Consider the following 115,343-nt stretch of genomic DNA (forward strand, 5'->3'; position numbering starts at 1 on the left):
TCTGACAAATTCACAAACGGAAAAGAGGTAATAAGAATTTTTATAGTAAAGATTTTTATTAAGTGTATGCATTGCACAAATCTAAAAGTCTCTACACCGCTGATAAAAATGGTTATCAAATTGAACAAAAATTCCATAGTCGTAGCCCAACCTAAATTTAAAATTTATCGTACATTATTATGTACATTTTGTTTGTTAACGTCTCAATGTGAAATCATGTTGATTGAAAATTCTAAATCGGACAGATTTAACCATTATCGCATTTCGACGCCACGATTAATTGGATGGAACTACGCAAATGCATCTCCCTATTTTATTACTATCTGTACAAAAGATAGAGTAAATTATTTCGGCAAGATTGTTAGTGACAGATTGATCCCAACTACAATGGGTAAGATAGTGGAATCTGAATGGAGGCGAACATTTGACATGCGTACAGATATGAACCTGGAAATGGACAAGTATGTAATAATGCCCAATCATTTTCATGCCATTGTTATCATAGGCATTAACAAACACAATCAGGAAACGCATTCTTCCACCGGCAATAAAATTGGTCCTCAATCCAATAACCTGCCGGCTATAGTGCGAGGTTTCAAAGGCTCGGTAACTTCATACGCCAGGCTCCACCACCTTCCATTCGCCTGGCAGCCCCGCTATCACGAGCATATCATCAAAGATGACGCGTCCTATCGAAATATTGCTGAATACATTGAAAACAACCCTGTGACCTGGTCTTTGGATAAATTTTTTTCCCCTTAACCGCCGTATCTTTGTCCATTCAAAATGGACACCACTCAACCCACACGCCGCAAAATCATCCACATTGATATGGATGCGTTTTATGCCTCTGTAGAGCAGCGCGATAACCCGCTGTACAGGGGGAAGGCTATTGCAGTGGGGGGGAGTCCGGAAGGCCGCGGCGGCGTGATTGCCACTGCCAGCTATGAAGCGAGGAAGTTCGGTGTAAGGTCGGCCATGCCAAGCAAGCGTGCCCAACAACTTTGCCCGCATTTAATTTTTGTGCGGCCCCGCTTTGATGTGTACAAGGAGGTGAGCAGGAAAATACGCGAGATTTTCAGCAGGTATACCGATCTGATTGAACCGTTATCACTCGATGAGGCCTATCTGGATGTTACGGTTGACAAACTGGGAATAGGATCGGCAATTGAAATTGCGACACAGATCAAGCAGGCTATTAAAGAAGAGCTGCAGCTGACGGCTTCCGCGGGGGTATCGATTAATAAGTTCGTGGCCAAGGTGGCATCGGATCTGCAAAAGCCGGATGGACTCACATTCATTGGGCCCTCGGCGATTGAAACGTTTATGGAACAGCTGCCGGTGGAAAAATTTCATGGTGTGGGAAAAGTAACGGCGGATAAAATGAAGCGCATGGGGCTTTTTACAGGTGCCGACCTGAAGAAGCTGACGGAGCAGCAGCTGTTGCAGCATTTCGGTAAGGTGGGTGCTTTTTATTACCGTATTGTGCGGGGGATCGATAACCGGGAGGTGCAGCCACACCGGGAAACTAAATCGGCCGGTGCGGAGGATACCTTTCCGCATGACCTTACCAATGTGGAGGACATGCATGCCGAGCTGGAAAAAATTGCAGAAACGGTTACCAAAAGGCTGGAAAGACACCAGTTGAAAGGCCGCACGGTGACGCTGAAGGTGAAATATAATGATTTCAGGCAAATCACCCGCAACCAATCGTTCCCTTATCCGATAAACGATTATGAAACCATCCTGGAAACGGCAAAGCAGTTACTGGCCGGCACCCTGGACCAGGGGCAGCCAATCCGGCTACTGGGCATCACCTTGTCCAATTTCGGAGAAGTGAATCAGGGAACGGGCAAGGAGGGGCCCTCGCCGCAATTGTCCCTCTTTAATTTCGATGAAGAATAGGAGGAGGTTATATCTCCCGATATAACCTCCCGAAAAAATTATTTGGCATACTTTGGCAGCACCACTTTGCGGACAATGGTATGCGCAATAAGTGACAGTACAAACGCCAGTACAATCAGCAGTGCCGACTTCACAGGCGTATCGAATACATCCACAACAGCAGCAACGTTTTTACCCGCATACAGCAGGGTGATCAGGCAAGCCAGGCCGCCGGCGATCCATAAAGTAATATGGGACCACAGGTATTTGGGCTTGTTCATGCCACCTTTGCCGAAGGAGGTAAACAGCAGGAATACGTGCGCAAGAAAGGATAACAGGCACAGTGTAGTAAGGGTACTTAACATCTCGTGGTTCTTTTAAGGTTAGGATATTGGTTGCTTATAAGTACAAATTACAGTAAAATTCCAAATTGCAAAGGATTTTAAGGTGTTTTTTGTGAGGGCTTCGCTCTCACAAAACCCCCCCCCCGTTTCAGTCACCGCCGAAGGCGGTGACTGAAACGGGGAAAATTAACGGGCAGTACTCGCCTTTTCCCACATCAGCGCAATATGTTCCGCAATCATATGCAGGCGATAGTAATACTTTTCAAAAATCTGCTCAAACATCCGGTGCCGGTTATGCAGAAATGCATTGAGCGCAAGGTAGATGAACTCCTCGAAAGTAGTATCTGCTTCTACCTTAATAATACAATTGGCTACCGGTTCCATATAGGTGGCGTACTGGGTGGTAATCAGCACGTCGTCAATAGAGGTAATTATATTTTTATAGAGATACGGGGACTTGGCGAACGGCGCATAGTGAATGGCGGTAAAGCCATCTTCGTCATATGCGTACTTATTGACCCCCTCCGAAAGGAGAAACTGGACCACCTCCGGGTTAGAATTATGCTTCATCGCCAACAATAACGGTGTTTCTTTGTCTTCTAAGGTAAAGTTGAAATGAATATTATGCTGAATAAGGATCAATAACATGTCCGCGATGGTGTTGAGCCGGTGCTGGCGGAAAATGTAAGCGATCGCAAAGAGGTAATCGGGATTATCCACCAGCAGACTGGCGCCTTTGGTAAGTGCATACTCCACCGCCATGGGCTTGTTGGCTCCTACGGCGCAGAAAATAATGGGAATCATCCCTTCTTTTTTATAGTGGATGTCGGCACCGCCGGTTTTGATCAGTAATTCTGCCGCTTCAAAAAATATCTCCTGGTATTCGAGCAGCTCACAGAGCAAGGCTGAATTTTCGTCTTTCGTGTAGTGGGCAAGGTTATAGCTGATATAGGTGATGATCTCGTCCGGATCCTGGCTGTTTCTTATTTTGCGTTTTAACTCCTGGAGAGATATTTTCTGCATAAACCGTTTTAACGTGTTACTTGACGGGATCGCGGATGAAATACATGTGCAATTTAGTTAATTTGTTTATAGACTGTTAGTATTTATCTCACATTTCAGTTTTTAGGTGATTTTTTACGAAATTTATCAGAGGCATCACAACGATGTTCCCCAATTAAAAAGCAGCATTATGAAACGTATGATTATCCATGTAATGTTGTTTACCGGCCTGATTACCATGGGCCTTACAACAACCATATCCGCCCAGCAAAAGGAAACCAGGGCAGAAAGAGAAGCTGCGAAGGCAGCACAGGTTAAAGGATGGGTAGATGCAAAACAGTATGTGTTTGTACCCCAGTCGGCCATACCGATGGGAGGCCGTGTGGTACAGCTGACAGGTGAGTTTTTCCTGTCCGTTACCAAAGATTCTCTGGTGAGCTATCTGCCTTACTACGGTCGCGCCTATACGGCGCCGATGGATCCTTCAAAAAATTCAATGGATTTTAAGAGTAAGTCATTCGACTACAGCACCGCCGACCGTAAAAAAGGAGGCTGGGACATCACCATTCGTCCGAAAGACAACCGGGATGTAGCCACTATTAATCTTTCCGTCAGCGAAAGTGGTTACGGCACTCTGCAGGTAACCAGCAACAGCAAGCAGCCTATCAGTTACAATGGTTACCTGAGGGAGAAGAAAGACAAGAAAGCAAAGAACAAATAAAAATCAATCGGCGCTATCGCTTGATGGTTCAGCATCCTGCGATAGTGGCCTTTAAAAACGGAACATGTCATCTGCAAAAAATATCACTACACTCTTCCTGGATATAGGTGGGGTGTTATTAAGTAATGGGTGGGACCGAAAAGCGCGCCGGCTGGCGATGGAAAAATTTGGACTGGACCCTGTGGAAACAGAGGAGCGGCATCACCTGACCTTTGATACTTATGAAGAAGGTAAGCTTACGCTGGAGGAGTACCTTCACCGGGTAGTGTTCTATACCAAACGGGATTTTACTCCGGCAGATTTCAGGGCATTTATGTTTGCACAAACGGAACCTTATCCGGAAATGCTGGAGCTGATACGTGCGGTGAAAGCTACACATGGCGTAAAGATCGCGATTGTAAACAACGAAGGCCGTGAGCTCAACGAGCATCGGATTCATCACTTCGGCATTGGGAGTATCGCTGATTTCTATATCTCTTCCTGCTTTGTTCATTTCAGAAAACCGGATGCAGATATTTACAGGATAGCATTGGATATTGCGCAGGTGAAGCCGGAGGAGGTAGTATATATAGAAGACAGAAGTATGTTTGTGGACGTGGCACGGGGGCTCGGTATCAATAGTATCTGCCATACCGGTTACGAACCTACGAAAGCAGCATTGGCCACATTTGGGCTGGCTGTATAATAAAAAAATAATATTGAACATTTTTGAGCCATGCCTGTTAGTATAATCAACGGGGTGGCTCTTTTTGTAAGATGTACGCAAAGTGCCTCCCTGCAATTAACCTGTTTTACAGCGGTGCAGAGGCGCCACTGTAAAACAGGAACACGTCCGCCGAAGGCGGACGTGTTCCGTAAAATGCGTTAACCAGATGAAATTTTGTAAAGACACGAGTTACACAATGGTAGATGTCTTTTAAAACTACAATTCAAAGTTCTAAATACGGTTGATAAAAAACAGGTACAACATCTTGACGTAATGCGAGATGTGCAGGGGCGGGCTTTCCAAATGTAGCGCCCGCCCTTATTTATTTTTTCTCAGGCTCACTCACTCTCTCAGCCACGATTGCCAGCGGTAATCCTATCATTATAATTAACACTAACGCACCTACGCTAACACCAAAGGTGGTAAAAGGTATTTGTTTTACATGTGTGAATGGCAAAACAATTACGTTCATCACTACCCATACGAACAGGCCATAGATAATGGCTATCAGGAAGGTATTGCGGATGCCTTTGCGAATGAAGGGATATACCAGGAAGAAAAAGGTGGTGAATACGAAAGCGATGGCGTAGTGGAATAAAACGCCCAGCCATGGAATAGCGGGATTACCACTATAGGCGGCAGGGCCCAGCAGGGCGCTGGCGATGAATTTGAGTACTTCTACAAACGATTTTCCGGAACGGACGGTAAACAGGATGCAGGAGGTGGCAAGATCCAGCGTTCCCGCCAGGAGGGCGGTGAGCGCAATGGTGCCCGTAGTGAATTTGTTGTACTGGCGGGTAGCTTCCATAAATAGTAATATTAAATATCTATTAAGATAAAATATTTCCCTGGCAATATCGCCTACTGTTAAGGAATAGTGAAGTCAAAATTTATATTTTATCTAAAACTCATCTTAATCAATTATTTATGAGTTAGTATAAAAAATATTTAAACAAACGATTAATTAAGTTCTTGTTTAAATCAAACGTTTGTTTAACTTTGTGTCGTCGAAACATTAATCAAGAAACATGGAAGGATACAGTGAAAAACAACTCGGTATATTATTAGTCGCCGAGCGTCTGTTTGCCGACAAGGGCTTTCATGGCACTTCGGTCAGGGATATAGCGCAGGAAGCGGATGTAAACATTGCCATGATTTCCTATTATTTCGGCTCAAAGGATAAATTACTCGAAGCGGTATTCCGGTATCGTATGACTGCCACCAAAGCATTTATACAGGACCTGGTGGATAATGATACCATGGGGCCGCTGGAGAAAATATACTCGCTGATTGATCGGTATGTAAATAAGATGCTGAACGAACAGAATTTCCAGTGCATCATGAACAGAGAGCAGATGAACCGGGAACAAAGTCCGGTGAAAGACCTCATCTGGGAACTGAAAAGGGAAATGATGGGATTGATGGAGCCTATTGTTACCCGGGCACAGGAAGAAGGAACGTTTTATAAAGATGTAGACGTCGTGCTGTTAATGTCCAGCCTCTTCGGTACCATCCACCAGGTAGTACCCGCCAAATCTTATATCAGATCAAGTCCTGAGTTTGCAGATATGCCCGACGATGAATTCGTTGAATATCTTAAAGTCAGGGTGAGCGCCCATCTTAAAAAAATGTTTAAAGCAATCCTTACACATGAATTCTAAAAGCATATACGCACGATTATATGCGCTTACAACGGGAATCTTGCTGACGCTGGTTTTTCAGGCCGCATCGGCACAGCAACAGTCGGCCACAAAGCAACTGTCGTTAAGTGAAGCCATATCGCTGAGTATTCAAAACAGTAAACAGTTAAAAGTAAGCCAGGCGAAAATTGAAGAATCCAACGCTAAACTGAAAGAGGCTAACGAACGTCAACTGCCCGATTTCAGTGTTACCGGTGCTTACATGCGCGTTACCGAACCTAACATCGACCTGAAGATCGCTAAGGATAACTCTGGTGGTACTGGTGGAGGTGGCACCGAAATGCCTAAAGTAAACAGCGCCGCATATGGTATGGCAAACCTCAGCATCCCTGTATTCGCAGGTATGATGATCCAGAACGGAAAGAAAGCTGCCAGTTACCTGGCCACTGCTTCCCGCCTTGATGCCGAAAAAGATAAAGAAGACGTGATGCAGAACACCATCGCTGCTTACGCTAATCTTTACAAAGCACAGCAGAGTGTAAACCTCATGAAACAGAATGTAAAGCAATCCTCCGAACGGGTGAAAGACTTTACCAACCTGGAGAAAAATGGTTTACTCGCCCGCAACGACCTCTTAAAAGCTGAACTCAACCAGTCCAACTACGAGCTCCTGCTCATGGACGCTGAGAACAGCCTGAAAGTGGCTAACCTGAACATGAACATCATGCTCGGTCTGCCTGATAACACCGTGCTGGCACTGGATACCACCATCTTCAACAGCAGCAGTCAGGTAGATGCAAGAGGAATAGGAGAGTTTGAACAGCTGGCTTACCAGAACCGTAAAGATGCACAGTCCCTGCAGGCACACGAAGGTGCTGCTTCCGCAAACGTGAAATCTATCAAAGGTGAAATGTATCCTCAGCTGGCAGTAACAGGTGGTTATGTAGCGGCTTACATTCCAAATTTCCTGACCATCACCAATGCGGTCACCGCAGGTGTGGGACTGAAATACAACATCCACTCCATCTGGAAAAACAAATCCAAAGTAGCAGCTGCCAATGCCCAACTGGCTCAGATCCGCGCCAATGAAGCACAGGTAACAGATGCTATCCACATGGATGTATATCAGTCATACGAAAATTATCTCCTGAGCCACAAGAAAATGGATACTTATATCAAAGCCATTGAGCAATCAGAAGAAAACTACCGTATCACTAAAAATAAACACGACAACGCCCTGGCCACTACAACCGACCTGCTGGACGCTGACGTGGCCAATCTCCAGGCTCACCTGAACTACGCCTTCGCCAAAGCAGAAGCCATCGTAGCCTACAACAAACTGCTGCAGGCAGCCGGTATCCTGGACCAATCAATCAATAAACAATAATCACACAAATTTATAAGCTGTGGAAACGCAAACTAAAGCTTCTAATAATACTAATAATACAACCATGCAGGAAACATCCGCGCCTAAAAAACGCAGCAAAGGGTTCGTCATCGTACTGGCAGCGCTGGTAATTGGTGGTGGCGCCTTCGGTATCACCAAATATATTCACGGTCAGCACCACGAAGAAACAGATAACGCGCAGATCGATGCTAACGTGAGCCCGGTAATCCCAAGAGTTTCCGGTTACGTGAAAGAAGTACGTGTGAAAGATAACCAGTTCGTGAAAAAAGGTGATACACTGGTCATCCTCGACGACCGCGACCTAGCCATCAAAGTGCAGTCTGCCGAAGCAGCCCTGCTCGCCGCTGAAGCCAACAAAACCGCTGCAGCTGCCGCTACACAGGCCGCTGAAACCGGTATCGGACAAGCACAGGCACAGATCGGTACCATCGAAGCTCAGATCGAAGCCGCTAAGGTAAACGTTTGGAGAGCCAACCAGGACTACGAACGTTATGCTAACCTGATCAAAGATCACTCTATCACCCAACAGCAATATGAGCAGGCACTGGCTGCAAAACAGTCCGCCGAACGCCAGCTGGATGTACTGCAGCGTCAGAAAACTGCCGCTACACGTCAAACAACTGTAGTGTCTTCTCAAAGCACCGCTACTTCCAAACAAATCAGCCTCGCTGATGCAGCAATCAAACAACGCCAGACAGACGTGGCAGATGCTGAACTGGTAAGAAGCTACGCTGTTATCCTTGCTCCGGAAGATGGTTACCTGACTAAAATCTATGTGCAGCCAGGTCAGTACATCAATGCTGGTCAGTCCCTGTTCAGCGTGGTACTCAATAACACACCATGGGTAGTGGCTAACTTCAAGGAAACACAGCTGACTAAAATGAAACTCGGTCAGAAAGTTACCATCAAAATCGACGCTTATCCTGGCAAGGAACTGGAAGCTAAAATCACTTCCTTCGCGCCAACAACAGGTGCTAAAATGGCCCTGCTGCCTCCGGATAATGCCTCCGGTAACTTCGTGAAAGTGGTACAACGGCTGCCGGTGAAAATCGAGTTCGTAAACCCTTCCGATGAAATGGTGAAAAACCTCCGTCCTGGTATGAACGTAGAGGTGGATGTTCATCTCGACTAATCTGCTTTAGCAGGAAGCGTAATGACCCGGAATTAATAATTAATGGGAACCATGATCACACAATCGGCGGAAACCATTAGCATAAATAAAGAATCATCAAACGGCCATGCTCCGGTATTAATTATTAGTTCCTGGTCATACTGCTTTCTTCTATATATAATTTAGAATTTTCATGCTGCAACAAGAATCATTGATAGAATACGGCTCGCGCAGGGTGATCATCACGATCACGGCTATATTTTGCGCGCTGCTGGAAATCGTGGATACCACGATCGTGAATGTGGCACTGAATGATATGCGGGGAAACATGGGAGCTACCATGTCGGAAATTGGTTGGGTAATTACGGCCTATGCAATCGGTAACGTAATTGTCGTTCCAATGACCAGCTGGCTCTCCCAGCAATTTGGCCGCCGTAACTATTTTGCGGCTTCCATTATCATATTCACGGTGTCGTCGTTCCTTTGCGGTAACGCAACCGCTATGTGGGAACTGGTACTCTTCCGTTTTATACAGGGTATTGGTGGTGGTGCACTGCTGGTAACTTCACAAACCATTATCACCGAAAGCTATCCTCCTGAAAAACGTGGTACCGCTCAGGCGATTTATGGTCTTGGTGTAATCATCGGTCCTACGCTCGGCCCGCCATTAGGTGGTTTTATCACAGATAACTACTCATGGCCTTACATATTTTACATTAACATTCCGATCGGTGTAATTGCCACACTGCTCACCCTGCAGTTTGTGCGCAGTCCTAAATACGCTGAGAAAAGATCCGCCAGCGACGTGGATTTCCTCGGTATCGGCTTGCTCGCATTATGCGTAGGTTCCCTGCAGTACGTGCTGGAACGTGGTCAGGAAGACGACTGGTTCAATGATCCGTATATCACGATCCTTGCAGCCACCAGTGCGCTGGCATTGTTCTTCTTCATATGGCGGGAACTCACCTATAAATACCCGATCGTGGAACTGCGCGTACTCAAAAACGGAAACCTCCGCGTGGGTACGATCCTTTCCTTCATCCTCGGGTTCGGTTTGTACGGCTCCACCTTCATCATACCACTGTATACACAGGGTATCCTGGGATGGACGGCCACACAATCCGGTATGCTCATGGTGCCTGCTGCACTGACTACGGCATTCATGATGCCGATCATCGGTAAGATGCTGGAAAGAGGAATACCGCAACAATACCTGGTTGCCGCCGGTATGTTCCTGTTCTTCCTCTACAGCTTCTGGGGATATAAAATCCTCACACCGGCAGATACGGGTTCAGACGCCTTCTTCTGGATGCTCATCGTTCGTGGTGTGGGTATGGGCCTGTTGTTCATCCCGATCACCACACTGGCACTCTCCAGCCTGAAAGGGCAGCAGATCGGCCAGGGTGCGGCCTTCACCGGTATGATGCGCCAGCTCGGCGGTTCCTTCGGTGTGGCACTGATCACCACCTTTATGACCCGTCGTACACAAATGCACCGCAGCGACATGGTAGCCTACATTGATACCAACGACCCTACAGTGGTTAACCGGATCAACGGACTTACCGCCAACTTCATGTCTAAAGGATATGACCTGGCCACTGCCAAGCATAAAGCGTACATGGTACTGGACTACAGTGTTACCAAACAGGCTTCTGTACTGTCGTACATGGATTCATTCCTCTACCTCGGTATCCTGTTCCTCATCTGTATTCCGTTCGTACTGATGGTACGCGCCAAAAAACAACAAGGTAAGCTCGACCCAAGTGCCATGCACTAAGGAAAGAGTGACACATAAAAATAATTGTTGCAATAACAGTGTAACAGTTGTAGGTTTAGGTAAATAAGCCCCGATATTCATCGGGGCTTTATTTTTTTTGGTATATTCAGGATAAGAATATGCGCCTATGGAAACGTTTAGTCATGTACGTACCGTCATCGGCATCATCCTTAGTCTCAGTATCGCACAGCTCCTTAAGGGTACTGCCAAGTTCATTCAGCACCCGGGCCGGCAAAAAATCTACTGGGTACACCTGGGATGGGTACTCTATATCTTCCTGATCCTGTTACATTTCTGGTGGTGGGAAATCAGCCTCAGCAATATTGCCCGCTGGACCTTCCTGGAGTACTTCTTTGTAACCCTCTATATCATTATGTTCTATGTGCTTTGCGCCCTTCTGTATCCGGACGATATCAAGGAGTATACGGGTTATGAAGATTATTTCTACTCCCGGCGAAAGTGGTTTTTCGGCCTGCTGGCACTTACTTTTGTAGCAGACGTGGTAGATACCCTCATGAAAGGCGAAGCCTACTTTCATATGCACTATAACGCGGAATATCCCATCAGGGGCATCACCCATGTGCTGCTATGCCTGATGGCGATAAAATTCTCCAACAAAACCTTTCACAGTTTTCTCGTTATCCTCTTTATCCTGTACGAATCCTCGTACATCCTGCGTTTATTCCTCACCGTTAAAGGTTAAAAAGGAATACCCGCCTTGCGGTAAATAAAGCTCAGCAGCCAGGCCGGCCCTATCAGCAGGAACTGTAAGTCCTTAAAGAAGGAAGGCTTGGCCCCCTCAATTTTATGCCCGATGAACTGGCCTATCCAGGCTACTACAAAAATAATGAGGGATAATATCCAGGGAGTGGCACCCAGACTGTCGAGCACCCGCCAGGCCCACAGGCAAAGCAGTACAAATACCAGCATGCCCATACTCAGACTCGGACTCAGGCGGAAATAATAAAGTAATACCAGCACCAGCGCTATATGCGCCACCGTTACCTGCAGGCCGCCCAGGTGAAAGGGCAGGGGAATGCTGTATAACAAACCTACGATACTAAAGAATATGGCAGGCACGCAAATCCAGTGTATGGACTTGTTGGTGGCGTTGCGGTGGCTGGTGCCGTACTCGTCCAGCCAGGACTGTATGGATCTCATATGGTGGAGGATTAGGTATTACTAAATATAACCATTTTTTTCCTTATTTGATTGGTATCCTTTTCATGCCTTCGCGACCATAAAACACCGGGAAATACATCATTTCCGCTTTGGCAGGATTCAGCTGGAAGCTGCCGGTATAGCGTGGCATCAGCGGAATGCTGAAGATGTAGCTGCCTTTATGCAGGTACTGGCAAAAGATGCTGACTTTCTCATAATAATATTCCCGGTGTACCTCACTGTTACTGTATGGCTGTGGCTTGCCATTATAGGAGCAGCCGGCCGGTATCGGTACTTCGATCATAATAAAGCCTGCGTCTTCCTTTACTTCCACCACCGCTTCCAGCGTTACTTTTTTACCGGCAGTGAGGGAAGTCACCTCTTTGTCCTCCGCTTTGAAATGGGTACGTACTTTAAAGGCGCTGTCCACCCGCTCAGGGTTGGCATTAAAGCGGCGTTGCCAGGTGTTCAGATACAGCATGCGGTTACCCGTTTTTGAAATTTGAAGCGCCTGCCCGGCAGGCAGTTGCGCCTCATATGGGAATTTGGTGATGTTGGTATTGTTCACCTGTAATGCCGGCGCTTTCTGCTCCTGCTCCCGCAAAATATCATCGCCGATGGTGCCCATGATGGTGGCCGATTCATAGGTGTTGCGCCAGCAGTAAGGCCCCCGCTGATCCAGCAGCCAGGCCCGGGTGGAGTGCAGCAGGGCATCATGGCCACCTTCATTGCGAAGAATACGATAGGCCAGCAGGGTGTACTGAATGCGGCTGTTGTAAATGTCCAGGCTGTCAGGCCCCCACCAGGCGTTGCCAAATAATGTTTTTTTGACGGTACGAAGCAGGTTTGCCGTACTAACGGTGATGCCTGCACGCTGTTTTATTTCAAGTAGTCGTAGTTGTTGTATAGGGGTGAGATAGTTAGTGTTAATGGTATCCACATATGCCCGCAGGTTAAAGGTGCTGTCGGTATCCCGGAGGTATCCCAGGAAGTCCAGCCGGGTATCAATGGCATAGTCGTAGATATGCGGCATCAGCAACCTGGTCAGGTCCTTATTGGCTGATCTGGTTCTGAAGCCCGCCTCCGCAGCCATGTTGAGCGCTTTCAGTACATGTGCACTGATCCACCCGGAGGTTACGCCATCTGCCCACCAGCCCCACAAGCCATCCATATTACGGGCTTTCTCGAGCTTGCTGATCATATTGCTGATATGTTCGTTGATATGGATATTGGTATCCAGTGCGGCAGCCCAGCGTTTTTGCAGCAGGGCCGCTATCAGTTTGGAAGCCAGTTGTTCGTTACAATCGTAGCGGTAGGAGTAGAGGTAGCTGGCTTCCTGTAGTAATACTGGCATGGCAGAGGTGGCGGCATACAGATGCACTGTTCCGGTATCTTTGGTGGCAGGCAAAATGAAGCTGGTATCTCCCGGTAATTGTAAAAACTTACCGAATGCCTCCATGGTACCAGGTTGATATATCGGCACCGCACGATACTCCCCATCACTTACATTATTGTTACTGATGGTAAAAGTATTGCGTAAGCTGTCGCCTGCAGGAACAGCCACCGTACTGGTTTCGATAAGACTATGCCGAAGTGGCGCCGGTCCGTTTTTGAGTACCGTTCCAGCTACGTTGAGCATACGATTCAATTGTATACTATCTCCATTGTAATTCATGATTTTGGTCAGCACATCCAGTGTATCGCCGGCCAGTGTAAACTGCGGCAAGGCCAGGTTAGCGCTTACCTGGTTATAGGCGCGGGTAACGGCGGTGGCAAATCCGGATTGTTTTTTATCGCCTGCTATCAGCGCGTATGACTTCCAGCTGGTGATATCATCAGGGAAGGTAACTTCAAAGGCGGCTTCCCCGTGTTCGTTTGTACGTAACCGTGGTTGCCAGTAGGCTTCATCCCGGAAATGATGACGGAGAGAAATTTTAGGGGTTTCGGCTTCCGGCGGGGCAGGACTCTTTAAACCTCCTTTCACAGTGGTATTGATGATCACGACCCCATCAGCTGCACGGGAACCATAAAGCGCTACCGCGCCCTCCCCGGCTAGTACCTCCATGTTCTTCACCAGCTCTTCATTGATATCACTCAGGCTTCCGTTAAATGGAACACCATCCACCACCAGCATGGGTGCTTTCTCACTATCCATGCTGCCGATCCCGCGGACTCTCAGCTGCTGCCCTAAACCGGAAAAGAATTTCCTTTTAGCCGCGCCTACGGTTACGCCGGCCACCTGTCCTTGTAGCAGTCTACTGACAGACCCCGTGAGGGCTTTTCTGTGTGTTGTGCCATAACCTACTACCACCACTTCAGAAAGATCATCTCCCTGCGGGAAAAGTATAACGTCATAGATATCATCTGTCTGAATGGTGCGCACTGCCATTCTGTAACCAACGGAGCGAAACGCCAGTGTGCCCGAATCCGATACATATAGTGCATATGCACCACGCTCATTGGTATAGGTACCCATTCCGGTTCCGTGGATTATTACAGTCGCATTTGGAATAGGTGTGCCGTGATTATCACGCACGGTACCCTTCACCAGCCTGTTTAAATTAGCGCCTTTGCTGGTAACAGGTTTTGGATCAGGATAAGAAGGTGATAACTTTTCTGGTTTATGTTCGAACTCAGCAGTGTAGTTGCCGGTGATGAAGGCCAGGTTGAGGCGCTGCCGCAAACTGTGAATGGTATCGTTATCAGGTTGTATGTTTACCTGGCCCCATTTGTAAATGGTTTCGTGGTCTGCCTTGCTGAGCACACTATCGAGGGTAATAAAGCCATTGTTTTTCATCATTACCAGGAGCTTATAGTAGCCGGCTGGCTGAATGATGGTACCGCCTGCATCTCCTTCCACCATCTCCAGCCAGTTTGGAGCATCGTAATTGTATACAAAGATCTGGCGAATGTTTGTGCGGATACTATCCGGAAACAATAGCCGGATCGTATTTTTATTACTGGCATAAGTGCGCAGGTTCAGGGACATGTTTTCCAGGTTGCTGTTGTACAGGCTGTCCATATCAGTGGCCGTGAGTACATAATCATGCAGTCTAAAGCTGTAGTTACTATAAGCAGGCAGCCTGCGGCTGAAATAGCTTTGTGCAATGTCGAGCTTTTCCTGTTTTACCAGCCCTTTACTGATGGTGTAACGGTAGCCGGGCTCAGGATCGAACTGCTGGGTCATCAGCGGGCTGGCGAAGTAGTAGGCTGATCCCTTTGAAACCGGACCTACTATAACATCCTGGTAATAGCTTTTGGTGATGGGAAATATCAGGTTATCGTTATTGATGTATTGTTTGGTCCACGTGTCGTGCGCCTTCAACACCAACAACATATTATTGAGGAGCGTTTTTTCAGCATCAGTGAACAGCGGCTTTTTGCGGGGTGTAATGCGTATACCTGCCAGGGATTTGTCCACCGGAATACTAATAAATGTTTTCATCCCTGCGGGAGCATATACGGAATCAAGGACGATTTCATGCTCAGCCGTCACAATCCGTATGGACTGTCTGCCCGGCGTTACCCGGAAACTATAGTTGTACTGGGGCTCAGTACCGTTTACATACACGAGATTATCGTTTATCCATACCAGTTGTGAGATCTGGGGATGGTTATTCTTTATTACAAACGGAGCAACCTGTGTGATACCATGTACCGCAGGCTCGAAATTATATAACAGTCCTTCCGGATGGAAGAAGCGGAAAAAAGGCATCGTATCCAGTCCCAGTATTGTTTTCCAGCGGCTCCAGTTCAAAGGGCCCTTTTCGTTATAATCCTCATTTGCAGCAACACCGTAGCCGGGTAATAGCCTGGGCGACTGCGTACGGATCCGATCCAGGTAGGGAACCTCCGGATCATACGTGTTGAATTTGGAAGTATGCGCGTAGGCAGTTACATCTGCATCTGCCACTGGCTGCTGTTGATTGTTTTTAACGGCAACGGTTATACGTGCCGTTTGCCCAGGCTGAATAGTTTCAGGCGCATGGATTTTTACATCGAGACTGGCCGGCAGGTAACGGACATACTGACCGGAGCCGGAGCTGGCATCTCCATAAATGAAAGAGGTATATAAACTGTAAGTAGCGTTGCCGGTTGACTTGTAGGCCCAGTTTACGTTTGTTCCTTTGCCGGAGGTTATTAATCGCTTATCCGCAAAAATCTGGTACCATACCGGGATTTTATAAGGGTTTTCGAGTGTGGCAAAGATGGAATCATTTTGCCGGTAACCGGTAAATGAAATCTCGGACATGTTTGCGCTAACATTATAATCCTTTCTGTAGTCGCCGGTTACGGCTGTATAACGGGCTATATAGGGAGATGCAGGTATCGTGGCAGGGAAGGTGACCAGTACCTGCCCGATGCTGTCTTTTGCACCGTTGTAAAAAATGATCCTGCCGGTGGCAGGTCCAAGCCGACCACTTTCCGAATAGGTAATCGCAATGGAATCGGCTATCCGTTCGAACCGGACATCTCTCAGGGTTTTAAGGCGGCTAAAAGTGAACGATTCCGTTTGGGTATCATTGCTGCTGCTGTTCAGTTGGCATGTTACGCTGCATTGCAGGTCGGCCTGCGGGAAGATGCTGTCGGGCATTAACACCACTGTTTCGCCTGTCTGCTCCAGCGTTATTTCCTGCTGCCATAGTTTTTTGGGAATGAAGGTGATCCCATTTTGGAAGTTGGAGCTGGCGTTAATGTTAACGGTGACGGTTACACGTCCATCCAGCAGGGGCAGATTATTTTCATCCGTAGCCTTCAGGAAAAATTTCACCGGCATACCGGGAGAATAGCTGTTTTTGTCGCTACGGGCCTTAAAAGTAAGCTGACTTAGTTCGTAGGCTTCATATTCGAATGTTTTATGAATATATTCCTTTTTTCTGGAGGTTTTAAACCTGGTGCCCAGGCTGATTTTATAGGTCTCGTCCAGGTCGAGGTCAAGGTCTTCTGTGAGGACAAACGTATGTTCGTATGCCCCTGGCCGGTAGGGTCGCAGCACCTGCAAAATAGTATCTTCCTCCTCATCATTTCGTTCCTGGCCCAGTTTCAGTTGCAAAGGAATATTTACAGGTATTCCTTTGGCATTTGTAATAAATGCTTTGAGGCGAACGGTATCCCCCGGTTTGTATTTAGGTTTGCTGGTAACAAGATATCCTTTGAATTCCTTGTTGGTGTATGGTTTGCTGAAAATTTTCCTGAGTTGTGACCATTTTTTAGCGATCCATCCGCTAGGTGAACCAAAGTAATTTTGTTCTCCTATATAAAAGAAGTTTGTTACGCCTTCATGTTTGACCCGCACTATGCCATTTCGACTTGCTTTTGGTAACTGGTAGGCCTCGTAGGTGGAGTGGAAGGCAAGCCGTCTGCCACGGAATAATACTTCAGGTGTGTGGAGTGGGAGCCTGTTTTTGTCTGTCAGGGAGATATAACGGCCATCGAGATTTTGAAGTGTATGTAACCTTACATTTTTCACGGGATAATACTGGTATCGCACTGCGTTCTCTTCTCCCTGCACGAGCAGGTATTGCCCGGGCGGGATATCAGCCGGGGTGGGAGCATTGGCTGGCCATGATCTTACGTAGGTATGGAGCAGTGCATCTGTTGGGGCTAATGGACGTGTATCTGTGATCCTGTTGCTCCAGAAGCCGCTGCCTATTTTGGCATCTTCCAGTGAAGCCTTATAGAGTCTGGCTGCTTCGGCATCAGTAATTTTGAACAGCGCGATAGTCTGCCCGGTGGTGTGGGCATTGGACAGTTGCTGCGCATAGGTTACTGTAGCAGTCAACAGGACAAGTACAGTCGTCAGTATTCTTTTCATGGTACAGGAGTTTCACAACATGTGAACAGAAAGTATGAATGTAAGTATTTAAGCAATAATTTGTACGCGGTGGTAGCTGTGTTGGCTGTGTATGCAGTAAAGATTTTTCCACTTATTTCCTTAACTTTCCTTGAGCGTTTATAGCGCATTGATACTTCAACACAAACAAATATTTTATGCAAAAAATCGGATTTATAGGAATAGGTAACCTGGGGTTGCCTATCGCGGAAAATTTACTGAAGGCAGGTCATCAGTTGAAAGTATACAACCGTACCCGTGAGAAGGCGTTGCCGCTGGAAAAGCTGGGTGCGGAGATAGTGGACAGCCCTGTGGCGGCTATTGAAAAAGGAGGGATTGTATTTACCCTTGTGTCGGACGATGCGGCGTTGCGGGATATAGTGACTCCTGCATTCCTGGCTGCGCTGGGTACAGGTGGGGTGCATGCATCCATGAGTACGATTTCACCTGTTACAGCAGGGGAGCTGGCGGCGCTGCACAAAAAAGAAGGGTCCATTTACATTGCCTCGCCGGTATTTGCGCGGCCGGAAGCGGCGGCGGCGAAAATGGGTAACGCAGCCATCAGCGGGGATGCGGCAGGTAAGGAGCGTATCAGGCAATTACTGCTGGATGGCTTTGCGAAAAATATTTTTGACATGGGTACCAAACCGGAAAATGCCAATGTGATGAAGCTGATTGGTAATTTCATGATTGCCGGCGCCATGGAGCTGATGGCGGAGTCTTTTGTTTTGGCAGAGAAAAATGGACTCGATGCGAAAGCAGCTTATGAACTGCTGACCACCACGTTGTTTACAGGGCCTATTTTCCGCAACTACGGTGCGATGATACTCAATAGGGAATTTGAGGGCGAACGGTCTTTTAAAGCATCATTGGGACTCAAAGATATAGACCTGGTGCTGGAAACAGCGCGTAACAGCTATACGCCGATGCCGATTGCCAACCTGGTGCACCAGCGATTGCTCACAGTGCTGAGTAAGGGCAGGAGAGATGCGGACTGGGTGGCACTGGCCACAGGGGCGTTGAATGATGCCGGGTTGAAATAGGTTGGTTGCACGCAAAGGAACATCAGACTGCATAAGTAGCAAAGGGGCCTTCGGCCCTTGCGATCTTCTTTCTCGCAAAGACCTGTGTTTTGTTCCAAAAAGTTATTACGATAGAGGAGGGGCCTTCGGCCCCTCCTCTATCGTAATAAGGTCCGCCACTGGCGGACCTTATTACGTTGTAAACAACAAAACGCAAACCTTTGCTGCTTACCTGCTTGGCTGCTTTGCGAGAAAAAAAGACAAAACACCATCCTTTGCGTGAAGCGTATCCTCCTACGACACCACCGCCGGCGCCATCACCTCCGGCATATGTTCCAGCCCCCAGTCCGACATTACTTCCAATATAGGCGCCATGGATTTTCCCAGGTCCGTCAGTTCATACTCCACCCGCGGCGGCACTTCCGGAAATACAAACCGGTTGATTAGTCCATCCTGCTCCATTTCCCGCAGCTGCAGCACCAGTACCCGCTCGGAGATACCCGGAATGGATTTGCGCAACTCACTATAACGCTGCCTGTCCTGCAATAAACGCCATAGTATCACCGGTTTCCATCGGTTACCGATGAGCGACAACGTATATACCGTGCCGCAGTCGCCCCTGAGCTGCCTGGCATTTTGCGAATTAGTTGAAGCGTCTTTTTTCATTTTGCTAAACATTTACAGGATATAAATGTAAAACATCTGTACAAGTTATGATGCCTGCGGCCGCATAACCGGGTATCTCCCTAATTTAGAAAATCGATTTTGTGTAGTGCCAGTAAGGGTTTTATCATAATATTCAGAAAAACCCTACCTGAATAAAAAAATATATTATATTTGTCCTCATCGCTAAAACGATTTAGCGTAAAACCTGATTTTTTAACATATGAAAAATTCCATGGCTGTAGGAGTGGATATAGGAGGCTCGCACATAACGGCAGCATTAGTAGATCTGGAAAACAGATCCATCATTGAAAACACCTGGCGTCGGGAACGGGTGAACTCCAAAGGCGCAGCGGAAGATATCATCACCGCATGGGCAGCAGTGATCAACGAGGTCACCAAAGAAGCAGCCATTGATAATATGGTGATAGGCATCGGAATGCCAGGGCCGTTTGACTACGAGCTCGGCATCAGCAAAATGCTCAACCAGGACAAATACGACGCACTATTCAACCTGAACGTAAAGGAACTCCTCGCGGCAAAATTGAATATATCACCCAAAAATATCCAGTTTATCAACGATGCAGGATGCTTCCTGCAGGGAGAAGGCTTCAGCGGCGCCGCACGTGAATTTAAACGCGCTATCGGCCTTACGCTCGGTACAGGACTTGGATCAGCCACCTACGACGGGCACCTCGCCAAAGATGCAGACCGATGGTGTGCACCCTTTAAAAACAGTATCGCAGAAGATTATATCTCCACCCGCTGGTTTGTAAAACGCTATGAAGAAATAAGCGGTCAAACCGTGAAAGACGTTAAAGCATTATGCGAACTGGAAGAACAGGACGAACGCGTAAAAGGCATCTTCCAGGAGTTTGCTGCCAACCTCGCCGCATTTCTCGTTCCCTTTGTACAGGAAGAAAATCCTGAAGTAATCGTACTCGGCGGTAATATTGCCAACGCATCCCCGCTATTTTTACCTGCACTGATCCTTCAGCTCGCAGCACATCATATTCATATTCCTGTTCGTATAGCCATGCTGGGCGAATCTGCTGCCATCATCGGCGCAGCCAGCGTATGGTTCGGTGAAACAGTTAATGCATAATTCAGGGCCTTCGGCCCTTGCGATCCTTTTTTCTCGCAAAGCAGCATAAGGGGCATAAGCAGCAAAGGCCTGCATTTTGTTCCAATGATTTTTTATCTCTTTCTGGGTAAAGACCTTCGGTCTTTACCCAGAAAGAGATGTTTTCCGCAGTCGGCGGAAAACATCTCTCTTAAAAAAACAACAAAACACAAGTCTTTGCTGCTTACCTGCTTTGCTGCTCTGCGTGCAAAAAAGTTCGCTCTCCCGGCGCCGAAGGCGCCCTAACCGAAATAAGTCTTTGCCGGAAACCTGCCGCCGTTCATCACATTTCATCAACCCATACTTGCAAATCCCCGCTTTCGCCATTATCTTTCCAAGATAATCATGCGTACCTGTAGATGTACTGATAACTGACGCTATTCCTGAAACCATAGTGAACCTTTTGATCGTTGCGCATGCCAATTGCTAGTGAACAAATAAATCTACTCTATAATCACACCTTATGACTAAACAGACAAGCAATTCCAGGCGCTCCTTTATCAGGAACTCCCTTGGCGCACTGGCAGCTTTCACAATTGTTCCCAGGCACGTACTGGGACGCGGATACCTTGCACCCAGCGATCAACTCACCAAAGCCGTAATCGGTACGGGAAGCATGGGCCGCGGGCATTTCGGATACGCCGGTACACGCGTGGTGGCCGTTTGCGATGTAGACCGTAGTCACCTGAAACTGGCCATGGATCAGCTGAAAGACAAATCAGTAAAAACATTTACCGACTACCGCGAGGTCATCACCCTCCCGGAAGTGGATATCGTTCATATCGCCACACCACCGCACTGGCACGGTATCATCGCCGCCGATGCTGCCCGCGCCGGCAAAGATATCTGGTGCGAAAAACCAATGACCGCCACCATCGGCGAAGGTAAACGCCTCGTGGAAGCGGTACAGCAACATGGCCGCATCTTCCGCCTCAATACCTGGTTCCGCTTCTCCGATAACTTCTACGGAATGGGTACCACCGTAAAACCAATTAAAAAATTGGTGGACAGCGGCCTGCTCGGATGGCCCCTGAAAGTGACCGTGAGCAAACACACCGGGTTCGACTGGAAATTTTACTGGGTAGGAAAAACCAACCTCCCGGAAATGCCGGTACCGGCTGAACTGGACTATGATATGTGGTTAGGACCAGCGCCTTATAAACCATACACGCAACACCGTGTTCACCAAACCTTCCGCGGCTACTGGGATTACGATGGCGGCGGCCTCGGTGATATGGGACAACACTATCTCGATCCTATCCAATACTTCCTTGGCAAGGATAACACCAGCCCGGTAAAAGTGGAAGTAGATGCGCCACAGCAACACCCGGATGCCGTAGGCACCTGGCGCCGCATCATCTACACCTACGACGACGGTTGCCAGATCATCCTCGACGGTGAAGGAAAGGATGAAAAAGCCGCTTACATCGAAGGACCTAACGGTAAACTATACCCCGGTTTCAAATCCACCATTCCGGACCTGGAAAAGAAACTGGCCGCCTTCCCTGATCCGCTGCCGCAGCAAACCGACTTCGTGGAAGCCGTAAAACTGCGCCGCAAATTTGCGCTCAACGAAGAAAATGGCCACCGCTCTGCCACACTGGTAAACATGGGCAAAATAGCGCTGCAACTCAATCGTAACCTGCAGTTCGACCCGGTAAACCAGGTGTTCATCAATGATGAAGGCGCCAATAACCTTATTTTCCAACCCATGCGCGGACCCTGGACCATTTAATTTAAGCTGATCATGAAGAAATTATCATTCACTATACTGCCGCTGCTATTCCTCGGATTGGGTGCTTTTGCCCAGCCGGCCCCGGACCAGCGCGCACTGCATACCAAAGTGGCCGATGTACTGGCCCGCTTCCCGGCCAATAACAGGGCCGACCTGAATAAATACTTTCAGGAAATTTCCTCCTTCGGTGCCAGCGGCATCAGCCAGATGGCCGATCTGCTCTCAGCCCCCGGCAAAGGCGACAATACCAGAATGGAATACGCCCTGGCCGGCTACGCATTTTATGTAACCGCCCCAGGCCAGGAAAACAACCGTGCCACCGCGGTAAAAGCCTACTCACAGGCTGCCGCCAAAGCTACCAATCCGGAAGTAAAAGCCTTCCTGATCCGCCAGGTGCAAACGCTGGCCGGCAACCCTTCGGTAGCCACGCTCACGCCTTTCCTGGCGGATGAGCGCCTCTGCGATCCTGCAGCCCGTGCCCTCGTGAAAATCAATACCGCAGAAAGTAAACAGGCCTTACTCACTGCACTCGGCACCGCCACCGGCAAGCGTCAGATTACCCTGGTGCAGGCTTTGGGAGATGCCAGCGCCGCTGAGGCCAATGCCGCGATTATCAAACTCGCCTCCGGCAGCAACGGTGACTTAGCCAAAGTATCCAACTACGCACTGGCACGCATCGCTGACCCGGCCGCCGCTAATACGCTTAAAGCCAACGCCGCTAAAGCAGGCTACGGGTACGACCGTACGAATGCCACCGCATCCTACCTCACCTACCTCGCCGCACTGAGCGATAAAAAACTCGCCACCAGTCTGGCTACTGCACTGCTGCCTGTTACCAAAGGTGTTCCGCAGGAAAATGCTTATGTAGCAGCCCTGAACATTCTCAGTGCCAACGACGGCGCTAAAGCACTGGCCACCTGGATTACCGCGACGAATGATAGTCGCCCCCGCGTGAAAAACACTGCCTGGAAACTGATTGCTGCCCACACTGCCACACTCATCCCTGCGCAGCAGGCCATGGTGTTGAAGCAGTTCGGTACCGCAGATAATGTAACCAAAGCTGCGGCGATCCGCATCTTCGCAGATAATAAGGCGGAATACGCCCTGCCTGCCATAACCGGGCTGATGTCCAACCAGGACCCGCAGATCCGAACGGCCGCTATTGACGCGACGGGTCGCATTGGCGGCATTAAACATCTCCCTGTATTAATCACCACCTTTAACTCCAGCGATCCGGCTACAGTAGAAGCGGTGGAAAATGCATTGCTGATCATGCCGGGTTCGGAAGTAGTAACAGCAGTGGCTGCCGCATTTCCTAACCTGACCACGGCTGCTAAATCTGCCGCTATAACGGTACTGGCTGCACGAAAAGCGACAGAACAGGGCAAACTGATCACCGACGCTGCTGCCGGCACAGATGCAAACCTGCGCACGGCCGCCTACAAAGCCTTGCCTGCTATTGCCAATCAGCAAAGTGTACCAGTGCTGGTAACGCTGGTCAACGGTGCTACCAACAGCCTGGAAACCACCGCTGCACAGCAGGCGCTCATCAACGCCGCCATCTCCCCGGAGCAGGCCAAACAATTCATGCAGGCAGCGCCGGCAGCCAGCAAATCCCGCTACCTCGGCGTGCTGGCAGGCATTGGCTCTAAAGACGCACTGGGAGCAGTAGTAGACGCGTTTAATAACGGCGACGCCACTACGAAAGATGCCGCCATCCGCGCGCTGGCCGACTGGTCCAACGCCGATGCCGCCCTGCCGCTCTTAAACATTGCCCGCAATAAGGAGTATGTAGTATACCAGGAACAGGCATTACTGGGCTATGTGGGGTTAGCATCTGCCAAAACAATACCCGCGGATCAAAAGGTATTGATGGTACGTAATGCATTGGACATTACCTCCAGCGAAAAAGTACAACTGAAAGCCTTACAGGTACTCAATAAATGTAAATCCTATAACGCCCTCCTGCTGGCTGGCCGCTACCTGGAATCGCCCAACCTGGGCGCCACAGCTGCCGATGCCGTAATGGATATCGCCCTGGCCGATAAATCCTATGCAGGCCCGGTGGTGAAAACACTCCTCGAAAAAGCAAGTGCACAACTGAAAGGTGGTGATGCCGACTACCAGCGACAGTCTATCCGCAAATACCTCAACGAAATGCCCGCCGGCGAAGGCTTCGTATCCATGTTTAATGGCACGGACCTCAGCGGATGGAAAGGCCTCGTTGAAAACCCGGTTGCCCGCGGGAAAATGACCGAAAAAGCACTGAAGTCTGCCCAAACAAAAGCCAATGAGAAAATGAACAAAGGCTGGTCCGTAAAAGATGGCCTCCTCGTATTCAACGGCGAAGGAGATAACCTCTGTACGGAGAAAAAATATGGCGACTTCGAAATGCTGGTAGACTGGAAGATCACCGCTAAAGGTGATGCCGGCATCTACCTTCGCGGTACGCCGCAGGTGCAGATATGGGACACCTCCCGTACCGATGTGGGTGCTGAAGTAGGCTCCGGTGGACTCTACAACAACCAGTCGAACGTAAGCAAACCACTGGTGCTCGCAGATAATGCCATTGGCGAATGGAATCACTTCCACATCATCATGAAGGGCGACCGCGTAACCGTTTACCTCAACGGTCAGCTGGTGACCAACAACACCATTATGGAAAACTACTGGGAAAAAGGATTACCTATTTTCCCTGAGGAGCAGATTGAATTGCAGGCGCACGGTACCTACGTGGCCTACCGCGATCTGTATATCAAAGAGCTGCCGCGTCCTAAGCCTTTCGTGTTAAGCGCGGAGGAAAAGAAAGCCGGATTCAAAGTGCTGTTTGATGGTACCAACATGCAGGCATGGACGGGTAACACCACCAGCTACATCATGGAAGAAGGCAACCTCGTGATCTACCCTAAATTAGGTGGTTCCGGCAACCTGTTTACGAAAGAAGAGTTTAAGGATTTTATTTATCGTTTCGAATTCCAGCTTACACCTGGCGCCAATAACGGCCTGGGTATCCGCGCTCCTTTGGAAGGTAATGCGGCCTATAATGGTATGGAATTACAGATCATCGACAACGAGGCGGATATGTACAAAAACCTGCACGAGTACCAGTATCATGGCTCCGTGTATGGTGTGATTCCTGCGAAGCGTGGCTTCCTCAAACCCGTAGGGGAGTGGAACTACGAAGAAGTGGTAGTGAAAGGTAATAATGTAAAAGTGATCCTCAACGGTGAAACGATCCTGGATGGTGATATCGCTGCGGCCAGTGCCAATGGTACGTTGGATCACAAGGATCATCCCGGTTTGAAAAATGAAAAGGGGCATATCGGTTTCCTCGGACATGGCGATGTGGTGCGCTTCCGCAATATCCGTGTGAAGTCACTCTAAGCATAAACAAGTTCAAAAAAATAAGGGACAGCCAGTCCCTTATTTTTTTGAACTTGTTTAGCCTATTATCCTTTTAATACCACTACAGATGAAGCTTCTCCGGCAGGCAGATTATCCGAAACTTTCCGGGCTTACTCCCGTCCACTTCTTAAAAGCTCTGCTAAAAGCACTCAGTTCATTATACCCCAGCATCCAGGAAATATCTTTCAATGCAAAATTGCCGGAAGCAATATAGTGTTCCGCCAGGGAACGTTTAACGGTATCGGCTATATGTTGATAGGAAGAACCTTCGTTTTTTAACTGCCGCTGCAGCGTTCTGGCGCTCATATTGAAGTTGGAGGCAATGTCGTTGAGTGAAGCCAGTCCCAGGTAGGAGTTTGCCAGCAGGTAGTTATGTATTCTGGCGCCCAATAGCTGTGTTTTGTTATCAGGTTTAGGGAGATGGGAAGTTTGCTGTAGCAGGATTTCCTGTAACTGATAATTGGCGGTGAGGATAGGCTCTTCCCAGTATTGGGCCGACAACGTAATGCTATATTCTCCATTGGATTTAACGGGCGCGCACCTGAACACGCGTGCATATTCCACAGGGTCTGTCACCTTGTAAGGCAGTGCCACTGCTTTGGGCGTGATTTTCGTTAGCAGCAGCCCGTCCAGTTCATGAATTACGATGACCATAAATACTTCCATCAGCGGATTGATTCCTTCCCGCGTTGTTTGGGTTAGTATTACTTTAAACGTGCCTTTTCCCTGCACAATTTCCATCCGGCATTGGCCGGTAATTACGTGTACCAACGCTGCCGCATGTGTGAGAGCCTCACCCACGGTAGCACTGGATTGAATGATACTGCCTACAATACCTAAAGCGGTTGTTCGCAGAGATTCCCCAAAATGTAATCCGAATAGTTTGTCGCGCGTGAGATGTATCGCATTGGCCCACAGGCTGCCGATTTGCGCAGCAGTGGGAGCGGGGCCGTCTTTTTTCGCCAGTGCCTTTTTATCTATATGCGACAGTTTGCATAACTGCGTGGTATCTACGTTCCGCAGTTCCGCATAAGCAACGATATGTTTCACCAGATCTTTCATGTATTAAAGATAAAGAGAGATTTTGGGTAAAAAGTTACGTTGGCGTAAAGTGGTAAATGATTGTCGTTTTATGGTAAGTAGCCGGGATGCCCGGCATACTACTTTTGCTATATCGAATTAATAAAACAACAAAAAATAGCAAATCATGGAAAACAATGCATTAATCATCGTTACCGCGTTCATTGAAGCCGTTAAAGTATTTGATTTCGAAAAAGTTGCCACCTTACTGCATCCTAAAATAAGATGGGAGCAGCCAGGCGATAATAGGTTCTCCGGGGTTAAAAATTCCATCGAAGAAGTATTTGGCATGTGCGGCGGTATGTTTGAGGTATCTGAGAAAACATTGGCACTGGCAGAGGTGAAATCTTATGCTGTAAATGGCAATGAAGTAGCCGTTTGCCTGGTATGGAAAGCAAAAAAGGGCAATGAGCAGCTGGACGTAATTAACGTGGATGTGTATACGGTGGAAGAAGGAAAAATTACCGCTGCAAAGGTATTCACAGCTGACGAGCAACAGGAAAATACTTTCTGGGGTAATTAATAAAAAAAGGTCCGCCGGCGGCGGACCTCCCCCTGTATGGGACCGAAGGTCCCATACCTGATTTAAAAACTTGTTTCCGGATGCTGATGATTCGCCGCAGGGTCCTGCTGGAAAATTTTTGTCAGCATGGTATACAACTCCGGATGCTTTTCTGCCAGCAGGTCCGGCCTTTCAAAGAAGTATTCGGAAATAACGGCGAAAAATTCGCCTTCATTAGTGGCGCCATACGGATTGATATCGGTATGCCCGGCAGCCATTTGCTGAATTGTTTGATGCACCAGCTTCATCCACGGTATACTGTAGCTGTGTTCCAGGAGGTGGCGTGGCATGCCATCCACATAGCCGTCGGATTTATCCAGCAGGTGTACAAATTCATGAATGGCGGTGTTGTTTTTGTCGGTAACGTTGGAGAATCCTTCCCGGAGCGCGCTGCGGGAGAGTACCATCTGTCCGTTCAGGGAGCCGCTGCCTACCATTCCCAGGATATTACGGCGGTTGCCCTCATACTGATAGCTTTCGTTGAAAGTATCCGGGTAAAGGATAACATTAGTGAGATTAAAATACTCCCAGTCTTTAAACCCAAAGATGGGAATAATTGCACTAGCGGCTACCAGCACACGGTCCAGCGGTTCTACCTCCGTACCTACACCTTCTATTGTAGTGCGTTTCAGGAAGCGCGCTACCTTACTGTTGAACCGTTCTTTATCTGCCTCATCCAGCTGCTGATAGTAGCGTACATGCTCCTGCAGCAAAGGCTTGTAGGTATCGGGAACGGAGTTTTTCAGCTTCTTCCTGCGGACGAAAATATTCCTTACATAAAGGAATAAAATCAGTCCCATCATAATTAATCCAAACAGTACCATCTTATATTCGTCTTGTTAAGTTACTTTCTGAATCCCTTAAACTCGGAGCCATCCTTCCATTTCGGAAAGGTGGTTTCGTTGCTGAGGGTGAGTCCCACATCAAATACCAGCTTCAGGTCTTCAATCATTCCATCCAGTTTCCAGGTGTTGGGATCAAATTCATCTTTTGGTGAATGATAACGTTCACGGTTATACGTGGCAATCTGTTCTTTTGCCCATCCCGGATCCTTGCCGATGGCATTGGTGCCGGGGCCGATGTATAAACCCGGTACGCCTTTTTTCGCGAAGTTGAAGTGGTCGGAGCGGAAGAACCAGCCGCCTTCCGGATGATCTTCCGGAACCGTTACCCTGCCTTGTTTGGCGGCGGCGCGCTGTACGTATTCATCCAGTTCGGATTGTCCTTTGCCGATGACCGTTACATCTTTGGTGCGACCAAAATAGTTCATCACGTCGAGGTTGATGTCGGCCACTGTTTTTGCCGGTGCAAATACCGGGTGACTGGCATAATATTCCGAGCCAAGGAGTCCCTGTTCTTCGCCGGTTACAGCGAGGAAGAGGAGTGAGCGTTCAGGGGCAGGCTTTACCTGCGTAAAGGCGGTAGCGAGGGCAATTAAACCTGCGGTGCCGCTGGCATTATCCACCGCGCCGTTGTAGATGGAGTCGCCATTAATATTTTCCCCAATGCCAAAGTGATCCCAGTGGGCGGAGTATACCACGCACTCCTGTGGTCTTTTAGTGCCTGGGAGAATACCGAGTACGTTATGCGACGTGGATTTCTTAACGGTGTTATTGATAACAAGGGATGTTTGCAGGTGAAGGTCCACCGGTTTGAATCCTTTGTTTTTGGCCTGGTTCATGAGGTCGGGGGAGAGGCCGGCCAGTTGGAAGAGTTTGCGGGCGGATTCCTGGCTGATCCAGCCTTCGAGGATGGTGCGCGACATATTATTATCCGCTGTTTGCAGGTGCAGTTTGGAATTGCTCCAGCTGCTGCGCACTACCTTCCAGGGATAGCTGGCGGCGGCAGTTTCGTGGATGATGATACAGCCGGCAGCGCCCTGTCGGGAGGCCTCTTCAAATTTATAGGTCCAGCGGCCGTAGTAGGTCATGGTGCGCCCCTTAAACAGCGTACTGTCGGCAAATCCCGGGTCATTGACCATTACCACCACTGTTTTCCCTTTTACGTTCAGTCCTTTATAGTCGTTCCAGTTGTATTCCGGAGCCACAATTCCGTAGCCGGCAAATACCAGTTCAGAGTTGGAGAGGGTTACCTGGTTCTGAACGCGGCGGGTGGCGGCTACATAATCATCCAGGTATTTAAGGCTGATGCTTCCTTTCAGGCCTTTGATGACGAGGTCGGAGGCTGGCTGGGAAAAGATATTGACCATGGGCACGTCCTGGAAATAGCTGTTGCCGTTTCCGGGTTTTAAGCCCAGGGCTTTAAACTGTGCAGCGATGTAGTTGATGGAGCTGTCTTCCCCGCGGGTAAACGGTTTACGGCCTTCAAATGCGTCAGATGCCAGCACGCTGATATGCCTGCTGAGTACATCGGCATTGATGGCGCCGGCAGCCGGATTTTCCTGAGCAAAGGCAGGAAGTTGGCCGAGGGAGGCTGCCAGTATCAAAATGGAAAATTTTCTCAAAGCAAAAAGATTTATAGCAAAAATTAGTTGAGTTCGGCAATATTTCCAAATTCGACCGATGGCTTATATTTGTTACATGCAGATAAATATCGCTAAAAAAGTGGCCGCGGAGCAGGCGGCAACGTATATTAAATCCGGGATGACGCTTGGTCTGGGAACAGGCAGCACTGCCTATTACGCCATTATGCGTATAGGCGAAATGGTTAGGGAGGGATTGTCCGTTAAGGCAGTGGCTACCTCCGAAGAATCAGAGGAGCTGGCCCGTGCTCAGGGTATACCCATCATTCCTTTCAGCGAGGTGGATCGTATTCATATTGATATTGATGGTGCAGATGAGGCCAATGCTGCATTGCAGTTGATCAAAGGCGGCGGAGGGGCTTTGTTGCGGGAGAAAATTATTGCGGCAGCATCTGATCAGATGATTGTAATTGCGGATGAGAGCAAGGTAGTGGCGCAGTTGGGCAAATTCCCGTTGCCGGTGGAGATTATTCCATTTGCCTATGAGTTAACCCTGCGCCGGCTCCATCAGCTGCATGCGGCGCCAGCGTTGCGTAAAAAGGGAGATCAGTATTTTGTAACAGATAACGGCAATTACATCGCCGATTGCCATTACGAACGTATTGCAGATCCCGAAACATTGCATGCGCAGCTCAATGATATTCCCGGTGTGGTGGAAAATGGCCTGTTTATAGGCATGGCTCACCTGCTCATCATCGGAAAAGAAGACGGTACTACCCGTGAAATCCGCCGCTAGGCTTTCATTTCCTTGTCCAGGTACGAATGCTTTTTACTGTCTTTGGAGGTTATATAAACCAGTAGGGAGATAAAAATGCAGCCGGTTACATACCAGTAGTAACCGGATTCCATTCCCTTTTGCTTAAAAAACAGGGCGAGTGGTTCCGCTGTGCCGCCAAAAACGGCCACGGTTAATGCGTAGGGGAATCCTACGCCCAGTGCCCTTATTTCAGCCGGAAAGAGTTCTGCTTTAACTACTGCGTTAATACTGGTGTAGCCGGTTACAATGATCAGTGCACCGAGGATCAGCCAGAAGGCGCCCCATACCGTATCAGTATGACTCAGTGTGGTGAGCAGTGGTACGGTGCAAAGGGTGCCCAGTATGCCGAATGCCATGAGTAAGGGTTTGCGGCCTATTCTATCCGAAAGCCATCCTGCCAGCGGTTGCAGGCAGGCATAAATCAGCATCAGGAAAAAGGTGATGGTAGTAGCTTTTTCTATGGTCATATGCACGGTGTTCACGAGGAACTTCTGCATATAGGTGGTGTAGGTATAAAAGGCCACGGTGCCGCCAAGGGTAAGGCCTACCACGGTTAACACCGCCCTGGGATGTTTGGTGAACAGTATTTTAACAGAGCCCTGATCCTTCGATTTTTTCTCTTTTTCAAAGGCGGTGGATTCATGCATGTTTTTACGGAGATATAACACATAGAATGCCAGCAAAGCCCCTATCACAAAAGGAATACGCCATCCCCAGGTATGCAGTTGCTCAGGGGTAAGAAACACTTTTTGCAGCAGCATTTGCACCCCAAGTGCCAGGAGTTGCCCTCCGATCAGCGTTACATACTGGAAACTGGAGTAAAACCCCCGGAGGTCAGCAGTGGCTACTTCACTCAGATACGTAGCGCTGGTGCCGTATTCGCCGCCAACACTGAGGCCCTGGAGGAGTCGCGCCAGGCAAAGCAGCACTGGCGCCAGTAGGCCTATGTCGGTATATCCTGGGGTAAAAGCAATGAGCATAGAGCCGAACGACATCATGAGTACTGACAGCGTCATGGCGGCTTTGCGGCCTTTCCGGTCGGCAATGGTACCAAACATCCATCCGCCGATGGGGCGCATCAGAAAGCCCACCGCAAAGATGGCGGCTGTATTCAGCAACTGGGCAGTATAGCTGCCCTTAGGGAAAAATACAGGGGCGAAGTATAACGAAAAGGTGGAATAGATGTACCAATCGTACCATTCTACCATATTCCCGGCGGAACCGGTCAGTATGGCCTTTATACGCCATGAATCAGGATGTTTCATATGCATACAAATGTATATCTAAAACCTTAAAATGTCTATTCCGTGCAAGGTTTCGTTAAAAAAGAAAAAAATTAGGATGGTAAGCAGATTAGACCTATCTTCGTAACGCTTCTTAAGAATATTGAATTGCATTTCTGTTTGTGATCATCACTTCCCGATCAGCTTTCCACTTTTTTCTTTTAGTTGCGCAGTGAGCCTGCTGAGTTATAATAGGCGAGAATACGTTCACTATTAAAAATTAAATAAATGCAAACAGGTGTTGTAAAATTTTTTAATGAAACTAAAGGTTTTGGCTTCATTAAAATCGAAGGTACGAATCAGGAAATCTTTGTTCACGTATCTGGTATTAAAGAAAGCATCGGCGAAAACGACCGCGTTGTATTCGACGTGGAAGAAGGTAGAAAGGGCCCGAATGCTGTTAACGTAAGATTAGCATAATATTATTCCGATAATAGTTTGGTAATTTAAAAGACCCGCCGTCCACGGCGGGTCTTTTTTTATGCCTGCTACGAAATGCCTTGAACGGATGGACTAACATCGTTTATTCGTCCGCCTCCGGCAATCTTTTTTCTCGCAGCAGCCAAGCAGCTAAGGGATTATGTTTTGTTGGCGGCATTCGTTTAATTCGTCCGCCTCCGGCGGACGAATTAAACGAATGAGGAGAGACCTTCGGTCTCTCCTCATTCGTTTAATTTCCTGAAACAAACTGCAGGTCTTAGCTGCTTACCTGCTTTGCTGCTTTGCGAGAAATAAGATCGCTCTCCTGGCGCCGAAGGCGCCATTAATAATAAAAACACTACTCAAATATCCTCGCAAAATGATTCTCCAAATGATTCCGCATCGCATTCCTTAACATCTCCGCCGACCCGTTTTCAATAATCTCCACCAGCCCTTTGTGCGATACAAACTTCTTCGTTTTAGGCATTTTTTTCAATAGCCCGCTCTTATGTACATAGTCAAAAACCGGCAGCAGCATCTGCTGGAACCGTTTCAGTACCTGGTTGCCGCTGATCTCATATAATTTCCCGTGAAAACGGATCTCCTGTTCTATCTGGAACAGGTGCTGATCCGCTACCGTGGGCTCATCTTCCACAATCGCTTTCAGCGCCGCCACATCTTCCGGCGTTACACGCTCCATAATGAAATCCGCCATGCCTATCTCCAGCGCCAGCCGCATTTCAAAAATCTCACGCAGCGTGTTTTTGTCCATTATTTCAGGATACAAACTCTTTTCCAGCAGTCCCGTGAGGTCCGGGTTGGTGAGTACGGCTCCCCGCTTTTTCTTAGTTTCAATCAATCCCAGCGTTTTAAGGCGGGTAAGGGCCTCCCGCACTACGGTGCGACTAACACCCAGCACATCTGCCAGTTCCAGCTCCTTTGGGATCGAATCACCTACTTTAATATCCTTGCTGATCAGTAACTCAATCAGCTTGCGCTCTACTTTATCCACCAGTGAACTGGTATCAATCGATTGAAGGTTTTTAGTTATTTCCAGGGTACTCATTTATGTCGTACTTAATTTTTTTTGAATGGCTCACCGCTTACTATGAGTAATGTACGGGAACGAAACTCGGACAGATATGGCTCTATTGCACCATTGCCCACCAAAAATAATCGGATTTCTCCTAACTAAAAAAGAAAAAAAACTTGGCTATTTAAAATTCTTTCCTACTTTTAGACTGTATTATGTTATACATAATAATTTCATGCAATTCTAAAAGTCCGTTATGAAGCGCTTTTTTATCAACCAGAAAACAGGCCTGTTAGTGCTGATAGGCCTATGCTATGCCGCAACAACCATAGCTCAGTCGCGGAAGATCACCGGCCGCATACAGGCAAAGGAAGATCAGTCGCCCCTCATCGGTGCCACCGTTAGCGTAAAAGGCACCAACAGAGGCACCCAGGTACTACCGGATGGCACCTACTCGCTGCTGGTAAACCCGGGCGAAACACTCCTCATCCGCTACACCGGCTATCTCCCCCAGGAAATCCTGGTAACCGACAAATCAGAGATCAACGCCAAACTTGAAGCGGATGTACAGAAAATGAATGAAGTAGTGGTAGTAGGCTACGGCACACAGTCCCGCCGAAGCGTGACCACCTCCATCGCCAAACTCGACAAAGAAGTACTCGCCAACGCACCCCGCGCCAACGTTGGAAGCGCCCTCCAGGGAACCGTTTCAGGCCTGCAGGTAGTTACCGCCACCGGCCAGCCGGGCGCTACACCGGTGATCATCCTCCGCGGCGGCGCCTCCATCAACAGCCCCGGCGCCCCACTCACCATTGTGGATGGGGTAGTGCGCTCCTTCGCCGACGTCCCCTCTGAAGATATCGCCAGCATCGAACTGCTTAAAGATGCCGCCGCCACCGCCATCTACGGCGCCCGCGCCAACAACGGTGTGATCCTCATCACCACCAAACAAGGAAAAGCCGGCGTAGCACAGGTATCCTACAAATTCACCGGCGGCTATAATAAAGCCCGCGATGGATACCAGTACATGGGCGCTAAAGATTTCATCTACTACACCCGCCTCGGTTATCTCAACGCAGGCCGCACGCTCAGCCAGGCAAATACCGCCCGCGGCATGGGACTCTCCACCAACCCCGCCGACCTGGCCACCTTCGACATCCGACCCTATAACAGCACCACCGCCTCCCTGCTCAGCAAGGGCTGGGATACCGTGGGCGACCCATACGGCGGCACCATCATTTTTAAAGACCATGGGGGAGAAGTGGAAAATATCGTCTTCCGAAATACCTACACACAAGACCACTACGTAAACGTGACTGGTGGAAACGACAAGGGAAAATATTACGCCAGCTTCGACTATTATAAAGAAGATGGGGTAATCGTAGGCTCCGGCTACAAGCGCTTTTCCGGCGATGTAAATGGCTCCTACAAAGTGAAATCAAACCTGGAAGTAGGTACAGGCGTCAGCATGTCCACCGCCGCACAACTAGGTGTGCTCGCAGGAGAAGTAAACTCGCTCTACCGCAGCATGGCCATCTGGCCCACCTTTAATCCGTGGCTGGATTCCGCCAAAACCTTACCCAACCCGGGTAACAGCGCCTCCGACGGTAACCCGCTCTACTGGCTGCAAAAAACAAAACGCAGCGCCGAAACAAACCGCATCTCGGCCAACGCTTTCGTGAAATGGGACATCATCCCCGGCCTCTACTTCAGAGGAACCGCCAATATGTACCTGTTTGAAAGATTGAACCAGTCCTTCCAACAAGCTACACAAACATATGCCAACATCTTCGCCAACCCTCCCTCGTTCAGTAATACGAAACGGGAGTCGGTAACCGGCTTTGCGCGCGACTTTCAAACACAATACAACGGTATCTTAAACTATACCAAATCCTTTGGTAAACACGACCTCTCCGCGATGGCAGGCGCAGAGTACTTCGGTATCAAATCCCTCGGCCTGCAGGTAGATGGACTCAACGCACCAACGGATGATATTCCTACCGCCAACGCCTCTACGACCTTTAATCCAACTACTTCTTCGTCCGACCCGAATAACAACTATTCGATTCAGTCGGAATACCGCATTCTTTCGTCCTTCGGGCGACTCGCCTACAACTATGATGAGCGCTACCTGCTTACACTGGTGTTCCGCCAGGATGCGGTGTCCAGCCTCGCCAAAAGCAACCGCTCGGGATTTTTCCCCGGTATGTCGCTCGGTTGGAATCTTCACAACGAACCTTTCTATAAAAACCTCGGCATCAGCAAGGTGCTGAGCACCATAAAACCACGCGCCAGCTATGGTGTAAACGGTAACGTGGCAGGCCTCGGCCGCTACGATGTGCAGGGTGTTTACAATCTACAAACCAACTACAACGGCAACGCAGGTTTTCTTAACACCGGCATGGCCAACCCCGAACTGCGCTGGGAAAAAAGTAAAACCACAGATCTCGGCATCGACCTCGGCTTCCTCGATAACCGCATCACCCTGTTATTTGATTATTACAACCGTAAAACCTCCGACCTCCTCACCAACCTGGCACTGCCCAGTTATGTGGGTTTCGATTTCGTAAAAACCAATCTGGGTACTTTCCAAAACAAAGGGTATGAGTTCGAAGTGAATGCCACCGTGCTGCAATCCAACAGTGGCGTACGACTTAACGTAGGCGCCAATGCATCTTTCGTAAAAAATAAAATCCTTCAGCTGCCTTATAATGGCAACGAAAACAACCGCCAGGGCGGCCTTCAGGTATATGATGCCGCTTCCGGAAAAGTGATCTGGGTAGGTGGCCTCCAGGAAGGACAGTCGCTCGGCGATATCTACGGCTACCAACAGGTGTCCATTTTTAAAGATGATAAAGATGTAGCCGCCGTGGCAGGCAACCGCTACGATGCCGTGGCCAAAATTACCGGCCCCAATCTCGCCGCAGGCGCCAATGGCCGCATTACTCCCGGTGATGTAAACTGGCTGGATAAAGACAGAAATGATACCATCGATTCCCGCGACCAGGTATACCTGGGCAACATCTTCCCTAAATGGACAGGCGGGTTCAATGCTACGCTGAGTTACAAGGGGCTGTCGCTGTACAGCCGGTTCGACTTCGCCACCGGCCATACCATTTACAACGACCTGGTAGCCAGAACGCTCGGTAACTACCAGGGAACCTTTAACTACATTGACTTACAAAAGCAGGCATGGTCGCCCACTAACACGGAAACGGATATACCAAAAGTCTACTTCGCCGATCAGGTGGCCGGCTCCAAACAAAATTATACCCGCGCCAATAATGCGAACCAGGTGCTGAACGGCAACAACTCCCGCTTTTACGAAAAAGGGAATTACCTCGCCTGCCGCGAGATCACCCTCAGCTACGAGCTGCCAAAATCATTACTGCAACGCACACACGTACTTTCTTCCACAAGGATGTATGTAAGCGCCAACAACCTGTTTTATGTAACCAGCTTTAGCGGCCCTTCGCCGGAAGCGCCGGTGGACGGTAGCGGGAATATCAGCGGCATCTTCGCCGGTACTTATCCTACGCCACGCTCTTTCGTTCTGGGCGTACAGGTGTCATTCTAAACATTGCAAATACTACCACACATGAAAAAACAAATCATCACCATATTAGGAGCGGCCCTGCTGATGCAGGCCTGCTCCAGCAAGCTGGACCTGACCCCCATCAGCTCCCTCAGCAACGAAAGCTACTGGAAAACACCCGACCAATACGATGCCTTTGTAACCGGCGTGCATACAGCGTTTAGAAATAACAATTCGGCGTTTCAGTCGCTCGGCGAAATGCGCTCGGATATCTTTGGTACGGAAACGGCGCTGGGGCCCTCTTTCACAGGGGAAGCCACACAAGGCACCGAGCGTATGTGGCTGCAAACGATGGACCTGGATGCACCCGGCGTCAGCAACTTCGGTGGCTTTTATTTTAACATTAACCAGATCAATCTGCTGATCAGTAAAGCCAGCAGCACCAACCTGCTCACAGCCGCCAATAAAAATTATTACCTGGGGCAGGCCTATGGTATGCGTGCGTTCTATTACTTTCAACTGCTGCGCTCCTGGGGCAATGTGCTCATCAATACCACACCATCTACCAACATCGATATCAGCAACCTGGCGAAAGCTGCCAGTCCGGCGGAAGACGTGATGAAGCTGATCAAAGCTGACCTGGACAGCTCCGCTAATAACTTCGGAACTGATTACACTTTCCGCAACCAGAAAGGCTTTTGGTCAAAGGCAGCTACACAAATGCTGAAGGCTGAAGTCTACCTCTGGACAAGCTACCGTGGCGGAGGTAATGCGGACGCCACTATCGCCAAAAATGCACTCACGGATATACAAACCAATGTGCCTTCGCTGGGACTGATGGATAATTTCACGGATGTTTTCAGCAGCGCAGGCAAAGGCAACAAGGAAATAATATTTGCCATCCGTTATAAGCTGAACGAGGCCACCATTGGCTTTATCCCCAGCCTGTTCGTGCCGCAATCAGGCCTGATCGCGAACTTCTACGACTCCCTCGCCAACCGGCAGTTTGACGTGGCTACTGATAACTGGGGAGGCCTGCTCCGTGCACCGGTGAAGGTGGCTACTTTCCGGCAGTACAGCGATGCCGACAGCCGCAAATACGCCACTATACAGCCTGCCTATACGAAATCAGGCACCACCTACACCATTACCGGCGCCTTCGCTAAAAAGTACCAGGGAGAACAGAACGCCGGCGCAAGGGCTTACACCAACGATTTTCCAATATACCGTTATGCAGATCTGTTGCTGTTACTGGCAGAGTGTAAAGTGCTGCTGGGCGAAGATCCTGCGGCTGAAATCAATAAAGTAAGGGCACGCGCCTATGGCGTTAATTATACTAACGCTTACGCCTATCCGAACCAGAAAGTGGATGCTGATCCGAAAGAAGCATTACTGCGGGAGCGCCTGCTGGAGTTTGTGTTTGAAGGTAAGCGCTGGTACGACCTGCGCCGCATGGGCGACAACTACGTATACGAACATACGACACTCAAACCTGCCGAAGCATATAAGCTGTTATGGCCTGTCGACAGAAATTCCCTCACCAATAACCGCAGTCTGGTGCAAACGCCCGGATATGCGCAGTTTTAGCATTTATTAAATATCAGATATGACGATCGAGCACCTGCGCAAATTGATTGCTGCACCGTTTACACCCATGCATAAAGATGGTTCGCTGAACCTGTCCATCATCCCGGAATATTATGCCATGTTAAAAAAGAATGGCGTTACCGGCGCCTTTATCAACGGCTCTACCGGCGAGGGCGTATCCACTACCTCGCAGGAAAAAATGCAGGTGACCAGTGCCTGGGCGGCCGCCGCAAAAGGGGATCCGGACTTTAAAGTGATGACCCTCGTAGGTGGCACCAGCCTGCAGGACTGCATAGCGCAGGCATTGCATGCCCGTGAAGCCGGACTCTATGCAGTGTCCCTAACCGCTCCTTTTTACTTCAAGCCTGCCCATGTGAACGCGCTGGCAGAATGCTGCGCTATGGTAGCTGCCGCCGTGCCGGATATGCCGTTTTACTACTATCATATACCGGTGCTCACAGGCGTTGGTTATGCAATGATCGACCTGCTGAAAGCAGTGGATGGGCAGGTGAGCAACTTCGCCGGGGTGAAGTATACCCACGAGGACTTCATGGATTACCAGAGCTGTATCAACTTTCAAAACGGTAAATATGATATGCTGTGGGGGCGGGATGAAAACCTGCTGGCATCCCTGGCAGTAGGCGCCAAAGCGGGTGTAGGCAGTACTTTTAACTATGCTGCACCCTTGTATTATCGCCTCATGGATGCTTTTGCAGCGGGCGACCTCACGCAGGCCCAGCAACTCCAGCAGCTGTCGATCGATATGATCCGCCTGCTGGGAAAATATGGCGGCATTGCTACCGGTAAGGCCTATATGAAAATGATGGGCCTCGACTGCGGGGAGTTCCGGCTACCGGTGAAAAACATGAGCCCTGTTCAGTTTGAGGCATTTCAAAAAGAGGTGACGGCACTCGGTTTTAATGAGTTCTGTTCACGTAAATAAATCATTCGTGAGAGTTTTATTGCTATTGATTATGTTTTGGGGAATGAAAGCGCAGGCGCAGCAACAGGATGTAAACCGCATCTCCTGGTCAGAAGCTGCGGTACTTCCTGTTGCCGAAGGCAGGGCCCTGCAACCTGGTGTTGCAGGCGCCTTTGCAGGCATTGCGGGCAATCATTTGCTGGTAGCAGGCGGCGCTAATTTCCCGGAGGCGATGCCCTGGGAAGGTGGTAAAAAAGTATATCACCGCGAAATTTATGTGCTGGCAAGAGAAAACAATCAATTCTCCTGGAATGCGGCTAAAGCGCACTACCTGCCGGAACCTGTGGCCTACGGCGCCAGCGTTACGCTGCCACAGGGCGTGCTGTGCATAGGCGGCGAAACAATTGCCGGACTCACAGCCACCGTATATCTGCTGCAATGGAACAATGATGTACAGCTGCTGCCATATCCCGATTTACCGGTGCCTACCGCCAATGCCGCTGCTGCGGTGTTGGGCACCCAGGTGTATGTAGCCGGCGGTGAAACCGCCGCCGGCCCTACAGCTGCCGTATGGATGATGGACATGGCTGCGGCAAAACCAACATGGATACCCGTGGCCCCATTGCCATCGGTGCGGTCACATCTCCAACTGGTAACACAATCAAACGGTGAATACCCATGCCTATACGCCATTGGCGGTAGAGCCGCCACCGCTACAGGTATCAGCACGCTGAGCGGAGCAGTATACCGTTATACCCCGAAATCCGGCAAATGGACGGATGGCAGCCATATCAGTGACGGAAAAAGTAGGATGAACTGGTCCGCCGGAACGGCCGTGCCTTACGGCAGCACCTATATCCTGCTCACCGGCGGTGACGACGGGGAACTATTCCACCGCATCGAAAGCCTGAATGCCGCTATCAAAGCAGCAGCCAACACGGAAGAAAAAGAAAAGATCACACAGGAAAAGCTGGCGCTGTTACATAGTCACCCCGGCTTTAATAAAAATATACTGCTGTACAACACCGCTACGGATGTATGGACCAAACTCAGTGAGCTCTCCTTTCCGACAGCCGTTACCACCACTGCCGTGAAATGGAACGATGATATCATCATTTCTTCCGGAGAAATAAAGCCCGGCACCCGTACCATAGCGGTTTACAGGGGAGTGGTGAGTAAACCCTCCTTTTTTTCTACGCTGGACTACCTCCTGTTGGCAGCTTATTTTGTACTGATGCTGGGCATTGGCATCTGGACGAGTTTAAAACAAAACAGCACGGCGGATTATTTCAAAGGAGGACAGAAAATCCCAGGATGGGCCACGGGTTTAAGCATATTCGGGGCCAAGCTCAGCGCTATTACTTTTGTCGGCATTCCTGCTAAAACATATGCGACCGACTGGACCTACTTTTTCCTGCTGATGACCATTATCATGATCATGCCGTTGGTGGTGCGTTATTTCATTCCTTTCTATCGCAGGCTGGGTGTGACTTCCAGTTACGAGTTCCTGGAAAACCGCTTTAATTACGGCGTGCGTGGCATCGCTGCCATGATGTATATCCTGCTGCAGCTGGGCCGTATGGGCATCGTCATCTTATTACCCAGTATAGCCCTCAGCGTGGTAACGGGGATAGATGTACGCACCAGTATCGTGGTAATGGGCCTGGTGAGTTTGTTTTATACAGTGCTCGGCGGCATTGAAGCGGTGATATGGACGGAAGTGGTACAGGTGATCATCCTGCTCACGGGCGCTTTGCTGGCGCTGGTGCTGATCCCGATGTACCTGGATCACCCGTGGGCGCAAAGCATGGATACACTGGCATCTTACCAGAAATTAAAAATCCTTGATCTCCGGTTCGACTTTAGCAGTAGCACTTTCTGGGTAGTGGTGATCGGCGGTTTCGCCCTGAACCTGATCCAGTACGGCTGTGACCAAACAGTGGTGCAACGGTACCTGACCACCACCGATGAAAAAACAGCGGTGAAGAGTCTGCAACTCGGCGCCTGGCTTACGTTGCCGTCTACCATCATCTTCTTCGCCATTGGCACACTGCTTTTCCTGTTTTACCGTGATCATCCGGCGGATGTAAATATTGCGCTCAACAACCAGGATACTATTTTCCCCTGGTACATTGTTACACAGCTGCCTAAAGGCATAGCAGGACTGGTGATTACCGCCATTTTTGCTGCCGCCATGGGGAGTTTAAACGGTTCCGTAAATGGTGTGGCAACGGTGGTGGTGAATGATTTTTTCAGACGTCAGTTACCCGGCAAAACGGATAAATATTACCTGAAAACGGCGCGTATAATAACACTCATTGTAGGGCTGTTTGGCACGCTGGTAGCATGGATGATGGCTTCATGGGGTGCCACCTCGCTGTGGGATGAGTTCAACCTCATCATGGGGCTGTTTACCGGCTCTGTAGGTGGACTTTTCCTGCTGGGTATCTTTTTCAAGCGCACTACTGCCAAAGGAGCCATCATTGGTTTTGTGGTAAGTGCATTGGTGCAGGTAGGTTTGTTACAGTTTACCCACATGCACCTGCTGATGTACGCCTTTACAGGCCTGGTTTCCTGCGTGCTGGCAGGATTGCTTTTCAGTTTTCCGGATAAAAAAAATACAAATGGCATATACCAAAGAACAGTTGCAAGGGCTGTATGAGTTTTATAAAAATCAGTTATTGGGAGATACTATCCCATTCTGGTTTCCACGGTCTATCGACCAGGAATATGGAGGCTACCTGCTCATGCGCGATGAACAGGGCGAACTCCTGGATGATGACAAGGCCGTATGGATTCAGGGCCGCGCCGCCTGGCTGCTGGCTACTTTGTACAACACGGTAGCACCAAAGCAGGAGTGGCTGGACGGTGCAAAAGCCGGCATTGATTTTTTACTGCAACACTGCTTTGATACGGACGGGCGTATGTTCTTTCACGTTACCCGTGATGGCAGGCCTATCCGTAAGCGCCGTTACTTTTTCTCCGAAACCTTTGCCGTGATTGCACTGGCAGCCTATGCCAAAGCCAGCGGGGATGCCGCCATGGCCAACAAGGCCCGGGAGCTGTTCGGGAAATGTATCCGGTACGCCACCACATCTGGTTTGCTGGAACCGAAGTTTACTAACGAGCGCCCGGCAAAAGGTATTGGAGTGCCCATGATCCTGATTAATACCGCGCAGCAACTGCGGGACACTATCGGGGACCCGCGCTGTGATGATTATATCAGCCAATGGATCAGTGAAATTGAACGTGATTTTGTGAAAGACGATATCCGTTGCGTAATGGAACAGGTGGCGCCGGATGGCAGTATCATTGATCATTTCGATGGGCGCACCCTCAATCCCGGTCACGCCATTGAAGGTGCCTGGTTTATTTTGCATGAAGCCCGGCATCGCAACAATGATCCGGCGCTGATCAGGCTGGGCTGCCGCATGCTGGACTATATGTGGGAGCGGGGTTGGGATGAGCAATATGGCGGCATCCTCTATTTCAGGGATGTGTATGGCAAGCCGGTACAGGAATACTGGCAGGATATGAAATTTTGGTGGCCGCAAAATGAAGCAATAATTGCTACCTTGCTGGCCTATGTGATCACGGGCAATGAAAAATATGCGGACTGGCACGCAAAGATCCATCATTACGCCTATCAGCATTTTCACGATGCGGAAAACGGCGAATGGTACGGCTATCTGCACCGTGATGGCCGTGTAAGCGTTACCCTGAAAGGGAACTTATTCAAAGGGCCTTTCCACCTGCCACGCCAGGAGTGGTATTGCGCACTGTTGCTGCAAAATATTATTCAGTAAAATGCTTATTTGGAACATGAACAGGAAAAAAATACTCACGACCATATTGTTGTGCTGCTGCCTGGCAGCAGGAGCGCAGTCGCCCGTCACCGTTTTTAAAAGCGGCGCCGAAGGATACAAAAGTTTTCGTATACCCGCTATCGTTAGTTTGCCGGGCGGTCAGCTGCTGGCTTTCGCAGAAGGAAGGGTACATAATGCAGGTGATTTCGGAGATATTAACCTCGTGCTGAAAACGAGTACAGACAATGGAAAGAGCTGGTCGCCGCTACAGGTGGTAGTGGATTACGACCACCTCCAGGCCGGCAACCCGGCCCCGGTAGTGGACCTCACTGATCCCCAGTATCCCAAAGGCAGGATCTTCCTGTTTTACAACACGGGCAACAATCATGAAGGGGAAGTCCGCAAGGGTAATGGACTACGCGAAGTATGGTACATAACCAGTACGGATGCTGGTGCACATTGGTCCGCCCCGGTGAATATTACCACGCAGGTACACCGGCCTATGCAGCCACAAACAAATTCTGCGTACAACTTCCCTGAAGACTGGAGAAGTTACGCCAATACGCCGGGTCACGCATTGCAATTTACGCAGGGCCGCTATCGCGGACGCATATACGTGGCTGCGAATCACTCCGCAGGAGCACCTCAGCCTGACTTTACAGACTATGCCGCCCATGGTTATTATACGGATGATCATGGTAAAACATTTCATTTAGCGGCCACGCTGCCGGTGCCGGGCTCCAACGAGAGTACCGCAGCAGAGCTGGGTAATAACCGGCTAATCCTGAATGCACGTAACCAGAAAGGGGATAAGCGGATGCGCATCGTAGGTATCAGTAACAACGGTGGACACAGCTGGGATAGCACTTATTACGATGCCCGACTGCCCGATCCGGTATGTGAAGGCAGTATCCTGCATATAGGCTGGAAAAAGAAAAAAGCTATACTGGCCTTTGCCAATGCGGCGGACACGCTGCAACGCAATCACCTCACGGTACGGTTGAGTTACGACGAGGGCGCCACCTGGCCTGTAACCATACCGGTAGCAGGTACGGATAACCGCAAAGGCGACTACATCGCCTATTCCGACCTGGTACTGTTCCGTAACAAACGCCTGGGTATTCTTTACGAATTCAAGGGTTACAGTGAAATTGTCTTCCAGCAAATAAATCTGAAACAATGAGATGGATGACGCTGCTCCTGTTACTGTCTTTCAAGCTCCATGCCCAGCAACCGGCGCTCATTCCGCAGCCCCAAACGCTGCAGTGGCAACAGGGAGCATTCCCGCTGACTAAGGCAGTTAATATTTATTTCGATACCACCTTTGCAGGCACAGCGGGGTACCTGCAGCAATGGCTGCAAGGCAAAGGAATTAACGCTGTTTTACTGGCAGGCGTTGCCGATAACGGCACTGGCATCTCCCTAAAGAAAAATAAGAATATTACTAACAGTGAAGGTTACACGTTACGTGTAACGCCGGCTATAATCGTTATTACAGCCGCCACTGATCATGGGATGTTTAATGGCAGCAGCACCTTGCGGCAGCTATTGCTGGGCGATGGGTTTGCTGCCTGTGAAATAACGGACAATCCTGCTTTCCCATGGAGAGGGTACATGGTAGATGTGGGTCGCAACTATCAATCCATGCCATTGCTGAAGCAGCAGATTGATAAAATGGCGGACTACAAACTGAATGTATTTCAGTTTCATTTTACAGAAGATATCGCCTGGCGCTGGCAGGTGCCGGGATTTCCTGCGCTCACAGCAGATAGTAACATCATCCGCAACAAAGGGAAATATTATACCAGTGCGGATATCCATGAACTAATCCGTTATTGTGCGGACAGGCACATCCTGTTTGTGCCGGAAATTGATATGCCTGGCCACAGCGCTGCGTTTAAACGTGCAATGGGGTTTGATATGCAGTCGGACAGTGGTATGCATTACCTGCGGCAAATTGTAACGCTGTTTATCAAAGAATTTAATCTTCCATTTCTGCATATTGGTGGTGATGAAGTGAAGATCACCAACAAAACATTCCTGCCGGAGATGATCCGGATGATCAATGAGCAGGGAGTGCAAACAATTGGCTGGGACCCGGGAGGGAATATTCCCGCCAGTACCATACATCAGCTGTGGATGCGGGATGCACCGGCAACTGCTAACACGCGTTATCTGGATTCGCGTCATCTGTACCTCAATCATATGGACCCGTTGGAAAGTGTAACCACTATTTTTCAACGTCGAATAGGCGACCGGTTGAAGGCGGACCAAAATGTGCTCGGTGGCATTATTTGCCTCTGGCATGATCGTAAGGTGGCTACTGAAAAGGATTTGCTCACGATGAACCCCGTATATCCTGCCATGCTGGCCTTTGCGGAACGGAGCTGGCACGGTGGTGGTACGGACGGCTGGAAAGCCAACCTGGACGTTCATGATCCGGCTATGATGAAGGAATTTAACGACTTTGAAAAAAGACTGCTCACACATCAGCAATTATACTTTAAAGGCCTTCCGTTTGCGTATCAGCCACAACAAACAAAATGGAAACTAACGGGGACGGATAAACGTGGAAAAGTAATCCTGACTTTACCTGCGCAGGGAGGTACGGTAGTGTTACAGCATTTCTGGCATCCACTGGTAAAGGGGCTGTTGCCGGAAGGAGCTGACACGCTGCAATGGACCGCTACTGCCAGCTTTTATGCGGACCAGGATACCCTCCTGCCCGTGTGGATTGGGTTTAATAATTTGTCGCGCTCCTATTTCAGCGACTCCCCGGAGGCAGGCATGTGGGATAATAAAGGCAGTAACGTAACGGTGAATGGCTTGCCAATGGCGCCGCCACAGTGGCAGCATGCGGGGCATAAAGGGAAAGGGGAATTTCCGCTGACGGATGAAGGATATGAATACCGGTCGCCTGCCATGGTACCTTTCCACAAGGGCGCCAACGAAGTGGTGATGTATTTGCCGCGGCCGGTAGCCAAATCAGCAGATTGGCAAAATCCGGTGAAGTGGATGTATACCTTTGTACCCTTGCAGCAGCCTGCGTTTGCGCTATCGGACTACTTCACCGATCATATGGTATTGCAGCGGGATAAACCCATGCAGATTTTTGGCACCGGCTTGCCAGGCACTGCTTTGCGGGTTCGTTTTGGTAACAGGTCAGTGGTTGCAAAAGTACAGGCGGATGGCTCCTGGATGGCTGTGCTGCCTGCATTTGCAGCCGATACGGTTGCAAAAGTATTGTCGGTGACGGACGGAAAACGTGTGATAAGCTGTTACGACGTGCTGGTGGGCGACGTATGGGTATGTGCCGGGCAATCCAATATGGAATTTACACTGGCCGAGGAGGCGCATGTAAAGGAAGCGGCTCCCAACAAACAGCTGCGCCTGATGCAGCGCCAGAAAAATACCAGTACCTACAATGTGCCCTACCAGGTAAGTGATACGATTTTTCTGCATCCTGCAAACTATTACTCGGGTAGCTGGAAAGTAGCGGACATCGCTGCTGCCAGGCCGTTTTCAGCAGTTGGTTTTTATTTCGGGGAGATGTTACAGCATACACTGCACGTGCCTGTGGGGCTGATTAATGTAGCTGTGGGCGGTAGCCCTTGTGAGGCCTGGATACGGGAGGCGGCAGGGAAGGAGAGCAGTGTGAAAGCCGTGTTTAGCGGCAACTGGCTTAGCAATCCGGCATTGGAGCCCTGGTGTATACAGCGGGGGCACGAGAACCTGGATACGCTGCTCGCTATGAAAGTACCTTTGCCCGCCAACGCGACCGGCTACCGGCATCCCTTTCAGCCCGGATTCCTGTATGATGCTGCCATTGCACCACTTACTGCTATGCAGGTAAAAGGAATTATCTGGTATCAGGGAGAGAGTAATGCCCTCAGTGAACCGCGCGTACAACAACATGGACAATTGTTTCCCTTAATGGTGGCGGATTGGCGGGCCCAGTGGCATTCCCCGGAACTGCCGTTTTATTTTTGTCAGCTCTCCGGCATCAGTACTGAAAAAGGGTATAAGTCTGCATACTGGCCGCTTTTTCGTGCGCAACAGCTGCGGCTTTCAGACAGTATTCCCTTTTCCGGCATGGCTGTAACCAGTGATGTAGGCCATCCTACAGACGTACATCCTACGGATAAGCAAACCGTGGGCAGGCGGCTGGCGCGCGTAGCATTGGCGCGAACATATGGCTATGGAATTTTATATAAAGGCCCTGTGCCTGAAAAGGCAATACTGCAGGGAGATACCGCCTATCTCTCCTTTAATAAAGGAGAACAGATTACTACTGCGGACCACCAGCCGCTACGCGGTTTTACCCTTAAAAATGGCAATAAATTAACCGGAATGATTTCCGGCAACGTAATAAAATTGCCCGTGCCTGCTGGTACCAGCGTGATTTATTACGGTTGGTCGCCCTTTACAGATGCGAACCTGGTAAACGAGGATGAGCTGCCGGCCAGTACGATGGAAATAGTGCTACAAAAATGATCCAATAAGTTGTTCGAATCGGGAGAGGCCTTCGGCCTCTCCCGATTCGAATTTCGGTCAGCCGAAGGCTGACCGAAATTCGATCTTAATATAATCTTCGCAAGAAAAAGTCTCCCCCGAAATCCCTATATTCGCAGTTTCAACTTGACGATTAATGGCCCAACCAGACAACACAAATGTCATCTTTCACCTGGCGGCAGATTTTGTTAACCAGACCAACCGCCACATCTTCCTGACAGGAAAGGCAGGTACAGGAAAGACTACATTTCTGAAATATATAAAAGACCACTCCCGCAAAAATACGGTGATCGTTGCACCTACCGGTGTAGCCGCCATCAATGCGGGCGGGGTTACCATGCACTCCTTTTTTCAGCTGCCCTTCGGCCCTTATGTGCCAGGCACTAAAAGAGGATTTTCTGACGATGGTGTAAGCAGTACCGACAGGCATTCCCTGTTCCGGAACATCCGCTTCACCAACGACAAGAAATCGCTGTTGCAGGAGCTGGAACTGCTCATCATCGATGAGGTGAGTATGGTGCGCTGCGATATGCTCGACGCCATTGATCAAATTCTCCGTCACTTCCGGAATAAGCCACTGCAGCCATTTGGCGGCGTGCAGGTGCTCTTCATCGGGGACTTGTATCAGCTTCCGCCAGTGATCCCGGAAGATGAATGGGCGCTGTTATCACAATACTATAACTCTCCTTTTTTCTTCGATGCTAAAGTGCTGGAACATGAAACCCCGCTTTACATTGAGCTGAAGAAAATATACCGGCAAAATGAGCAGGTGTTTATCGATGTACTCAACCGCATTCGCAACAACGAAGTGGAAGGGGAAGACCTGCAACTGCTCAACGAGTACTACCAGCCTGAGTTTACAGGTGAGGATGCCGAATACATCGTGCTCACCACACATAACCGTAAGGCAGATGATATCAACAACTATCGCCTCAACTCTATGGAGGGTAAGCTCTATCGCTTCGAAGGCAAGATAGAAGGGGATTTCAGTGATAAAGCCCTGCCTACGGAAATGGTATTGCAACTGAAAGTGGGCGCGCAGGTGATGTTCCTCAAAAATGATATCGCACAGCCAAGAAGATATTACAACGGTAAAATTGCTACCGTCAAAGAAATCGATGATGATGAGATCACCCTGGTGCTCTCCGGTTCCCATGAGGAAATGAAGCTGGAAAAGGAAACCTGGAGAAATATCCGCTATCACTATAATGCAGATGAAAACAGCATCGAAGAGGAAGAAATAGGCAGCTTTACACAGTTTCCTATTCGCCTCGCCTGGGCTATCACCATCCACAAGAGCCAGGGGCTTACGTTTGAAAGGGCAATTATCGATGCGGGATATGCGTTTGCAGCCGGCCAGGTATACGTGGCGCTGAGTCGCTGTACCTCCCTGGAAGGACTGGTGCTGCACTCCCGCATTGGTTTTGGCAGTATTAAAACCGACTCACGGGTAGTAGAATTCTCCCGTCGCGAAAGTGAGCCGAATGAATTGGTGGTATTGCTGGAAATGGAACGCAAAAAGTTCCAGGCCAATTCCATCATGCAGCTGTTCGACTGGTACAAGATGCAGTCGCTCATTAAATCCCACGCCGTTTGGATCGAGGATAAGAAAATCCCAGATTTCGATGCTGCCTTAAAAATCACCCGGTACCTCTCCAGCATTATCGTGCAGCAGGCGGAAGTAGCGGCTAAGTTTACCAACCAGCTGAAGCAACTGCTGGATGTGGTGGCCCAAACCGGTGAAACCGACCAGATGGCGGAGCGTATCACCAAGGCAGTAGGATATTTTACCAAAAGTATATATGAAGAGATGATTGTGCCCCTGCAGGAGCATATGGAAGAAGTGAAAAAGGCGAAAGCCAAGAAATACCACCTGCAGCTGATGGCGCTGGAATCAGATTTCTGGAACAAGCTGGCGCAGGTATGGGAATGCAGCTACGGTGACCTGCAGTTTAACAAAGGCCTCACCGACTACCTCGCCAAACGCAATAAGGCCGAAGCGGCCGAAGTGCTGGCCAAAACCAAAGGCAAGGTGGAAAAGGGGAGTAGCCGCAAAGGTACCCTGGAGCTGTTCCTGGGTGGCAAAACCGTGGCAGAAATTGCCGCAGTGCGTAACCTGGCCGTGAGTACGATTGAGTCGCACCTGGCCCAATGCGTAGAGGCGGGAGAGTTAGAGCTGGAGAAATTTGTGCCGGAAGGAACGGTGAAGCTCATCATGAACCATATCCGCGACCTGGGCGCCACCGCTGCCGGGCCTATCAAGGAAAGGACGGGAGATGCTGCCAGCTTTGCTGAAATCAGGGCTGTTCAAGCCTATTTACAGCGCAAACAAAGGGAGGAAACCCTGGCCGATTAAAATATTACCACAAAAATGTTAATATAAAATCAGGAACCGGTAAAAATATGCATGGTTTACTATAGTTGCACCCGCTAAATTTGCATACAACTTATAAATCAAGCATTTTGAAAGTCGGACTCTTTATACCCTGCTATATAGACCAGTTCTATCCGCAGGTAGGCATAGCCACGTTACAGCTGCTACAAAAGCTGGGTTGCCAGGTGGTATATCCGCAAGGGCAAACCTGTTGCGGACAGCCGATGGCCAACTCTGGTTTCGAACATCTTACCCATGGCTGCAACAGCCTGTTTGTAGATCATTTCGATGGATTTGATTATGTAGTGGCACCTTCCGGCAGCTGCGTGCTTCATATCAAAGAGCACCTGCACGAGCCGGCACGGGAAGCGGCCGCCACCAACATACGTCAGCGCGTATACGAACTGACGGAATTCCTCACAGACATTCTGAAAGTAGCATCCCTGCCTGCGCGATTCCCGCATAAAGTAGGCCTGCACCAGAGCTGCCACGGGCAGCGTGGCCTGCACCTCGCACAGATGAGCGAACTCGTTGATCAGCCTTATTCCAAACCCGGACATCTGCTCAATATGGTGGATGGACTCGAGCTGGTGGACCTCGATCGTAAAGATGAGTGCTGCGGCTTTGGCGGCACCTTCTGCGTGGCAGAGGAAGCCGTTTCCGTGAAAATGGGCGTTGACCGTGTAGCCGATCACGTGAAGCATGATGCGGAAGTGATCACCGGTACTGACGTCAGCTGCCTCATGCACCTGGAAGGAATTATCAACCGCCGCAAACAACCCTTGCGCGTAATGCATATCGCTGAAATCCTTAACAATACTATCTGATGAACAGTCATACTTCTGATCACGCCACGCTGGCCGGTAAGTTCAATGAAAATGAACCCCGCGTCAACTGGCATGATGAAACTTTGTGGTGGGTAAGAAAAAAACGCGACCGCATGGCCTGGTCTGTAAACGGCTGGGAACAGCTCAGAGAGGCCGCATCTGATATAAAAAGACATGCACTGGGAAACCTGCACGACTACCTCGTACAGTTTGAACAGCAGGCCATCGCTAACGGGGCCATAGTGCACTGGGCCGCTGATGCAGCGGAACATAACCGCATTGTGCTCGGTATCCTGCAAAAGCACCAGGTAAAGCGCATGGTAAAAAGTAAATCCATGCTCACAGAGGAATGCCACCTCAATCCGCACCTGGAAGCTCATGGCATCGATGTAATCGATACCGACTTAGGGGAGCGTATTGTGCAGCTGGCAAAGGAACCACCCAGCCACATCGTACTACCCTGTATTCATAAAAAGAAGGAAGAGATTGGAGATCTGTTTCATGAACACCTGGGCACGCCTGCCGGTAATGCAGATCCGCAGTTTCTGACAGCGGCCGCACGTATGCATTTACGCCAGGAGTTTTTACAGGCGGATGCAGCCATCACCGGGGTCAACTTCGCGGTAGCGGAAACCGGTGAAATGGTAGTATGTACCAACGAAGGTAATGCCGACATGGGCGCACATCTTGCCAAAGTGCACATCGCCTGTATGGGTATTGAAAAGATTATTCCCAAACGCGAACACTTAGGCGTTTTCCTGCGCTTACTCGCACGCAGCGCCACCGGGCAGCCTATCACCACCTACAGCAGCCATTTCCGCCAGCCAAGAGAAGGGCAGGAGCTGCATATTGTATTGGTGGATAATGGTCGCTCCAGACAGCTGGGCCGTGAAGATTTCAGGAACAGCCTGAAATGTATCCGTTGTGGTGCGTGTATGAATACCTGCCCCGTGTATCGCCGTAGTGGCGGGCATAGTTATCACACCGCTGTTGCTGGTCCGATCGGTTCTATTCTTGCACCGAATCTTGATATGAAAGACTTCGCAGATTTACCGTTCGCATCCACACTTTGTGGCTCCTGTAGCAATGTTTGCCCGGTTAAGATCGATATACATACACAGTTGTATAAGTGGCGTCAGGTAATTGTACAGGAAGGATATGCAGCCACCGGAAAAAAAGTAAGCATGAAAGCAATGACGGCTGTGTTGTCTTCCCCTGCTACGTTTAAAGTAGCCGGTAAGATGGGACGCTGGGTGCTCAAGGCTTTGCCGGGAATGGTTAACAATGGTTTCAATCCATGGTATAAACAGAGAGACATGCCGGCTCCTCCGAAAATGTCTTTCTCCGAATGGTACGCTAAAAATAATAAAGATGAGCAGCAGGGATAATATATTAAATGCAGTAAAAAGAAATCAACCGGAGTCATCCATGTTGCCTTCGCTGAAAGGCTTGTCAGATATGCCTGATAGCTTCGATGACTACAAGCGGGTAGTAGAAGGATTGGGTGCTGTGGTAGAAGAAGTAGTCACTGAAGAAGATATTATCTATGCGCTGGATAAACATCTCCCTGAAAGAAAAAGAACGGTGGATACAAGGTCAGCCATACAACAGGAATGGATACACGAAGATGCGCATCTGCTGGAAGATGTAGATGTAGCCTTGATTCCGGGGCAACTCGCCGTGGCCGAAAACGGTGCAGTGTGGTTAACCGAACACCAAATGAAAGTGCGTGCACTGCCGTTTATCACACAGCATCTCGTACTCATCATCTCCCGAAAAACCATTGTTGCTACTATGCATGAGGCCTATGAAAAAATCGGAGGCCCTGAAACCGGCTTCGGAGTTTTCATTGCAGGGCCATCTAAAACAGCAGACATTGAACAGTCACTCGTACTGGGTGCACACGGCGCCAAAAGCTTACTGGTGCTGGTTACGCCTTGATCAATAATATCACTTTTATTTTTGATAATATTAAACGCCACAGTTGTGGCGTTTAATATTATCAAAAATAATTAGCCCCAAACCATTTGTTGGTATAATGTTTGTTTCTACTCTGTGCTTTGAGAAAAAAACCATGTCGAATTAGTGATTCGAATAGTATTACACCATATCATCAGCATTTGCTAACCAGAAAAATTGAAAGACCATGTATCGCTACACAACTTTAGAACAGCTGCCAGAGCGGACTGTGACGAGGAGCAAAAATTATTATTATAAAAGACATATTAATTTTCCGTTTCGTTGATAGAGATTCAAATTTTATTTTCTACTTTGCATTCACTATTGAAAACCGAAAATAAATTCGAGCGTAGGAATGCAATCTTGTTAACTTGTTTAGTCCACTCATACTTCGATGGCATCTATGAAAGCCTTCCACCAGCGACCGTATAAGGACTAGACGGAGAGAGAATATTATATAACCATATCTTATTATTGAAACCTATGGTGCGGAAAACATCATGGATCACCCCGTCATGGCTCATTCTGATCCTGGACTTAGGGTGTTCTATCCTCGCTATCAATCTCGCCTTTTTACTCAGGCTGAATTTTGATATGAATGACATTGCGCCTTATCCGATTGCGCATATTTCCTTGTTGGTGCTGGGGGTGAATCTCCTGTTATCATTGTCCCTGCGGACTTACAGAGGAATTGTACGGCATACCGGTATGGCTGATATCGGTCACATCGCTGGTATGAACATACTGAGCAGTGGTGTACTGTATACTATCGGTGCCGTATACACGCAATATGCTGCATTCAACATTCTTCCACTGTCCATCATTCTGATTTATTTCTTTATCAGCACTTTCGCTTTGCTGTCGTACAGGTTGCTGGTAAAATGGACCTTCAGGTATTACTCCCTGCTGCGTTCGCAGAATAATGTACGCGCTGCTATTTATTATACCGGCCCTACCGGCCTGCTGCTGCGTAAAGCATTGTCGGAAGACCCTGCCTCAGCAATACGTGTGGTGGCGTTTTTGGCGCATAACCCTGCACATGCGGGAAAGTCAATGGAAGGCCTGCATATTTACGGCGCAGAGTCAGGGCAATTACATCGCCTGGTGAAGCAAGCCAATATTGATACGTTGTTAATTCCTGAAGAAGATATCGAACCCTCCCGGCTAAACGAACTCGTGGATGCATGCATGCTGCTGGATATTAAAGTGCAGAAGGTAGTGCCCGTGAGTCAGTGGATCGACGGAGTGGCTAATAATAGTGTACAATTGAAAGACATTCACATTGAAGATCTGCTCGAGCGGGCGGAAATCAAAATAAGAAACCCACGCATCAGCGAAGAGCTGAAAGGAAAAAATGTGCTGGTAACAGGTGCTGCCGGTTCTATTGGTAGTGAGATAGTAAGGCAGCTGGTGAAATATGAACCGGCGCTGATCGTACTCTGCGACAAGGCAGAATCACCTTTGCATGAACTCGAACTGGAACTGGCGGAAAAAAGCGGCAATGTACAGATCATTCCGTTTATTGGTAATGTGTGCGACAGCAACCGTATGCAGCAGCTGTTCGACATTTACCAGCCCGCCATGGTATACCACGCAGCCGCCTACAAACACGTACCCATGATGGAAAAAAATCCTTCCATCGCCGTCATCAACAACGTGCTGGGAACGAAAGTAGTAGCAGAGCTCTCCGTAGAATATAATGTAGAGAAGTTCGTGATGGTTTCTACCGATAAGGCGGTGAACCCTACTAACGTGATGGGTGCTTCCAAACGCATCGCTGAAATCTTCTCACAATCCTTTAATAATTATCTCAACGAACAATATCAGCGGCCGGGGCCAGTGTACGGCACTCCTCCAACCCGCTTCATCACCACCCGTTTTGGCAACGTACTGGGTTCAAACGGGTCTGTAATTCCACGTTTCAAACAGCAGCTGGAAAAAGGCGGCCCGCTTACGGTGACGCATCCTGAAATTACCCGCTATTTCATGACCATTCCTGAAGCTTGCCAGCTCGTACTGGAAGCGGGCTCTATGGGACAGGGCGGAGAAATTTTTGTGTTCGATATGGGCAAGCCAATGAAAATTGCAGAGCTGGCACGTAAAATGATTCGTATGGCCGGCAAAGAACCCGGTAAAGACATACAGATCGTATATACAGGCCTTCGCCCGGGCGAAAAGCTCTACGAAGAGTTGCTGAATAATGCAGAGAACACCATGCACACTTATCACGAAAAAATTATGATCGCCAAAGTGCGTACATATGATTTCCTAGTAGTAAATAAAGAAGTGGAAGACCTCATTGCGGCCGCGCGCAAGCACTACCTGATGCCAACGGTAGCCCGCATGAAAAAACTGGTACCCGAATTCATCAGCAAAAACTCTTCCTACGAAGAGCTGGACAAAGGGACCATTACGATGTAAACTACGGCGTGCACTAACGTAAACGCCTATATAAAAATTGAATAGTGATTATGATTGTAACAAACGAAAAACGGACAGATGCAACGCAGCCCAGGTACAGATCTCTGTACTGGCTGCTGCTACTGGTCTCCTTTGGCATGTTTGCCTGTAGTACACCCAAAAACATTACGTATTTCAAGGATCTGTCGGATACACTACCAAATGCAGCAGTCACACAGGCAATCTATAAAACACCTTCCATCCAGGTGGACGATATTTTACAGGTAACTATTCAAACACTCGATCCAAATGCCACTGCTATGCTCAACCAGCAGGGGCAAACACAGCCAGGTCTTGCACCTGCTGGAACGCCGGTTACCAACATCAACGGATATCTCGTGGATAAGGATGGCAACATCTCTCTCCCTATGATAGGCAAGATGATGGTAAAAGGTAAATCCACCGATGCGGTAAGAGATGAAATCCAGGCTAAAGCCGCCACTTTTTATAAAGATCCGGTGGTAAACGTACGCTTCGCCAACTTCAAAGTAACTGTACTGGGAGAGGTAACCAAACCATCGTCCTACATTATGCCAAACGAAAAAGTAACCTTAATGGATGCTTTGGGTATGGCCGGCGATCTCACCATCTACGGTAAACGCGAGAACGTACTCCTCATCAGGGAAAATGATGGCAGAAAGGAATTCGTTCGCTTTAATCTTAACAACAGCAACCTGTTTACCTCTCCTTACTATTATCTGCGGCAGGGAGATGTGATATATGTGGAACCTAATAAAAATAAAGTGGCCTCCACAGATATGCAGCAGGTAAAACGTATTTCAATTATGGCCTCTGTATTGTCGCTGCTGATTGTAGTGGCATCCAGGATTAACTTTTAATCATTTACCATGCAGGAGAACAAATATCAATCATTCAACGGAAAGTACCAGGTAAATGGCAACAGCCATTCGGCACAGCCGGAAGCTTCATTGGATCTGCGTAAACTGCTGGACCGGCTGGGACGGTCATGGTACTGGTTCCTGCTCAGCGTGATCCTTTGCTGTTCACTGGGATTCATCTATCTGCGGTACGCTTCGCCGGGTTATAAGATCAATGCAAAAATCCTCGTGGAAGATCAGGCCAAAGGCACTAATATTCCAGGCGCTGAAATCCTTCAGCAGATGGAGATGTTCAATAACAAGAGCAGTGTCGACAATGAGCTTGAAATTATTACCTCCCGCTCCCTGATGGAAAAGGTGGTAAGAGATCAGCACCTCAATATCAGGTACCTGATTGAAGGAAGGCTGAAGAAAACAGAACTTTACGGCAACGTGCCTTTCACCATGAACTGGCTTACTTTAAAAGACAGCGTGGCACTGGCCAATTATACCGTTAAACCATTGGGTAAGGACAGCTTTGCGCTGAGCACGCCGCAATGGAACCGCCATGCGGCCTGGGGCGATACCATACAGGTAGCAGCCGGCCTGCTCCGCATGGACCGTAACAGCGACTACGCACTGGACCACAGCGAATACACCGTGGAAGTAGCTGCAGTGGATAAAACCGTGGCCGACTACCAGCGCCAGCTGGAAGCCAGCATTCCGAATAAACAGGTAAGTACTATCGACCTTACACTCTCGTCTGAGATTCCAAAAAAAGGCGAAATGGTGCTTAATAAGCTCATTGATGCGTACAAACGTGCCAGTGTAGATGATAAGAACCGCATCGCCGACAGCACCATCGCTTTCATCGATGTGCGTCTCGGCATCGTTACCGGTGAGCTCTCCGGCGTGGAAAAGAACATCCAGCGCTTTAAGGAAGCCAATCAGCTGGCAGATATCAGCGAACAGGCCAAACAACTGGTGGCCGGTACCGGCGATTCCCGCAAACAGCTGATCGATAACCAGGTGAAGCTGAACGTGGTGCAGTCGCTCGAAAACTATGTAAGAGACGAAAAGAACAATAAAAGAGTAGTACCTGCGGCCATCGTGGTGCAGGATCCTACTTTCATCGGCATCGTTGAAAAGTATAACACCCTGCAGCTGGAGCGTGAACGCCTGCTGCTGGCCAATACGGAAGGTAACCCGATGATCCGTAATATTGATGGTCAGCTGGCCGGCCTGCGTGGCGACTTACTCAGCAACCTGTCCACCTTCCGGAAAGGACTGGAACTGAGCATGGAAGCACTGCAACAGGATGCCGGCCTCCTCAATGCCCAAATTCAAAAGGTACCCAAAACTGAACGTGTATATCTCGATTACTCCCGCCAGCAGGCTATCAAACAGGAACTGTACCTGTACCTGCTTAAAAAGCGCGAAGAATCGGCTATCTCCAAGTCATCCAACCTGGCTATCGCAAAAGTGATAGACGCGGCTAAAAGCGATCCTAAGCCCTTTAAACCGAAAGGTTTGTTTATCTATCTGATCGCCTTTATCTTTGGTATGGGCTTACCGGCAGGACTTTTCTACCTGGGCGACCTCCTCAACAGGCGTATCCGCAGCAGGGAAGAATTGCAGTCACTCACCCCGGTACCTGTACTGGCAGAGATTGGCCATAACACAGAAGGTGAACTGGTAGTGGTAAGAAAGGACGTAAGAACCCCGCTGGTAGAACAATTCAGGGCATTGAGAACAAACCTGCAGTTCATTATGGCAAACCCGCAGGAGAAAGTGATCCTCCTTACCTCCAGTATGAGCGGAGAAGGAAAATCCTTCGTAGCCACCAACCTGGCAGCCGTTATCGCCCTTTCAGGGAAAAGAGTGCTGCTCATGGAAATGGACCTGCGCAAACCGAAAATTTCAGAAAACCTGGGTCTTAGCAACCACACCGGCTTCAGTACCTACGCTATCGGTAAATCAGCGCTCGACTCCGTGCTGAAACCTTCCGGTATCCACGAAAACTGCTGGCTGATGTCGTCAGGACCCATCCCTCCAAATCCGGCAGAACTGCTGCTGATGGAAAATACCGGCCTGCTCTTTGCAGAGCTCCGCAAAATGTTTGACTATATCATTGTTGATACCGCACCGGTAGGACTGGTGACTGATGCCCAGCTGCTCGGACGCCTCGCGGATGCATCGCTTTACCTGATGCGCCAGGGGTACACGTTCAAGGAACAGGTGAAATTAACCAGGGACCTGCAAAATAAAATGCCGCGACTCAACATCATCCTCAATGATGTGAAACAAGGCACCTCCTACGGTTATGGCTACGGCTACGGCTATGGTATAGAAGAGGAAGACAACAAAGGAATGAAAAAACTTAAAAAAGTATTCAGCAAATAATAAATTTTTGAAAACACTATGAATCAGGATATTAAAATCGGAGTAATTGGCCTGGGCTATGTAGGATTACCACTGGCAGTAGAATTTGCAAAAAAATTCAAGGTGATCGGCTTTGACATCAACGCAGCCAGAGTGGCTGAACTCATGGCAGCAAATGATCATACGCTGGAAGTATCTTCTGAACAACTCAAAGAAGTATTGACTGACTGTACCACGCCAACCGGTTTGTATTGTACCAATGAACTGGATCGTATCGCACCCTGCAACTATTACATCATCACGGTGCCTACGCCAGTGGATAAGAATAACCGCCCTGACCTCACCCCGCTGTTCAAAGCGAGTGAAACTGTAGGAAAAGTGCTGAAAAAAGGAGATATCGTGGTGTATGAATCCACCGTATATCCAGGCGTTACGGAAGATGAATGTGTGCCCGTACTGGAAAGAGTATCCGGCCTCACCTTCAATAAAGACTTCTTCGCCGGCTATTCTCCGGAGCGCATCAACCCGGGCGATAAAGAACATACCGTATCTAAAATCCTGAAAGTAACTTCCGGCTCTACGCCTGAAGTAGCTGAAAAGGTAGACCAGTTATATAAATCCGTGATCACTGCCGGCACGCATAAAGCCACCACCATCAAAGTGGCAGAAGCAGCCAAGGTAATTGAAAACGCACAACGCGACATCAATATCGCCTTTGTAAATGAACTGGCGAAAATCTTCAACCGCCTCGGCATCGATACGGACGAAGTATTGCAGGCCGCCGGTACTAAATGGAACTTCCTGAAATTCCGTCCGGGATTAGTAGGTGGTCACTGTATCGGTGTAGACCCTTACTACCTCGCACAAAAAGCACAGGAAGCAGGCTACCATCCTGAAATCATCCTGGCAGGCCGCCGCCTCAACGATGGCATGGGCGCCTACGTAGCACAGGAAGTAATTAAACTGATGGTGAAAAAGGATATTCCGGTAAAAGGTGCTAAAATCCTTGTGCTGGGAATCACCTTCAAGGAGAACTGCCCGGATGTACGCAATACCAAAGTGGTAGACATCCTCAACGAACTGCAGGATTTTGGTACCAACATCACCGTATATGATCCATGGGCAACGCCTGCGGAGGTAGAACATGAATACGGCTGGAAGTCCACACAGGAACTGAACACCGTATGCGACTACGATGCCGTTATACTGGCTGTATCACATAACGAATTTAAAGAGTTAAATATTAATAAGCTCTGTAAGAACCGTGCAGTAGTGTACGACGTGAAGGGAGTATTGCCGAAAGAACTGACAGACGCCCGTCTTTAATTTATTATCTCTTTAAAACAAAAAAATGTACGACAAGCAATATCATAACAATACGATCAGCAACGCTTCCTTCCTCATCACCGGTGGCGCAGGTTTCATTGGGTCTAACCTCGTGGAATACCTGTTGAAATACGGTGCCGGCAAAGTGCGCGTGCTGGATAATTTCTCGACCGGCAGCATGGATAACCTGCGTCCTTTCCTGGACAATCCGGCATTTGAACTGATAGAAGGTGACATTCGTAACCTGGATACCTGCCGCGAAGCAGTAGCCGGTATGGATTATGTATCCCATCAGGCTGCACTGGGCTCTGTACCAAGGTCTATCAATGATCCGGTAACATCCAATGATGTCAATATCACCGGCCACCTCAATATGCTGGTAGCAGCAAGAGATGCAGGGGTGAAAAGAATGGTGTATGCCGCCAGTTCCAGCACCTACGGTGATCATCCGGGGCTGCCTAAAGTGGAAGACCAGATCGGTAAACCGTTATCACCATACGCTATCACGAAGTATGTAAATGAATTATACGGGGATATTTTCTCCCGCACTTATAAATTCCACACGATAGGACTACGGTATTTCAATGTGTTTGGTCCTCGCCAGAATCCGCGCGGACCATACGCTGCCGTTATCCCGTTGTTTATTGAATCGGCACTGAAAAATGAAGCGCCCTTCATCAATGGTGACGGAGAAACCAGTCGTGACTTCACTTTCGTGGAAAATGCAGTACAGGCAAACATCAAAGCGATGTTGTTGCCGGAGCTGGATAAACACGAAGTGATCAATATCGCCTTCGGCGAACGTACCACCCTCAACGAACTGTGGGAAGGTATCACCGCCATGACAGGCGTTACACTCCAGGCGCAGCACCGCGATGAGCGTGCCGGCGATGTACGCCACAGCCTGGCAAATATAGGTAAAGCTAGTAACCTGATAGGATATACACCCGAATTTTCAGTGCAGGATGGCCTCAAACTGGCCGTGAGTTGGTATGCCGCTAACCTGCAGCGCAGCGCAATCTAATTTTTTACCGCAGTAGCGGTTGGAGAACCTTTTTATGAACTTAACCATATCAAAGCTACGACGCAAGTGGTCAGACACTGCCGTGAAATACCGCAGTCATGCCCCTAAGAAGCTGTCCGGAGAGCACAAAACACTCCTGCGCAACTTCGGAGCACTCTCGGTATTGCAAGGGCTGAATATGATCCTGCCCCTCATCACGCTTCCATATGTGCTCCGCATCTTCGGGGCCGAAAAATATGGCGTGATCGTGCTGGCAAACTCCTTGCTGATGTACTTCCAGGGCTTTGCCGATTTCAGCTTTAACATCACTGCCACCAGGGATGTGGCCATACACCGCCACAGCAAACGTACACTCAGCCTGATATATAGCCGCGTATTGTCTACCAAGGCTATCCTGGTCCTGTTTTCATTCCTGCTGTTTTTACCGCTGGTACTACTGGTGCCGCAGTTTGCAGAAAACAAACTGGTGTTTTTGCTGACATTCCCGGCACTGGCCGGATATGCTTTGTTTCCTGACTGGTTTTTCCAGGGCGTGGAAGAGATGAAAGTGATTACCATCCTTTCCGCCTGCATAAAAATTTTCTTTACGATCTGCATATTCGTGTTTATCCGTAAACCGGAGGATTTCTTCTGGTACCCGCTGTTTCAGGCCCTCGGCTACATCGGCGCAGGCCTGTATGCACAATACCTGATGCATACACGCTACCAGCTGAAATTTAATTTTATCGGGTATGCCAGGATAAAGGAAGTGTTGCGCAGCAACTTCAGCATCTTTATCAACCAATTTCTACCTAATCTCTACAACAACTCAACCACCTTCCTGCTGGGCATACTCACGGGTACCTCAGCAGTGGGGGTGTATGGCGCCGCTAAAAGTTTAATTGAAGCGGCCAATGCAGGACTCAATATTCTGTCGAGAGTATTTTTTCCATTCCTCAACCGCAGAAGCGGTGCTTTCGGCAAGTTCCAGAAACTCATACTGGCCGCCGGTATCGCACTCTGCGCAGGGATTTGTGTATTATCCATTCCTATTACTAAAATATTTCACCTGCAGGGCAAAGAGGCCGTTTGGATTTTGTGTATCATGGCGGTGAGTGTGTTTTTCATGGCTATGTATTACTGCTACGGTACCAACTACTTCATTGTAAAACGTGCGGATAAACTGGTGATGAAAAATACCTTATATGCTTCCATAACAGGCTTTGTGATGGCCTTCCCGTTAATCATGCTGTTTTCCGGCGTGGGGGCGGCCATCAACCTGGCCATGGCAAGAGGGATGATGGGCGTCGGCCTGTGGTGGAAATATAAAAATGAAGAAAAATGAAATTAGCCATACATCATACACCGGGATCTTTCAGCGACAGATGGATCGATTACTGTCGCAATAACGCGATACCATATACGCTGGTAGACTGCTACCGCAACGATATCATGGAACAGCTGAAAGATTGTGATGCCCTGATGTGGCATTGGCATCACGGCGACTATAAAGCAGTGCGCTTTGCGCGACAACTTACCTATTCGCTGGAAGCCGCCGGCAAACTGGTGTTTCCGGATAGTAAAACCGTTTGGCACTTCGACGATAAAGTAGGTCAGAAATATTTGGCGGAAGCCTTAAATGCCCCTATGGTTCCTTCTTTTGTTTTTTATGACAAAACACAGGCACTCGATTGGATCAATACCACCACCTTCCCCAAGGTGTTTAAACTCAGGGGCGGCGCAGGTGCTTCAAACGTGCGCCTGGTAAAGGATGCAGCCGCCGCCAGGAAACTGGCAGGTAAGGCTTTTGGCCGGGGATTTGCAGCCCGTGACCGTTTTAACCGCTTCATTGATGCGGTGTGGCGGCTAAAGCGTGATAAAAACGGTGCTGCTTTTCTCGGTCTGTTCCGTGGCATCGGCAGAATCTTTATTCCTACCATGTATGAAAAAATGCATGGCCGCGAAAAAGGATATCTCTACTTCCAGGAATTTATGCCGGAAAATAATTTTGATACCCGCATTATCGCCATCAACGGAAAAGCCTTTGCTATCAGGCGTTACAACCGCGAAGGTGATTTTCGCGCCTCCGGCTCCGGTTTGATCGGTTACGAACGCAAACTCTTTGATGAAAGGTGTGTGCGTATCACCCTCGACCTCGCTGAAAAAATGCAGGCACAAAGCCTGGCACTTGATTTTATTTACGATCCGCAGCAACAGCCGCTGATCGTGGAAATGAGCTATGGCTTTGCCACGCCCGTGTACGATAAATGCACCGGTTACTGGGATATGGACCTGAATTGGCACGAAGGGCCTTTTGTGCCGCAACATTTTATGGTTGATGCTATGCTCGGCCAGATTGCCAAACAAAAACCTGCGTACACATGAAGCCACTGCCGGTAAAAATATTGGTAACCATGTTCATCATGAGCCTGCTGTTCCTCAACAAGGAATGGCTGGTGATCTATGGATGGGGAATTACCATTCTCATGTATTTCGCTTTCTTCCTAGACCTCCATAGTGTGAGGACCTTTAATTTCAGTGCCAATGTGCATGGCTACAGGATATTCCTGCTGGCCATGCTGGCATTGCTTTCTACCATATGGTCCCCCGATCCGGATGCCACGTTGCAGCACTCGCTCGTTATGCTCATCCTGGTCGCTAATAGTTTTGTACTCTATTATTTTATGGTGAGATATAACCTGTATTCCACCATGACTACCCTGGTACTGATTTATTCGTTCGTCAACTACTCCCTTGCGCTGGGTATCCCGGTATTTGCCTTCCTGGAAAATCACGACGAGGAAATGATGCGCTTCATAGGTACGGAGCTTAATCCAAACTACCTGTCCATCATGCTGATGTTTTCTATCTTCCTGAGTCTGCTGGCATTTCATCGCCATGAGCTGAAATCCAATGCAGCCAAGGGAATACATGTTGTCAACATCCTGCTGGCTTTGTATACCATCTTCCTCACCGCCTCCCGTAAAGGTATTGGCTTCAGTCTGCTGCTGATATTTTTCTACCTCATGATCAATATCCGCAGTCTGCTCGGCTCCTTTAAAACCATCGCCTTTGCAGCCATCGCGGTAGTAGTCGCCTCCTTCTTCCTGAAAGGGGATTTTATCAGTGAGAATTTAGCGCCGGCTTTTGATCGTATCGGCCGTTTGTTTTTAACGATTGGCGGTCGAGATAGTGAAGGTAGTACGGAGGACAGGGTGCGTTTCATCCGCGAAGGATGGGAACAGTTCACCGCCAGCCCAATCGTTGGCTACGGTGCGGCCAGCTTCAAATATTACTATCATTTTTACGCACATAACAATTACATAGAACTGCTTTTTGGGGTAGGCTTCCTCGGGCCCGTTATCTATTACAGCATTCACTTCTCCATTTTACACAAGCTCTGGAAACACCGCACCGGACTGTTTCTGGCAGCATTTGTGATGGTATTGATGCTGATGGATGTAGGGCTGGTAGCCTATTATGATAAACGAATTATGCTGATGTTGCTGGTGATCATTATCACCGCTGAGAAGGAAATACAGGAGAAAGATCTCATGGTAAGCCTGCAGCGTTTTCCACTGAGCCTTAACTAAGCGTTAAACCTCTTGTTGATGAAAAAGAAAATAGTATTCATATTACCCAGTTTAAAAGGCGGCGGCGCCGAGAAAGTAGTGATGAACATCATCAACTCTCTCGATGCTACCAAACTGGATATATACCTGGTGGTGATTTGCCCGGCGTATGATTATATAGACCTGATTACACAACAGGTGAAACTGATCAAGCTGGAGAAACCCAATGCCAGCGCGGGAACACGCGACTTATATAAAGTGCTGAAAGAACTGAAGCCGGATGTAGTATTCACCACGCTCAATCATATCAGCATCATTACCATCCTTATGCGGAAGTTGACAGGTGGTAAATATGTAAATGTAGTACGACTCCCCACTTTGCCGAGCAACCGGTTGGGCGCCGGCTTCAAAGGCAAGCTGGAGCGATTCCTCAACAGCCGCGTGCTCCGCCACGCGCACCACGTGATCGCCCAAACGGCGCAGATGAAAGAGGAGGCAGAAACATTTTACCGCATACCGGCGAAAAAAGTAAGGCATATCCCCAACATGGTTAATACCAAACAGGTAGAAACATTGGGGAGAGAGCTGATTAACGTTTTCGACAACACGCGATTCAATATTGTAGCGGCTGGCTCGCTGTACTCCGCCAAAGGATTTGATGTGCTGATTAAAGCCATGCCGGCCGTATTGGAAGCCATTCCAAATGCACGCCTGCATATCTTAGGCAGGGAGAACACAGAACCCGGCTACGGTAACATGCTGCGTAAGCTCGTGGCAGATAACCAGCTGCAGGACCAGGTGTTATTCCATGGCTTCAAATCCAATCCATATCCTTATTTCCGGGAGGCCGACTTATTTGTGCTCTCTTCCCGCAAAGAAGGATTTCCAAATGTAGTGCTGGAAGCACTGCTGCTGGGCACGCCGGTGGTAGCCACCAACTGCGTGGATTTCAAAGGAATTATTGAACCCGGCATCAACGGGTTTACCGTACCGGTAGCGGATGAAAAAGCGCTGGCAACAGCCATCATCAACGCCCGGCATATGGCCGCTCCTAAACTGGCGGTCAATAATTTTGACTATTCATCATTTTTTATGTCCGTTTAAGCAGATGAACAACCGTAAAATTTTATTCGTGATTACAAGCCTTGGATTTGGTGGGGCAGAAAGTCAGCTGCTGGGAATTATTCCTGCACTGGCCGACAGAGGCTATGAAATCTCCCTGCTTACCATCAAAACCGATCTGGGCCTGCTGGGCAGGTTGGATAAACGTGTGCGTCACTACGACCTGGGTCTCAACGGGGCAAAGTCCATCGTGTCCGCCTTCCGTAAACTTTCACAGGTAATCAAAAAAGAGAAACCGGATATTATCCATACGCACCTGTATCACGCAAACCTGATCGGGCGCTTTGTAAAAATGCGTTACCCGGCTATCCGCGTTATCAATACCTCGCACAGCAACTATGATGCGCGTAAACGTGTGATCAGTCCTTACCTGTTTTATAAACTCACTTCCCGCTGGGTGGATTATCATACAGCCGTGTCCGTGCCCGCACTGGAATTGCTGCATGAAAAAGGCAGTATTGATGCGCAGCGCTCGTCGGTGATTTACAACGCCATCGACGTGGACCGCTTTGCCATGCCGGCGGAAAAGCCTGTTCATCCGGTGTTTCGCTGGATTGCAATTGGTCGCTTAATAGAAGTAAAGGATTACCGCAACCTGTTTGATGCCCTTCAGTTGCTCCTGCGCTCAGGCATGCAGTTTACAGTTGATATTGCGGGAGATGGGGATTTGAAGCATGACTTAAAGGCACAGGTAGAACTGGCAGGCCTCAATCGCCACGTGCGCTTTTTAGGGTTGGTAAAGAATATTTCACAGCTGCTGCCCGACTACGACGGCTACGTGATTTCTTCCCGCAGCGAAGGTATGCCGATGGCGCTACTGGAAGCCATGTCCGCCGGCCTGCCGGTAACCGGTACCGATGTTGGTGGTATCCGTAGCATCCTCGAAGGCGCCGGTGGGGGAGTAGTAGTAACGCCGCGCGATCCGGTAGCATTGGGCGCCGGCATGACGCAGCTTATGAAAATGGATCATGCCACCAGAACCGAATGGGGCAGGAAAAATGCCGCATTTGTAAAAAATAATTTCGAAAAGTCTATGATCCTCAATACCTGGGAAGCGATATACGAAAACACTAAAGCTTAGTTTATGCGTAGACGTTGTTTTGCATTTGCCGCCACACTGGCCCTCTGGATGGGCTGTTATGCACAGGACATATTCCAGTACAAGCCTTTACCTGGTACCTACAGCAACCTGTCGGCCGCGGGCCGGTACAGAACGGAAGCGGCATCCCTGACCGGTGGCGCCTACGATCTCACAAAAGCATTGCCTGCCGGCTATGTAAAAGATGGTTCGGTGGATTATACCACGGCCCTGCAAAACGCCCTCAACACCAACAAAGTGGTGAAGATGCCCAACTTCCCGGTACTGATCAATGATAACGGACTGCTGCTGAAAAGCAATTCCACCGTCATCTTTCAGCCCAATTCTTCACTGGTGCTACAATCCAGTAACAAAGGCAAGTACGCCATGCTCAAAATGCTGAATGTACAAAACGTAAAGCTCTACAACCCCGTACTCGTGGGGGATAAGGATCATCACAGCGGCAACGGTGGCGAGTGGGGCATGGGAATTGATGTTCGCTCCAGCGATAATATCAATATCTATCATCCACAGGTGAGTAAATGTTGGGGAGATGGTATTTACATAGGGCAGGCCGATAAGTCCAAACCCAATACCAACGTAAATATATACTACGCTAACGTGGATAATAACCGGAGAAACGGAATCACCATCGGTTCGGTGAAAGGCCTGAAACTGATCAATCCAGTGGTGAGTAATACCTCCGGAACCTTGCCTATGGCTGGCATCGACATAGAGCCTAACAGCAGCGCCGAACAAATCGATGATATCCTCATCGATAATCCCGTTACGTTCAATAATGCGAAGTACGGGCTTGTGGTAGGATTAGGCCGCTTACCAGGGCCTGACCAGAAACAGGTGAACATCACCATCAATAAACACCTGGATGATGGCAGCGGTATCGCTTTCTGGATGGGTGGCATGGATGGTAAATATACGGCAGCTGATAAGCCACTGGCTGGTAATATCCAGGTGATTGATCCGGTATGGAAAAATAACAGCAATGCCTTTAAAAGCTCACGCAATTACGAATTTGCACCGAAGTGTAAGTTTAAAAATATATCAATTCAAAAACCTGGTAGTAACAACGAGGTGGATAAACTGAAAAAAGCACAGGCCAATAAGAAAAACCTGGAGATAGAATAACTGAAAAACCGAAAAAATTAACCATATCACATGAAACTGTTTATCGTTGTAAACGTAGACTGGTTCTTCCTTTCGCATAGACTGCCCGTAGCATTGGCAGCAAAAGCCGCCGGCTACGATGTGACCATCGTAACCGCTGATACCGGCCGTGCCGATGAAATCCGGAGTCATGGCCTCAAGGTCATTCACCTGCCTTTTAAACGCTCCGGTATGAATATGAAAGAAGAGCTGAACTGTATCCGCCTGCTGTACAACCTGTACAGGCAACATAAACCGGATGTGCTCCATCACGTTACTATCAAAGTGGCGCTGTATGGCAGCATTGCAGCACGACTCTCCAAAATGAAAGGCTCCGTAAATGCCATCAGCGGCCTGGGATACAACTTCACCGGCGGTAGAAAAGGCCTGGCTCAACGAGTACTGCTCACCATGATGAAATTTGGTTTCCGCGGCGGTAACCGCCACTTCATATTCCAGAACGAGGATGATGTAAGTGTGTTCAAATCTTTGAAAATAGTGGATGACAGGGATGTCACCCTTATCAAGGGTTCCGGGGTGGACCTCAACGAATTCACTTTCGCCATAAAACCACCCACCGCAGAGCGGGTGAAAGTAGTACTGCCTGCGCGTATGCTGCGTGATAAAGGCGTGATGGAGTTTATTGCCGCGGCAAGGCTGCTGAAAAAAGAACTGGCGCATTCCGCTCAGTTTATTCTCGCCGGAGATGTGGACCATGAGAACCTCGCTGCTATCAGCGCGGAGGAGCTGACCTCACTCACCGACGGAGAATATATTAAATGGATAGGCTACCAGAAAAATGTGCGCCAGCTCCTCCAGGAGTCCGACCTGGTAGTACTGCCCAGCTACAGGGAAGGCCTGCCGAAGTCGCTCATTGAAGCCGCTGCCGTAGGGCGCCCCATCATTACCACCGATGTTCCCGGTTGCCGCGAATGCGTAATACCTGACTACAACGGATTTCTTGTTCCCGCTAAAGATGCGGAAACACTGGCTGCCGCCATGCGACGCCTCATATTATCTGATGAACTGCGTAAAGAAATGGGCGCCAATTCCAGGGAACTGGCAGAAAGAGAGTTTGGAGTGGATAAAGTGATTGAGAAGACCCTTCATATTTACAGATCATTAGCAAAAGTATCGTAATGAATATTTTAATGAGCGGATACCGCGGTTTTGTAGGTACTAACCTGATGGCCTACACGAAAGACAGGTGGACGGTAACCGGACTAACCAGGCATAAATCTGCTAACGATATATGCCCCCAAACCATTACCTGGGATGAGCTGAACCAGTCGCCGCTGCCCGATGTGGCCGCGGTGGTACACCTGGCGGGGAAGGCCCATGATATGAAGAACGTAAGTTCTCCAAAAGATTATTTTGAGGCCAATACCTACCTTACCCAGCAGCTGTTTGATCGCTTCCTGAAAAGTGATGCCCGCTTCTTCATTTATTGCAGCAGCGTAAAAGCCGCGGCAGATAAAGTGAATGGCGTGCTCACCGAAGAAGAGCCGCCCATGCCGCAAACCGCCTACGGTAAATCCAAACAGATGGCAGAGGCCTACCTGCTGCAGCAACTGCTGCCGCCGGATAAGCACCTTTATATTCTGCGCCCCTGCATGATTCATGGTCCGGGCAATAAAGGGAATCTCAATCTGCTGTATGGATTCGTACAAAAAGGTATTCCGTATCCATTAACCGCTTTCGACAATAAACGTTCGTTTCTTTCCGTAGAAAATCTCTGCTACGTTATCGATGCACTGCTGGCCGCCGATGGTCGTATCCCTTCCGGTGTTTATAATCTTGCCGACGATGAATCACTATCTACCAACGACCTGGTGCAGATTATGGAGCAGGTAACGGGAAAGAATATACGAAAGCTGCATATCAATCCGTCGTTTATCAAAAGCATGGCCAGGGTAGGGGACTTTATCCGGTTTCCGCTCAATACCGACCGCCTGCAGAAGCTGACGGATTCATATGAAGTATCCAATGCAAAAATCAAAAAGGTGCTGGGGCTGGACAAACTCCCACTGGATGCAAGGTCCGGCCTGACAGCCACAATCCGAAGTTTTCAATCCTCCTGATATGACCTATCTTATCATTATCGCTATTTTACTGGTGGCCATGCTGGGCTATTTCAAGCTGGCCGACCGGCTCAATATCATTGATAAACCCAATCAGCGCAGCTCGCATACAGAAGTAACGATCCGCGGTGGGGGCGTTGTATTTCCGCTGGCAGCCATCGCTTACGCACTGTTTTTCCACGGCGTATCCTGGTATACCATCGGAGGCCTTGTGCTTATCAGTGCCGTTAGTTTTGCCGATGATGTGAGTAGCCTGAGCAGCAGGGTACGCCTGCTGGTACAGCTGATCTCCGTTGCATTAATCCTTTACGGTATGGGTGCCTTCGGGGCATGGCCTGCCTGGCTGATAGCCGTGAGCGTAGTGCTGATCATCGGGGTGATCAACGCTTATAATTTCATGGACGGCATCAACGGTATTACGGGGTTATACAGCCTGGTGGCTTTTCTTTGCCTCTGGTACATTAACACCTACGTACATACGTTTACGGACAGTGCCTTTATCATCTGCCCGATACTGGCCTGCCTGGTGTTCCTGTATTTTAATTTCCGCACCAAAGCCCGCTGTTTTGCAGGGGATGTGGGCAGTGTATCGCTGGGATGCTGGCTGGCATTGCTGATCATTTCGCTGATCTGGGAAAGCGGAGAAATAAAGTATGTACTGGTGTTGGCTGTGTATGGTTGCGATACCGTGCTCACCATAATCCACCGGCTGCTGCTGAAGCAAAATATTTTCGAAGCACATCGCCTCCATTTTTACCAGATTCTGGCAAACGACCAGCGGGTGCCGCACCTGATTGTGAGCGCCGGTTATGCCATGTTGCAACTGGCCATTGATGTGATGTTACTGAATACCCATTGGGATTTCATCACCACCTTACTCGTTGCCTGCCTGCCGCTGGCAGGAATTTATGTGGCCATGAAAAATAAATTGATGACAAAATCCGTTGCTGTATGAAAAAAGGAGTAGTTATATATGGTGCTGGTGGACATGCACGTGTAGTGTCCGCTTTAGTCAGGGATCATAACCATGAGGTACGTTGTTTTTTTGATGACCAGGAAACCACTGATACAGCTGTGATTCCTTACCGCGAGGATGCGTATCCGGAAGCTGCAATGATCATAGCCATTGGTAACAACACGGTGCGCCAGCGACTGGCGGACACGGTGGCACATCCATTTGGTACCTTTGTCCACGCAGATGCCAGTGTAGACGCAAGCGTTAGTCCGGGTGCCGGCACCGTAGTGCTGGCAAGAGCAGTGGTACAGGCCAATGTACAGCTGGGTGCGCATGTGATCATCAATGCAGGTGCGGTAGTGGATCATGATGCGGTGATAGAAGATTATGCACACATCGCTCCCAATGCCTATATAGGCGGCGGGGCACATATAGAAAAAGGGGTGGTGATTGGCGCCGGTGCGGTGGTAACACGCTTTGCACGCGTGAAAGCTAATACGGTGGTGCCGCCGCTAACGCTGGTGGTATAGCGCCCCTATTGTTAACGTATTAATTAAACATGCAATTATTGAAAACCCTCACGGCAATGGTAGCCGTGGCATTATTGAACAATAACCCGTCCTTAGCACAGGACATCAGCCTGGGTAACCCTTCGATAGAAGGGCCCCCCAAGGCTGGTAACGTACCGGCCCCCTGGTACAGAGCTTTTCAATCGCCCGATACCCAGCCCGGATTCTATGGAATTTCGCTGCCTGCATCTGATGGTAAAACATATGCAGGCTTTATTTTTGGACATCGCTACCAGGAAGGAATTTCCCAGCAGCTGCCCACGCCGCTCAAAGCCGGCAGCACCTATCAGCTATCCTTTGATCTCGCATTCCCTGTACATTATGACACCTTAACTTTATGTACCGGCACCATGGCCATCTATGGCAGTAATAGTCCTGCGGAGCAGGGCGATTTACTGTGGCAGTCCGGTACCTTCACCCACGAGCAATGGCAACGGTATACCGCCAATATGCGGCCGGCAAAGGATTATAACTATATCCTGCTGATGCCTTATCTGCCGCCATCCTGCTCCGGTAATGGTTACACGGGTACGCTGGTGGATCATCTGTCCGCCAGTCTGGCCCAGGCGCCCAATGTTACCTTCGATATCCAGCCTACCTGCAAAGGAAAAAGCACCGGTAAAATCCAGGTGGTTGCCACTGGCGGGAAATCGCCATACACCTATGAATGGCAGCATGGCGGGCATACTTCCACCCTCTCCGGGCTGGCAGAAGGCCAGTACAGCGTTACCGTAAAATCTGCCAATGGCACCAGTGTTACAGCGGTGGCTAACGTTGCCGCCTATACGCTGAATGTAATGGCGGTGCCACAGTTGCCTTTATGTTATGGAGATGCCAATGGCGCCATTACTTTAAGGCCGCAGAATGGTATAGCGCCTTTTGAGTTTGCCTTCGGAAACAGTGGTGCCTATTCACCGGATAGTGTGTATGACGCACTGAAAGCCGGTAATTACCCATACGCTGCCACGGATGCCGTAGGGTGTGCGATGGCTGCCATCGCGGTGTTGCCGCAGCCGGAAGTATTGCAGTTTGGTCGTGTTAAAATTCATCATGTGAGTTGTACCGATGTAACGGATGGGAGGATTGTACTCAGCGGCGCCGGCGGTACCGCACCGTATGCATATAGTCTGCAATATGGCCCCTGGCAGGCGGACAGTGTATGGAACGGTTTGGATGCGGGAAATTATCATCTCCGGTTAAAAGATAAAAACAGCTGTGAAACAGCTGTTGATTCAAACCTGATACGCTATATCAGAGAGTGTGCCGTGTTTATGCCAACTGCTTTTTCTCCCAACCAGGACGGGCAGAATGATGTGTTTCGTGCAAAAGTACACGATGCCGTGACCGATTTCAGATTGGCGGTGTATACCCGTTGGGGTGAGCTGGCATTTGAAACCCGCGATCCTGAAGGCGGCTGGGATGGTATGATTCGTGGTAAGAAGGCGCAGGCCCAGGTATTTGCATGGGTGCTTACTTATACCGACAGCCGCCAGCAGGCGAGGAAGCAAACAGGTACGGTTACACTGGTACGTTAGCCAGCGGGATAGCCCGATTTTTAAACGGGTAACTATCCAGTACTGCCCTGAGTTTTTTATTATTCCCTATGTCCTGAATAGCCTGTAGATGCTTATGATGATGGAGATCCGTACCTATGTAATCTGCCAGTCCTTTCTGCAACAGATATTCAGCAGCCAGTTTAATATGTTTACCATAATATCCGGTGAGAGACAGGAGATTCACCTGTAGTAAACAGCCGCGTTCTTTAAAGCGGGCATACGTTTCCGGGTGCTGGTGGTAGTAGCTGTACCTTTCGGGATGCGCCATCAGTACCTGGTAGCCTGCTGCCTGGATATCGAATATCCACTGAAAGATCTGCGGCGGGGCGGACATAAACGACATTTCTGCCAGCACCACGCTGTCGAATACTTTCATTAAAGGCTGCTGTAACAGCTGTGGTAGTGATTCATCCAGGTAGTACTCACCTGCATGCCTGAACGAAATTTGATTGCCTGCCTGCTGTAGGGCATCGGATACCTGTTGGTAAGGCGCCGCAAGGGTTTGGGCAGAATTTGGAAAGCGATCCATCATCACGTGTGGCGTAGTGATAATCTGGCGGATGCCCATTTCCTGTAAAGCAGTGATAAAATGAATGCTGGTATCCACATCCTGCACACCATCGTCTACTGCGGGCAGCAGGTGCGAGTGCAGGTCTGTACCCATAAATGCCAGTAATGAGCTGACGTTGGCATCAGATGTATTTTTTTTACGGAAAAAAAACATAAGCGGTTTCGAATAAAGATTACAATTAAAATGCTTGTCCTTTACATCGAAATTAATGCCACAATCTGCTCCAGGTACAATTTATCGGTTTCGTCGAATTGAGACAGGTGCTCGCTATCCACGTCCAGTACGCCTTTTACCACGCCATCGCGGATGATGGGTACTACGATTTCCGAGCGGGATAAGCTGCTGCAGGCAATGTGCCCGGGAAAAGCTTCCACATCCGGCACTATCAGCGTTTGGGCCTGTTCCCAGCTTGTGCCGCAAACGCCTTTTCCTTTACGGATGCGTGTGCAGGCTATAGGGCCCTGGAAGGGGCCTAGCACCAGCTGGTCTTCTTTTACCAGATAGAAACCCACCCAAAACCAGTGGAACTGTTCTTTGAGCGCACCTGCAATATTGGCGAGGTTTGCGATCAGATCGGGCTCTCCGTCTATCAATCCTTTGATCTGCGGAATTAATGAAAGGTACTGTTCCGCCTTATTTCCGGTTGCTACTTTTAAATCTTCAGCCATTTGTCAAAGGTAAGGCATTTGTGTTTCACGGCATTGTCATTCCTGGCGCAGCTTTTTCTTGCATAGTGTTTGTTTTGTCTTTTTTGCACGCAGCCAAGCATGTAAGCAGCAAAGGACGGTGTTATGTTGTTTGTCTCGTTATGAGGTCCGCCGTAGGCGGACCTCATAACGAGAGAGTAGAGGCCTGCGGCCTCTCTTCTCTCAAACATTTTATTGGAACAAAATGCAGGCCTTTGCTGCTTATGCCACTTATGCTGCTTTGCGAGCAAAAAAGACAAAACGAAATCCTTTACAAGCTCAAAATCATTCCCTTTTTGCAAGAAACGCCGCTTTGGCCGACTGCGGCCTGTCTGCAGGAAAATCACCCATATAAATATTTGCTTATTTTATGATTAATATCGTATATTTAAAACAGTAACCATTCATGCGATCATTTAAACCAGTCTGATATTCAGCGGCAAAAAAATCTGCTTAACTGCATGCTGAAAGCATAATTAAAATATCTTTGTTGCGCTATGAAACATCCTGAAGTTATACTGGTAAACGAATCCGACGAGCCCATAGGAGCAATGGAAAAAATGGAAGCCCATGAAAAAGGGTTGCTGCATCGTGCCTTCTCCGTATTTATTGTAAATGATGCCGGCGAAATCCTGATCCAGCAACGTGCGTTGGATAAATATCATTCAGGAGGATTATGGACCAACACCTGCTGTAGTCACCCATATCCGGGCGAAACTACCCTGGACGCGGCACACCGCCGCCTGAAGGAGGAAATGGGATTTGACTGTCCGCTACAGGAGATATTTTCTTTCATGTATAAAAATGTTTTCGACAACGGCCTTACGGAACATGAATATGATCATGTGCTGGTAGGCACCTATAATGGTCCCGTTGAAGCAGATACTTCGGAAGTAAATAGCTATAAGTATATGTCTGCACGAGACATTCTCGCATTGATGGCCGCCGAACCAGATAGTTTTACGGTATGGTTTCATCGTGCTTTGCCAATGGTTTTGGAGTATCTCAAAATAACTGTTAATGAGGTAAACGCCTGACCCGTCATCCGGAGCACTACAGCACCGGGAGTGCTTTATTGCTCCGTGTAATTCCATGGCCGTATGTCATGGGATTTCACGATGCCAACAAATCAATTTTAACTATTACACCTTTACTGTTAACCGAATGAGCTCCGCGGCATGCCAGGCCGCGTTAATCACCTGCATACCTGTAATCCCTTACTATGCCACTGAACCACAGCCGTGCTACCACTGCTGTTAACGCCGCATTCTCTAAACCATAATATGTTAACTTTTAAACAATGAGGCACATGAATCTAATCCACCTCCCGCAATTGAAGTATCCGTTCCCATCCCGCGTGAATGCCCGCGCCGAAGATGCTCAGACCCATATACAACAGTGGGTACAAAAATTTGACCTTATCACCGACGAGAAAGCACTGTTCAAATTCAATAAGGCACGCTTTGCATGGCTCGCTGCACGCGCCTTTCCGGACGCTCCCTTCCACGAACTTTGCCTCATTGCCGACTTTAACACCTGGCTGTTTTTACTCGATGATCAATGCGATGAAAACTCCGCCGGTAAAAAATCTGATTACCTCCGTACCATTATGGCCGGCCTGATGGACATCTTTCACACCAATAAAGTGTATAGTCTGGAAGATGCCGGCCCTTTGCCCGCTTCATTATCCGATATCTGGGAACGTATGCGCGCCATCAGCAAGCCCTCCTGGCGCCTGCGCTTTATCCGCAGCATGGAAGATTACTTTAATTCCTGCATCTGGGAAGCAGAAAACCGCGAAGCTGGCAGAGTTCCATCCGTAAAGGATTACGTTCGTATGCGTCCCTTCACCGGTGCCCTCTTCGCGGATGTAGAAGCCATTGACATCATTGAAAAAATTTACCTGCCAGAAGAAGTGCTGCAAAATGCTATTCTCCAACGCATGATCCTGGCCTGTAATAACATCGTTTGCTGGGCAAATGATATCATCTCCTGTACAAAAGAATCCAAAGCCGGCGATGTACACAACCTGGTGCTGGTACTGAAACATGAACTGGGCATACCGCTGCAGGATGCGGTGGCCGAGGCCACCCGTATGCACAATGAAGAGTTGGCAATTTTCCTCGTACTGGAAAAATTACTCCCTTACGAAGAAACACCCTTCAGCTACGAACTGATTCGCTATGTAGCCGTGCTGCGCAGCTGGATGATCGGAAATTACGAATGGAGTGTACTCGATACCGGTAGATATGGTGTGGCCAGCGCATTAACGGTTGCGGATTAGCAAGGTATAGACGCCTCGCAGGCGTCTATTAAACACAATCTTCGCTAAATTCAGTATCTGACTTTAGCGAAGATTGTTAAGGAAAATTACAAGAAGCAACGCCCGGGAAGCGGCTACCCACCTTTGTTTTTACCAAATCGCCGCTCTATAAGTCGCCCCAACCCCCAAAAGCTCAACGCCAGTATAGCGAAAAACAGCCCCTTGTTGGTGCGGTCCCACAGGTATTCAAAATAGCGGGTATATAAATTCAGGAGAAAGAAGATGATGCCCATATCGCGGATCATAGGATCTTTCCGTTGCAGCCCCCAGATAAACGTGAGTACACATTGTGCGGTAAACGCAAACACCCAGAAAAGCAGGTGCACCTGTCGCAATTGCTGCCACTCCGCCCAGGTGGCCGTATTGCCAAAAATGGAAATCAGCCAGCCGGAGAGCAGGAACAGCAGCCAGCCGCCGCTGCGGGTAATATCTTTTATAGGCGCATATACCCTTGTATTCCTTACCAGTGTGCCGGCAAGCAGCAGGAGTGCTCCCAGCACGGCCATGCGGCAGGGGAGGTTCATGCCCAGGAAGTAAGGCGCATCACCGGTGATATAATAAGTCAGCTTTACGTAAGCCGGAATCAGGGACAGCAGCATGGCCACCCATAAAAAGCGCGACTGTAACGCCAACGCCAGTACGCCATATATAATGGTAGCCAGCAACCAGAATGCGCCATAATTGCCGTTGAGGTAGTCCATGGATTTGCCCAGGTATACCACGGTAACGCCTGTACTGAGCACCGGCAGCAGCCAGAATAGTTCCCGGTTAAAGGAAAAGCCAAGCTCATGGCGCTTCTTGCGCCAGCCATGGTAACACAGGGCCACGGTTACGGCCGCAAAGAGAAAAGCAATTACCCCATCGGTGAGACTAAATTTTTTTCGCAGGATCTCTATCCATTTCTCATCCAGCACCAGTGAGCCAAATGCCATCAGCGCACAGGAAATGGCCGCAATAAATATATATAATGCGATGGTTTGCCAGTCGGTGGTGCGCACCTTCACGGTGCCATTCAGCTGCCGTGCCTGATCTTCGCTGATCAGCGACTGGTGCTGCCATTCCGCAATAGCTCTGTGGAGGATGCTGGCTTCCTTTTTATCTACCTCTGGCATGCGTTATTAGATATGGTGATAAAATACCACGGGCTGCTACAACTGCTTGTCCACTATATGGACCGCCCGTAAGGTGTTACGTTTTTTGATTTTCAACCGGAAATAATTGAACAAAGCCAATGCCGGGATAATCCAATAACTCAGGTATTGGTAATGTACATTATCCGGAAAGAAGAAATAAACCATGGAAATCACCGTAAACCCGGTGGCCATCGTCAGGAAATTATACTTGTACCGCTGGTACATAATCTCTTTCTCGGTATAGTGCCCCGGAGCTGTCAGCGAAGGTTTCTTCTGGAAAGCATAGTAGGCCATCCAGAACATCGCCGCCAGGCAGCCGGCCAGATTGCAGAGATAAATAAACAATGGCAGGATGAAGTGTGGCTTTATATGCACCATCGCCCGGGCTGCAAAGGGAAAGGTAATGATGAAAAACAGGAAAAACAGATTCCTGCTCACCAGGCCATTATCCTGGTGATGCAATAACCGGAATAGCTGCAGGTGCCGGCGCCAGAAATTCACCATAAAAATAAAGGTAGCCAGGAAAACCAGGGCCTGCATCGTCATAGGGCGAAGGTAGGTCATGTAATCGGCCACAGGTACAGCATCAGGGATCTCAGGTAACTTGATATCCAGGATCAACAGGACAATGGACACCGCAAAAACAGCATCACTGAAGTGAGTAATGCGCACCAGTTCCAGCTCCCGCTGCTCAGATTTGGGTTCCTTAATAACAGACATTGACATAATAGGAGCGTATCTTTATAAGCTTCGTGCCGGCAATATACAAAGTATCCCCCAAAGATATCCTTCCACACCTGCACCGTATTTTCTTCCGTCAACATTTTCAACATTTTATTGTTATCTCCCTAACAATCGTCATAGACCGTCAATGATTTAATATGCGTGGCAACCAATTGCTGTTATCTCTTCTGCTTATTACAGGATTTCAGTCTGTTTTCGGACAGGCAGATACCGCTAAAGGCGCTTCCTATGCCTTCAACCTGGAAGATTGTATCAAATATGGGCTGCAACACCACCACGACGTGGTAAATGCGCACCTTGATGTCAACTTTTCAGAAGAACAGGTGAAGGAAGCTACCGGTAAACTCCTGCCGCACGGTAATATTTCCGCCTCTTTCAATGATAATATGAAACTGGCCACCTCCCTGATCCCCGACATCGCAAATGGTAACTACGATGTGAAAATACCCGTGCAATTCGGTACCCGGTTCGCCTCTTCGGTAACAGGGCAGCTGGATCAGGTGATCTTTAACAGCGACTACTTCCTGGGACTCAAAGCCTCAAAAGTCTATACAGACCTGGCAAAGAAAAGCCTTACCCAAACCAATATAGAAACCACCGTGGCCATATCCAAAGCCTACTACGCGGTGCTCACCAATACCGAAAATATCCGGCTCACCAAATCCAATCTCCAGCAACTCTCCAAAACGCTGGAAGATACCCGTCACCGTTATGACCAGGGCGTAGCCGAACGAATAGACGTAGACCGTATCCAGGTATCATATAATAATACGGTTACCACTGTCACCAATCAAATCCGTACCCTCGTATATGCATTACAGTTGCTTAAATTCCAGATGGGTATGCCCCAGGAAGCACAACTGACGCTTACGGAAACCGTGCAGGATTTTGATGTGGAGTATTACCTGTCAGATACAGTTGATTACAAGCCGGAAGACCGCATTGAATACAGCATCCAGAACACACAAATCGCACTCAATGAACTGCAGCTGAAAAGCACCAAAATGAAATACCTGCCGCAGCTCTCTGCCTTTGTGAACTATGGCTGGAATTATTTTTCCACCGACTTCGGCGATCTCTATAAAACCGGATTCGGCGCGTCCGTGCTGGGACTCACACTCAATTGGCCCATCTTTACCGGTACGGAACGACTGCATCTGATCAGGCAAAACAAGATCACCGTCGAAAAATCCCGTAATGATCTCGATTACCTCGTGCAAACCATCAGCAACCAGGTAAAAGAAGCCAATACCATCTACCTGAATAATAAAGACAATTTTACCACTGCCAAGAAGAATATGGACCTCACGCAGGGCATATACGACAGGGTAGTATACAAATATGATCAGGGAGTAAGCACGAGCCTGGATGTATTGTCCGCCGAAAATGAGCTGACACAGGCACGCGTCGACTATATCACCGCCATGCTTAATATCCTCATCAGCAAAACTGACCTGGATAAGGCCATGGGCAAAATCAAGTAATTCGTCAATCGTAATTTCTTCTCCATATGTATCTTAACAAATATTCGAACATACTCCTGTTTTCATCAGCGGTAATCCTCAGCTCCTGCGGAGGAGGAAAGAAGAATCAGCAGGCTATGATGGGTCAGATGAAAGCTACAGTGGTGCCCTATACCGTGCAGGCAGGCGCCTTTACGGTAACGGAGAAGTTCCCGGCTACGCTTACCGCCAATAATATCGTGGAAATACGCGCCGATGTAACCGGCTTCCTCGATGCTATCAAAGTGCCCGACGGCTCCGATGTCGTGAAAGGACAGGTGCTGTACGAGATTGAGAGAAGTCGCTATACCGCCGCCCTGGACCAGTCCGCCGCCACCCGCCAGCAGGCTGAGGCCGACCTGGCACAGAAAGAGCGCGACTATGAACGCTATAAAAACCTCCTCGAACACGACGCGATATCCAAACAAACGGTTGACCAGGCATATACTGCATTACTCACCGCTAAAGCAAACCTGGCAGCGGCCCAGGCAGCAGTTGCCCGCGCTGGAACGGATGTAAACCACTCCCAGATCAAAGCGCCGGTGAGCGGTAAAATCGGTATCGTACTCATCAAAGTGGGAGATATTGTAAACGCAGGTCAAACGCTGATCAACACGGTGGTAAACGAGCAGCCCATGTTCGTGGATTTCGACGTTTCACAATCCCGTGTACAGGAATTCAATAAACTGAAAGTAAACCCCGGCGATATCAAATTCTACCTCCAATTCACCAACGGCGAACGATATAATGAAACCGGAGAAATCATAACCATCAATAACATCGTGGATCAAACCACAGGTACCGTTAAAGTGAGATTGCAGTTTGCCAATAAAGACAGGATGCTAACTTCCGGTATGAGCCTGGTGGTGATTATGGAGTACAAAACAGAGCCTACCCAGGTGGCCATTCCGGCTAAAGCAATTATCCAGAACCTTTCTGAAACAAGCGTAATGCTTATCAATAAAGACAACGTCATCCAGCAGAAAAGTATAGATCCCGGACCACAGGCAGATACCATGCTGCTGATCCGGGCCGGATTGAATGTGGGCGACAGAATAGTGGTGGATGGCCTGCAGAAAGTAAGACCAGGAGATACGGTAAATATTGCCGGTGCCACACCGCCACCTGCTGCCACACAAGCTCCTGCCGGTAAATAAACCATCAAAACTGCATTCACAGCATGATCTCGAAAACCTTTATAGAGCGCAAGAATACTACGATCGTAATTGCTATACTCATCGTGATTGTAGGTTTGATCTGTATGTTTAACCTACCAATCGCGCAGCTGCCGGATATTGCGCCACCCGTTACGGATGTACGTGCCAGTTATGTGGGTGCCAACTCTACCACGGTAGAAGAAACGGTGACCACCCCCATCGAAAACCAGGTAAACGGTACGCCCGGCGCCATGTATATTCAGAGTGTGAGCGCCAATGATGGTTCGATGAGCCTGACCGTTACCTTCAACCTCGGTACCGATCCCGACATCTCCACGCTGGACGTACAGAACCGCGTGAGCCTGGCGTTGCCCAGTACACCGGACGAGGTACGTCGTGTAGGGGTAACCGTTAAGAAGCGTTCCAACGATATGTTGATGGTAATCGCGGTGAACTCGCCCAAAGGCACACATAGCCGTGAATTCCTTGATAACTACGTAAATATTTACCTCAAACCTGAGCTGGCACGCTTGTCAGGCGTAGGTGATGTAAATGCTTTTTCCCAGGATTATTCCATGCGCATCTGGCTGAACCCGGATAAGCTGGCCGCCCTCGGCCTCACTGCCGGCGATGTAGCTGCTGCCATTACGGAGCAAAACCAGCAGGTGCCTGCGGGTAGTGTTGGTGCGCCTCCAATCGATAAACACCAGGCCTTTGAATACACGGTTAGTGTAAAGGGGCGACTGGCTACCTCGGAAGAATTCGGAAATATTGTTATACGGCGCAGCACCAATGGTTCGTTGGTGCGACTCCGGGATGTTGCCCGCATCAATCTCGGCTCCTTTACCTACGCCATCGAAGCCAAAGCGGACGGTAAAACCGGTTCAGGTGCGGCGATTTATTTGTCGCCCGGTGCAAACGCCCTGGATGTAAACGACCGCGTAATTGCCCGCATGGAGGAACTCTCTAAGTCTTTCCCGGAAGATATGCAGTGGCTCGTGCCCTTTGAAACTACATCTTTCGTAAGAATTTCCATTGAAGAGGTAATTCAGACTTTCATCGAGGCCTTGCTGCTGGTGGTGATTGTGGTATTTATCTTCCTGCAGAACTGGAGGGCTACACTCATCCCGGTCCTGGTTATTCCGATTTCACTGATTGGTACCTTTATATTTTTCCAGTTGCTGGGCTTCTCCATCAATACCCTCACTTTATTTGGTTTCGTGCTCGCCATCGGTATCGTGGTGGATGATGCCATTGTGGTGGTGGAGGCGGTGCAGCATCATATTGATGCGGATTTGATGTCGCCGCGGGAAGCCACCTTCAAGGCCATGTCGGAGGTACAGGCGCCGGTAATCGCCATTGCGCTGATCCTCGCGGCAGTGTTTGTGCCGGTGGCATTTATCCCCGGGGTGAGCGGGCGATTGTATCAGCAGTTCGCCCTCACGATCGCATTTTCCGTGTTGTTATCGGCATTTCTGGCGTTAACACTAACGCCTGCACTGACAGCTATTCTGTTGCGGCCTGCTCATCTCACTAAAGAATCCCATGGTTTAAACAAAATCTTTTATAAGTTCAACGTATGGTTTGGCAAAGTGACGGAGCGCTATGGTAACGGGGTAAAACACGCCATCCATCAAACCTGGCTGGTGCTTATCATCCTTGTAGGGCTGTTTGCTGTAGCCGGTTACCTGTTTAAGAAAACACCAACTACTTTTGTTCCTCAGGAAGATATGGGTGCCATGTTTATCGCCCTGGAGTTACCGGACGCATCATCTTCGGGTCGTACCAAAGAGGTGATTGAGCAGATTAACCAGATATTGCTGGCCGACAGTGCTGTAAGCCACTTCTTCGGAATCGCGGGTATCAACTTCGTGGCCAACGCTACCAAGCCTAACTCGGGTACTTTCTTCGTAAGTCTCAAACCCTGGGACGAGCGCTATAAGCACGGGGACGACATCGGTACCGTTGTAGGCAGAATACAAGGCAAGGCCGGACGCATTTTAGGCGCCACCGTTATTTGTATTCCTTCGCCCACACTGCGTGGTTTGGGTAACTCCGGTGGTTTCTCCTTTATCATGGAGCAAAAGAGTAACCCGGACATGGCCCAGCTCAACCAGGTGTTGGGGCAGTTCCTGATGGCTGCCAACCAACGCCCGGAAATTGCCCGGGCATATGCTTTCTTTAGCGCCAATACGCCGCAGTTCAATGTGGAGGTGGACAGAGATAAATGTAAACAGTTGGGCGTAGCAGTGAGCGATGTTTTTGGCGCCCTGCAAACTTTCCTCGGCGGATTATATGTGAACGACTTTACCCGGTTCAGCCGCAGCTTCCGCGTGGTGTTGCAGGCAGATTCCCTGTATCGTACCAGCATTGATAATTTGTCGACCTACTACGTTCGCAACAACACCGGCCAGATGATTCCGCTCAGCGCGCTGATCTCCAGTAAAAAAGGAGGTGGTGCGCCGGTAATCAACCACTTTAACCTGTACCGCTCCATCGAAATCGACGGGGACGCGCAACAGGGCTACAGTTCCGGTGATGCCATTAAAGCCCTGGAAGAAGTGGCTGCTAAAGTGCTGCCCTCCAACTTCGGCTACGAGTGGGCCAACGTATCCTTACAGGAAATTGAGGCTGGAAATAAAAGCCTGCTCATCTTCGGACTATCGATATTGTTTGTATTCCTGCTGCTGACGGCCCTGTATGAGAGCTGGTCGGTACCATTCTCCGTACTCCTGGCCGTACCGGTAGCGCTGTTCGGGTCTATCTGCGCGCTGGCACTGACCAAACAGGCTAACTCCGTGTATTCCCAGATCGGTTTGATCACCCTCATTGGTTTGTCCGCCAAAAACGCCATCCTGATCGTAGAGTTCTGTAAGGAACGTGTGGACAGGGGGATGCCACTGCTGCAGGCCACCCTGGAAGCGGTAAAGCTGCGTTTCCGCCCGATCCTGATGACCTCCTTCGCGTTTATCCTTGGGGTAATGCCGCTTTGCTTCGCCAAAGGCGCTGGCGCTGCCTCCCGTGTAAACATCGGATTTACCGTGGTAGGGGGGATGCTGGCTGCTACTTTTGTGGCTATCTTTAGTGTGCCGGTACTGTACGTGCTCATCACAAAACTGGCCTACGGTAAGAAAAAACTGGCCGAACTGGAACAGTTTGGAAACGAAGAAAAGAAACCTAAAGGACTCGGGGAATAATCATGAAAAACACAGAAAGATTCAGCTCAAGGGTCGAAAACTATGTAAAATATCGTCCGCATTATCCGGACAGCCTCATTCCGTTTCTCAAAGAAGCCGGCGTATTACGCCCCGATACTGTGGTGGCGGATATTGGCGCCGGTACGGGCATTTCAGCGGAACCTTTTCTGGAACAGGGTAATAAGGTGTATGCCGTAGAACCCAATAGGGAGATGCGGGAGCAGATGATCAAAATGCTGACGCCCTATGGAAATTTTGAGCCCATAACGGGGACGGCAGAACGAACTACCTTACCGGATAATAGTGTGGACCTGATCGTGGCAGGACAAGCCTTTCACTGGTTTGATGCGCCTGCTGCCAAAGCTGAATTTCTCCGTATAGGCAAGCCCGGTAGTTACGCGGCACTCATCTGGAATGTACGTCAAACGGAAAATCCGTTTGAAAAAAATTACGAAGATTTGTTGCGTAAATACGGCACCGACTACGCCACCGTAAATCACAAGAATATCACCCCTGCGCAAATGGCTGCATTTTTTGCCCCTGCCGGTTATGAGCTGAAGCAATTGACACATGCACAGCAATTTGATTTCAAAGGATTAAAAGGCAGGTTATTGTCCGCCTCCTATGCCCCGGAATCAGGGCCGCAGCATGAAGCCATGCTCAATGAGCTGGAAGAGATTTACGATAAATTTCAGGTGAATGGTATGGTGAAGTTTCACTTTTTAACGGAAATATATCTGGGGCCTTTGCAGGCATAATAAAGCTATAAGCTGGAAGGGGTCGGTGCCGTACGGCACCGACCCCTTCCGGTTTTTACCCATGCCGAAGGCATGGGTAAAAACTATGCAAGTGATTCATACAAAATCTCTATAGGATGCTTCGCTATCACCCCGGTACCATCCTTCACCTGGTGCCGGCAACTGGTGCCCGGCGCTGCAATGATAGTGCCTGAAGCGGCATTGCGCACGGCTGGAAACAGTATCATCTCGCCAATCTGCATACTCAGGTCGTAGTGTTCCTTTTCATACCCAAATGACCCTGCCATGCCGCAGCAGCCGCTCGGAATCACTTCCACGGTGTAGTTACCGGGTATGGACAGGATTTTTTTACTATGCAGGGCAGATGACAGTGCTTTCTGCTGACAGTGGCCGTGTAATTTAATATGTTGTGTGCGGGTAGTAAACTGCGCAGCGGTGATATTGCCTTTGTCGGCCTCCATCGCCAGGAACTCATCTACCATATACACGTGTTTGGCCAGTTCTTTTGCGCCGTTTCGCAGTCCGTCGCGTACCAGATCGGGGTACTCATCGCGGAAGCTCAGAATGGCAGAAGGTTCTACGCCAAGCAAAGGTGTTTTTTCGTTGATAAGGGTCTGGAAAATGCGTACGTTGTCTTCCGCAATTTCCCGCGCTTTGCGGAGCAATCCTTTGGACATATACGCTCTGGCGCTCTCCGGATGCTCTACCATCTCTACTTCATAACCCAGTTTATGCAGGAGTTTCACGGCTTTGATACCAATCGTAGTATCGTTGAAGTTAGTAAACTCATCACAGAAGAGGTAGACCTTACGGTTGCCGGATTTTCCCTTTTTCTCCTTAGGCCAGCGGCGGGTAAACCAGTTGCGCAGGGTGGTGGTGTGCAAAGTAGGCAGCGAACGTTTAGGCGCAAAACCGGAGAATTTACGTATAAGGCTGCCCGTTAGTGGATTTTTAACCAGGCCATTATAAATAGATGGTGCAATGGCGGCCAGTCCGTTGAGTTTGGAATAGTTACCGATCATGTTGGCACGCATCGGAACGCCGTTGGCATCGTAGTAATGCTGCAGGAATTCCATTTTCAGCTTCGCCATATCCACGTTGGAGGGGCACTCCGACTTACAACCCTTACAGGCGAGGCAGAGGTCCAGTACTTCGTAGATTTCTTTATGATCGAAGCGGTTTTCCTTATTGGAATGCGTGAGGAATTCGCGCAGGATATTTGCCCTTGCGCGGGTGGTATCCTTTTCGTTGCGGGTAGCCATATAGCTGGGGCACATGGTACCACCGCTGAGCTGCGTTTTACGGCAGTCGCCTGAACCGTTACATTGCTCCGCATGCTGAAGGATGGTTTGGTCCGGGAAGTGGAAAATGGTATTGATATTAGGTGCGGCCTGGCCTGGCTCGTAGCGGAGCATGCTGTTCATGCTCGGCGTATCCACGATCTTGTTAGGATTGAAGATATTTTCCGGGTCCCAGGTGTATTTGATTTCCCGCAGCAGTTCATAGTTTTTGTCACCCACCATCTGTTTGATGAACTCACCACGGAGGCGGCCATCACCGTGTTCACCGGAGAGGGAGCCCTGGTATTTTTTCACCAGTCCGGCAATTTCTTCTGCAATTTTGCGGAAGAGGTGATTGCCTTCAACTGTTTTCAGGTTGATGATAGGGCGGAGGTGAATTTCACCGGAGCCGGCATGGGCGTAGTGTACAGAGTACAGGCCGTATTCTTTCAGGATTTCGTTGAAATCGCGGATGAAATAAGGCAGGTCTTCTACAGCAACGGCGGTATCTTCGATTACCGGCACTGCTTTTTCATCGCCGGGGAGGTTACTGAGCAAGCCGAGGCCTGCTTTGCGCAGGGCCCAGATTTTTTTGCTGTCGTCGCCGAAGAGCAACGGGAAGTGGTATCCCAGGCCTGCTTCGCGAAGTTTGGCTTCCACCTGTGCGCACATTGCTATGATTTCTTCGCGGGTATTGCGACAGAATTCCACGACGAGGATAGCGCCGGGGTCGCCCTGTACGAAGAAACGGTTTTTGCTTTGTTCGATATTATCTTTTGTACACTCCAGGATGTAGTGGTCGATCAGCTCACTGGCACTGGGTTTAAAATCCATTACCAGCACGTTGGCGCGGAGCGATTCATCAATATTATTGAAGTGTATGCACAGCAGGCCTACTTCCTTGGGAGGGATGGGGTCTACATGCAACTTTATTTCAGTGAGGAAAGCCAGGGTACCTTCTGATCCGGCGATGAGTTTACAGAAGTTAAAATCTTCCGTGCCGGCAGTGAAAGGGTTGGTTTCCAGCAGCATGTCTACAGCGTAGCCGGTATTACGGCGGGGAATGCTCTTTTTAGGGAACTCTTTCCTGATTTCGGCGGCGTTGTTATGGTTGCTGAGTGTAGTACGGATTTGTTTGTAGATGCGGGTTTCGAGTGTGTCCGGGCCTTCGCATTTCTGGTGGAAGGTTTCTGCATCCATGGCACCGAACGTCACTTCCTGGCCGTCGCTGAGGAGGGCTTTTACTTCCAGCAGGTGCTCGCGGGTGCTGCCGTAAACAACGGAGTTGGAGCCGCAGGAGTTGTTGCCCACCATACCACCAATCATGGCTCTGTTGGCGGTGGAGGTTTCCGGCCCGAAATACAGCCCGTGGGGTTTGAGGAACATATTCAGTTCGTCTCGGATAACGCCTGGTTGTACGCGTACCCAGCCTTCTTCCTTATTCAGTTCCAGAATTTTAGTAAAAGTCCGGGAAACATCGGTGATGATGCCGTTACCTACTACCTGCCCGGCGAGGGAGGTGCCGGCAGTACGCGGTATCAGGGATGTTTTGTTTTCACGTGCAAATCTGATCAGTGTTTTAAGATCTGCTTCATCGGCCGGAATCGCCACTGCTAAGGGCATTTCGCGGTATGCCGAAGCATCTGTGGCATAAAGGGTCCGCATCGTATCGTCTGTGTATAACGTGCCTTTCAATTCCCCGGCCAATTGCTCTAGCTTGTCGCGCATGATATATGTACCTGTTTTGAGAGGGCAAAATTAATATATCATTGCGGCTTTTTCATCTCCTGTAATATAATCGTCAAAAAAAGAATCAATGTTTTATTAACTCAGGTTTTTTTATCTCAATGCCACACACTCTTTTCACCTGGTCGGCAAAGTAGATACCAAGTTCGGGGATATTCTTTTCTGATTTGGTGTGCAGAAAGAAATAGAATTCTTTAAGACCCTTATCCAGCCAGTATTTGAGGCGGTGTGTCCAGTCGTCGATCCGGGTGAAGTCGGTCGGATGCAGGTCGTTGGCCACAAACCGTATAAACGCTTTGGGCACGGTCAGATGCATGTGCAGGCAGTCGCGCCGCCCGGGTGTATCCGTAATAACCGCTCCCACCTTATGTTTGGCCAGTGTCTGGAACAATTCCATACGTGCGGCCTCGTCTTCGAACCAGTCGGGATGGCGCAGTTCCACAAAAAACTGCAGGTCGTTGGGGAGGCCGGCCACATAGTCATAAAGTTGTGTACGCCTACCCGGACCGAATTTCTCACTTAACTGTAAAAATATGGGGCCGAGATGTTTACCGAAGCCCAGCATGCCGTCCAGGAACTCGGTGGTGCGTTCGCCGGCGTTGCTTAGGCTGCTGTAGTGGCTGATCACCTGTGGTACCTTGGGGCAAAATACGAAGTCCTGCCCACGGGCTTTTTCACCCCAGCGGCGAACTGCCGTTTCATCATAAATTTTATAGCGGGTAGCGTTAAGCTCAATGCTGTTGAAATGTTTGATGTATTCCTGTAGGTATTGATTTTCGCGGGTGCCGGCAGGGTAGAGGAGGTCGAGCCATTCGCGGCGGGCCCATTTGGCGGCGCCTGAAAATACGCGTGGATGGCGTACCGGGGTGCCTTTCAGCACACGCTTATTCCAGAGTGGTTCTGCCGGAATCTTAAAATCAATATCATCCAGCATGGATGTGGGGACCGTACCGAACTTCATAATGATAGCTATTAGATAATACTCCGTCGGCAAGGGTTGTGCCAGCAAGGTAAGAAAATTTTGAATTTCAGTTTTTTGCAACTAACTTAAGGAAATACAATTAGCAGCATGGAAATTTTACACGTCAGCGCGGAATGTTATCCGGTAGCGAAGGTCGGAGGACTGGGGGATGTGGTAGGGGCCCTACCCAAATACCAGCAGGAACTCGGGCATATTGCCAAGGTAGTACTGCCGGCCTACAGGAATAAGTTTTTCGATACCCATGAGTTTGATGTGGTACACCAGTCCGGTATGTGGTTAGGCCACCAGTGGTACCATTTTAATGTTTTAAAGGAGAGACATAATAGTCTCGAATTCGACCTTTATCTCGTAGACATTCCCGGGTTGCTCGACACACCGGGGGTGTATGGATACCCCAACGATACAGAACGTTTTCTGGCTTTCCAGATCGCGATACTCGACTGGATCAACGAATGGCATCACCAGCCGGCAGTGATGCACTGCCATGATCATCATACGGCATTAATCCCCTTCCTGCTGAGTTATAGTTATAAATATAATCGCCTCAGCCAGATTCCTTCGGTGCTTACTATTCATAATGCACAGTACCAGGGCCAGTTTGGCTGGGATAAACTGTACCTGCTTCCGGGCTTTGACCTGTGGAAGGCGGGCCTGCTCGACTGGGGAGGATGCATCAATCCCCTGGCAGCCGGGATCAAATGTGCCTGGCGGGTGACCACCGTTTCTCCGGGTTATATGGAGGAGTTATATCAGAATGCCAATGGCCTTGAAAGCCTGATCAGCAGCGAGCGGGCTAAAACCAGCGGCATCATCAACGGCATCGACACGATAGTATGGGACCCTGCAACAGATCCCCGCATATCGAACAATTATACCCCTGAATTGATTCCTGAAGGAAAAGAAGTGAACAAACAGGATCTCTGTGAACGGTTCGGACTGGACTCGTCCCTGCCGTTGATATCGTTCATTGGGCGACTGGTGGGCGACAAAGGCGCTGATCTTCTCCCTGAAATAATAGGAAGAAGCTTACACGAACTGCCGGGAGAAGTTAACTTCCTGGTACTCGGCAGTGGCGATCCGCACATCGAATGGATGTTACAGGAAACGAGAAATTATGCCAGCTATGGATTTAATCTACATATCGGGTATGATGAGGCATTATCGCACCTGATCTATGCCGGCAGCGACTTCCTGCTCATGCCTTCGCGGGTGGAGCCTTGCGGCCTAAACCAGCTGTATGCACTGCGTTATGGCACGATACCTGTTGTGAGGAGTACCGGAGGTTTGAAGGACACGGTTACCGACTTCGGCGACGCCGGTGGTGTGGGTATCCGGTTTATTCAGCCCTCTGTATGGGATGCCTGCAGCTCCGTTAAAAGAGCCATAGAGTTGTATAAGGACAAACGCAGACTGCGCGATGTGCAGCTCTCCGGAATGCACCTGGACCACTCCTGGAACGCTTCTGCACAGCAGTACATAGATCTCTATCAAAGCATGCGCATCTGATTCAGAAAAATAACTCCCTTTATATATATGTCTAACGCCGTAATATCCATTATATTAGGAGGTGGGGCCGGAACCCGCCTATACCCGCTTACTCGTCGCCGCTCCAAGCCGGCAGTACCTTTGGCCGGTAAATACCGCCTGGTCGATATCCCCATTTCCAACTGCCTGAATGCCGGGTTAAACAGGATCTTTGTGCTTACCCAGTACAATTCCGCGTCGCTGAACAAGCATATCAAGAACACCTATCGTTTCAGCAATTTTGATAAGGCATTTGTAGATATCCTGGCGGCAGAACAAACCCCGGATAATCCTACCTGGTACCAGGGTACGGCGGATGCCGTAAGGCAATGCCTCCACCATATGGAGAATTTTGAGTTCGAATATGTGCTCATCCTCTCCGGTGACCAGTTGTACCAAATGGACTTCAGCAAATTTATACAGCAGCATAAAGATACCGGCGCTGATATTTCCATCGCTACCATTCCAGTGGCTGCAAAGGAAGCATCCGACTTCGGTATTCTCAAAACCAATGAGCAGGGCGCCATCGTATCGTTTACTGAAAAGCCGCCGCAGGAGCAGCTGCCGCCATGGGCATCTGAAGTGAGCCCTGAAATGAAGGAGGCCGGCAGAGAGTACCTGGCCAGTATGGGGATCTACGTTTTTTCCCGCCAGGTATTGTTTGATATGCTGATGGGTAACCCGGATCAGGCTGATTTTGGTAAACAGGTGATTCCTTTTGCCATCGCCTCCGGTTACAAGGTGTTTAGTTATCAGTACGAGGGTTACTGGACAGATATCGGGAATATTCCTTCCTTCTTTGAGGCTAATATTGGTCTGACGGATGATATCCCGCTGTTTAACCTCTACGATGAGTCGCAAACCATCTTCTCCAGGGCAAGAATGTTGCCGCCGGCAAAAATTTCAGGTGCTATTGAAAGAACTATTGTGGCCGATGGTTGTATTATTCTGGCAAGCCGCCTGGAACGTTGTGTGATTGGTATACGTACCCGGATAGGAAAGGGCACGGTTGTCACAAACAGCTATATTATGGGCAGCGATTACTATCAAACCCTGGAAGACCTGAAAAAAGCGCAGGAGAAAGGACTTCCGCCCATCGGCATCGGTGAAGCGTGTGTAATCAACAATGCTATCATCGATAAAAACGTTAGTATAGGCAATAACGTTCGTATTAACGGAGGTAAACACCTCGCTGATGGCGACTTTGAAAAGTACACGGTAAAAGATGGTATCGTTGTTGTGAAAAAAGGCATGGTGCTAAACGACGGCTTTGAGATTTGATGACCAAATGTGGTAAACATGCAATTGTCTATTGAGCGGAAAAACACGAAAATTTATCCGGACCTTAAAAGGGTGGTAGCCAGGTTCTTCTTCAACGGTGAAGCAAGAGCCAAATCAATCATTCAAAAGGTGGTGGAAATGGATGATACGGAGGTTAACCTAACGATTATGCCTATACTGAGAGAGTTCTCCCGGAGGCATCGTAATATTACAAGGATCTTCGAACGGCATGCCGACAGGGTAAGTCACCTTTTTGAGGCATTGCAGATCAGTTACGAAGAACTCAGTTATCGTAAGAAACTGCTCATAGGCTCGTATTTTACCAATGAATATTCCATCGAATCTGCCGCTTTCTTTAATCCAAGTATCATTGAGGATATTGACCAGAGCGGCCTGGAAGAAGGTGAAAAGCGCATCATTATCAGTTTCAGGGCAGTAGGAGAAGGGCACGTTTCATCAATAGCGTTCAGAAATGGCGTTATCAACAGGGACAATGAAATCTTCCTGGAATCCCCCGGCAATTATATAGATGAAGCGGAAGTAATCCGCAATGCCGTTTACCAGAAGCAATCGTTTTTCCAGAATGCGGTGTCCATCAAGTTGCCGGATTCGATTATGCAGGAGGTGCAAAACAGCCTGTCCGATAAGTTCGAGTACCAGGCATTGAAGCGCACCATCCGGGATATGCAGCAGCGTTACCAGGTGGATCACCTGCTGAAGAAGGAGCTGGAACGTGTGCTGTGGCTGGCAGACAGCTATTATGAACTCAACTTTTCACTGGATACGGATATTTCCGACAGAATTATTTTTCCTTATTCAGATGCTGAGAGTCGCGGTATAGAAGATGCCCGTTTTGTGAAATATACTTCCGATGACGGGTCGGTCACTTACTACGCTACCTACACGGCGTACGACGGGATTACCATCCAGCCCAAACTGCTGCAAACCAAAGATTTTTATACTTTCAGAATTATGCCGTTATACGGGGAAGGGGCCCAGAACAAGAACCTGGCGCTCTTCCCCCGTAAGATCGGTGGCAAGTATGTGATGATCTCCCGCATTGATGGCATCAACGGGTATATCATGTATTCAGATAAAATTAATATCTGGGAGAATCCACAGATACTTCAAACGCCGAAGTACCCATGGGAGTTTGTACAGGTGGGTAACTGCGGTTCGCCCATTGAAACATCGGAGGGATGGCTGGTGATTACCCATGGTGTGGGGCCTATGCGTACCTACTGCATAGGGGCCAGTTTGCTGGACCTCAACGATCCCCGTATAGAAATAGGCCGCCTGCGGGAGCCGCTGCTGGTGCCCAAAAAAGACGAACGCGAAGGCTATGTGCCTAATGTGCTCTATAGTTGCGGGTCTATTATTCACAACAATGAACTGATCATTCCATATGGTTTATCTGACTATGCGTCGGGTTTTGCCAGCGTAAACCTCGACAAGTTGCTGTCCACCATTAAAGCCGATGGCGTTTAATCTCTCCCGATAACAAAAATTTATTTTTTCCATTTGTCAGGATATCCACAAGTTATTCCTGCAAATCTGCCGTTCCTTAATTACCTGGTGCTGGTAATGAAAAACTATTTAACTTCGTACATTCAAATTTTTCGATGTATTGGTTTCATTGAGCTCCACCACATCTGTAATTCATCATGCGTAATTATTGATAGATATGCTCGAGTATATTCCTTATGGGGAAACAGGTTATTTTAACCAGCTGGTAACAGATTTTTTGGCAGAAGATCCACAGATAAGGCCTTTTTACAAATATTCACCCGTCAGACCGGATTTTGCAGCAGCGATAGAAGCCCGTAAGGCATTTGCTACTCCACGAAAGGAGTTGGTAGCAGCGCTGGAAGCACAGTATGCTACTTTAGCCCCCGAGCCTGCCGTGCAGCAGCATATCAGCAGTTTGCTCAGCCCTGATACCTTTACCGTCTGTACCGCCCATCAGCCCAATATTTTTACCGGTTACCTGTATTTTGCCTACAAAATCCTGCAAACGATAAAGCTGGCAGGAGAGCTGAAGCAACAGTATCCGCAATATAATTTTGTGCCCGTATATTATATGGGTAGTGAAGATGCTGACCTGGAAGAATTGGGCAGTATTTACCTGGAAGGTAAAACACTTACCTGGAATACGCAGCAGCAGGGGCCTGTAGGCCGTATGGCGCCGGAAGGACTGGAACTGGTGATCAGCCAGATCCAGGACAGCATCGGCTTTTTGCCACACGGAGCTGAGCTGCTGGACATCCTACGCAAAGCCTACCTGGAGCATGGTAATATCCAGGAAGCTACGCTTTACCTGGTGCATACCCTGTTTGGCCGTTTTGGTTTAGTAACGGTAGTACCGGACAGCGCTGCGCTGAAGCGTTTATACATTCCCGTTATAAAGGATGAACTGTTGCATCAGCGGTCGCATGACCTCGTGGCAGACACGCTTTCGAAGATCGGGAATCACTATAAAATACAGGCGAATCCCCGTGATATTAACCTGTTTTACCTTGAAACCGGTATGCGGGAGCGCATTGTACGGGAGGGAGATCTGTGGAAAGTACTGCATACCAAAAAGAGTTTCGATCAGGCGCAACTGGAAGCAGAGCTGGAAGCGCATCCGGAGCGGTTTAGCCCGAATGTGATTTTACGGGGTATGTTCCAGGAAACGATTTTGCCTAACATTGCCTTTATTGGCGGCGGCGGTGAAATTGCCTACTGGCTGGAGTTGCAGCAGTTGTTTGCACATTATGGCGTTCCTTACCCCGTGTTACTGTTGCGTAATTCCCTTTTGCTGGTGGATGAGCAGAGTAATACCCGTTTGCAGAAGCTGGAATTGCCGGTGCGGACCTTGTTTCAGCGTACGGATGATATCATCAACAGTTTTGTGCAGCGGCATACCGATGCTGCGCTGGTGTTGAAAGATGAATATGCAGCAATGGAACGGCTGTTCGATATTTTGGAGGAGAAGGCGAAGAGCATTGATATTACGCTGGTGGCTTCTGCGAATTCCGAAAGGAAGAAGGCGATGAAGTCCATTAGTAAATTGGAACACAAGTTTCTGCGTGCGGAGAAAAAGAAGTTCGCGTGGCAAACGGATCAGATCAGAACTATCAGAGCGCGGTTATTCCCGGCGGGCTCGTTACAGGAAAGAAAGGAAAACTTTATTCCATGGTTTGCGATGGAGGGACCTGCATTTTTTGACAGGTTGCTGGAAGTGCAGACGCCGGTGACGGATCAGTTTACGATTGTGATAGCTGGGTAACAGCCTATAAATAAATAAAGGGCCGGAATTGCATTGGATGATGCAATTCCGGCCTTTTTGTTTGCCGGTTTGTTTATCAAGAAAAGTTTGCATGTGAAAAAATGACTATTTTTTAAGGTTTCTTTCCAAAATGTTTAAAAATTGCATTTTTTTGCGACCTATAAATTCTATACCTAATTCTCTACTAGATGAAAAAATTATTTACGCTGTTAGTTATTTGTTTGCTGAGCAACTATGTTTTTGCTCAGGAATTCCGTCATGGTGTAGGTACGGGTTTCCTGGTACAGGTGCCGGAGGGGGATGCGGGGGAGGTGCTTCCCACTTTGCTGTATTACCCACGGGTATGTTTCCCTATGTCTTCCGGGAAGACTTCTATTTCACTCGGTGTGCCGCTTACTTTTGGGATAGCCGCGTCATGGGGGGAGAGTGGTAACAGTGCTTCTTTTGCCTTCAATGCACCGGTTACGGCCGAATTCAACTTTGGCGCCGGCGCTATAAAAAACAGTGGCAGGCGATTTGGCTTTTTTGTAGGTGCCGGGTTTGGATATCATTACGCGACATACAGTGAGGATAGTGATTACTGGGGTGGAGAGGCATATGACTATAGTGAAAGTGCTGCTGGTGTGGGACCTGCTGCAGATGCAGGGGTGCGGTTCAAAGTAGGAAATCGTAATCGTAACATTGAGATACGTACTTCGTATATGCGCACCGTTTCTGACAATGTGTATGACGTATTTGGATTGAATTGCCTGTTTAATTTTTAATTATCGTTGCCCGGATAGGTGATTTCGCTTTCCGGGCAAACTTTTCTTAGTTGCATTCCCAAGGCACAATTCTTGTGGCAGATGCCGTTATGCAACAACACTCAACCCCTGGCTTTGTGAATGTACGAGGTGCACGTGAGCACAATCTCAAAAACGTTGACCTCATTATCCCCCGCGATGCATTAGTCGTATTTACTGGTATTTCCGGCTCCGGAAAATCCTCGCTTGCTTTCGGAACATTATATGCGGAGGCGCAGCGCCGTTATTTGGAATCGGTGTCGCCCTATGCCCGACGGCTATTTCACCAGATGCCGGTGCCGGAGGTGGATGAAATTGAAGGGTTGCCACCTGCAGTCGCCTTGCAACAGCAGCGTGGTACGCCTACCACCCGTTCTTCTGTAGGCAGTGTATCTACTTTAAGTAACCTGATGCGCATGCTTTTTTCGAGAGCGGGTGATTATCCGAAGGGGCAGGATATTATTCATGCCGAGGCTTTTTCTCCGAATACACCGGAGGGGGCTTGTCCTACCTGTCATGGTATGGGTCGGATTTACGATGCTACGGAGGAGTCGATGGTGCCCGATCCCAATCTGACTATCAGGGAGAGAGCGGTGGCCGCCTGGCCTACGGCCTGGCAGGGGCAGAATTACCGCGATATCCTTACTACGATGGGATATGACGTCGACAAGCCCTGGAAAGATTTACCACAAAAGTTACGTAACTGGATATTGTTTACCGAAGAGCAGCCTACCGTTCCCGTGTATGCCAGTTTTACCCTGGAAGAGGTGAAGGATGCACTCAAACGTAAGATGGAGCCCAGTTATATGGGCACGTTCATGGGGGCACGCAAATATGTGATGCATACTTTTGCCAATACACAAAGCGCGATGATGAAAAAGCGTGTGCAGCAATATATGCTGAGCACACCTTGTCCGGAGTGCCACGGTAAAAGATTACGAAGGGAGTCGCTGTCCGTGAAGTTTGGAGGTATGGATATTGCGGAGATATCGGCCATCCCACTGAAACGCCTGTACGAAATGATGCAGGGAAAGATAAAAGCGGTACCGGATGAGCAGCATCCTGAAAAAGCGATGGTAATACAACGCATTGCGGTGGATCTGGTGGCGAGGTTGCAGGTGATGCTGGATCTTGGTTTAGGATATCTTTCGCTGGAAAGGAGCACGCCTACCTTATCACCGGGTGAGCTGCAGCGGTTGCGCCTTGCTACGCAGGTACGATCCAACCTGTTTGGGGTAGTGTATGTATTGGACGAACCTTCAGCCGGCTTGCATCCGGCAGATACGCAGTCGCTGCTGCGGGCATTGGACCGCCTGAAAGCAGCGGGTAACTCGTTGTTTGTAGTGGAACACGACCTGGAAGTGATCCGGCATGCCGACTGGATCGTAGACGTAGGGCCACTTGCAGGAGAAAAGGGAGGAACGATTTTATATAGTGGAGCAACGGAAGGGTTGGAGCGCATAGCTGGTTCCATCACCGCCAAATACCTCTTTAATAAATTGCCGCCGGCCAGGCATGAGCCACGTACAGCCAGCCACTGGCTGCAGTTACAGGGGATAACAAGGAATAACCTACAGCAACTGGATGTCAGTTTTCCATTACATTTATTTACCGCTGTTACCGGCGTGAGTGGTTCCGGAAAATCGAGTTTGGTGAGTCAGGCTTTGGTGGAGCTGGTAGCGGCGCACTTAGGAACTTCAGTGGCGGAGGAAGAGGAAGCACCGGACCTGGCGGAGGACAAGCCTGAAACGCTGGAGGGGCGTATTGTTGGTGGTATGGATCAGGTGAAGCGGATGCTGCTGGTGGATCAGAAGGCGATTGGCCGTACCCCCAGGTCCAACCTGGCTACCTATACCGGTTTGTTTGATCATGTACGAAAACTATTTGCTGCCACTAAAGCAGCGAAAGCCCGGAAATACGATGCTGGCCGATTTTCCTTTAATATGCCAAAAGGCCGGTGTGAAAACTGTAATGGCGAAGGCTTTGTAATGGTGGAACTGTTGTTTTTACCCAGTGTGTATGCCCCTTGTCCGGTATGCCATGGCAGCAGGTATAACGCCAAAACGCTGGAGATTAAATACAAAGAGAAAAATATAGCGGAGGTTTTGCAGATGACGGTTGACGAGGCGTATCATTTTTTTGAAGATGATTCAGCCGTGCATCACTCCCTGCATGTGCTGCGGGAGGTAGGTTTAGGTTACCTGCGGCTGGGACAGCCGGCCACGGAGTTATCGGGCGGGGAGGCGCAACGTATAAAGCTGGCAACTGAACTACAGCGTATGGGCAGAGGCAATACCCTTTATATCCTGGATGAACCAACTACGGGGCTGCATCCTGCGGATGTGGACAAGCTGATGGTGCAGTTGAATTTACTGGTAGATGCCGGTAACACGGTGATCGTGGTAGAGCATAATATGCGGGTGCTCGCCGGCAGTGATTGGGTGATTGATATTGGCCCTGGCGCCGGTGAGGAAGGCGGGAAGATTGTAGCGCAGGGGACGCCGGGGGAGGTGGCGAAGGTGAAGGAGAGTAAAACAGCGGCGTTTTTGGGAAGGTATTTGTAGAAAAATTGTAGCTAATAATATTAGTATTCCTGGAATGAGAAAAAAAATATTAATACGAGAAATCTATTGTAGATACTGGTTTTTAGTGTAAAAATTTTCTGCTAATTTTTTTGGTAAAATTGAATTTTGTACTATCTTCGAATTGCTTCATTAGAACATTTATTACTCCGCCTGGAATGTCGGCTAACTTCCAGGCTTTTTTCATCTCCACTCTAAATATTGCATTTTACCATAATGGTAAAATCACCTAAACTACCAGGGTGCTGGTTTGGTAGTGTAATAAATGTTTCCCAATGAAGCATCGCTGTCATTTCAATTGTAAAAACGGCTGGGTTTTCACTCCTTTCCGTACGGTTAGGGGCGTTAAAGTATGGCATCCAACTGGGGGTGTCTATCGTTTCGCATGCCGTTGCAGAATTGAAAAGTAGACAATGGATTATTGCATCTTAGCCGATGCAGTAATTTGTAACGTTGGTTGCTCCGGAGGGAAACTTCGCGGGGGCAACCGCGTGTAGCGCGGGCACGTGGAGGTAATGAAGTTCAGTAAGCTACTCAAATCCGCTGGATTTGCAGCGTGGTTTTTGAGAGTTGTTTTAGGCATTTAATTGTAGGCAACTGTGAATGGCGCCAGCGATGTTTTGGCGTTTTATTACCTATTCAAAATCCACTGGATTTGCAGCGTGGTTTTTGAGAGTTGTTTTAGGCATTTAATTGTAGGCAGCCGTGAAGAGCATCAGCGATGTTTGGGCGTTTTATTATTTGCTCAAAATCCGCTGGATTTGCAGCGTGGTTTTTGAGAGCTGCTATAGGCATTTAATTGTATGCAACTGTGAATGGCACCAGCGGTGTTTGGGCGTTTTATCATTTGCTTAAAATCCGCAGGACTTACGGTAGTTATTGAAAAGCTGCCTTTTTGCAGTTAAACGCAGAAAACATTATTTCCCCTCCATTAGCGCTTTTCCCATATCCTTCACCAGCGACAATATCGCCATCAGCTGATCATGCACCTGCTTGGCTTCCAACATTTCATCCCGCAGCGGTGTAGCACCTGCACCTGCATTAATCTCTTCCTGGCGTAACCGTACCAGTTCGTCCAGCCGCTGATCCAGGTGTTCAAAGGTATTCAGGGCTGCCGGCAGCTGGGCCTGCGCTTTGGTGGCGGGGTCCAGCATCAGCATCAGCTGGTCCATATAATTCAGCAGGTAATCGGTTACCTGCTCGTATTCTTCTTTAGGGAACTGTACACCGTGGTGCAGACTATAAGACCCCAGTGCCGCAATGTGTGAAGTAAGGGTATGATTAAGTACCACGAAGTGATAAACCGTGGATGCGTTTTTCTGTTTGCTTTTAGGCTCCGTCAGCATACGCTGGAAAGCCGCCATCATGTTGGCACTCGCCACATAGGTATCTTTCCGGGCCAGTTTGAAATCGGTAACGGTTACATTCTCTTTCACATATACTCCCATCACCGTTTCAAAATATTGGCGGTTGGTAGCCAGCATTTTTTTCATGTAGTCCGGCAGGAAAGTATGTTCCCAGCTGGGCCATACCACCATGTTGGCAATAAATGCCAGCGTACCGCCAATGAAGGTATCCAGCACCCGCTGGGCCGCGTTGTACAGGTCAGAAGGGTGGAGGAAGTGCAGCAAAAAAATCACAAAAGGCGTTACGAAAAATACGCTGAGCGTATACCGGAAGCTCATAAAGCTATAAGCACCCAGGATACAAAGCAGCATCGCAAAGAAAATGATGGTGCCATTGCTGGTGAGGTACAGTAATCCGGCCGCAAACAGGGCGCCTAACACAGTGCCGATTACACGCTGTATACTGCGCGACCTGGTAAGCCCAAAGCCCGGCTTTAGGATTACTATGATGGTGAGCAGAATCCAGTACACACGGTCCAGTTCCAGCGCCATACCCAGGATATAGCCCGTAACAGTAGCCAGACTCACCCTGATCGCATGACGGAAAATATGCGACTTAAAGGTGAGGTTATCCTTAAAGGTTTCAAAATCGTATTTATTCCTTGTGGTGAATTTGGATAATTCCAGCTTGGGATCTATCGATTCATCTTTCAGGCGTTCCAGTCGCGTAAGGCGGTGGAGATTGTACACACGCTGTGCCATATCCTGCAGGTTAGAGAGGATATTGGTGAGCGGCATGGTACGGGTTCTTTCCTTAAGCGTAGGCAATTGAAGGGTGATTTCCGCAATTTGCTTTCTTACCTTTTCCATCCCCAGTTTCAGGTTAGCTTTAGGGAGACTCCGTTGTCCTGCTGCTACGGCGATACCGATATTCTTTAATTCCTCTACGAAATCCTGTATGAGGGTATGATATTTATCCAGTATTTCAGCATCCTTGAAATCACGGTGCAGCGCCTTGTAATCGGTTTGCGAAGCCATGATCTGCTCCTGCAGGTCCACCATATCCAGAAAGATGAGCACCATGCTCTTGTTGATACTGGTAGTACCCTGTTGGGCGGAGCGGCGCTTGAGCAATAACTCTCTTACGTTTTCCTGCTTTTCGTTTACCAGTACCTGTTGAGCTACCACCAAACGGTAGTTTTCATCCACATCCACACCGGGCGTGTAAAAATTAGCCCTGAGTTCCAGGTAGCGGGCCGTTTGGATGATACAATCACCCAATGCCTGTTGTACGTTCAGGTAAGGACGTATCTGCCAGAGGATCAGTGCCAGTAAGGCATACCAGATGCTGCCCAGCAATACCATGAAGGCATGCAGCATCACCACTGCCGGCGTTTGCAGGGATTCCCCCAGGATGGATACCAGTACCAGCAAACACCCGGTGCCAATGTTACCTCCCCGGTTGCCATACACCAGCAGCATGGCAAAAAAGAAGCAGCAGACGATGATCCAGCCGATCATCGCGAAATGATAAGGAATCAGTAAACCTGTTCCCAATGCGGTTAAAAAGATAAGAATGGTACTGATGATCAGCCCATTGCGTTTATGAACTATCGTGCCGGGTACGTCACTGAGGGCGGTACACAAAGCGCCCATCGACATCGCAATGCCGAGTTCCAGCTGGCCCAGGGCCATAAATACCAGGGAAGGTACCACCACGCTGATGGTAGTACGTAAACCGTTGCTAAAATGATAACTGTAAAGGAATGTCTTAACGTCGTTGATCCAATTGTCTGTACGCAAACTCTTTCGGGTTTTGGAGCCACAAAGGTAATTATTACCCCCTGTTAAAAGAATTCTGAGTATTAATTCTCACAGGAATTTAAATTTTAATTACGGTTTTTACTATATTTATAATCAGACCATTATAATTCCGGTGTTTTGTTCGGGAATATTAAATATTCACAGGTGTGTATAAAAAAATACCGGAAGATGCTGTGTTCTCACTTAATTTACTTTTCAATCGGGTAAAATTATATCTTTGACGCCTTAAAAATCTCGGAGTAAAGTCGTGCGCTTAAAAACACTAGAAATTAAAGGCTTTAAAAGTTTTGCAGACAAGACCGTTTTGCAGTTTGATGAGGGTATTACCGGTGTAATCGGGCCTAACGGCTGTGGCAAAAGCAACATTATCGACTCTATCCGCTGGGTGATCGGAGAGCATAAGATCAGTAACCTGCGTTCTGAAAACCAGGCAGGACTGGTGTTTAATGGTTCTAAAACCCGCTCCTCCAGTGGCATGGCCGAGGTTAGCCTCACGTTCGAGAATACCAAAAATGTGCTGCCTACCGAATTCACCACGGTAACGATTACCCGTAAATTCTACAAAAACGGCGATAGCGAATACCGCCTTAACGATGTGGCCTGCCGCCTCAAGGATATCCATAACCTGTTTATGGACACCGGGGTGAGCACCGACTCCTACGCCATCATCGAGCTGGGTATGGTGGACGACATCATCAAAGACAAAGAAAACAGCCGCCGACGCATGCTTGAACAGGCCGCCGGCATTTCCATCTACAAAACAAGAAAAAAAGAAGCAAAAGCCAAACTGGATGCCACCGAGGGGGACCTCAACCGCATCGAGGACCTGCTTTTTGAAATCAATAATAACCTTAAAACCCTTGAAAGCCAGGCCCGCAAAGCCGAACGCTTCTACGAGGTGAAAAAGGAATACCGCGAAGCCAGCATCGAACTCGCTAAAGCAGCACTCGAAGGCTTTAACATCACTTTCAAGGACCTGTCCGACAAACAAACGGAAGAAAGCGACCGTAAACTGGCCCTGGAAACAGAGATCAAAGCTGCAGAAGCCGCCGTGGAAGAGGATAAACTCCACTTTGTAGCCAAAGAAAGAGAGCTGCAGGTGCTGCAAAAATCCTTCAACGACCTGGTAGCCACCATCAGAACAAAAGAAAATGATAAAAACCTCGCTACCCAGCAACTGACCTACCTGCGGGAACGCGAAAAAAATATTACGGACTTCCTCAACAGTGCGGAAGGACAACTCACCGGACTCACCTCTTCCATCGATTTCTCCGAAAAACAGGTAGTAGAAGAATCCGAGATCTTCGAAACCATGACCGACGAACTGGAAACACTTCGGGAGATGGTGGAAGAAAAGAAAGATAAATTCCAGCAAAAGAAACAGGCGCTCGAAACCCTTCGCAACGACCAGCAACGCTGGCAACGCCAACAGTTCGAAGCCGAAAAGAAAGTAGCCGTAGCCGATACTTCCGTACAAAACCTGCAACGCAGCATGCAACAATTGCAGGAAGAGAAAACCGGCCGCCAGCAGCAAATTACACAGCTGGAAGCAGAAAAGGCTACCCTGCAGCAAACGCTGGAAACTGAAAAAAATGCCCTGGATGAAATGATCCGATTCCAGGATGAAACAAAAGAAAAAATCCTCGCTACCCAGTCAGATATCGAAGGACTCCGTGATCAGCTGGTAGATGAAAATCGTAAGCTCGATTCCAAAAAGAACGAGTACGACCTGCTCAAATCACTGGTAGACAGCCTGGAAGGCTATCCTGAAAGTATCAAGTTCCTCAAAAAGAACCCCGACTGGAACAACGCAGCCCCCATACTCTCCGATATCTTTTTCTGTAAAGAGGAATACCGCACCTGCGTAGAAAACCTCCTCGAACCTTACCTGAACTATTACGTCGTTAACAATACCGCTGAAGCCATACAGGCTATCCAGCTCCTCGACGCCAACAAAAAAGGAAAGGCTAACTTTTTCATACTGGATCAGTTCCGTCAGCAACCCGCCAGCATCGTTACCCCTCCGGGTACTATTCCGGCCCTGCAGGTGGTAGAGATCGAAGAAAAATACAAAGGCCTGGGTTATTTCCTGCTTGGGAAAGTATTCATCGGGGAAGATATCAGCCGACTGGAATTCAGCCAGCTGGCCAGCGACGATGTGGTGCTGATCGAAAAATCAGGCCGCATGCACCGCGGCAAATACAATATCTCCGGTGGCTCCGTAGGCCTTTTTGAAGGTAAAAAACTGGGCCGCGCCAAAAACCTGGAGAAGCTGGAAGCTGAGATCAAAGATCTCGAAGCCATCGTAGGTAAACTGCGTGTAGCCATCCAGGATAAACACAACGAAGTGCTGGGCTATAACAGCCAGCTCAACGAAAATAATATCAATGCCGGCCGCGATAAAATCAACCAGCTGAATAATCAGCTGTTTGGCCTGCAAAACAGGATCGAAAACTTTCACCACCTCATCGAAGCAGGAGACAAGCGCCTGGAAGAAATGCAGCAATCGCTGGATACCAACCAGCAAAGCATTTCCGGTGTAAGAGAGGAACTCGATAACCTGAACGACCGCGTAAATGAGTTGCAGGATACTATCATTGAGGCCGACAGGGCAGCACAGGAAGTAGAGCAACAATTCAATATGGCAAATGTGCAGTTCAATAACCAGAACCTGCAACATACCCGCCAGCAAAGTAAAATCCAGGCGCTGAAACAGGAACTGGAATTTAAACGCAAACAACTGGCCGACCTGCACACGCAGATCACCAATAATAAGGCACAGCTGGAAGACGCCGCCGCCAATATTGCCGCCGCCGTGGAAAAGCTCAGTCATGCCGACGATGGATTAGTAGAACTGTTCCGCCAGCGTGAAGAGGAAGAAAAAGCCCTCAACGAAAAAGACCAGGAATACTACAACTTCCGAAACCACCTGCAGGAACTGGAAACCACCCTCCGCAGCAAGCAGAAAGCCCGCGAGCAGTTGGATATTCAGCTCAATGCCATCAAAGACAAGGTAAACGAACTCAAATTGCAACTGGCTTCCATGAAGGAAAGGCTGAGCGTAGAGTTTAAAGTGAACCTGGATGAGATCATTGACGAACAGCGTAGCTCCGAGCTACCGGTAGAGGAGCTGCAAGCCAGCGCGGAAAGATTGAAAAAGCGCCTGGAAAATATGGGAGAAATCAACCCTACCGCCATAGAGGCTTTCCAGGAAATGAAAAAACGCTATGAATTTATTCTGGAGCAGAAAACGGATCTCGTAAATGCGAAAGACTCCCTGCTGGCTACCATCCAGGAGGTAGAATCCACTGCAAACCAGAAGTTTCTGGATACATTCAACACCGTTAAAGAAAACTTTATCCGCGTATTTAAAGCGTTGTTTACCGAGGAAGATCAGTGTGACATGATCCTTAGCGACCCGGAAAACCTGGCTGATACCGGTATTGAGATCATCGCCAAACCTAAAGGTAAACGCCCGGCAGCTATTACGCAGCTCTCCGGAGGTGAAAAAACACTGACCGCTACGGCGCTCCTGTTTGCCATCTACCTGATCAAGCCGGCACCATTCTGTATCCTGGATGAGGTGGATGCCCCGCTGGATGATGCCAACGTAGGTAAGTTCACCAACATGATCCGCAAGTTTTCGGATAACTCCCAGTTCATCATCGTTACCCACAACAAACAGACCATGGCGGCTGTAGATGTGATATACGGCGTAACCATGCAGGAGCCCGGCGTGAGCAAGCTCGTGCCGGTAGATTTCAGAAGTTTGAACTGATGACTGGAAATGATTGTTATTACATATTGACTGCTAAATATTTTCTGAAAAAATAAAAAAACACTACACACTATGGGCGCATGGGGCACCAGAAACTTTGAAAACGAAGGATCTCAAGACTGGGTTTTTGATTTGATCGACAACAAAGATGGTGGAATGGTATCTGATACGTTGGCACGTATCATCAATAATCATGAGAAACTGGAAGTTTCCGATTGCGAAGAAGGACTCGCTGCTGCTGAAACAGTGGCTGCACTGGTAGGCCGTGCCAGTGAAGATTACCCGGAAGATCCGCTGGACAGGCTGGATATCCTGAACCTGATCGGTACGAAAGCACTGAGAAATCAGGCGATCAATGCAGTTAAAAAGATAATTGCTGACTCTGGAATGCGCAGCGCATGGGAAGAAGCAGGTCAGCTGGAACAATGGGAAGCCGTACAGGCTGGTCTGATCAAAAGACTGGAAATATAGCCTTCCTCCTCACCACCGACATCTTACGGGCACCTGTTGCCTGTTATTAAACTATAAAAAGAAACGCCCGCCTGGCATATGCCGGACGGGCGTTTCTTTTTATATCTTTTAGTATTATCCCAGTAAAATACCTGCGATGGTGGCAGACAGATAAGAGGCAAGTGTACCGCACAGCAGGGCTTTCAGTCCCAGTTTGGCCAGGTCACTTCTTCTGTCGGGAGCCAATTCACCAATACCACCGATCTGCATGCCCACGCTGGAGAAGTTCGCAAACCCGGCAATGGCAATGGTTACAATTGCTACTGCTTTGGGAGATACTACGTCTATCTTATGGGTAGTGAGACTCTTAAAGGCAACGAATTCGTTGATGGTCAGCTTCTGACCGAGCAGGGTAGCTACCTTGCTCACATCGTCAGCAGGTACGCCCATGGCCCAGGCCATCGGGGTGAATATTTTACCGAAGATCCAGTCGAGGCTGAGATCGAAGTGAGGATTAAATATATGACCGATATGAATGAGGCACCAGTCGAGCAGGGCAATCAATGCAATGAACCCGATCAGCATGGCTATTACGTTCATCGCAATCTTAAATCCATCACCGGCGCCATGTGAAATAGCATCAATCACATTGGTATAGTTGCTCTTTACTTCCATTTTCACGCGGCCCATGGTCACGCTTTCCTCTGTTTCCGGGAATACGATTTTGGAGATTACCAGTGCGCCCGGTGCGGCCATAAGGCTGGCTGTGATGAGGAATGGTGCAATGTCCATACCTGCCTGGAAGCCCATGTTGGCATATACCACGAGGATACCGCCGGCGATACAGGCAAGGCTACCGCTCATGGAGGCGAGTAATTCACTTTTAGTCATGGAAGAGAGGTAAGGACGTATCATTACCTGGGCTTCTACCTGGCCTACGAAAGCGCTGGCCACGTTGCTGAGCGCTTCGGCGCCGCTCACCCGCATGATGATGTTCATAGCGCGGGCAATCACCGCTACGATGCGCTGCATAATGCCAAAGTGATATAAAACAGCTACTAGTACACAAACGAGGATGATAGTGGCGGTAACGTTAAAGGCAAATACAAATCCGCCGCTGGCATAGTCGGCAATGGTGCCGGTGGGCGGTTGGGATACACCGATACCTCCATACACGAAGGCCGCTCCCTGCCGGGCAAAAGCTTCCAGCTTACCCATCGCATGGCCTACCTGTTGAAAAAACCAGGTAACCGGCGGAACTTTAAACACAAGAATACCAATCAACACCTGCAATGCAATACCACTAAATACCAGTCTGTAATTGATCTTGCTCCTGTTGTTCGAAAATAAAAAGGCTATACCCAGAATAAGTACAATGCCTATCAAGCCGTGAAAGCGTCCCATAGATGCAAATAAATCGTAAAATGTATGCAAATTAGCGACGAAGATAGGTTTTTTTCTTTAGTCGCCACTACCTCCAGTTAATTCTCTTAACCCCCAACCACTGATGTAAAGTTGGCCTGAAAAAGTTTTAAAAAAATGTATTTTTAACTCTTGCAATAGATCATAAGATGGGCCGTTACCAATACCTTATTTTTTCCGCGTTAATACTGGCTTTTGTTGCCTGTAACCAACATAAAACTACCAATGCTGCCAACGATTCAGACAAGGATTCAGCCGGTGTGCTGGAAGGCAGGGAAGCTATCAGACATATGGAGCTGGAAGACGGGCTGGAAGTGCAGCTGGTGGCACAGGAGCCGATGGTGGTAGCACCGGTGGCCATGACATTCGATTTCAGCGGCAGAATGTGGGTGGTAGAAATGACTGGTTTTATGCCGGATACCAGTGGTACGGGAGAAGATATAGCCAACGGTAAGATCGTTGTACTCGAAGATAAAAATGGAGATGGGGAAGCGGACGAACGCCACGTGTTTCTCGACTCGCTGGTATTACCCCGGGCCATCTGCCTGGTAGATTCCGGCATACTGGTAGCAACGCCACCGCAGCTCTGGTATTATGAGATCCAGGGCAATAAAGCGGGCAAACGCACGCTCGTGGATGATCACTATGCCGATGGCGGCAACGTGGAGCACCAGCCAAACGGCCTGCTCCGCAGCATGGACAACTGGATCTACAACGCAAAATCGGATAGCCGTTACCGTAAGGTGCATGGCAAATGGATAAAGGAGCGTACGCAATTCAGGGGGCAGTGGGGTATTTCCCAGGATGATGAAGGCCGCCTGTTCTACAATAATAACTCTCAAAACCTGCTGGGGGATTACTTCCTGCCCGGACTTCCCGGTAAGAACACTCACCAGCGCGAAGCGGCCGGCTTCGATGAAAAGGTGGTAAGCGATAACAACGTATATCCTGCCCGTAAGAACCTGGGTGTAAACAGGGGCTATGTTAAAGGCGTGCTGAATGAAGAAGGTAAACTGATTTCTTTTACCGCGGCCTGCGGACCACATATTTACCGGGGAGAGCTGCTGCCGCGAAAATACTATGGAGGTGCTTTTGTAGCAGAGCCCGCGGCGAATCTTGTTAAATGGAACATCCTGCGGGATAGCGGTGACGTAGTAACCGGTGAGCAGGCATATAAAGGCAAAGAGTTCCTGGCCAGTGCAGATGAACGTTTCAGACCCACCAATCTTATTACAGGTACAGACGGGGCATTGTATATTACCGATATGTACCGGGGTATTATTCAGCATAAAACTTATCTGACACCCTACCTCAAACAACAGATTGCAGCCCGCAAGCTCACCCTGCCGCTTAACTGCGGCCGTATCTACCGCATTGTACCCAAAGGCAGCCATCCTGCATTGCTGAATACTGCCACCAGTACTTCCGCCATGCTCACACTACTTCATCATAAGAATGGTATTATAAGGGATATGGCACAGCAACAACTGGTGGACCAGGGCGTGAAGGCGGCGGTACCGTTATTGCGCCTGAGTTTACACGATACTACGCAGCCACTTACCCAGCGGCATGCCCTCTGGACGCTGGAAGGCCTGGAAGCGCTCACCCTGGATGACGTGCGTTATCTGTTGGATAGTGGTACTGTAAAACTGAAAATACAGGCCATGGCAGCCTTGCCATCTCTCTACAATAAAAACAATAGTAAAACAGTAACTGGTATCATAGACAGTTTGTTGCACCAGCCGGCTACCGCGCGCCATGCCGCCTGGCTGTTGCCGGCAGTGGGCAAGTGGGACAAAGGAGCAGTGGCAATGATGGAACAATATATCCTGACGCATTATGCGGCCGACCGCTACATTTCCGCTGCATTGGTAAACAATGCGCAGGGCCGCGAGCGCGCGTTGCTGGAGCAGCTGCAGGCGATGCATAAAGACACTACCATCTCCCTGTATAAAGTTTTACAGGAAACCATGGAGGACATGCAAAGTGCGGAGGAGAAGCAAAAAATGGCGGCGCTGGAATTATCTTATCCGCGGGGTTATGAAATATTTAACAATATCTGTCAAACCTGCCATGGTAAAAATGGAAATGGTATCGCTTCTATGGCGCCGCCTCTTAATGAAAGCAATTGGGTAAACGGTGATAAGAAGAAGCTGGCTGCTATTGTGTTATATGGCCTTACAGGGCCTGTAGCCGTGCATGGTAAGGTGTATCAGTCGCCCGAAATCAGTGGTGATATGCCTGGCATAGGTTCCAGCGATGAATACAGTGACGCCGACATTGCGCAGGTATTGTCCTATTTAAGGGCGGCCTGGAAAAATAAGGCTGGTCAGGTTACCGAATCAGATATCAAAGCAGTGAGAAAGCAATATAATGGTCGCCAAAAGCCATTCACCGCTTCCGAATTACAATAGAAAAAATGCGTAAAATATTCAATGTTGCAGGAGCAGCATTGAATATTTACAAAAGAAAAAGCAACAATATTTAATGTCTTGAAATCATAGCTGAAGTGCATTTCCGTGAAGGAAATTAACCCTATCTTTGCCCTGTAATGACAAAGGCAACACATATACAAACGCAGAGAAACCTATGTACAACAGCTTGCTGTACTTGCGGATTTACGTTGCCATTTTTATCCTGCCCCAAAGACTTCAACATTTTAACCCGGACAACTTAATGGAAAGAGACTAGTTGTTCGGGAGGATCGCTACCTGGCACAACGCAGGCGGCAAACATCCAAAGCAATTACCAAACAATCTTATAAAAACAGTTTTATGAATCATCGGATTGCACGATGGGCGGTTTACTTTTTATGCCTCGTATTGGACATTACCGTAGCAGTGGGGATTTATCGCGGGTATCTTAGCGGTTGGATCTTATTACCTGTGGCCGTGGGTTTGACCATTCTCACCCTGTACGACCGTTTCCAGAGAACGCATGCTTTACTGCGTAACTACCCTGCCTTGGGCAGGCTGCGTTACCTGTTGGAGAACATTCGTCCGGAGATGCGCCAGTACTTTTTTGAATCAGATACTGACGGACGTCCGTTTAGCCGTCGTCAGCGTTCTGTAGTGTATCAGCGTGCCAAAGATGTAAAGCAGACCGTTGCCTTTGGTGCACTGGCAGATATGTACGAGCCTGGCTATGAGTGGGCTTCTCATACTGCGTTTCCTGTTAAAGTAAAGCCAGAAGCACTGCGTGTTACCATTGGTAACGAGCAATGTTCCCAGCCATATGATGCCTCTTTGTTAAATATCAGTGCCATGAGTTATGGTGCACTGAGTAAGACTGCGGTGCTGTCGCTCAACGGTGGCGCGCAAATCGGTGAATTTGCACACAACACCGGTGAGGGAGGTATCAGTCCTTATCACCTGGAAAACGGGGGTGCATTGATCTGGCAGATTGGTACCGGTTATTTCGGTTGTCGCGATGAAGCGGGTAATTTCTCTCCTGCTGTTTTTGAAGCGGCAGCTGCGGCGCCTTCGGTGAAAATGATCGAATTGAAATTGAGTCAGGGTGCCAAACCTGGTAAAGGAGGGGTATTGCCTGCGGCAAAAAATACACCTGAAATTGCTGCTATCCGTAAGGTAAAGCCAGGGGTGAGCGTATTATCACCTGCAGCGCATACCGCGTTTAGCAATGAATATGAAATGCTGGCGTTCCTGCAGCAAATGCGTAAACTGAGCGGTGGTAAGCCGGTAGGTTTCAAGCTGTGTGTGGGCCGTGCTGACGAGTTTGAGCGTATTTGTACCGCTATGGTGAACACCGGTATTTATCCGGATTTCATTACGGTGGATGGTGCAGAAGGTGGTACCGGTGCGGCGCCGCTGGAATTCACCGACTCCATTGGTATGCCATTGTATGATGCGCTGGCGATGGTGGTGAATATGCTGAAGCATTACAACCTGAAAAAACATATCCGCATATTGGCCAGTGGTAAAATCATCACCGGTTTTGATATTATGAAAGTGCTGGCACTGGGAGCAGATGCTGCTTATAGTGCGCGTGGCATGATGCTTGCGCTGGGCTGCATCCAGGCGTTACAGTGCGACAGTGGCAGCTGCCCGGTAGGTGTGGCTACACAGGATCCAACGTTGTACCGTGGGGTAAATGTGGCGGATAAACGTATACGTGTGGCGAACTACCATCGTAACACTATTTATGCGCTGGCAGAGCTGATGGGTGCCTGCGGCTTTACTTCCGCAGAAAAGGTGCAGCCGGAAGCGTTATTCCGCCGTGTAACGAGAACGGATATACGCTCTTATGCAGAGATTTATGGTCCTCGTTTGAGCAAAGCGGGTGCGCCTTTGTATCCGGAGCAGATTGCTCATAATTAATTCAGCTATAGTGTTAGCAGTCAAATATGTATCAAAAGAGCAAAAAAGCTCCGCTTTCCAGCGGGGCTTTTTTTATTTCACTTGGTGGGGAAGTTTTTGGTTCGCTTGGGGAGAGACCTTCGGTCTCTCCCCAAGCGTTTGGGGAAAAAAATACTCCGCTGGAAAGCGGAGTATTCGTTCGTAAGTCAGAATATGTATCAAAAGTGCCGATGGCAATCGGCGAAAAAGCATAAAAAAATCCGCTACTGTGATAGTAGCGGATAAGTATGGTTATTTTTTGTAAGCGATTTTATCACCGTATCCAATGTGGTATTTATCGCAGAAGCCACCATTTACTTCCAGCACGTACTGCGCTTTTTTGAAGGAAGGCAGGCTTTGTTCTGATAAAGGTGTTGCATATTTCTGGATGGATACGATCTCCATTTTATCATCGATATAAATAATATCCAGGGAGATGTAAGTGTTTTTCATCCAGAAGGATCGCTCTTCCATATCAGGGAACACGAAGAGCATACCCTGGTCATCTGTCATCGACTTTCTGTACATCAGCCCATCTTCGCGTTGCGGATCTGTTTCTGCGAGCTGGATGTCAATTTTGCGGAGGGTATCAGCACCGGTTTTTGAAACGAAGGCCAGGGCGGCGTCTTTTCTGAAGGCGATGCCGTTGGCTGTTTCTACCTGTTGCTCTGCAACAGGGGCAGTGGAGGTATCTGCAGCGGATTGATTGCTGGATGCGGACTGGTTGCAGCCTGCGGTGGACAAACCAGCTATCAGCAAAAGTTTCAGATATAGATGCATAGATAAGGTTTATTTCAGCAGCAGTTCTTCATCAGAGAATACTACTTCTGTATAGTCTTTAATTTCATTGTAAACAGTATCTCTTTCTACCGGGCGGCGACCAGCCTGACGAATCAGCATGGCCAGCTGTGCGGTGTTCATGGAAGGATTCTGTTCTTCTGCACCTGCCATGGAGTAAATTTTGGTGGTATCGTCGATGGTACCATCCAGGTCGTTTACACCGAAGCTGAGGGTGAGTTGTGCGGTATTTCTTCCCAGCATTGGCCAGTAGGCTTTCAGGTGAGGGAAGTTATCCATATACAGGCGTGCGATAGCGTACAGGCGGAGATCTTCTACTACAGAAGTTTCCGGAATATCTGACATATCGTTGCCTTTGTTGCGGAATTTCAGCGGAATAAAGGTATTAAAGCCACCGGTTTCGTCCTGCAGGGAACGGAGGCGCTCCATGTGATCGATGCGGTGTTCGAAGTTTTCTACGTGGCCGTACAGCATGGTAGCGTTGGTGTGCATACCTTGTTTGTGCGCTGCTTTGTGGATGGCTAACCAGCCGTCTGCATCAACTTTATCATGACAGATTTTAGCACGTACATCCGGGTGGAAGATTTCTGCACCGCCGCCTGGCATGGATTGCAGACCTGCTTCGTTGAGGATGCGCATACCTTCTTCTATGGTCACTTTGGCTTTGCGGAACATATAATCCAGCTCAACTGCAGTGAAACCTTTGATGTGCAGATCCGGACGATGGGCCCTGATTTTCTGAATCAGTTCCACAAAGAATTCCAGCTGCATTTTAGGGTGTACACCACCCACGATATGTACTTCGGTAACGGGTTGGTTATCGTAGCCTTTTACGATGTCGAGCATCTGGTCGATGCTGAGTTCCCATCCGTCTTCCCGGTTTTTATAGAGGCGGGAGTAGGAACAGAAATGGCAGGTGAAGATGCAGACGTTCGTGGGTTCGATATGAAAGTTACGATTGAAATAGGTTTTATCGCCGTGCATGCGCTCACGTACGAGGTTGGCTAATGCACCCAAATATCCGATATCGCCTTTTTCAAATAAGGTCAGTCCATCTTGTGGCGTCAGTCTTTCCTGTCTTAATACTTTCTCGCCTATTGCTTTCAGCGACTGGTCCAGTCCGGGTTGCTGCAGTAATACTTCTACAGCGGGATAATCTTGTCTCATCGTTATCTTACTTTCATTAATTTAATGGTGTTGGCCCTGTTCCTGTAAATTAATTTTACAAAATAAACACCATTTGGCTCATTTACCAAATTAAAGGTCATACGGTTGGCGCGGTTGATGCCGGTAGGGGGCTGACTGGTGATCAGCTGGCCTGCGGCATTATAGATCGCCACCCGTTCAAGATCCTCCGGAACCTGGTAGAATGTCACCCATACGATCCCTGTACTCGGGTTGGGATTCACCAATACGCCCTGCTTTCTCAGGTCTTCATTGACGTCTTTCGTAACAATTTTTATATTATCAATATAAATGTTATTCTCTGAATTTGAGATATTTCTGAAGGCTACCTGAAATTTTCCTTTATGCACCGCAGCGGTCAGATCCACAGAATCCCGGCGCCATTCGGACGCAGTAGGAACGAACTCTGTCTGAATAGCAGTTTTATGTGTAATGAGATTCGGGCCCCACTTCTGGTATACCATTTCGGTACTGTTCATACAATCACTGCTCACATGGATTTGCAAAGTATCCCAGATATTGCCGGCGGTAGACGGATCGGTGTATACCGCTGCAGCCACGTCAAAAAAGAGGAATACGGAGTCGTGCCCCTGTGGGTCCAGTACGGGCGACAATAAATCATCCTGTTGGAAATTGGTATTGTATCCCAGGTTGCGAATCAGTGCCGATGCTTTGCTGGCGCTGCCTACGTCGCGGATACGCTCCCAGGTGAAGCTCCTGTCCGGGTTTCGTATAGCCCAGCCGGGAGGAGGGAAGCTGTCGTTTTCAAAACCTTCGGTGAGGGGGAGTATGACTTCTGCATCGTAATTAAACCTGCCGGTGGTGGTGTCATTGGCCGGGTCGCCGTCTGGCTGTCCGTTAGGCAGCTGCGTATAGGCTTTAAGGTTATAGTTGCCAATGGTGATATTGGCAGATGGAAGTGTTACGGTGGTAGTGGTCAGCGGCGCCAGGTTACCTGTCCAGCTATAAGTATGCAAACTACCTCCATTGAGCTGATAGTTGATATTAACGCTGGTAAGAGGGGCTGTGCCTTTGTTTCTGAGCGTTACCACCGGTGCTATGCCGGTGTTACAGAGCTTGCCTGCGGGCGACAACACCTGCAGCAGCGAGGCATTATTCGGATATACCACCGGTGGGGTGCACCCATCTGAAGTTATGAGTGTACTGATAATATTTTCCAGCACAAACCGCATACGGGTCACTTGTCCGGCTGTAAACAGCTGCATGCAGGCATCGTCCGAATAATCCATGTAGTTCATGAACATGATACCTGGAGCGGCAGGCGTACAGCGGTCAGTTTTGGGGAAGGTGAAGCAACCGAAGCTGCTGGTGCCCTGTAGCGGCGTATCGGCGATCCCGTCATCGTCGGAGCAGTCGCCGTTATCATCTCCCCAGATATGTTTAAGCCCAAAGTAGTGGCCCACTTCATGGGTCACCGTGCGGCCTTTGTTATAGGTTGGGCTGATATTACCGATGGTACCGAAGGCGTTGTAAGCTATCACCACACCTTCCTGTTCCGGCTGAAAGCCGCTGCCAACTGGGGCGGCCACGCCGAGGTAGCCGCTGGCGAGTTTCGTCACCCAGATGTTGAGGTATTTACGTGTATCCCAGGCGTTGGAGCCGCCGGTATCGTCATATTTTACATCCGGAGCGCCGTTGGTAATATCGAATGTTCTGTTGCTGGTTACCCGCACAATGCCGTTGGTAGGCTCCCCGTCAGGTGTACGTTGTGCCAGGCAGAAATTAATATTCATATTCCCTATGATGGACTGCCATACGGCAGGAACACGGGAAATATCGGTATTGGTAGCAGTATAATCGAGGTTGAGGGCTGCTATTTGCGATTGCACCTGTGCGTCAGTAACGCTTGCGGGGTTATCGAGTACGATGTGAATGACCACTGGTA

82 protein-coding genes (1 of these 82 running past the window's edge) are annotated in these 115,343 nt (G+C 48.9%); 60 read left to right on the plus strand and 22 right to left on the minus strand.

Translation table 11 applies throughout. The features are described from left to right. Positions 1–762: transposase (locus tag BUB18_RS26320; protein ID WP_218588110.1), on the plus strand; the 762-nt coding region annotated here is incomplete at its 5' end. Positions 763–786: 24 nt separating this feature from the next. Further along, entirely contained in the window at positions 787–1,905 is a 1,119-nt protein-coding gene (gene dinB, locus BUB18_RS26325) for a DNA polymerase IV (protein WP_073086924.1), read from the plus strand. Positions 1,906–1,943: 38 nt separating this feature from the next. On the opposite strand, the gene BUB18_RS26330 is transcribed toward dinB, so the two are convergent. Both BUB18_RS26330 and BUB18_RS26335 read right to left on the minus strand, forming a co-directional pair. Then, positions 1,944–2,249, minus strand: coding sequence for a hypothetical protein (locus tag BUB18_RS26330; protein WP_073086926.1), 306 nt, complete (start codon positions 2,247–2,249; stop codon positions 1,944–1,946). A gap of 165 nt (positions 2,250–2,414) precedes the next feature. Next, positions 2,415–3,251 (minus strand): ankyrin repeat domain-containing protein, encoded by an 837-nt coding sequence (locus BUB18_RS26335; protein WP_073086928.1) that lies wholly within the window; start codon positions 3,249–3,251, stop codon positions 2,415–2,417. Between the two features lie 169 nt (positions 3,252–3,420). Here BUB18_RS26335 and BUB18_RS26340 point away from each other — a divergent pair, with 169 nt between their 5' ends. Further along, a complete protein-coding gene (locus tag BUB18_RS26340) occupies positions 3,421–3,951 on the plus strand; it encodes a DUF4251 domain-containing protein (protein WP_218588111.1) in 531 nt (176 codons plus the stop codon). Between the two features lie 64 nt (positions 3,952–4,015). Continuing rightward, on the plus strand, positions 4,016–4,636 hold the full coding sequence (locus tag BUB18_RS26345; RefSeq protein WP_073086930.1) for an HAD family hydrolase: 621 nt from the start codon (positions 4,016–4,018) through the stop codon (positions 4,634–4,636). A 343-nt stretch (positions 4,637–4,979) separates the two neighbouring features. Here BUB18_RS26345 and BUB18_RS26350 read toward each other — a convergent pair whose 3' ends face one another. Then, positions 4,980–5,465, minus strand: coding sequence for a hypothetical protein (locus BUB18_RS26350; protein WP_073086932.1), 486 nt, complete (start codon positions 5,463–5,465; stop codon positions 4,980–4,982). 220 nt (positions 5,466–5,685) lie between these two features. On the opposite strand from BUB18_RS26350, the gene BUB18_RS26355 reads away from it, so the two are divergent. The 5 genes from BUB18_RS26355 (at position 5,686) to BUB18_RS26375 (ending at position 11,296) form a co-directional block, all read left to right on the plus strand. Next, entirely contained in the window at positions 5,686–6,318 is a 633-nt protein-coding gene (locus BUB18_RS26355; protein ID WP_073086933.1) for a TetR/AcrR family transcriptional regulator, read from the plus strand. After that, positions 6,308–7,684, plus strand: coding sequence for a TolC family protein (locus BUB18_RS26360; protein ID WP_073086935.1), 1,377 nt, complete (start codon positions 6,308–6,310; stop codon positions 7,682–7,684). The genes BUB18_RS26355 and BUB18_RS26360 overlap by 11 nt, the downstream gene beginning before the upstream one ends. Before the next feature lie 19 nt (positions 7,685–7,703). Continuing rightward, a complete protein-coding gene (locus BUB18_RS26365) occupies positions 7,704–8,837 on the plus strand; it encodes an HlyD family secretion protein (RefSeq protein WP_245805741.1) in 1,134 nt (377 codons plus the stop codon). Positions 8,838–9,009: 172 nt separating this feature from the next. After that, a complete protein-coding gene (locus tag BUB18_RS26370; protein ID WP_073086937.1) occupies positions 9,010–10,593 on the plus strand; it encodes a DHA2 family efflux MFS transporter permease subunit in 1,584 nt (527 codons plus the stop codon). Positions 10,594–10,720: 127 nt separating this feature from the next. After that, complete coding sequence (locus BUB18_RS26375; RefSeq protein WP_073086939.1) at positions 10,721–11,296, plus strand: hypothetical protein; 576 nt, start codon at positions 10,721–10,723, stop codon at positions 11,294–11,296. On the opposite strand, the gene BUB18_RS26380 is transcribed toward BUB18_RS26375, so the two are convergent. Beyond that, positions 11,293–11,754, minus strand: a complete 462-nt coding sequence (locus BUB18_RS26380; protein WP_073086941.1) for an Mpo1 family 2-hydroxy fatty acid dioxygenase — start codon at positions 11,752–11,754, stop codon at positions 11,293–11,295. The genes BUB18_RS26375 and BUB18_RS26380 overlap by 4 nt on opposite strands. Before the next feature lie 43 nt (positions 11,755–11,797). After that, positions 11,798–17,569 carry an alpha-2-macroglobulin family protein gene (locus BUB18_RS26385; RefSeq protein ID WP_083550827.1) on the minus strand — a complete coding sequence of 1,924 codons (5,772 nt, stop codon included), beginning with the start codon at positions 17,567–17,569 and terminating at the stop codon, positions 11,798–11,800. Between the two features lie 176 nt (positions 17,570–17,745). Between BUB18_RS26385 and BUB18_RS26390 the strand changes: the two genes are divergently transcribed. Beyond that, positions 17,746–18,630 carry an NAD(P)-dependent oxidoreductase gene (locus tag BUB18_RS26390; RefSeq protein ID WP_073086945.1) on the plus strand — a complete coding sequence of 295 codons (885 nt, stop codon included), beginning with the start codon at positions 17,746–17,748 and terminating at the stop codon, positions 18,628–18,630. A gap of 273 nt (positions 18,631–18,903) precedes the next feature. Here BUB18_RS26390 and BUB18_RS26395 read toward each other — a convergent pair whose 3' ends face one another. After that, entirely contained in the window at positions 18,904–19,275 is a 372-nt protein-coding gene (locus BUB18_RS26395; RefSeq protein WP_073086947.1) for a winged helix-turn-helix transcriptional regulator, read from the minus strand. Positions 19,276–19,495: 220 nt separating this feature from the next. Here BUB18_RS26395 and BUB18_RS26400 point away from each other — a divergent pair, with 220 nt between their 5' ends. The 3 genes from BUB18_RS26400 (at position 19,496) to BUB18_RS26415 (ending at position 25,514) form a co-directional block, all read left to right on the plus strand. Beyond that, positions 19,496–20,377, plus strand: coding sequence for an ROK family protein (locus BUB18_RS26400; RefSeq protein WP_073086949.1), 882 nt, complete (start codon positions 19,496–19,498; stop codon positions 20,375–20,377). 481 nt (positions 20,378–20,858) lie between these two features. Then, the gene (locus BUB18_RS26410; RefSeq protein WP_073086953.1) at positions 20,859–22,130 is read left to right on the plus strand and encodes a Gfo/Idh/MocA family oxidoreductase; all 1,272 of its coding nucleotides are present in this window, start codon (positions 20,859–20,861) and stop codon (positions 22,128–22,130) included. A 12-nt stretch (positions 22,131–22,142) separates the two neighbouring features. Continuing rightward, a complete protein-coding gene (locus BUB18_RS26415; RefSeq protein ID WP_073086955.1) occupies positions 22,143–25,514 on the plus strand; it encodes a DUF1080 domain-containing protein in 3,372 nt (1,123 codons plus the stop codon). A gap of 111 nt (positions 25,515–25,625) precedes the next feature. Here BUB18_RS26415 and BUB18_RS26420 read toward each other — a convergent pair whose 3' ends face one another. Then, entirely contained in the window at positions 25,626–26,597 is a 972-nt protein-coding gene (locus BUB18_RS26420; RefSeq protein WP_073086957.1) for an AraC family transcriptional regulator, read from the minus strand. Positions 26,598–26,742: 145 nt separating this feature from the next. Between BUB18_RS26420 and BUB18_RS26425 the strand changes: the two genes are divergently transcribed. After that, positions 26,743–27,138, plus strand: coding sequence for a nuclear transport factor 2 family protein (locus BUB18_RS26425; RefSeq protein WP_073086959.1), 396 nt, complete (start codon positions 26,743–26,745; stop codon positions 27,136–27,138). 62 nt (positions 27,139–27,200) lie between these two features. On the opposite strand, the gene BUB18_RS26430 is transcribed toward BUB18_RS26425, so the two are convergent. Then, positions 27,201–27,980 (minus strand): M90 family metallopeptidase, encoded by a 780-nt coding sequence (locus BUB18_RS26430; protein WP_218588112.1) that lies wholly within the window; start codon positions 27,978–27,980, stop codon positions 27,201–27,203. A 41-nt stretch (positions 27,981–28,021) separates the two neighbouring features. After that, the gene (locus tag BUB18_RS26435) at positions 28,022–29,641 is read right to left on the minus strand and encodes a M28 family metallopeptidase (RefSeq protein WP_073086963.1); all 1,620 of its coding nucleotides are present in this window, start codon (positions 29,639–29,641) and stop codon (positions 28,022–28,024) included. A gap of 76 nt (positions 29,642–29,717) precedes the next feature. Between BUB18_RS26435 and rpiA the strand changes: the two genes are divergently transcribed. Next, the gene (rpiA, locus tag BUB18_RS26440; protein ID WP_073086965.1) at positions 29,718–30,395 is read left to right on the plus strand and encodes a ribose-5-phosphate isomerase RpiA; all 678 of its coding nucleotides are present in this window, start codon (positions 29,718–29,720) and stop codon (positions 30,393–30,395) included. Here rpiA and BUB18_RS26445 read toward each other — a convergent pair. Then, entirely contained in the window at positions 30,392–31,681 is a 1,290-nt protein-coding gene (locus BUB18_RS26445) for an MFS transporter (RefSeq protein WP_245805742.1), read from the minus strand. The two genes, rpiA and BUB18_RS26445, sit on opposite strands and share 4 nt — an antisense overlap. A gap of 246 nt (positions 31,682–31,927) precedes the next feature. On the opposite strand from BUB18_RS26445, the gene BUB18_RS26450 reads away from it, so the two are divergent. Then, complete coding sequence (locus BUB18_RS26450; protein ID WP_073086969.1) at positions 31,928–32,119, plus strand: cold-shock protein; 192 nt, start codon at positions 31,928–31,930, stop codon at positions 32,117–32,119. Between the two features lie 358 nt (positions 32,120–32,477). Here the strand turns inward: BUB18_RS26450 and BUB18_RS26455 are convergent, their stop codons facing one another. Further along, positions 32,478–33,185, minus strand: a complete 708-nt coding sequence (locus BUB18_RS26455) for a FadR/GntR family transcriptional regulator (protein ID WP_073086971.1) — start codon at positions 33,183–33,185, stop codon at positions 32,478–32,480. A gap of 223 nt (positions 33,186–33,408) precedes the next feature. On the opposite strand from BUB18_RS26455, the gene BUB18_RS26460 reads away from it, so the two are divergent. The 27 genes from BUB18_RS26460 to BUB18_RS26590 all read left to right on the plus strand — a co-directional run bounded on the left by BUB18_RS26460 (position 33,409) and on the right by BUB18_RS26590 (position 72,739). After that, on the plus strand, positions 33,409–36,729 hold the full coding sequence (locus BUB18_RS26460) for a SusC/RagA family TonB-linked outer membrane protein (RefSeq protein ID WP_073086972.1): 3,321 nt from the start codon (positions 33,409–33,411) through the stop codon (positions 36,727–36,729). A gap of 21 nt (positions 36,730–36,750) precedes the next feature. Continuing rightward, positions 36,751–38,274 (plus strand): SusD family outer membrane lipoprotein NanU, encoded by a 1,524-nt coding sequence (gene nanU, locus BUB18_RS26465; protein ID WP_073086974.1) that lies wholly within the window; start codon positions 36,751–36,753, stop codon positions 38,272–38,274. 19 nt (positions 38,275–38,293) lie between these two features. After that, the gene (locus tag BUB18_RS26470) at positions 38,294–39,217 is read left to right on the plus strand and encodes a dihydrodipicolinate synthase family protein (RefSeq protein ID WP_073086976.1); all 924 of its coding nucleotides are present in this window, start codon (positions 38,294–38,296) and stop codon (positions 39,215–39,217) included. A gap of 7 nt (positions 39,218–39,224) precedes the next feature. After that, positions 39,225–41,858: a sodium:solute symporter family protein gene (locus BUB18_RS26475; RefSeq protein ID WP_218588113.1), complete on the plus strand. Its 2,634-nt coding sequence runs from the start codon at positions 39,225–39,227 to the stop codon at positions 41,856–41,858. Then, the gene (locus BUB18_RS26480) at positions 41,821–43,002 is read left to right on the plus strand and encodes an AGE family epimerase/isomerase (RefSeq protein WP_073086980.1); all 1,182 of its coding nucleotides are present in this window, start codon (positions 41,821–41,823) and stop codon (positions 43,000–43,002) included. The genes BUB18_RS26475 and BUB18_RS26480 overlap by 38 nt, the downstream gene beginning before the upstream one ends. A 16-nt stretch (positions 43,003–43,018) precedes the next feature. Continuing rightward, the gene (locus BUB18_RS26485) at positions 43,019–44,185 is read left to right on the plus strand and encodes a sialidase family protein (protein ID WP_073087199.1); all 1,167 of its coding nucleotides are present in this window, start codon (positions 43,019–43,021) and stop codon (positions 44,183–44,185) included. Continuing rightward, positions 44,182–47,496 (plus strand): family 20 glycosylhydrolase, encoded by a 3,315-nt coding sequence (locus tag BUB18_RS26490; RefSeq protein WP_083550833.1) that lies wholly within the window; start codon positions 44,182–44,184, stop codon positions 47,494–47,496. The genes BUB18_RS26485 and BUB18_RS26490 overlap by 4 nt, the downstream gene beginning before the upstream one ends. 154 nt (positions 47,497–47,650) lie before the next feature. Next, entirely contained in the window at positions 47,651–49,870 is a 2,220-nt protein-coding gene (locus tag BUB18_RS30155; protein ID WP_073086984.1) for a helix-turn-helix domain-containing protein, read from the plus strand. Positions 49,871–49,977: 107 nt separating this feature from the next. Next, positions 49,978–50,715, plus strand: coding sequence for a (Fe-S)-binding protein (locus BUB18_RS26500; RefSeq protein ID WP_073086986.1), 738 nt, complete (start codon positions 49,978–49,980; stop codon positions 50,713–50,715). Then, positions 50,715–52,103 (plus strand): lactate utilization protein B, encoded by a 1,389-nt coding sequence (locus tag BUB18_RS26505; protein ID WP_073086988.1) that lies wholly within the window; start codon positions 50,715–50,717, stop codon positions 52,101–52,103. Before BUB18_RS26500 ends, BUB18_RS26505 begins: the two co-directional genes overlap by 1 nt. Next, a complete protein-coding gene (locus BUB18_RS26510) occupies positions 52,087–52,656 on the plus strand; it encodes a LutC/YkgG family protein (RefSeq protein WP_073086990.1) in 570 nt (189 codons plus the stop codon). The genes BUB18_RS26505 and BUB18_RS26510 overlap by 17 nt, the downstream gene beginning before the upstream one ends. A 501-nt stretch (positions 52,657–53,157) precedes the next feature. Further along, positions 53,158–55,095 (plus strand): polysaccharide biosynthesis protein, encoded by a 1,938-nt coding sequence (locus BUB18_RS26515; RefSeq protein ID WP_073086992.1) that lies wholly within the window; start codon positions 53,158–53,160, stop codon positions 55,093–55,095. Between the two features lie 50 nt (positions 55,096–55,145). After that, positions 55,146–55,973 carry a polysaccharide biosynthesis/export family protein gene (locus tag BUB18_RS26520; RefSeq protein WP_073086994.1) on the plus strand — a complete coding sequence of 276 codons (828 nt, stop codon included), beginning with the start codon at positions 55,146–55,148 and terminating at the stop codon, positions 55,971–55,973. 9 nt (positions 55,974–55,982) lie between these two features. Continuing rightward, positions 55,983–58,355, plus strand: a complete 2,373-nt coding sequence (locus tag BUB18_RS26525) for a GumC family protein (protein ID WP_083550840.1) — start codon at positions 55,983–55,985, stop codon at positions 58,353–58,355. 18 nt (positions 58,356–58,373) lie between these two features. Next, on the plus strand, positions 58,374–59,660 hold the full coding sequence (locus BUB18_RS26530; RefSeq protein ID WP_073086996.1) for a nucleotide sugar dehydrogenase: 1,287 nt from the start codon (positions 58,374–58,376) through the stop codon (positions 59,658–59,660). 25 nt (positions 59,661–59,685) lie between these two features. Continuing rightward, positions 59,686–60,684 (plus strand): SDR family oxidoreductase, encoded by a 999-nt coding sequence (locus tag BUB18_RS26535; protein WP_073086998.1) that lies wholly within the window; start codon positions 59,686–59,688, stop codon positions 60,682–60,684. 34 nt (positions 60,685–60,718) lie between these two features. Continuing rightward, entirely contained in the window at positions 60,719–62,008 is a 1,290-nt protein-coding gene (locus BUB18_RS26540) for an oligosaccharide flippase family protein (RefSeq protein ID WP_083550843.1), read from the plus strand. Then, positions 62,005–63,048 carry an ATP-grasp domain-containing protein gene (locus tag BUB18_RS26545; protein ID WP_073087002.1) on the plus strand — a complete coding sequence of 348 codons (1,044 nt, stop codon included), beginning with the start codon at positions 62,005–62,007 and terminating at the stop codon, positions 63,046–63,048. Before BUB18_RS26540 ends, BUB18_RS26545 begins: the two co-directional genes overlap by 4 nt. Next, positions 63,045–64,256: an O-antigen ligase family protein gene (locus BUB18_RS26550; protein WP_073087004.1), complete on the plus strand. Its 1,212-nt coding sequence runs from the start codon at positions 63,045–63,047 to the stop codon at positions 64,254–64,256. Before BUB18_RS26545 ends, BUB18_RS26550 begins: the two co-directional genes overlap by 4 nt. Positions 64,257–64,274: 18 nt before the next feature. Further along, positions 64,275–65,339, plus strand: a complete 1,065-nt coding sequence (locus tag BUB18_RS26555) for a glycosyltransferase (protein WP_073087006.1) — start codon at positions 64,275–64,277, stop codon at positions 65,337–65,339. A 28-nt stretch (positions 65,340–65,367) separates the two neighbouring features. Next, positions 65,368–66,438, plus strand: coding sequence for a glycosyltransferase (locus tag BUB18_RS26560; protein WP_178372219.1), 1,071 nt, complete (start codon positions 65,368–65,370; stop codon positions 66,436–66,438). Between the two features lie 3 nt (positions 66,439–66,441). Beyond that, positions 66,442–67,581, plus strand: a complete 1,140-nt coding sequence (locus BUB18_RS26565) for a right-handed parallel beta-helix repeat-containing protein (protein ID WP_073087010.1) — start codon at positions 66,442–66,444, stop codon at positions 67,579–67,581. A gap of 30 nt (positions 67,582–67,611) precedes the next feature. Continuing rightward, positions 67,612–68,739: a glycosyltransferase family 4 protein gene (locus BUB18_RS26570; RefSeq protein ID WP_073087012.1), complete on the plus strand. Its 1,128-nt coding sequence runs from the start codon at positions 67,612–67,614 to the stop codon at positions 68,737–68,739. Continuing rightward, positions 68,739–69,680 (plus strand): NAD-dependent epimerase/dehydratase family protein, encoded by a 942-nt coding sequence (locus tag BUB18_RS26575; protein ID WP_073087014.1) that lies wholly within the window; start codon positions 68,739–68,741, stop codon positions 69,678–69,680. Before BUB18_RS26570 ends, BUB18_RS26575 begins: the two co-directional genes overlap by 1 nt. 1 nt (position 69,681) lies before the next feature. Further along, positions 69,682–70,635, plus strand: coding sequence for an MraY family glycosyltransferase (locus BUB18_RS26580; RefSeq protein WP_073087016.1), 954 nt, complete (start codon positions 69,682–69,684; stop codon positions 70,633–70,635). Beyond that, positions 70,632–71,165, plus strand: coding sequence for a PglD-related sugar-binding protein (locus tag BUB18_RS26585; protein ID WP_073087018.1), 534 nt, complete (start codon positions 70,632–70,634; stop codon positions 71,163–71,165). The genes BUB18_RS26580 and BUB18_RS26585 overlap by 4 nt, the downstream gene beginning before the upstream one ends. 29 nt (positions 71,166–71,194) lie before the next feature. Next, positions 71,195–72,739: a T9SS type B sorting domain-containing protein gene (locus BUB18_RS26590; RefSeq protein ID WP_083550849.1), complete on the plus strand. Its 1,545-nt coding sequence runs from the start codon at positions 71,195–71,197 to the stop codon at positions 72,737–72,739. On the opposite strand, the gene BUB18_RS26595 is transcribed toward BUB18_RS26590, so the two are convergent. Together BUB18_RS26595 and BUB18_RS26600 are read right to left on the minus strand one after the other, a co-directional pair. Then, positions 72,723–73,484, minus strand: a complete 762-nt coding sequence (locus BUB18_RS26595; protein WP_073087022.1) for a tyrosine-protein phosphatase — start codon at positions 73,482–73,484, stop codon at positions 72,723–72,725. The genes BUB18_RS26590 and BUB18_RS26595 overlap by 17 nt on opposite strands. Before the next feature lie 41 nt (positions 73,485–73,525). Then, on the minus strand, positions 73,526–73,999 hold the full coding sequence (locus tag BUB18_RS26600; RefSeq protein ID WP_073087023.1) for a GAF domain-containing protein: 474 nt from the start codon (positions 73,997–73,999) through the stop codon (positions 73,526–73,528). 515 nt (positions 74,000–74,514) lie between these two features. Here BUB18_RS26600 and idi point away from each other — a divergent pair. Both idi and BUB18_RS26615 read left to right on the plus strand, forming a co-directional pair. Further along, positions 74,515–75,054: an isopentenyl-diphosphate Delta-isomerase gene (idi, locus tag BUB18_RS26610; protein ID WP_073087027.1), complete on the plus strand. Its 540-nt coding sequence runs from the start codon at positions 74,515–74,517 to the stop codon at positions 75,052–75,054. Positions 75,055–75,326: 272 nt separating this feature from the next. Then, positions 75,327–76,301, plus strand: coding sequence for a terpene synthase family protein (locus tag BUB18_RS26615; protein ID WP_073087029.1), 975 nt, complete (start codon positions 75,327–75,329; stop codon positions 76,299–76,301). Positions 76,302–76,414: 113 nt separating this feature from the next. On the opposite strand, the gene BUB18_RS26620 is transcribed toward BUB18_RS26615, so the two are convergent. Further along, entirely contained in the window at positions 76,415–77,452 is a 1,038-nt protein-coding gene (locus BUB18_RS26620) for a hypothetical protein (RefSeq protein ID WP_073087031.1), read from the minus strand. A gap of 36 nt (positions 77,453–77,488) precedes the next feature. Further along, entirely contained in the window at positions 77,489–78,193 is a 705-nt protein-coding gene (locus tag BUB18_RS26625) for a TMEM175 family protein (RefSeq protein WP_073087033.1), read from the minus strand. Positions 78,194–78,354: 161 nt separating this feature from the next. Between BUB18_RS26625 and BUB18_RS26630 the strand changes: the two genes are divergently transcribed. From BUB18_RS26630 to BUB18_RS26645, 4 genes are read left to right on the plus strand one after another with little or no spacing between them, the layout of a single operon-like run. After that, positions 78,355–79,701: a TolC family protein gene (locus BUB18_RS26630; RefSeq protein ID WP_073087035.1), complete on the plus strand. Its 1,347-nt coding sequence runs from the start codon at positions 78,355–78,357 to the stop codon at positions 79,699–79,701. Between the two features lie 26 nt (positions 79,702–79,727). Beyond that, on the plus strand, positions 79,728–80,876 hold the full coding sequence (locus BUB18_RS26635) for an efflux RND transporter periplasmic adaptor subunit (protein ID WP_073087037.1): 1,149 nt from the start codon (positions 79,728–79,730) through the stop codon (positions 80,874–80,876). A gap of 23 nt (positions 80,877–80,899) precedes the next feature. Next, positions 80,900–84,073, plus strand: coding sequence for an efflux RND transporter permease subunit (locus BUB18_RS26640; RefSeq protein ID WP_073087039.1), 3,174 nt, complete (start codon positions 80,900–80,902; stop codon positions 84,071–84,073). A gap of 2 nt (positions 84,074–84,075) precedes the next feature. Further along, on the plus strand, positions 84,076–84,831 hold the full coding sequence (locus BUB18_RS26645; RefSeq protein WP_073087041.1) for a class I SAM-dependent methyltransferase: 756 nt from the start codon (positions 84,076–84,078) through the stop codon (positions 84,829–84,831). A gap of 83 nt (positions 84,832–84,914) precedes the next feature. Here BUB18_RS26645 and BUB18_RS26650 read toward each other — a convergent pair whose 3' ends face one another. After that, the gene (locus BUB18_RS26650; RefSeq protein ID WP_073087043.1) at positions 84,915–87,839 is read right to left on the minus strand and encodes an FAD-binding and (Fe-S)-binding domain-containing protein; all 2,925 of its coding nucleotides are present in this window, start codon (positions 87,837–87,839) and stop codon (positions 84,915–84,917) included. A gap of 85 nt (positions 87,840–87,924) precedes the next feature. Beyond that, a complete protein-coding gene (locus BUB18_RS26655; RefSeq protein WP_073087045.1) occupies positions 87,925–88,818 on the minus strand; it encodes a DUF72 domain-containing protein in 894 nt (297 codons plus the stop codon). 108 nt (positions 88,819–88,926) lie between these two features. Here BUB18_RS26655 and BUB18_RS26660 point away from each other — a divergent pair, with 108 nt between their 5' ends. The 6 genes from BUB18_RS26660 (at position 88,927) to uvrA (ending at position 98,261) form a co-directional block, all read left to right on the plus strand. Beyond that, positions 88,927–90,345 carry a glycogen synthase gene (locus BUB18_RS26660; RefSeq protein WP_073087047.1) on the plus strand — a complete coding sequence of 473 codons (1,419 nt, stop codon included), beginning with the start codon at positions 88,927–88,929 and terminating at the stop codon, positions 90,343–90,345. A gap of 27 nt (positions 90,346–90,372) precedes the next feature. After that, positions 90,373–91,644: a glucose-1-phosphate adenylyltransferase gene (locus BUB18_RS26665; protein ID WP_073087049.1), complete on the plus strand. Its 1,272-nt coding sequence runs from the start codon at positions 90,373–90,375 to the stop codon at positions 91,642–91,644. 18 nt (positions 91,645–91,662) lie between these two features. After that, entirely contained in the window at positions 91,663–93,132 is a 1,470-nt protein-coding gene (locus BUB18_RS26670) for a glycoside hydrolase family 130 protein (RefSeq protein WP_073087051.1), read from the plus strand. 196 nt (positions 93,133–93,328) lie between these two features. Beyond that, positions 93,329–94,915, plus strand: a complete 1,587-nt coding sequence (bshC, locus tag BUB18_RS26675; RefSeq protein ID WP_073087053.1) for a bacillithiol biosynthesis cysteine-adding enzyme BshC — start codon at positions 93,329–93,331, stop codon at positions 94,913–94,915. A 188-nt stretch (positions 94,916–95,103) separates the two neighbouring features. After that, entirely contained in the window at positions 95,104–95,679 is a 576-nt protein-coding gene (locus BUB18_RS26680; protein WP_073087055.1) for a hypothetical protein, read from the plus strand. 89 nt (positions 95,680–95,768) lie between these two features. Then, complete coding sequence (gene uvrA / locus BUB18_RS26685; protein WP_073087203.1) at positions 95,769–98,261, plus strand: excinuclease ABC subunit UvrA; 2,493 nt, start codon at positions 95,769–95,771, stop codon at positions 98,259–98,261. A 935-nt stretch (positions 98,262–99,196) separates the two neighbouring features. Here uvrA and BUB18_RS26690 read toward each other — a convergent pair. Further along, positions 99,197–101,428, minus strand: coding sequence for an FUSC family protein (locus tag BUB18_RS26690; RefSeq protein WP_073087057.1), 2,232 nt, complete (start codon positions 101,426–101,428; stop codon positions 99,197–99,199). A gap of 268 nt (positions 101,429–101,696) precedes the next feature. Between BUB18_RS26690 and smc the strand changes: the two genes are divergently transcribed. Together smc and BUB18_RS26700 are read left to right on the plus strand one after the other, a co-directional pair. Next, the gene (smc, locus tag BUB18_RS26695) at positions 101,697–105,227 is read left to right on the plus strand and encodes a chromosome segregation protein SMC (protein ID WP_073087059.1); all 3,531 of its coding nucleotides are present in this window, start codon (positions 101,697–101,699) and stop codon (positions 105,225–105,227) included. Positions 105,228–105,299: 72 nt separating this feature from the next. Then, positions 105,300–105,698 (plus strand): DUF4259 domain-containing protein, encoded by a 399-nt coding sequence (locus BUB18_RS26700; RefSeq protein WP_073087061.1) that lies wholly within the window; start codon positions 105,300–105,302, stop codon positions 105,696–105,698. 114 nt (positions 105,699–105,812) lie between these two features. On the opposite strand, the gene BUB18_RS26705 is transcribed toward BUB18_RS26700, so the two are convergent. Beyond that, positions 105,813–107,081 (minus strand): NupC/NupG family nucleoside CNT transporter, encoded by a 1,269-nt coding sequence (locus tag BUB18_RS26705; protein WP_073087063.1) that lies wholly within the window; start codon positions 107,079–107,081, stop codon positions 105,813–105,815. 167 nt (positions 107,082–107,248) lie between these two features. Here BUB18_RS26705 and BUB18_RS26710 point away from each other — a divergent pair, with 167 nt between their 5' ends. The 3 genes from BUB18_RS26710 to BUB18_RS26720 all read left to right on the plus strand — a co-directional run bounded on the left by BUB18_RS26710 (position 107,249) and on the right by BUB18_RS26720 (position 111,669). Continuing rightward, positions 107,249–109,513: a DUF7133 domain-containing protein gene (locus BUB18_RS26710; protein WP_073087065.1), complete on the plus strand. Its 2,265-nt coding sequence runs from the start codon at positions 107,249–107,251 to the stop codon at positions 109,511–109,513. A 360-nt stretch (positions 109,514–109,873) separates the two neighbouring features. Then, complete coding sequence (locus BUB18_RS26715; protein ID WP_073087067.1) at positions 109,874–111,436, plus strand: FMN-binding glutamate synthase family protein; 1,563 nt, start codon at positions 109,874–109,876, stop codon at positions 111,434–111,436. 26 nt (positions 111,437–111,462) lie between these two features. Beyond that, positions 111,463–111,669, plus strand: coding sequence for a hypothetical protein (locus BUB18_RS26720; protein ID WP_073087069.1), 207 nt, complete (start codon positions 111,463–111,465; stop codon positions 111,667–111,669). A 37-nt stretch (positions 111,670–111,706) separates the two neighbouring features. Here the strand turns inward: BUB18_RS26720 and BUB18_RS26725 are convergent, their stop codons facing one another. The 3 genes in view from BUB18_RS26725 to BUB18_RS26735 are tightly spaced (at most 9 nt apart) and all read right to left on the minus strand, a layout consistent with a single transcriptional unit that may run on beyond the window. Further along, complete coding sequence (locus BUB18_RS26725; protein WP_073087071.1) at positions 111,707–112,234, minus strand: DUF192 domain-containing protein; 528 nt, start codon at positions 112,232–112,234, stop codon at positions 111,707–111,709. A gap of 9 nt (positions 112,235–112,243) precedes the next feature. Next, on the minus strand, positions 112,244–113,419 hold the full coding sequence (gene mqnE / locus BUB18_RS26730) for an aminofutalosine synthase MqnE (protein ID WP_073087073.1): 1,176 nt from the start codon (positions 113,417–113,419) through the stop codon (positions 112,244–112,246). A 2-nt stretch (positions 113,420–113,421) separates the two neighbouring features. Continuing rightward, positions 113,422–115,343 carry the 3' portion of a M43 family zinc metalloprotease gene (locus BUB18_RS26735; RefSeq protein WP_083550853.1) on the minus strand. 208 nt of this gene lie beyond the right edge of the window, so 1,922 of the gene's 2,130 nt are visible here — the last part of the coding sequence; the start codon falls outside the window, past its right edge; its stop codon occupies positions 113,422–113,424.

The organism is Chitinophaga jiangningensis, from assembly GCF_900142605.1.
In the GTDB taxonomy this organism is placed as follows: Bacteria; Bacteroidota; Bacteroidia; order Chitinophagales; family Chitinophagaceae; genus Chitinophaga; species Chitinophaga jiangningensis.

Coding starts and splice junctions, on each gene's coding strand:
- dinB (WP_073086924.1), top strand. CDS start 787: ATGGACACCACTCAACCCACACGCCGCAAAATCATCCACATTGATATG.
- BUB18_RS26330 (WP_073086926.1), bottom strand. CDS start 2,249: ATGTTAAGTACCCTTACTACACTGTGCCTGTTATCCTTTCTTGCGCAC.
- BUB18_RS26335 (WP_073086928.1), bottom strand. CDS start 3,251: ATGCAGAAAATATCTCTCCAGGAGTTAAAACGCAAAATAAGAAACAGC.
- BUB18_RS26340 (WP_218588111.1), top strand. CDS start 3,421: ATGAAACGTATGATTATCCATGTAATGTTGTTTACCGGCCTGATTACC.
- BUB18_RS26345 (WP_073086930.1), top strand. CDS start 4,016: ATGTCATCTGCAAAAAATATCACTACACTCTTCCTGGATATAGGTGGG.
- BUB18_RS26350 (WP_073086932.1), bottom strand. CDS start 5,465: ATGGAAGCTACCCGCCAGTACAACAAATTCACTACGGGCACCATTGCG.
- BUB18_RS26355 (WP_073086933.1), top strand. CDS start 5,686: ATGGAAGGATACAGTGAAAAACAACTCGGTATATTATTAGTCGCCGAG.
- BUB18_RS26360 (WP_073086935.1), top strand. CDS start 6,308: ATGAATTCTAAAAGCATATACGCACGATTATATGCGCTTACAACGGGA.
- BUB18_RS26370 (WP_073086937.1), top strand. CDS start 9,010: ATGCTGCAACAAGAATCATTGATAGAATACGGCTCGCGCAGGGTGATC.
- BUB18_RS26375 (WP_073086939.1), top strand. CDS start 10,721: ATGGAAACGTTTAGTCATGTACGTACCGTCATCGGCATCATCCTTAGT.
- BUB18_RS26380 (WP_073086941.1), bottom strand. CDS start 11,754: ATGAGATCCATACAGTCCTGGCTGGACGAGTACGGCACCAGCCACCGC.
- BUB18_RS26385 (WP_083550827.1), bottom strand. CDS start 17,569: ATGAAAAGAATACTGACGACTGTACTTGTCCTGTTGACTGCTACAGTA.
- BUB18_RS26390 (WP_073086945.1), top strand. CDS start 17,746: ATGCAAAAAATCGGATTTATAGGAATAGGTAACCTGGGGTTGCCTATC.
- BUB18_RS26395 (WP_073086947.1), bottom strand. CDS start 19,275: ATGAAAAAAGACGCTTCAACTAATTCGCAAAATGCCAGGCAGCTCAGG.
- BUB18_RS26400 (WP_073086949.1), top strand. CDS start 19,496: ATGAAAAATTCCATGGCTGTAGGAGTGGATATAGGAGGCTCGCACATA.
- BUB18_RS26410 (WP_073086953.1), top strand. CDS start 20,859: ATGACTAAACAGACAAGCAATTCCAGGCGCTCCTTTATCAGGAACTCC.
- BUB18_RS26415 (WP_073086955.1), top strand. CDS start 22,143: ATGAAGAAATTATCATTCACTATACTGCCGCTGCTATTCCTCGGATTG.
- BUB18_RS26420 (WP_073086957.1), bottom strand. CDS start 26,597: ATGAAAGATCTGGTGAAACATATCGTTGCTTATGCGGAACTGCGGAAC.
- BUB18_RS26425 (WP_073086959.1), top strand. CDS start 26,743: ATGGAAAACAATGCATTAATCATCGTTACCGCGTTCATTGAAGCCGTT.
- BUB18_RS26430 (WP_218588112.1), bottom strand. CDS start 27,980: ATGATGGGACTGATTTTATTCCTTTATGTAAGGAATATTTTCGTCCGC.
- rpiA (WP_073086965.1), top strand. CDS start 29,718: ATGCAGATAAATATCGCTAAAAAAGTGGCCGCGGAGCAGGCGGCAACG.
- BUB18_RS26445 (WP_245805742.1), bottom strand. CDS start 31,681: ATGAAACATCCTGATTCATGGCGTATAAAGGCCATACTGACCGGTTCC.
- BUB18_RS26450 (WP_073086969.1), top strand. CDS start 31,928: ATGCAAACAGGTGTTGTAAAATTTTTTAATGAAACTAAAGGTTTTGGC.
- BUB18_RS26455 (WP_073086971.1), bottom strand. CDS start 33,185: ATGAGTACCCTGGAAATAACTAAAAACCTTCAATCGATTGATACCAGT.
- BUB18_RS26460 (WP_073086972.1), top strand. CDS start 33,409: ATGAAGCGCTTTTTTATCAACCAGAAAACAGGCCTGTTAGTGCTGATA.
- nanU (WP_073086974.1), top strand. CDS start 36,751: ATGAAAAAACAAATCATCACCATATTAGGAGCGGCCCTGCTGATGCAG.
- BUB18_RS26470 (WP_073086976.1), top strand. CDS start 38,294: ATGACGATCGAGCACCTGCGCAAATTGATTGCTGCACCGTTTACACCC.
- BUB18_RS26480 (WP_073086980.1), top strand. CDS start 41,821: ATGGCATATACCAAAGAACAGTTGCAAGGGCTGTATGAGTTTTATAAA.
- BUB18_RS26485 (WP_073087199.1), top strand. CDS start 43,019: ATGAACAGGAAAAAAATACTCACGACCATATTGTTGTGCTGCTGCCTG.
- BUB18_RS26490 (WP_083550833.1), top strand. CDS start 44,182: ATGAGATGGATGACGCTGCTCCTGTTACTGTCTTTCAAGCTCCATGCC.
- BUB18_RS30155 (WP_073086984.1), top strand. CDS start 47,651: ATGGCCCAACCAGACAACACAAATGTCATCTTTCACCTGGCGGCAGAT.
- BUB18_RS26505 (WP_073086988.1), top strand. CDS start 50,715: ATGAACAGTCATACTTCTGATCACGCCACGCTGGCCGGTAAGTTCAAT.
- BUB18_RS26510 (WP_073086990.1), top strand. CDS start 52,087: ATGAGCAGCAGGGATAATATATTAAATGCAGTAAAAAGAAATCAACCG.
- BUB18_RS26515 (WP_073086992.1), top strand. CDS start 53,158: ATGGTGCGGAAAACATCATGGATCACCCCGTCATGGCTCATTCTGATC.
- BUB18_RS26520 (WP_073086994.1), top strand. CDS start 55,146: ATGATTGTAACAAACGAAAAACGGACAGATGCAACGCAGCCCAGGTAC.
- BUB18_RS26525 (WP_083550840.1), top strand. CDS start 55,983: ATGCAGGAGAACAAATATCAATCATTCAACGGAAAGTACCAGGTAAAT.
- BUB18_RS26530 (WP_073086996.1), top strand. CDS start 58,374: ATGAATCAGGATATTAAAATCGGAGTAATTGGCCTGGGCTATGTAGGA.
- BUB18_RS26535 (WP_073086998.1), top strand. CDS start 59,686: ATGTACGACAAGCAATATCATAACAATACGATCAGCAACGCTTCCTTC.
- BUB18_RS26540 (WP_083550843.1), top strand. CDS start 60,719: ATGAACTTAACCATATCAAAGCTACGACGCAAGTGGTCAGACACTGCC.
- BUB18_RS26545 (WP_073087002.1), top strand. CDS start 62,005: ATGAAATTAGCCATACATCATACACCGGGATCTTTCAGCGACAGATGG.
- BUB18_RS26550 (WP_073087004.1), top strand. CDS start 63,045: ATGAAGCCACTGCCGGTAAAAATATTGGTAACCATGTTCATCATGAGC.
- BUB18_RS26555 (WP_073087006.1), top strand. CDS start 64,275: ATGAAAAAGAAAATAGTATTCATATTACCCAGTTTAAAAGGCGGCGGC.
- BUB18_RS26565 (WP_073087010.1), top strand. CDS start 66,442: ATGCGTAGACGTTGTTTTGCATTTGCCGCCACACTGGCCCTCTGGATG.
- BUB18_RS26570 (WP_073087012.1), top strand. CDS start 67,612: ATGAAACTGTTTATCGTTGTAAACGTAGACTGGTTCTTCCTTTCGCAT.
- BUB18_RS26575 (WP_073087014.1), top strand. CDS start 68,739: ATGAATATTTTAATGAGCGGATACCGCGGTTTTGTAGGTACTAACCTG.
- BUB18_RS26580 (WP_073087016.1), top strand. CDS start 69,682: ATGACCTATCTTATCATTATCGCTATTTTACTGGTGGCCATGCTGGGC.
- BUB18_RS26585 (WP_073087018.1), top strand. CDS start 70,632: ATGAAAAAAGGAGTAGTTATATATGGTGCTGGTGGACATGCACGTGTA.
- BUB18_RS26590 (WP_083550849.1), top strand. CDS start 71,195: ATGCAATTATTGAAAACCCTCACGGCAATGGTAGCCGTGGCATTATTG.
- BUB18_RS26595 (WP_073087022.1), bottom strand. CDS start 73,484: ATGTTTTTTTTCCGTAAAAAAAATACATCTGATGCCAACGTCAGCTCA.
- BUB18_RS26600 (WP_073087023.1), bottom strand. CDS start 73,999: ATGGCTGAAGATTTAAAAGTAGCAACCGGAAATAAGGCGGAACAGTAC.
- idi (WP_073087027.1), top strand. CDS start 74,515: ATGAAACATCCTGAAGTTATACTGGTAAACGAATCCGACGAGCCCATA.
- BUB18_RS26615 (WP_073087029.1), top strand. CDS start 75,327: ATGAATCTAATCCACCTCCCGCAATTGAAGTATCCGTTCCCATCCCGC.
- BUB18_RS26620 (WP_073087031.1), bottom strand. CDS start 77,452: ATGCCAGAGGTAGATAAAAAGGAAGCCAGCATCCTCCACAGAGCTATT.
- BUB18_RS26625 (WP_073087033.1), bottom strand. CDS start 78,193: ATGTCTGTTATTAAGGAACCCAAATCTGAGCAGCGGGAGCTGGAACTG.
- BUB18_RS26630 (WP_073087035.1), top strand. CDS start 78,355: ATGCGTGGCAACCAATTGCTGTTATCTCTTCTGCTTATTACAGGATTT.
- BUB18_RS26635 (WP_073087037.1), top strand. CDS start 79,728: ATGTATCTTAACAAATATTCGAACATACTCCTGTTTTCATCAGCGGTA.
- BUB18_RS26640 (WP_073087039.1), top strand. CDS start 80,900: ATGATCTCGAAAACCTTTATAGAGCGCAAGAATACTACGATCGTAATT.
- BUB18_RS26645 (WP_073087041.1), top strand. CDS start 84,076: ATGAAAAACACAGAAAGATTCAGCTCAAGGGTCGAAAACTATGTAAAA.
- BUB18_RS26650 (WP_073087043.1), bottom strand. CDS start 87,839: ATGCGCGACAAGCTAGAGCAATTGGCCGGGGAATTGAAAGGCACGTTA.
- BUB18_RS26655 (WP_073087045.1), bottom strand. CDS start 88,818: ATGAAGTTCGGTACGGTCCCCACATCCATGCTGGATGATATTGATTTT.
- BUB18_RS26660 (WP_073087047.1), top strand. CDS start 88,927: ATGGAAATTTTACACGTCAGCGCGGAATGTTATCCGGTAGCGAAGGTC.
- BUB18_RS26665 (WP_073087049.1), top strand. CDS start 90,373: ATGTCTAACGCCGTAATATCCATTATATTAGGAGGTGGGGCCGGAACC.
- BUB18_RS26670 (WP_073087051.1), top strand. CDS start 91,663: ATGCAATTGTCTATTGAGCGGAAAAACACGAAAATTTATCCGGACCTT.
- bshC (WP_073087053.1), top strand. CDS start 93,329: ATGCTCGAGTATATTCCTTATGGGGAAACAGGTTATTTTAACCAGCTG.
- BUB18_RS26680 (WP_073087055.1), top strand. CDS start 95,104: ATGAAAAAATTATTTACGCTGTTAGTTATTTGTTTGCTGAGCAACTAT.
- uvrA (WP_073087203.1), top strand. CDS start 95,769: ATGCAACAACACTCAACCCCTGGCTTTGTGAATGTACGAGGTGCACGT.
- BUB18_RS26700 (WP_073087061.1), top strand. CDS start 105,300: ATGGGCGCATGGGGCACCAGAAACTTTGAAAACGAAGGATCTCAAGAC.
- BUB18_RS26705 (WP_073087063.1), bottom strand. CDS start 107,081: ATGGGACGCTTTCACGGCTTGATAGGCATTGTACTTATTCTGGGTATA.
- BUB18_RS26710 (WP_073087065.1), top strand. CDS start 107,249: ATGGGCCGTTACCAATACCTTATTTTTTCCGCGTTAATACTGGCTTTT.
- BUB18_RS26715 (WP_073087067.1), top strand. CDS start 109,874: ATGAATCATCGGATTGCACGATGGGCGGTTTACTTTTTATGCCTCGTA.
- BUB18_RS26720 (WP_073087069.1), top strand. CDS start 111,463: ATGTATCAAAAGAGCAAAAAAGCTCCGCTTTCCAGCGGGGCTTTTTTT.
- BUB18_RS26725 (WP_073087071.1), bottom strand. CDS start 112,234: ATGCATCTATATCTGAAACTTTTGCTGATAGCTGGTTTGTCCACCGCA.
- mqnE (WP_073087073.1), bottom strand. CDS start 113,419: ATGAGACAAGATTATCCCGCTGTAGAAGTATTACTGCAGCAACCCGGA.